Source organism: Kitasatospora sp. NPDC052896, assembly GCF_044547075.1.
GTDB lineage: Bacteria > Actinomycetota > Actinomycetes > Streptomycetales > Streptomycetaceae > Kitasatospora.
In genome coordinates this window covers 216,142-327,287 of the sequence record NZ_JBITZU010000008.1, presented here as the reverse complement: position 1 = coordinate 327,287, position 111,146 = coordinate 216,142, and the positions used below count along the sequence as shown (strand labels likewise).

Below are 111,146 nucleotides of genomic sequence, written 5' to 3'. Positions count from 1 at the left end.
TGGAGAGCATGCCGGCCGAGCCGCCCCGCCCCGCGAAGGACGTCACCCAGCACGTGGGATACCTGCTCAAACGCGCCCAGGCGGCCCTGCGCGGCGCCATGGACAAGGTCCTGCGCGAGCACGGGCTGACCGTGCCGCAGTACGCCACTCTCGAACTCCTGGCCCTGTATCCGGGCATGTCCAACGCCGACCTCGCCCGTGCGACCTTCGTCACCCGGCAGTCCGGAAACGTCGTCCTGCGGGGCCTGCAGGAAGCGGGACTGATCAGCCGTCCCGCCACCGCCGACCACGGCCGCGCCCGGCCCGCCCGCCTCACCGAGGAGGGTCGGGCACGCCTCGCCACGGTCCAGGCCGCCGTCTATGCCATCGAACAGCGCATGGTCGAGGCGATCCCGCCGCAACGCATGGCGGTGCTCCTCGCCGACCTCGACCGCATCGCGGCGGCCCTGGAGGAATGACCCGCCAACCTCCCGCGGGGGCGCCCCTCGTGAGGTCCTCGGAGAAGGCTGGTGGCCACGCCGAATCTCGCTCAAGGTGTCCGACCTCGTGGCGAGTTGAAAGGGTCGGCCCGGTGGCTGGGCCGTGGGTGGTGCCGGGCCGGGAGGCGGCGGAGCCGCGGTGAGCCCGTGGGAAGGCCGATCAGGATCTCGTCCCTGCCCGTGACCGGACCGACGGGCGGGCCGAGCAGGTCACGTCACGCGTGGTTGCAGGACCGGAAGGCGTGTGCGGAACCGTTGGGGTGAATCGACGGTGTGTCAGTTCGACTATCGGCCGTGTGTCTGACCACCTGACCCAGAGTGGCGGAAGGCAGTCCCCTGCCGAGCTACCTCTCTGCCACCTTCCGGGAGTGGATCATGACCTTCTCGCTGCCGGTCGCTGCCGGCCGGCCGGGCTCGGGTCTGAGCGGATACCCTGCCGGTTCGGCGGGCCGTCGACGTGCGCTGACCGTCGCGGCCGCCATGCTCTGTGCCGCCGCCGTCACCCCGGTGGCGCTGTCCGGGCCCGCCCACGCGCAGGGCACCTGCACGACCTCCGGCTCCACCGTCACCTGTACCTTCGCCTCCACCGGCGCCGAGCAGACGTTCACCGTTCCTGACGCCGTCACGCAGGTCCTCGTCACGGCGATCGGCGCCGCCGGCGGCACGGAGTCCTCCGGTGCCAGCGGCGGCCGTGGCGCCCAGGTGTCGGGCACGCTCACCGGACTGTCCGCCGGACAGACCCTCTACGTCGAGGTCGGCGGCACCGCCACCACCACCGGTTCGTGTAGCGGGGGCGCGCAGTGCACGGGCGGCTTCAACGGCGGCGGCACCAGCCGCTTCGGCGGAGGAGGTGGCGGTGCCTCCGACGTCCGCACCCTGCCCGGCACCACCCCCCTCACCACCACCGACTCCCGCCTCATCGTTGCCGCGGGCGGCGGTGGAGCCGGATTCGCCGGTAACCCTTGTGTGGGAAGCCCGGGTGGGGATGCCGGCCAGCCGGGCACCGACGGGGCTTGCGACGGGGGAACCGGCGGCGGGGCGGGCGCGGCCACCCATGGCGGGGCCGGAGGCAGCGGCACCGTGGCCGGTTCCCCCGGCACACTCGGCTCCGGCGGCAACGGCGGCGGTCCAGCCCTTTCCGTCACGGGTGGCGGGGGTGGGGGCGGCTACTACGGCGGGGGCGGTGGCGGCAACATCAACGTCCTGGTCGATCCCGTAGGGAGCGCGGGTGGCGGAGGCGGTGGCTCCTCCCTCGTCCCCACCGGCGGTACCGGCCCCACGCTGACCAGTGCTGTTTCGAGTATCACCATCACCTACACCTCACTCATCGGCCCCACGGGCCCAACAGGCCCCACCGGGCCCACGGGTCCGACTGGCCCGACCGGTCCCACCGGCCCCACCGGCGCTGAGGGTGTGCAGGGCCCGACCGGTCCGACCGGGGCAACCGGTCCCACCGGCGCTGAGGGTGTGCAGGGCCCGACCGGTCCGACCGGGGCAACCGGCCCGCAGGGTGCGACCGGCCCGACAGGTGCGACCGGTCCGACAGGTCCGACCGGCGCAACCGGCCCCGTCGGGCCGGTGCTCAGCCTCGATTCGGTGCGTGTCGACTCCACCGCGGTCGTGGTGGAGACGGACTCCCAAGGCCTCGCCTGGATCCAGGAGCGGCGGCTCCCGCGCACGGGCGGTGTCGACGGCCGGTGGGTCGCGCTGTCGAACATCGCCGGCTACCCGTCGGCCCGGATCGCGAACGTCTCCCTGCTCGTCTCCGACCGACGGCTGTTCATCACCCTGCTGGCGGTCGACAGCAAGAACTACGTGGCGAGCTGCCCACTCGGCCGCGGCTCGGTCACCGAACACGTCCTGCACCACGAGTGCAAGCCGTTCGTGCCCCTGGTCGGCCCCCCGTCCTAGCCACATCAGGCAACGTTCGTCCTGTTGACCACCGCAGGTAGCCGTTCGTCGCCGATCGGCACCGAGCACCCGCCGTGCAGCGCGGCGAGCATCGCCCGCTCGGCCCGCACCTCCGTGGCCACCGTCGGGTCCCCCGGCGGTGGCCAGGATCTCGCGGGCCAGGGCCGACACGGCCGACAAGGCCGCCTTCCGGTCCCGGTCACCGCCTTCGGGGACCACCTGGTGGCGGAACCCGATGTCGGGGAAGCGCGACCGCAGCGGCGCCAGCAGCCCCCTGACCTGCGCTCGCGCCAGGTGACCGGCCCGCGATCCGACAGTCAGCGTCCGCATTCCCCAACTACCGGCCGGCTCGTGCTCAGCCAGTCGATCCCGGGGCGCGGGACTAGCCTGAAAGTGTGCGCGACGGCCCGGGAGGCGCCGCGATTCGCCGCCCACGCCCGACCCGTCACTGGCACCACACCACCTGCCGAGAACGCTGTACCGGACCCGATCACCGCCCGGTCCCCGACAGCACGGACGCCATCGTGAGGAGCGAAGACATGAGTACCACGCACGCGGTCAGGACACCGGCGACGCCCGGCGTGCTGGAAGATCCGATGAGTAATCACGGAGTCGCGTTCAGCGCCTCCGAGCGCGACAGTTACGGACTGACCGGCCGGCTGCCCGCGGCCGTTCTGACACTGGACCAGCAGGTGCAGCGCGCGTACGGCCAGTTGCAGCGCCAGCCCGACGACCTGGCCAAGTACGTGTACCTGGAGCAGCTGCACGACCGCAACGAGACCCTCTACTACCGGGTGCTCGCCGACCACCTCGCCGAACTGCTCCCGGTGGTGTACGACCCGACCGTGGGCGACGCCATCGAGAGGTACTCCGAGGAGTACCGACGGCCGCGCGGGATCTTCCTGTCGATCGACGCGCCCGACGACATCGAGACCGCCTTCGGCACCCTCGGGCTCGGCGCCGACGACGTTGACCTGCTGGTGTGTACCGACGCCGAGGAGATCCTCGGCATCGGTGACTGGGGCGTGGGCGGCATCGAGATCGCGATCGGCAAGCTCGCCATCTACACCGCCGCCGCCGGCATCGACCCACGCCGGGTGATCCCGGTGTCGCTGGATGTGGGCACCGACAACGAGGCCCTGCTCAACGACCCGCTGTACCTGGGCAACCGGCACGCCCGGGTCCGCGGCGCCGCCTACGACGCCTTCGTCAAGAAGTACCTGCACACCGCGTCGAAGATGTTCCCGAACGCGCTGCTGCACTTCGAGGACTTCGGCCCGGACAACGCCCGCCGGATCGTGGAGACCTACGGCCACCAGTACCGCATCTTCAACGACGACCTGCAGGGAACCGGGGCGATCACCCTCGCCGCCGTGCTGTCCGCGGTCAAGGTCACCGGCGTGCCGATGCGCGAGCAGAGACTCGTGGTGTTCGGTGCGGGGACCGCCGGTGTGGGCATCGCCGACCAGATCCACAGCGCGATGATGCGCGACGGCGCCACGGCCGAGCAGGCCACCTCCCGGATCTGGCTGGTGGACAAGCAGGGACTGCTGACCAGTGACATGGCGGACCTTCGCGACTTCCAGAAGCCGTACGCCCGCAAGCCCGAGGAGGTCGCCGACTGGGCCGGCGGCGGGACGGTCCCACTGCTGGAGACGGTGGGCAGAGCGGCCCCGACGATCCTGCTGGGCACCTCGACCGCGCACGGCGCGTTCACCGAGGACGTCGTCAAGGCCATGGCACGGGGGGTCGAGCGCCCGATCATCCTGCCGATCTCCAACCCCACCTCGAAGATCGAGGCCGAGCCGCAGGACCTGATCGCATGGACCGACGGCAAGGCGCTGGTCGCGACCGGGTTGCCGTTCGGACCGATGCAGTACCACGGCGTGAGCTACCGCTTCGGCCAGGCCAACAACGCGCTGGTCTACCCCGGCCTGGGGCTCGGCACGATCGTCTCCGGCGCTGACAGGGTGACCCCTGCCATGCTCATCGCGGCTGCCGAGGCGGTGGCCGGCCAGGTCGACGTCGCCACTCCGGGCGCTTCGCTGCTGCCGGCGGTCGAGAACCTGCGGGCCTCCACCGCCACGACCGCGGTCGCCGTCGTGCGAGCCGCCCAGGCGGACGGCGTCGCCACCGCGAAGATCGACAATGTGGTGCAGGCGGTGCAGGAGGCCATGTGGCAGCCCTCCTACTCCGAGGGCGGCGCATCATGACCGGCGCCACCGGGCAGCCCGGTGGCGCTCGGGACCGGGGACCGAAGATCCTCGACCTGCCGATCGGCCTGTCGGCGACCGGAACCCGGCGCGAGAGCGACTCGATGGGCAGCATCGACGTGCCCGCCGACCGGTACTGGGGTGCCCAGACCCAGCGCTCACTGATCCACTTCTCGATCGGCGACGACCGCATGCCCAAAGCGGTCTACCACGCCTACGGCCACGTCAAGAAGGCCGCCGCGATCGTCAACGGCCGCGCCGGGAGGCTGCCGGGCTGGATGGCGGACCTGATCGAGCAGGTCAGCGACGAGGTGATCGCGGGGAAGCTCGACGAGCACTTCCCGCTGTACGTCTGGCAGACCGGATCGGGCACCCAGTCCAACATGAACACCAACGAGGTGATCAGCAACCGTGCCAACCAGCTGGCCGGCGGCCAGCTCGGCAGCAAGACACCGGTGCACCCCAACGACCACGTCAACATGGGGCAGTCCTCCAACGACACGTTCCCCACCGCGATGCACATCGCCGCCGTCAAGGAGATCCACGAGCACCTGCTGCCGGACGTGCAGGCGCTGCGACGGTCCATCGAGGCCAAGGCCGAGCAGTGGCGCGACGTGGTCAAGATCGGCCGTACCCACCTCGAGGACGCGGTCCCGCTCACTGTCGGACAGGAGTGGTCCGGCTACGCCCACCAGCTGCAGCAGGCCATGTCCCTGGTCACGGCGTCCACCCAGGGCCTGTTCGAACTCGCCGCGGGCGGCACCGCGGTGGGCACCGGACTGAACGCGCCCGAGGGTTTCGCCGACCAGATCGCCCGGGAGATCGCCGTCGCGACCGGATACCCGTTCGTCACCGCCGCGAACAAGTTCGCCGCGCAGGGCGGGCTGGACGCCATGGTCGCCGCCTCGGCCGGCCTGCGAGGCCTGGCCGTGGTGCTGATGAAGATCGCCAACGACATCCGGTGGCTGGCCTCCGGGCCGCGCTGCGGGCTGGGCGAGCTGATCCTGCCGGCCAACGAGCCGGGCAGCTCGATCATGCCCGGCAAGGTCAACCCGACCCAGTGCGAGGCCATGGTGATGGTCTGCATCCAGGTCCTGTCCGAGGACTCCGCGATCGCCTTCGCCGGCTCCCAGGGCAACTTCGAACTCAACGCGATGCGCCCGGTGATCATCAACAACTTCCTGCACTCGGCCACCATCCTGGCCGATGCCTGCCGGAAGCTGCGCGAGTACTGCGTCGACGGCGCCGAGCTGCACCGCGAGCAGGTCGACAGCTACGTCGACCGTTCCCTGATGCTGGTCACCGCGCTGTCGCCGGAGATCGGCTACGACAAGGCCTCGGCGATCGCCCACAAGGCCAACGACGAGGGCACCACCTTGCGCGAGGCCGCCCTGGCCAGCGGATACGTCGATGCTGCAGAGTTCGACCGGATCGTGAACCCGGCTGCCATGGTCGGATCGACCGGGAGGCCCTGACAGCGCCCGTCGGACGCCGGCAGGCACCGCGTGGTGCGCGGTGCCTTTCGGTGGATCCGGTCGGATCCGGTCCGATCAGGAGCGGGTCAGGAACCAGGCGTACCCCTGAGGGGCTGGGCGCCGTTGCGATCGGCTCCGCAGGCGGGTGTTACTACGCCCCCTCCTGTTCGGCCGGCTGGACCTTCACCGTGTGCGGGACTCCCGCCAGCGTGAACACCAGCTCCATGTGCTGCCCCTGCCGCAACGTCTCCTGGGCGCAGTGTTGGGCGCCCGGCCCGGTCAGCATTTCCCTGAGCCAGTTCCGTTCCAGGCTGCCCAGCGGCAGGGCCTGAACCGACTGCCAGGATGCCGCGAGGGCATCCGCGAGGCGCGCGAACGTCGCGGGCGCCGTGATTCCGGTCAACTCCACCATCACGGGGCCGACCCCCGGCGCGTCCTGCTCCCCGGTCATCGCGCACCACCCGGCTCTCCCTGGTGCGGCACCGATCCGCCGTCGGACGAAGTGACCACGGCCCACGTGATCTTGCCGATTCCCTGGTCGCCGCGCGGGCGCCAACCCCATTGGGCGGAGAGCGCGTTGACCAGGATGAGCCCACGCCCGGCCTCGTCGTCCGGGCCCGGCTCGCGCGGTTCGGGAGGGGCGCTACTGGCGTCGTGCACCTCGATCAGCAGCCGGTCGGCGTCGGCGTCCAGGTAGACCCAGATCAGGCATCCCCCAGGACTGCCGTGCCGCACGGCGTTCAGCGTCAGCTCGGTGAGCACGGTGAGCCCATCGGACGCGAACCGCTCGCCGTCGATCACGCGCGCTAACAGGTTCGTGAGCAACTGACGCGCGCGGCCCGGGGATCGGGCGCTGCGCGGCAGCCAGCACTCCGCCTTGCCGGTCAACTCCATTGGCTGATTGATGATTTCAGGCATGGCGAAGCTCCCTTGCAGTGCGGCTGTGATGCCAGGCGGGCGACCTGTGCGCCCTGGGTGAGGGCATGGGAATGCCCGGCGACTCATCGTGTTGATCACGATCTGTCGATTGATGTCCTACTCTCCGTAGTCTGCTCTTGATGGGCTGCAATCTGCAAGACTTCATTGCGAAGTCTCAGATCGAGTAATTCGAACAGTTGATGCTCATTGCGGAGCGAGCACGGCAGTGCTTTCATTTCGGATGCTGAGAGTGCTTCATACTGAGGTGGGGAAGGGATGACCCATGGCGGAAGGGCCGACGGGATCGACCGTGCCGCGGAGGCAACTCGGGCGGTACCTGCGCGATCTGCGGAACAAGGCGCGACTCACGGTGCGTGCGGCAGCGCGTCAACTGGAGTGGTCCGAAGCGAAGATGTGGCGTATCGAGACGGGGCAGACCTCACTGCGCAGCCTTGACGTGGAGGCCATGTGCAAGGTCTACGGCGCGCCGGCGGATCTCACCGAGGCGCTGATGGGCCTTGCGAAGGAGACGAAGGCGCGTGGCTGGTGGCACTCCTACGGCGACGTGATTCCCGAGGGCTTCGACCTCTACATCGGCCTCGAAGAGGCGGCAGCACAGATCGACTGGTACGAGAGCGAGTTGATCCCCGGACTGCTCCAGACCGAGGACTACGCCCGCACGATCATCCGAGCGGACAACCCTCATGAGGAAGAGGGTGAGATCGAGCGCCGAGCACGCCTGCGAACCACTCGCCAAGTCATTCTGAGCCGCGCCGCCGGTGCGCCGACGCTTCGCGTGGTCCTGAACGAGTCCGTGCTCAGGCGGCCGGTCGGCTCGAACGACGTGATGGCAACGCAACTCAACCAGTTGGTCGAGGTTTCGGAGTTGATCCGGATAAGGGTGGTTCCGTTCGCGGCTGGATTGCACCTCGGTGTCATGTCGGGCCCGTTCACGATCCTGCGTTTTCCATGCAACCCGGACGGTAGCGAGAGCGAGCCGCCGACTGTCTACGCGGAGGGCTATACGGGCGTTCTCTACCTGGACAAGCCCAACGAGGTCGAACGCTACGACAGGGCGTTCGAGAGTATCTGGGATACAGCGCTCGACGAACAGGCGTCGAAGCACCTGATGTCTGAAATGGCAGGGAGTTATGGAAAAGCTTGATCTGACGGATGCGGCCTGGTTCAAGTCCAGCTACAGCAATGGCCAGGCGAACTGCGTGGAGGTCGCGTTCACGGCCGGCGGGGGTGTCCCAGTGCGGGACAGCAAGGATCCGCAGGGACCCGCGCTGATCTTCGCCGCCGACGCCTGGCGGGCGTTCGTCGGCGGCCTGCGGGCAGGGAGCTTTTCCTCGGGCTACTGACCCGTCCGTGACGCTCCGACAGTCCCCAGCTGCCCTTTCCCGTGGCCCGGGGGCGGTGTGCCGCAGATCCGGCTACGGCGGGGCGGAGCAACCAGGTACCGTCCGCCGGGCTCCCGCTACCCCGCGCGGCGCTCGGCCGGGGCGGTGCGTCCGGCGACTGGCCAGCGTGGGCCGGTGGTGGGGTTGTTGAGCCATGCCCACTGTGCGGACGGGGTGACGGTGATCCCGTAGTCGTAGGGCACCGGACGGCCCAGCGCCTCCCACCGGTCCCACGCGGTGAGCAGCCTGTCGCCGAGGCGCTGGGGGCCGCCCTGGTGGACGGTGACACCGCCGTCCCCGCCGGCCGACAGCGCCGCCCAGGAGCGGTCGCCGTCGTGGACCCAGGCGGAGACACCGTCCTGGTCGGTGCCGGTGGTGATGACCGCCTCCGGGACGGCGACGCGCAGTGCGAACTTCAGGTTCCAGTCGTCGGCGAGTGGTGCCAGGTCACGCTTCACGGTGTGCACGACTTCGGCGGCTTCGGCACCGCGCACCGCCCGGTATCCGGCATGGCCACCGGCCGCCGGCCCGGGAGCGCCTCGGTCGGCCATGAACTGCCCCAGGCCCTGCACCCAGCCGGAGGCGCCGCCACCGTCCGGGTCGACCGTGAGGGCCACGTGCCCCAGCCGTCCCCACGGGTAGACGATCCGGCCGCCCGGCCGCGTGTGTTCCACCCAGCCCCAAGGAACCGTCTCCACCGCGTAGGTGGCGTGGATCCGGTCGACCGGGCTGCCTGCGGGCGGCGGGGTGCGGGTGCCGTCGCCGACCACCACCTCCGCGTCGACACCGGCGACCGCCAGCCGGGCCGCCGCGAAGGCCGCCAGCCCCGTGTCGACCTCGGTGGACACCACGTTGCCGGGACCTGCCTGCCAGGCGGCCAGCGCGCACGTCCAGCCCTGGCCGGTGCCGACGTCCCAGACCCGGTGCCCGGGTTCGACGCGCAGACTGTCCAGCATGTCGGCCACCACGGCGGGGGCGGAGAGGCTGGACGACGGCAGCCCGCCGGTGACCTGGGTGACCGCCGCCGCGTCCGGGCTGCCGTACAACTCGGCCGTCCACCCGGCCGGGTCGCACGTCCGGTCGACGGCGACGTACGCCTTCCCGTTCCAGCGCCACAACCGCTCAGGCGCGAACAGGTCGCGCGGCCGCGCGACCATCGCCTCGCGCAGCCACGGCGAGTTCGCCGGCCACGCTCCGCGCTCGGCCATCGCCAGATCGAGGTGCGCCCGGCGGGCCACCAGGTCCTCGTGGGTCACTTCTTGTGCTTCCCGTCCGACGGTGGCGGGGGCGGGACCTGCCCGTCCGCGTTTCCCGGCGGCGGATTTCCCTGGCTGGGCCCAGGGGGTGGCTTCTCGTGTGTGCCCCGGGATGGCAGCGGCGCCATGGTTGCTCTCCTTCGCGGTGGGACAGGCCACGGTTATCGTGGCCCGGCTTCCGGAGCGTGCGGAAGACAGTGTTGGCGTGTGCCCGGGGCGCGCGTCCGGACGCCGTGCGCCGGATCGCTACGGGACCGGGGAGGCCAGGACGGCTTCGAGGGGCGGGAGTTGTGCGGCCGGCTACGGGCAGGCCTTCCGACAGGTCGTGCCTGGTGCGTCCTTCTGCCACTGGGCGGCGTCGATGGACGGTCTGTGCGCGGCATACCCGCGCCCGGCAGCTACATTCAGTGAACTGTCGATCATGCAATGGGAGTACGGTTGGGCGCCGGGAGTCTTGTTCAAAGCGTTCAAAATCAAACCTGGGGACACACCTTGACGGAAAGTCGGACACCGGATGACCAGAGCCTCGCGCTGGGCGTCGTGGTGTTGACGATGGGAGACCGCCCCGGGGAGTTGCATGCTCTTCTGGAGTCGGTGGCGGCACAGGAGGGCGATCCTGCGAAGGTCGTGGTGCTGGGCCAGGGTGTGCGGCTTCCCGGACTACCCTCGGGCGTCCACGCGGTGGAACTGCCGGAGAACCTCGGCATCCCGGGCGGCCGGAACAGGGGCGTGGAGTGGCTTCGCGCCGAGGGCGGTGTCGATGTGGTCGTGATTCTGGACGACGACGGCCTGCTGCCCCGAAGCGACACGTTCCACCTCGTCCGGGAGGCCTTTTCGGCCAACTCCCGCTTGGGCGTGGTGAGTTTTCGGATCGTGGACGAGGAGGGCCTGACCGCGCGCAGGCACGTACCCCGTCTGGGTGCTTCTGATCCGCTGCGTTCGTCCGAGGTCACCACCTTCCTGGGAGGCGCGCACGCCATCCGCATGAGCGTGATCGACCAAGTGGGCGACTTCCCAGCGCCCTTCTTCTACGCACATGAGGAGACGGATTTCGCGTGGCGCGCGCTGGATGTCGGCTGGGAGATCCACTACCGGGCGGACCTGGTGCTCCGGCATCCCCGCACGAACCCGGCCCGTCATGCCACGTACTACCGACTGACGGCACGCAACCGGGTGTGGCTGGCCAAGCGGCACCTGCCCGTCGTCCTGGTGCCGGTGTACCTCGCGTCGTGGACCGCCTACGCCGTGGCCCGTAGGCCGCCGCTGGCCGGCCTGCGGGCATGGGTGGCAGGGTTCTTCGAGGGGGTCCGGACTTCGTGTCCTCCGCGTCGGCCGATGCGGTGGCGCACGGTGTGGCGGATGACACGTCTTGGGCGGCCTCCGGTGATCTGATGGCCGGCTACCGGAAGCGCGGAATCCGTACCGGTAGTCGCAGCCATGACTTCTCGGCATTCGCCGACGCCGCGGGAGAGGGCACGAGTGACTACGGGCAGGCCTTCCGGTAGGTCGTGCCCGGGGCGTCCTTCTGCCACTGGGCGGCGGTGATGGAGTTGCCGGTGTACGAGCAGAGCAGGTCGGCGAGTCCGCCGGGGTCGGTGTCGGTGAGGAAGGCCGAGCGGCCGTCCAGGATCGCGAACGTCGGGGCCGAGGAGAGGAACGTGACCGGGCCGAGCATGTTGTCGGCGGTGAACGTGATGGTCGCTTCGAGCACCGGAACCGACGGGTTGCGGATGTCCCACAGCTGGGCCTCGCCGCTCATGCCGTTCCAGACGGCCATGAGGTGGCCGGTGGGATCGAGGCTCACACCGTGGAGGTCGTGCAGCGTGCTGACGGCGGCCCCGGTGCGCGGGTGCGACGGATCACTGATGTCCCACACGGTCACCGTGCTGTTGCCCGGACCGGTGGCGGCCAGCCGCCGACCGTCGGGGCTCATGTTCAGCGTTGAGCCGACGGACCCCGGCAGGACGGTCGCCGAGCGCACTCTGCCGGCGGTGACGTGGAACAGGTGGACGGTGCCGCTGCCGTTGTCGTCGGACGGTGACGACGTCACCACAGCCAGCACGGCGCCTGCGGAGACGGCGGCAGGGCTGGCGCTGGTGAGCTGTGTGGTGTCGCCGTGCACCGGGTGTCGTGGGTTGCTGGTGTCCCACCAGTCGATTCCGGTCGGCGTGATGACGATCGCGGTGCGGCCGTCGGCCAGGACGCCCGTCTCGTCGGTGTCGGGATCGGGAACGGGGACGGACCCGACCTCGGCCGCGTGGTGCGAGTCGGTGATCTGCCACAGGTGCAGCAGCTTGTCGCTGCCCTGGACCGCGACCAGATCGCCGGCGGTGTCCGCGTCAACGCCCGTGCCCGTGATCGCTCCGCCGTTGATGGTGGGGAAGTCGGCTCTGCCCAGCGACCCGGCCTGCACCGGATGGTGCGGATCGCGCAGGTCCCACAGCTGGACGGACTCGTCGTGCGCGACGGTCAGCAGTGCGGTCGGGCTGAGGAACCGGACTTGCTGCACCGTGGCGGGGAGCGTGATGGTGGCGATGCGTGCGGGTGCGCGGGGTGCGGAGATGTCCCAGAGGGCGAGGTGCGAGGGAGAGAGCGCGTCATCGCCCGACTCGGAGGCGAGGGCCGCGACCATCAGACGGCCGTCGGGACTGAAGTCCCAGTTGGAGGAGGCGTCCGAGGCGGTCACGTCATCCGCGGGGCGCAGCGGTGAGCGCCACGCCCGCAGGACGCCGTCGGGGCCGCCGCTCAGCAGGACGCCGTCGGGCGTGTAGGCCTGCGAGATGATGCCGAATCCGGTGGTGGCGCACGTCGGTTGCACCGAGGCCGGGGTCGCGGGGGAGAGGTCCAGCAGGCACAGCTGGCCGTTGCTGTCGGTCTCGTCGAGGCCGCTGAAGGCCAGTTCGCTGCCGTCCGGGCTGAAGGCCACCGCCATCATGACCGGGCTCGGCTCGTAGCCGGTCGGGATGGGCGCGGGCGTGGACGGGTTGCCGATGTTCCAGAGCCCCACGTTGAAGTCGCCGACGGCGGCCAGCCTGCTCCCGTCGGGGCTGAACGCCACCGCGGTGTACCCGGTGGACATCGTGGCCACCTTGGCCGGGGTGGCCGGATCGGCGAGGTTCCACAGCTGGGTCGTGCCGCCGAGGATGGTGGTGGCGAGCAGGTCGCCCTTCGGGGCGAACGCGACGCCGGCGAGCACACCGTCCGTCCGCTGGGTGGGGGTCGGCAGCTCCGCGACCAGACGCGGGTGCCCGGCCTGCGCCACCGACCACACCAGCGAGACGCCCTGCTCCAACGCCGCGGCCAGCAGTGTGCCGTCCGGGCTGAAGGCCATCGACGTGACCCGCAGTGATCCGCTGCCTCTCGGGAGGTCGGTGGCTCCGGGCAGCTCTCCCGCGACGGTGGGGTGCCGGGGATCGGCCAGGCTCCAGAGGCAGAGACTCGGGGCGGTGGGGCAGGCTCCGGCGAGCACCCCGCCGCGCGGCGCGAGGGCGATCCCTGACGCGGCCGTGTGCAGCGTGGCGTCCAGGACGGGTGCGAGCGGCTTGGTGAGGTTCCAGATCCGCAGTGATCCGTCCTTGTCGACGGCCGCCGCGAGGGGCCCGTCCGGCTGGGCCGCGATGCGCAGCACCTCGTGGCCGGTGTCGCCGACGACGCTGTCCAGCGGGGTCATGAGCGTGGCGTACAGCTGGTTGGCGGCGTCCTGGGTGGGAGCGGACCGGTACGCGGCGATCGCGAGCTGAGCGGCGACGCCCGGGTCGGTGGCGCTGAGCGCGTTCGCGTCGGCGGCCAGGGTGGTCGAGCGGGAGACCGCGTCCTTGCGCGCGGTCTCCCGGCTCAGCTGCAGGGAGACCGCACTGACGCTGGCAGCCACCAGCGCCAGGACGCCGACCAGGGCGACCGCGGCGCGTCGGCGCCGGGTCAGCCTGCGGCGGCGGACGTGTCCTCGGCGCAGGTAGTCGCGTTCGGGCTCGGTCAGGTGGCTGCCGTACTCGCCGAGCCACCGCTGGGCGCCCGCCAGTGTGACGGCGGTCGGAAGCAGGTCGGCGGTGCGCCCGGCGGCTTCCCAGCGGTCCCGGTCGTGTCGCAGGGATTCGCGCCAGCCCAGGAAGGAGCGGTCCTTCACGGCCCAATCCGCCAGTCTGGGCCAGCTGTTGATCAGCGCCTCGTGCGCCAGCTCGACGGTCTCGACGGTCTCGGCGGCGGCCTCGGCGGTTGCGGTGGAGTCAGCGGTGTCGGTGGAACCGGCGGCCGGGGCGTGTTCCTCGATGCGTCCGGTGACGAGCAGCCGCGTGGTCGCGAGTTGCCGGGCGATCCGCCACTCGTCGTCGCTCAACTCCGTACGCCGCACCGTCCGGCGGGTCGCACCCGTCGATCCCATGGGCACCCTGATGAGCTGTGTGAAGAGCTGTCGGGCCGCCGCCTCGTCCCCCGGCAGGACGGACTCGTCCCAGACGCGGTCGGCGTAGGCGCTCAGGGCACCGGCGACACCGCCGAGTTCCTCGTACGCCTGGTGCGTGAGTTGGCCGCCGGTCTGTCGGCGCCACAGCAGTTCGAGGGTGAAGCCCAGCAACGGCAGGGCACCGGGCTCGGTACGGGTGTCGTCCAGGATCCGTTCGACCAGGCCGGGCGCGTAGGAGACACCGGGGACGGCGTCGACCGGTGCCGTGACGATCTCGCGAAACCGCTCGGCGCGCATCGGCGCGAGAGCGTGGTTCTGACCGGCGAAGAACGGCCCGAGCCGGGGGTGTTCCAGCACCGTCTCCAGGAAGTCGGCCCGGAGTGTGGTGAGCACCCGGACCGTGCTCGGCAGGTTCTCGTCGAACAGGACGCCGGCCAGCGCGTCGACGGCTTCCGGGGTGCGCGAGAGCAGTTCCTCGAACTGGTCCACCACGATGAGCAGTTTCCCGCTCCCGTGGCGGCTCAGGATCCGCGCCACGACATCGGCCAGTCCCCCTTGGCCGTTGGCCAGCGCGCCGGTCAACTCCGGTATCCGGGCCAGCCGTTCGACCTCGGACAACCGGGGTTCCAGCAGGGGTAACAGCGCTGCGGCGAGCGCGGACAGCGGGCTGCCGCCGGTGGACGGCCGGAAGACCACGGCGGAGTTTCCGGCCTCGCGGAAACGGGGGATGACCCCGGCCATGGCCAGGGAGGACTTTCCGGAGCCGGAGGCGCCGACGACGGCGACCCAGCGCTTCTGGAGCAACCGGTGGCTGAGCTCGTCGGCTTCCGTCCGCCGCCCGTAGAAGATCGACGCGTCGGACTCCCCGAACGCCGTCAGGCTGCGGAAGGGCGACGGCGGCAGGGCGAAACCGCGCAGCTCGGGCCAGGCTTCCAGCAGGCGCTGGGTGGGGATCAGGTAGCTCACCGGGGGGTCGCCGGTCTCGGCCAACGCCATCATGCCGATCACGCCGACCAGTACGTCGTCCCACACCGGGCCACCGCTGAAGCCCCCGGAGACCCGGTAGCCGTCCGTGCCGGCCTGGTCGAGCTGCAGCAGGCCGTCGGCCTGACGCTCCCGCAGCACACCGGCGTGCCACACGCCTCCCGAGCGGCCGATCGGGAAGCCGAAGGCCCGCGCGGCGTGGCCCCACACCTCCCGCGTCTCGAGGAGCCGGACGGGCCGCGCACCCGGCAGCCGGTCGCTCAGCCGCAGGACGGCCACGTCCTCGGCCGGCGCCCAGTGTTCGATCCGCACGGTGACGGCCGCGGTGCTCGGCGTGGGGAAGGGCAGGAGGGGTGGGTCGACCGTGAGCCCGGCGGCGTCGGAGGGCACGGCCTCCGGCGGTGTGCCGAGCGCGGCCGAGACCACGTGCGCGCAGGTGAGGGCGAGCTCGTCGGTGACCAGGAAGCCCAGGCCGACGGGGACGCCCGCGGCATTGCGGATCCGCAGGACGGCCGCGTCCAGGGCCTTCGGTCCGGTGCCCCCGGCGACCGCGGGCGCCGTCGTCATGCCGTGGGCTCCGACTCGGGGTCGGACTCCTCGGCGGGCCGGTGCCAGGTGAGCGAGACCTTGAAGTTGGCCTGCGCCGCGGTGCTGGAGATCACCACGTCGGCCTCGGCGGACAGCGACAGCCCGAACTCGACGGAGATCTCGTCGGGCGCGTGGACCATGCCGCGGAATCCCTCGACGAAGTCCTGTGCGACCGGGCGGATCCCGGCGAGCATGTCGCCCATGGAGCGAGTGGCCCGCGCGACCACCTGGCTGGGGCGGGCGACCTGCACGAGTCCGTCTGCGGCCCGCTCGATCTCGACCTTCACCACATCGGACGGACCGTCCGTCCCGCTGACCGGTACTTCCACCAAGTACGCCATGCTTCCCCCCGTCCGGGGCCTTCCCCCAGCCCCTTGGTACGCATCCGCGAGCCAACTGGCCCATGAATGTACAACATCAAGCCCGGAGTCGAGCGCGGGAGCCGGGCGCGGCCCCGGGCGCGCGGGTGGACCCGCAGGTCCACACCTTGATCATGTCGCGACACGTACGTGATCTGAAGGCGCAAGGATGTTCGACGGACCTTCGCGTCCGACATCCCAGCTCTCTCGAATGGTTCACGGTGCCCAAGCAGTTCCAGTACAGACGGCGTACGGCGGGCCTCGCGCTCGCCACCACCCTCGCCGCGGCCCTCTCCGTCACGACGCTCAGCGCCTGCCAGGGCCTGCCCTGGCAGCAGAAGACGCTGCCCGAAGCCCAGTTGAAGAGCGAGCTGCTGACGGCGCCGACGGGGTCGAAGCCGTTCGACCGCGGCACCCTGGCGCCCGGCGGCGTCCTCACGCTCGACCAGTTCGTGGACGGCATGTTCGTCGCCCAGCAGCAGTCCTCGGAGAAGGGCGACGCCACCAGGGACGGCTTCAAGTACGCCGTCGAGACGAACTGGCAGGCGCCGGACGGCACGCAGGCCGATCTCTTCCTGATCCAGTTCAGCGGCTCCGGCGGAGCGCAGGACTACGTCAGCAGCGTCTCGGAGGGCACGTCGCGGGGCCAGACGCCCGCCGAACCGCTGTCCTCGCTCCAGGGCGTTCCGGGAGGTGAGGCGTTGAGCGCCGGTGCCGTGGACAAGGCCGGGAACATCCAGCAGAGCGCCTGGTTCGCCGTCGGCGACATCGCCGCCGATCTGCACTACTACACCCCCGGCGCGGCCAACCCCACGGGGTTGGACCAGCTCGCCAAGGCTCAGCACGCACGGCTGACCGGGAACGTCACCACACCGTCACCGTTCCCCACGTCCTCGGCAACCGCACCCGCGCCGGCCAGTGCCGCGCCGGCTCCCGCCACGCCGGCCGACCAGAGCCGCCTGGTGAACGACCTGGTGCCGCTGCCGAGCGGTGCCCAGCCGTGGCGTGCCGACAGCCAGGACGGTCCGACCGGTGTCCTGACGCCGCAGCAGCTGATCGCCCGGATCGCCGAGCCGAGCGACCAGCAGCGGGTCACCGCTGAGGAGACCGATCGCGGGTTCCAGTACGCGGTACGGGAGAACTGGAACGCCTCCGACGGCACCCAGGTGGACATCGACCTGCTCCAGTTCGCCTCCGCGACGGGAGCGCAGAGCTTCGTCCTCGCCTACCAGGGCGGGGCGGGGGACGCCGTCGGTACCAGCGGTACCTACGCGATTCCCGGCAGTGGGGACGCCATGGCCTTCGAGCATGCCGGGCTGGACAGCGACGGCGACATCCGGACCGAGGGCTATGCCGTGGTCGGCAACATCGCCCTCGACATCAACGTCTGGACGCCCGCGAAGGCCGACCGGGCGGCCGCGACGGCGCTGATCCAGCAGCAGTACGCCAGGGTGCTGGCCGACCCGACCGTGGCGGCCGTGGCGAAGGCGGCGCCCGCGCTGCCCACCCCCACCTCCTGAGCCGGCTTGGGAGCGGACCGGGCCGGACGTTAGGATCTGCCCGGTCGCTCCCGGTGACCGGTGACCGGTCGCAGGACCGGTCGCAAGCTCCTGATCGAAAGGCCGCGCAGTCGATGGCCCCTCGTCTCTCCGTCGTCGTCCCGATCTACAACGTCGAGCGCTACCTGGAGGAGTGCCTCGACTCGATCGCCGCGCAGACCTTCGACGACTTCGAGTGCGTCATGGTCGACGACGGCTCGACCGACGGCAGCGCGGCCATCGCCGAGCGTTACGCGGCCGAGGACGCGCGCTTCCGGCTGGTCCGGCAGGAGAACAAGGGCCTCGGCGCGGCCCGCAACACCGGCTGGCGGCACCTCGGCGAGGGCACCGAGTACCTGGCCTTCGTGGACAGCGACGACAGCCTGCCGCCCGGTGCGTACCAGTTGATGATCGACACCCTGGACCGGACCGGGTCGGACTTCGCCGCCGGCAACGTGCTGCGGTTCCGTTCGACCGGTTACTACCAGTCCGGCGCCCATGTGAAGCCGTTCCGCGAGACCCGGCTGAAGACCCACGTGACCGAGCTCCCGGCGCTGGTCACCGACCGCACCGCGTGGAACAAGGTCTACCGCCGCAGCTTCTTCGACGGCGCCGGCATCCGGTACCCGGAGGGCATCCTCTACGAGGACGCCCCGGTCAGCGTCCCGCACCACTACCTCGCGGGCAGCGTGGACGTGCTCTCCGAGCACATCTACCACTGGCGGGAGCGCGAGCTCGGGGACCCCTCGATCACCCAGGGACGTACCAACCCGCGCGGTCTGATCGACCGGGTCCGCTCGATGGAGCTGGTCCGCGAGTGGCTGCTGGCCCGCCCCGAGCCGAAGTTCCACGAGAACCTGCGCTCCTACGACCACAACTGCCTGGTCGAGGAGATCCCGATGTTCTTCTGGTGGGTACCGGACGGCGACCAGGCGTACCGCGAGGTCTACCAGGAGCACGTCAGCCGGCTGGTGCGGGCGATCGGGGTCGAGCGGATCGACGCGCTGCGCGCCCCGCTGCGTCTCAAGTACCGCCTGACGCTGGCGAACCGGATGGACGAGTTCGTCGCGCTGCAGCGCCTGCACCGCTTCTACCGGCACCGCCGCCGGCAGCTCGCCCGCCTCTCCCACCGCGCGGCCGCGTAGCGCCCGCGACCGTCCCGGATCAGCTCCTGGCATCGGCCGCGGAGGTGGTCCGGGCGGCGGGAGGGAGTGACGCCTGAGGGGCGGCGCGCCGGGTTGGCGATCGCCGTGAACCCCTCAGCCCGCGTCGTCGGGCAGAGCGCCGCCGCGCTGCCCGCCACCGGCGTTGATGCCGGCGAAGAGCCAGGTCAGCGCCTGGCCGAAGAGCTCCTCGGACACGCTCGCGGGGTCGATCCGCCGTTGCCGCACCAGGCCCGTGAACAGCGCGGTCACCACCGTGGCGACGGCCTCGGCACTGACCCCGGCGGGTGCCCCGCGCCGGACCAGGGCGCCGGCGATCAACTGCTCCAACGACTCGCGCGGTCCGCGTAGTTGGGCCGCCATGGTGTCCAGCACCTCGGGGTTGCGTACCGCGTACAGCCAGAACTCCGCCTGCAGCGGCGCGAAGTCGATGTCCTTGTCGGCGACGTCGATCAGCAGCCGGCTCAGCCCGGCGACGGCCTCGCCGGTGCCCGCGGTGTGGGTGGCCAGCGTCTGCGCGGCCTCCGAGACGCGGTCGCTGGCGCGGGCCGAGAGCAGCTCCAGGAAGAGCGCCTCCTTGCTGCTGAAGTTCGAGTACAGCGCGCCGGTGGAGAAGCCGGCCGACTCGGCGATCTCCTCGACCGAGGCACCGGTGAAGCCCTTCCGGGCGAAGACCCGGGCCGCCGCGTCCAGCAGCAGTGTCCGGGTGCGGGCCTTGGTCTCGGCGCGGGTCAACCGCCGCTGGCCCGTCCCGCCGCGCCCGTCCTGCTGCCCGTCCTGCCCCATGCCCATGTCACCGAGCCTATTGGGATAGCGATCGCTATGTCAAAGCTCGGATCGCGTGTACTTTGGGGATAGTGGTCACTATCTGAGTAGTGGCCGGGATGGAGAGGGGAGAGACATGTCCATGCAGTCCCCGCCGGAGTCCCTGCGGCTCGTGGTGGACCTGAACCGTTGCCAGAGCTACGGGCAGTGCGTCTACGCCGCGCCGACGGTCTTCCGGTTCCACGGCGAGGAGTCGCTGGAGTACGACTACGCGCCGGACGGCGGTGTGCGGCGCGAGGTGGAACGGGCCGCCGCGGCGTGTCCGGTACAGGCGATCACGCTGGGTGCGGCCGGCGAGGTCCTCACACCGGGCGGGACCCGGTGACCGGGCCCGGCCGGATCGTCGTGGTCGGTGCCTCGCTGGCCGGCCTGCGCGCGGCCGAGGCGCTGCGCGACGAGGGGTTCACCGGCGAACTCACCCTGATCGGCGACGAGCCCCACGAGCCCTACGACCGGCCGCCGCTGTCGAAGGCGGTGCTGGCCGGTCGGCTGACCACGGACCACACGGTGCTGCCCCGGGTGCGTGACATCGACGCGCGCTGGCTGTTGGGCGTCGCGGCGACGGGCCTGGACGTGCCCGGCCGCCGGGTGACGCTGGCCGACGGGCGGCAGGTGGGCTTCGAGCGGCTGCTGATCGCCACCGGTACCCGCGCCCGGCCGTGGCCCGAGGCGGCCGGCGGCGGCCTGGCCGGCGTGCACCTGCTGCGCGGACGTGACGACGCCGACCGGCTGCGCGCGGCACTGGCCGCCGGCCCGCGCCGGGTGCTGGTGATCGGCGCGGGCTTCACCGGCGGCGAGGTCGCCTCGTCCTGCCGGGAGCTGGGACTCGCGGTGACCGTGACGCAGCGCGGCCCGGCCCCGCTGGCGAGCGCGCTGGGCGGAGTGGTCGGCCGGTTCGCCGCCGGTCTGTACCGCGACGCCGGGGTGGACCTGAGGCCGGACACCACGGTCGACGCCCTGGAGGGCGACGAGCGCGGGCGACTGTGCCGGGCCCGGCTGTCGGACGGCAGCGTGCTGGACGTCGAGGTCGCCGTGGTCGCGGCCGGCGCCGTCGCGAACACCGAGTGGCTGGCGGCGTCCGGGCTGGCCGTCGACGAGAGCGGGGTGACCTGCGACGCCGCCTGCCGGGCGCTGCTCGCCGACGGGACGGCGGTCCCCGGCGTCTTCGTCGCCGGTGACGTCGCCCGCTGGCCGCACCCGCGCTACCCCGGGCGGCTGCTGCGCCTGGACCACTGGGACAACGCCGTCGCCCAGGCACGCACCGCCGCGCACAACCTGATGCACGACCCGCGCGACCACCGCAGCCACCAACCCCTGCCGGCCTTCTGGTCCAACCAGTTCGGGATCAACCTCAAGTGCGTGGGCCTCCCCGCCATCGCCGACCAGCTCGTGGTCACCCAAGGATCCCTGGAGCAACGGAAGTTCGTGGCCGCGTACGGCTGTCGCGGGCGGCTGGTCGCGGCCGTCGCGGTGGACTCCCCGCGGGTGCTGGACGGGTACGCCGCGCTGATCGAGGCCGGCGCGCCGTTCCCGCCGGTCCTCAACGCCCCCGACGGTCCGGCCCAACTCAGAACGCTGGACGCCGAGTTCGCCAACGCCATAGCCGCCGGACAGAAGTAAGGGAGAACGTCCCATGACCACCAGCACATCGATCCCGGCCACCGACCTGTTCGCGCAGGCCGTCCGGCTGGACCACCGGGCCGACCCGTACCCCTACTACGCGCGGATGCGACAGCGACCGGTCGCGCGGATGGCCGACGGGACCTGGCTGGTCAGCGGCTACCACGAGATCCGACAGCTGCTGCACGACCCGCGGATCAGCGCCGACCGGCTCAATCCGCAGACCGCGAACCAGCCGGTGAAGACCCTGCTGGTGCAGGACCCGCCCAACCACGACCGGCTCCGCCACCTGGTCACCCAGGAGTTCGTCCCGCGGGTCATCGGCATGCGCGACCACATCGAGGAGCTGGTCGACCAGCTGCTCGACGCGCACGCCACCGACCGGCCCGGACAGCTCGACGTGGTCGCCGACCTCGCCTACCCGCTGCCGGTCACGGTGATCTGCGAACTGCTCGGCGTGCCCCGCCAGGACGAGGCCGTCTTCGGCAGCCTGGCCCGCAGGTTGACCCGCGGCCTGGATCCGATCGACACCCAGACCGAGCAGGAGCTGCTCGAACTCCAGCAGGCCCGGGTCGAGTTGGTCCAGTACCTGGAGGGTCTGATCCAGCAGCGCCGCACCGAGCCCGGCGCCGACCTGCTCTCCGGCCTGATGACCGGTGACGACGCGATGGGACCGCTGGACCTGCGCGCGACCCTCGGCCTGTTGCTGATCGCCGGCCACGAGACCACCGTCAACCTGATCGCCAACGGCACCCTCGCGCTGCTGCGCGACCCCGACGTCCTCGCCCGGCTGCGCGCCGACCCCGACCTGGCCACCCAACTGGTCGAGGAGGTGCTGCGGCACGACCCGCCGGTGCAGATGTCCGGGCGCAGCACGCTGGCCGACATCGACCTCGCGGGCACCACCATCCCCAAGGGCTCCCGGGTCCGGCTGATGCTCGCCGCCGGCAATCGCGACGCGGCCCGCTTCGCCGACCCCGACCGGTTCGTCCCCGACCGTGCCGACAACGCCCACCTCGGCTTCGGTGGCGGCCTGCACTACTGCGTCGGTGCCACCCTGGCCCGCGCCGAGGCGCAGATCGCCCTGACCGCGCTGGCCCGTCGCCTGCACGCGCCCCGCCTGCTCGCCGACCCGCCGCCGTACCGCGCCAACGCCATCCTGCGCGGCCCGGAAGCCCTGCCGGTCGCCTTCGACCGACTCGACCGAGCGGCCGTCATGTCCTGAGCGGGGAGCGGACGGCGGCCGGGACCCGGCCGCGGAGCCAGCACCACGACGGGGGCCGGGGCGGTTGCTGTCGCAGCCGCCCCGGCCCCCGGCCCCCGGTGCTCGTCGCTCGTCGCCGGACGTCAGGCGAAGAGCTGCTCGCCGATCCAGTGGCCCGGCCCGGAGGCCGCCGGCGGGATCGCGACCAGGATGCTGCCGGTGTGGGTGGTGAACTGGTTGAGCGCGTCCGAGAGGGCCAGCTGGTTGAAGATCCTGACGAAGCCGCTGCGCGGGTCGTTCTGGTAGGCGCAGAACAGCAGGCCCGCGTCGTACTCCAGGGCCTGCTTCCACGGGGGCCAGCGCTCGACGAACGGGCTCACGCCGTTGTTGTAGCTGTACGAGCGGCGCAGGATCTGTGAGCCGCCGTTCAGCGCGGCCGCGGAGAGCCGGATGTGCGAGTCGAGCGGGATGGTGGGCGTCCCGTCGCCGTTCCTGGCGGTGAAGTCCATCGGGTCGTTCTCGCGGGTGCCGCCCAGCGGCGCGCCGGACGCCTTGTGCCGGCCGATCACCGCCTCCTGGGTCTGCAGGGGCATGGTGTCCCAGTGCTCCAGGCTGATCCGGATCAACCGGGCGACCAGGTAGCTGCCGCCGACCATCCAGGACGGGCCCTCGCTGCCCGCCCAGACGTACTGGTTCATCTGGCTGGCCGAGTTGGTGGGCGGGTTGGCCGTGCCGTCCTTGAAGCCCATCAGGTTGCGCACCGTGCCCTTGGTCCTGGCGGCCTGGTTGAAGCCGGCCTGGACCCACCGTATCTGTGCCACTCCCGTTGCCGCGCGGGCGAGTTGGCGCACCGCGTGGAAGGCGACCTGCGGGTCCGAGGCGCACGCCTGGACGGTGAGGTCGCCGCCGGTGGTGTCGGGATTCAGCTGGTCGCCGTGGAACACCGGCAGGTCCACCAGGGCGGCCGGGCGGTGGGCGGCGAGACCGTAGCGGTCGGCGCCGTCCTTGCTGAACAGGGTGGCGCCGAACCCGAAGGTGAGGGTGAGCCGGGACGGGCCGAGGTCCACCGCCTCGCCGGTGTCCACCGGCGGCGCGGTGGGGCTCTGCGCGGTGCCGACCGCGGGATCGCCGGCGGTGAGGGCGGCGGCCTGCTCCGTCCAGGTGCGCAGCAGGTCGGCGACGTCGGAGCGCTTCGTCGTGGTGAGGTCGAAGACGGCGAAGTAGGTCTGCTCCTGCGGGGCGTTGGTCACGCCCTGCTGGTGGGTGCCCCAGAACGGCAGGGTGCCGCCCTCGTCCTGGGTGCCGGGGGACGAGCCGCCGTCCACTGCCGCCGCGACGCCCGCGCCCAGCGCGACGCCGGCGCCCGCGCCGACGCCGAGGGCGGTCAGGAAGCCGCGCCGGCCGAGCCCGCCGGCCGACCCGGCCGCCTGATCCTCCGTCACTTGATGACTCCCAGCGCGTTGTTGTCGTCCATCGCGAAGTACACGCCGCTGTGGTCGGCGGTGACTGCGATGCCGAACAGGTCGCCGCTGCCGGCCGGGGTCTGCGCGGGGTCCTGGTCGAGCCAGGTGTTGGCGACCTGCTTGCCCGTCGTGGTGACCTCGACCAGCTGGCCGTTGAGTCCGTTGGCGACCAGCAGGTCGCCGTTGGGCGCGAGGGCCATCGACAGCGGGCCGTCGAGCCGGCCGCCGGAGGTCAGCGTGGTGCCGGTGCCCGCGCTGTCGCTGCGGGTGGCGGCCTGCGGGATGGCCGCGATCCGGTTGCCCAGGCGGTCGGCGACGTAGAGGGTGCCGTCGGTGCCGAGCGCCAGCCCGGTCGGGCCGTCCACGAAGGTGTTGGCGTCGGCCTGCTCGGGGAAGCCGCTGCCGATGACGGTCTCGGAGGTGACGGTGGGTGCCGCGTCGGCGGGCTCGTTCAGCTGGACGCGCACCACGGTGCCGGCCTGCTGGACGGGCTGGCCGACCGCCTGGATGCCGTGCAGGGTGTTGGTGACGTAGAGGGTCGCGGTGCTGCCCTGGTCGGTGGCGGTCAGGTCCCAGGGGCCGTCGAGGTCCCCGCCCTGGATGGTGGAGGCCACCTGGCCCTGCGGGTTGAGCACCAGCAGGCAGCCGGCGCCCTGGGTCGCGGTGGTCCCGTCGGTGCTCGGGGCACTGCCCACGATCACGTAACCGGAGGCGAGTTCGGTCATCGCGGTGGTCAGCCCGATGCCGCCGGGGCAGCCCGGCTGGTTCGCCGGGATCTGGGCGAAGGTGGTCAACTGCCCCTGCGGGTCGATCTGGACGATGGTGGTGCCGGTGCCCTGGAAGTTGGCCTTGCTGTTGAAGTTGTCCACCAGCACGTCGCCCTTGGTGATCTTCCCGGCGGTGGTCGTCGCCACGGTCACCGCGTACGGGTTGACGTCGAGGTTCTCCGGGATGGTCGAGGCGACCGTGCTGGTGGTGTGCAGGCCCGCGAGGAAGCCCGACTGCGGCTGGTCGGTGGAGGACTGCGCGCTGTCCGAGGGCGCGGGGGCGGGGGCCGAGGCAGCCGACGAGGCGGAGCTGGTGGTGGACCCCGAGGAGGAGCACCCGGCGAGCGCGACGGCAAGCAGCCCGATGCCCAGAGCCTGCAAGGCCCTGCCGGGTCCGGACGAGTCGGTGGGTCTGGTACGCCGCATCTGGTGATCCTTTCCAGCCGCCGGTGCGGGGGGACACGGGCGGAGAGTGCACAAAAGTAGGCAGGGTCCGCCTGGGCGAAACCGTGCTTAGGCAAGGTATACCTAACTTCTGGGAGCGGAAGCACCACCCCTGGCCCCCTTGGTGCGCAATTCACAGCGCTTGTCCAGGGGACGCTCAGGCTTCCTCGGGGTTGGCACGGCGGCGGGTCCGGGCGGCGGAGGATCGCCGTGGGCCCGGGGCCAGTGCGGCGGCGGTCGCCGTGGCCAGGGCGGCGATCGAAGTGCCCGTGATGACGGCGGGGTTGACCCACGCCGGGACGAGTTCGCCCGCGCCGCCGTCGCCGACGCAGCGGGCGCTGACCGGGAAGGTGCGGTGCACGACGCGGTCGGCCGGGGTGGAGCCCGAGAACGCGCAGTGCTGCTCCGTTCCCGTCAGCGAGTCGCCGCACCAGGTGCCGATGGCGAACGCGCCGAGGGCGACCGAGGCCCCGGCGAGGGCGAGCAGGAGCAGGGAGCCGGGGTTGAGCAGGGCGCCGGCCCGGGCACGGCGGAACAGGAGTGCCAGGCAGACCGCGAGCACCGGCGGGGTGATGATCGGGAGGACGAACAGGACGGCGGTGCCGGCGATCTCGGTCATGGTGGGAAGATCGCCGGGCGCCGCCGTCCGGTTCCGGTCCGCCGTCGCGTCAGTTCCCGGTCACCCGCAGCACCAGCTTGCCCGTGGTCGTCCGGCTCTCGATCCGCCGGTGCGCCTCGGCGGCCTCGGCGAGCGGGTACTCGGCGCTGATCGGGAGGCGCACCGAACCGTCGGCGACCAGCGCGAAGGCCTTGGTGGCCAGGGGGCGCAGCAGCTCCGGGGCGGTGCGGGCGAGGGTGAGGACCGAGAAGCCGGTGACCGAACGGCCGGGCCACAGGTCGGTCAGGCCGACCTGCCAGGCCGGTGCGCCGCTGGCGTTGCCGAACGCGACCAGCCGGCCGAACGGCGCGAGGGCCGCCAGGCTCCGCCGGAAGGCGTCGTCGCCCACCGGGTCGAGGGCCAGGTCGACGCCGCGCCCGCCGGTGGCCCGCCGGACGCCGTCCGCGAAGTCGTCGCCGACGAACACCTCGTCGTAGCCGGACGCCCGGGCGTGCTCGACCTTGTCCGGACGCGACACCACGCCGTACACCGCCCCCGCGCCGGCCAGTCGGGCGAGCTGGCCGACCACCGTGCCGACGCCACCCGCCGCGGCCTGGACCAGCACGCTCTCGCCCGCGCGCAGCCGTCCGGTCTCGTGCAGCAGGGCGTGCGCGGTGGGCAGCACGGTGGGCAGGGTGGCGGCGGTGCGCAGCGAGAGGCCGGCCGGGACGGCGAAGACGGTGGCCGCGTCGGCGATCGCGACCTCCGCGTACCCGCCGGACCCGGTCAGTGCGGCGACCTCCTGGCCGGGGGCGAGTCCGGTGACCCCGGCGCCGACGGCCCGGACCCACCCGGACACCTCGAGCCCCGGCTGGAACGGCAGCGACTTCAGCAGGTAGCCGGTGGAACGCTGCTTCACCTCCGCGAAGTTGACGCCGGCGTACGCGACATCGATGCTCACCTGGCCCGGGCCCGGTGCGGGGACGACGAGGTCGCCCACGGTCAGGACCTCGGGACCGCCGAGCCGTTCCACCACGATTGCGCGCATGACTGCCACCCTGCCCATCTGTCGGTAAGATGTTCAATGGAAAGCGAACACTTTGAGTGTATGGATTTGATCGAACACTTGGCAAGGGGGGCGGCCAGGGGTGAGAGACGGAGAGGAGAGCCGGGCTGATGAGCCATCGTGTGGAGCCGGAGCACACCCACCCCGACGAGGTCCCGGTCCAGGCGGCGCTGGCGGCGCTGGCCGACCCGGTGCGGCTGCGGATCGTCCGTGAGCTGGACGGCTCGCCGGACTGGGACCGGGCCTGCGGGACCTTCGACGTCCCGGTCGGCAAGGCGGCGCTGAGTCACCACTTCGCGGTGCTGCGGGCGGCCGGCCTGATCGAGCAACGGGATCGCGGTGCGAAGCGGGTCAACCGGCTGCGTCGCGCCGAGTTCGACGCCCGGTTCCCGGGGCTGCTGGACCTCGCGCTGCGCGGCTAGCGAGAATCACGGGACGGCGGCGAGTGGCGAGGGGGAGCGGATGACGGGCGGTCCCAGGGTTCGGTGGCGGGGCTCCGAGGACCTGCCCGGCTGTGTGGCGGCGCTCGAAGAGGTGCACCGGGCCGACGCCTACCCCATGCTCTGGCCCGCCGACCCGGCCCGCTGGTTGTGTGACTCCGACCTGCTCGCCGCCTGGGTGGCCGAGGTGCCGGGCGGTCCGGGCGGCGCCGCCGGCCCGACCCGGATCGTCGGCCACGTCACGCTGGTCCGCGCCGCCGGCTCCCGGGCTGCCGGCCTCTGGGCCGGCCGCACCGGCCGCGAGGAGCACCGGGCGGGCGCGGTCGGCCGGCTCTTCGTGGCGCCGGCCGCCCGCGGCCACGGGCTGGGCGCCCGGCTGCTGGGCACCGCTGTCGCGCAGGCCCGTCGCTGGGGGCTGCACCCGGTGCTGGACGTGGCCGCCGGCAGCACCGCGGCGGTCGCCCTCTACGAACGCCTCGGGTGGCGGCGACTGGAGACGGTCCAGGAGAGCTGGGTGCCGGGGGAGACCGTCGACGTGCACTGCTACACGGGTCCCGGGGCGCACCCGGTCGCGGCCGCCGGCGGTCGACCCGCCGCCACGGTCCGGACCAGCGACGATCACGATTCCTGATCGTCGCAGGTGTGGACCGCGTCTTGGTCCGGCCCCGGCCTCCGGCTTGACTCGGTCCCGGGCGCGGGGAGCGCCCGGAACCGACGAGGGAAGGACGGACCACCCCATGACCGCCACCGAGCCGAACGCCGCCAGGACCGCCGTCGCCGAGGCCACCGCCACCGCGCGGCCCGACACCGCCGCCGTCACCGAGCCGCGTGACGTGGTGCGGCGCTACTTCGCGGCGCTGGCGGCCGGTGACCAGCAGGTCGTCTGGGACTCCTGGGCCGAGGACGGCAGCTGCTGGTACGGCGGCGACCTGCCGATCTCGGGTACCTGGCAGGGCCGGGACCAGGTGGTCAACGGCTTCCTGGCGACCGCCTTCGCCCACCTCGACCCCGAGCGGGAGATCGGGATCCGGGTGACCAACGTCTTCGGCGAGGGCGAGCAGGTGCTGGTGGAGTGGGACTCCTGGGCCACCGGCCGGACCGGCCGGGCGTACCGCGAGAACAACATCGGCGTCTTCACCGTCCGCGCCGGGAGGATCGTCAGCATGCGCGAGTACGCCGACACCCAGCACTGGGAGCGCGCGCTGGTCGCCTAGCCCGTCGGGGCTGTCGGCCGAAGCCGGCGCGGGGGAGGGCTGGACAGATAGCTCTTAAAGAGAGCTAAAATTACCGTATGACTGGAACGGAGTTCACCGACGAGCTCGCCGACCTGCTGGTCGGGATACCGCGGCTGGCGCGGCGGCGGCTGCGGCAGGGGTTGACCATGCCGCGGTTGCGAGGGGCGCAGGTCGAGTTGTTGCGGTTGGTGTCGGCGACTCCGGGGATCCGGGTGTCGGTCGCGGCCAAGGAGCTGTGCCTGGCGGGCAATTCGGTGTCCACCCTGGTCAACCAGCTGGTCCGGATCGGTCTGTTGCGCCGTGAGGTGGACCCGGCGGACCGGCGGGCCGCGCGGCTGCTGCCGACGCCGGAGGCGGCCGCCCGGTTGGCCGCCTGGCAGGCCAGTCGCGAGGCGTTGTTCAGCGAGCAGGTGGCCCAACTCCCGGCCGCGGAACAGGCGGCGCTGGCCGCCGCGCTGCCGGCGCTGCGCCTGCTCGCGGACGGGCTGCGTGAACCGGAGCCCGGCGCCGGGCCGGTGGCGCTGCGCAGTGTCCCGCCGCAACTCGCCAGGGACCAGGGCGAGTTCGAGGCCGGATTCGGGAGTGAGTGCGAAGCCGAGTACGAGGAGGGCGAGGGCTGATGGCGGACGACGACCACACGCAGGCGCCGGGCGAGGCCGTGAGCTGTCGGGGGCTGGAGTACAGCTTCGGGCAGACCAGGGCCGTTGCCGGGATCGACCTGGATGTCCACACCGGTGAGGTGTTCGGGCTGCTCGGCCCGAACGGCGCCGGCAAGACCACCACCATCCGTGCGATCACCACCCTGCTGCCGGTACCGGCCGGCATGGTGCAGGTCTTCGGCAACGACACCGCCCGGCGCCGGATGGAGGTCCGCCGGCTGCTCGGCTACGTTCCCCAGCAGCTCTCCGCCGACGGCGGGCTGACCGGCCGGGAGAACGTCTCGCTGTTCGCCCGGGTCTTCGACGTCTCGCACCGGGAGCGGGCCGAGCGGGTCGCCCAGGCGCTCGCCGCGGTCGACCTGGCCGATGTCGCGGACCGCCTGGTCAGCACCTACTCGGGCGGCATGGTCCGCCGGCTGGAGCTGGCCCAGGCGCTGGTCAGCGCCCCCCGGCTGCTGGTGCTGGACGAGCCGACCATCGGCCTCGACCCGATCGCCCGGACCAGCGTCTGGGAGTGCATCGACGAGGTGCGCGCCGCCACCGGGATGACCGTCCTGGTCACCACCCACTACATGGACGAGGCGGACCAGTACTGCGACCGCCTGGCGCTGATGCACCGCGGCACCATCCGCGCGCTCGGCACCCCGGAGCAGCTCAAGCAGCAGGTCCGCGAAGAGGACCCGCACCAGGAGCAGCCGACGCTGGACGACGTGTTCCGACACTTCGCCGGCAGCGGCCTCGACCACTCCAACGGACAGGAAGGAGGGTTCGGCGATGTCCGCCGTACCCGTCGAACCGCTTCCCGCGTCGGCTGACCGCGGCGCCGGCGAGTCCGGCCCGCGTTACCCGATGCTGCTGACCCCGCCCAGCGCCCGTACCGGCTGGCAGTTGGTCCCCGCCCGGGTGTTCGCGATGTGCGCGGTGGAGCTGCAGAAGCTCCGCCACGACCGGACCGAGCTGTACACCCGTGCCGTCCAGCCGGCCCTCTGGCTGCTGATCTTCGGTGAGACCTTCACCCGGCTGCACGCCATCCCGACCGGCAACGTCCCGTACCTCGACTTCCTGGCGCCGGGGATCATCGCCCAGTCCGCGATGTTCATCGCGATCTTCTACGGCATCATGATCATCTGGGAGCGGGACTCCGGGGTGCTGACCAAGCTGCTGGTCACCCCGACCCCGCGGGCCGCGCTGGTGACCGGCAAGGCCTTCGCGGCCGGTGTCAAGGCGGTGATCCAGGCCGTCGTGGTGGTGCTGATCGCCGCCCTGCTGGGTGTCGCGCTGACCTGGAACCCGTTGCGGCTGCTGGGCGTGGCGGTGGTCGTGGTGCTCGGTTCGGCGTTCTTCTCCTGCCTGTCGATGACGATCGCCGGGATCGTGCTCACCCGCGACCGGCTGATGGGCATCGGCCAGGCCATCACCATGCCGCTCTTCTTCGGCTCCAACGCGCTCTACCCGGTCGCGCTGATGCCGGGCTGGCTGCAGGCGATCAGCAAGATCAACCCGCTCAGCTACCAGGTGGACGCGTTGCGCGGGCTGCTCATCGGCACCCACGCCCACCTGCCGATGGACTTCGCGGTGCTGACCCTCGCCGCCGCGCTGGGCATCACCTCGGCCTCCGCGCTGCTCGGGCGGCTGGCCCGCTGAGGGCGGCCGGAAGCCCGCCGGTCCCTCCCGATCAGGAGGGACCGGCGGGCTTCCGGCGTTCCCGCGGTGCTTCCGGCCGTCGGGTCCACAGCGTGATCCCCACTCCGAGGGCGGCCACCGCCACGCCGAGCGCGGCCCCCGGCCGGGCCCAGGAGGACGCCCCGGTGGGCGCGAGCGCGGCGAGCAGGACCAGGGCGGCGGCGCCGCAGGCCGCCAGCGCGGGCAGCGGCCCGGCCGGCCGGTGCCCGACCCCTCGGGCGTCGACCAGCAGCAGGTAGCCGAGCAGCAGGGCGGTGATCCCGGCCGCGAGCCAGGCCGGCGGGTGGTTCACCGCGGCCAGCAGCACGGCGGCGGTGGCCACTACCGTGTTGCGGTGCCGGGCCAGCCGGTCGCCCAGCCCGGCGAGGCCGTTCGTCCGGCGGCCGACCGCCGGTCGCGCGGTGGTCGGCGGCGCGGCCCACCAGGCGAAGCCGGCCGCGGCCAGCGGGACCAGCAGCTCGCCGCCGGTGTGCCCGGCCGGGTCGCAGGCGGCGACCAGCAGCGCGATGCCCAGGAAGCGAGCCACCGCACGGTCCAGTCGCTCCCGGGAACGCGCCTGGGAGGTGGGGGAGTTGGTCATCGGCTCCGTCCGTGGATCCGGCCGCGCGTCAGCGGGGCGAGGGTCAGGTCCAGCGCCTCGCCGGGGGTGTGGGTGACCACCGGGATGCCGCGGTTCCGCAGTGCGAAGCGCATCGCCCGCCGGTCCGCGCGCCACAGCCGCAGCGCCACCTGCCCGGTGGCGTCGTCGGGTTCGACGTACGGGTCGCCGGTCGGCAGCTCCACCACGACCAAGGGGTTGCCGCGGTCGGCGAGCTGGGCGAGCAGGTCGAGGATCCGCTGGTCGGCCAGCGGTGTGAAGGCGTACACCAGCGCGTGCCCGGGCAGCGCCGGCGGCGGCAGCCGGCGCAGGTCCGCGGTGCGCTGGCCGAGGTCCTTGCGCACCTCCAGCACGCTCCCGACGATCCGGTAGAACTGCCGGTCGCCGGAGTCGGCCCGCAGCCAGCGCAGCGTGCCGCCCACCGAGACCAGCCCGACCCGGTCGTGCCGCTTCAGGTAGGCGCGGGTCAGGCCGCTCGCCGCGCGCAGCGACTCGTCCAGCGTCGAACTGCCGGTCACCGGGTCGCGGAAGTCGCCCAGCGCGTCCAGTAGCACGACCGCGTCGGCGGTCCGCTCGGCGGCGAACTGGTTGATCTGGATCGAGCCGCGCCGGGTGGTGGACGGCCAGTGGATGCGCCGCTGCCGCTCGCCCCAGACGTACGGGCGCACCCCGACCACCTCCACCCCCTCGCCGCTCTGCCGGGTGGTGTGCTCGCCCAGCCGCTCGGGCAGCCGGACCGGGATCGGGGTCAGCCCGGCCCGGGTCGGCACCGGGAAGACCTCCACCTCGCCCAGTTCGGCCCGGACCGTGCGGCGGGCCAGCCCGCCGCTGTCGTAGAGGTCCAGGTCGACCGTGCCGAGCGTCCAGCGCCCCCAGCGGGTGGCCCGCAACTCCAGGACGGCGGTGTCGCCGGCCACCGTCACCGACTCCAGCAGCACGCCGGGGCCCGGCGAGAACACCGGGTCGAGCAGGCCGACCACGCCGTCGTGCCGCACCGTGATCCGGGCCGTCACCGTTTCGTCCTCGAAGCAGCGGCGCGGTCCGGCGGTCGCCTCGACGGAGAGCCGGTGCGGCCGGCCGTGCCCGGGGGCGGCCAGCGCCAGCAGCACGGCCGGGCCGGCGGCCAGGGCCAGTAGCCAGGCGTGACCGGTGACCAGCGCCGCCGCCGCGGCCGCGGCCGCCACGGTGAGCAGCCGCAGCGCCCGGTCGCTGACCCGCCAGTCCGGTGGCGGGGGGCTCGGCGGGCCGTCGTGCGTCGCGTCCACCGCGCCGCCGCGCCGACCGTACGTGCGCCGTACGTGCGCCGGCCGGGCGGCGGGTGCCTGCACGGTGCTGTGTCCGGTGGTCAGGCCCGCGTCCAGGGACCGCAGCGGGTCCGACTCGGGGGTCACGGCTGCGCGGCCGGCCGCGGCAGGGTCCCCGGCGTCGGCACCGACTCCACCAGTCGAGCCAGCACGTGATCGGCGGAGACCTGGCGGACCCACAACTCCGGCTTCAGGGTGACCCGGTGGGCCAGCGCGGGGACCGCGACGGACTTCACGTCCTCCGGGGTGAGGTAGTCGCGACCGTCCAACACCGCCCGGGCGCGGGCGAGTTGGACCAGGGCCAGGCCGCCGCGCGGCGAGGCGCCGACCTCGATCTGCGGGTCGCGCCGGGTCGCGTCGACCAGTGCGACGATGTAGTCGACCAGGTCGTCCTCGACCTCGACCTGCTCCAACGCGGCCCGCATGGCCAGCAGTTCGGCCGGGCTGCTGAGCGCCTCCAACACCGCCTCGGGGGCCGCCCGGTCGATCCGGGCGCGCAGCATCGAGGCCTCCAGCTCGGTGGCGAGGTAGCCCATCCGGACCCGCAGCAGGAAGCGGTCCAGCTGCGCCTCGGGGAGCGAGTAAGTGCCCTCGTACTCAATGGGGTTGGCGGTGGCGATCACCACGAACGGCTGCGGCAGCCGGTGCGTGGTGCCGTCCACCGAGACCTGTGACTCGGCCATCGCCTCCAGCAGCGCGGCCTGGGTCTTCGGCGGGGTGCGGTTGATCTCGTCGGCCAGCAGCAGCTGGGTGAAGAGCGGGCCGGGGCGGAACACCATCTCGCCGCTGCGCTGGTCGTAGAAGGGCGCGCCGGAGACGTCCGAGGGGAGCAGGTCGGGGGTGAACTGGATCCGCCGGAAGTCCAGGCCGAGCGTGGTGGCGAAGGAGCGGGCCAGCAGGGTCTTGCCGAGCCCGGGCAGGTCCTCGATCAGCACGTGACCGCCGGCCAGCACGCCGAGCATCACCAGCTCCAGCGCCCCGGGCTTGCCGACCACGGCGCGGCCGATCTCGTCGAGCACCTCGCGGGCGCGCTTTCCGGCCTGCTGCGGGGTCAGGACGGCCGCGGTCTCGGCGGCCTGCGGGACGGTCATGGTTCTCCGTACGTTCGGGGCGTTCGATGGATACGTGCGAGCGCGGGCCGGGCGGCTACAGCTCGTCCAGGCGGTCGGTCAGGGCGGCGAGCACCTCCGGCGGGACGGTGTTCCGCGGCGCGGGTCGTCCGGGGTCGAGCCAGGGCCAGAGCTCCGGGCCGACCAGGGCCGCGGCCCGGGCCGGCTCGGTGAAGAGCGAGACGCCGTGCGTCTCGGAGAGCCGGGCGGCGTAGAGCCGTTGCAGCTGGGGGCGGAGCGGGTGGAGGTAGCCGTCCTCCTCCAGTCCGTTGCGGATGGTCCAGTACCAGTCGCCGAGGCCCGGCTCCCGACCGGCCAGCAGCCGGGTCCGGCGGCGCAGGGTGCTGTCCTCGGAGCCGCCTCCGCCCACGTAGCGGGCGGTGACCAGGCCGGCGACGGTGAACAGCACGGCACCGGTGCCGGCCGCGGGCAGGCCGCCGACCAGCCCGAGCAGCAGCTCGCCCACCGCGGCACTGCCGAGCAGTTCGATCAGGGTGTGCCGGACCGAGCCGGGTTCGATCGGCGGGCGCTCGGCGGCCCGTGCCCGGTCGGGGAGGGGCAGTGCGCGGCGGCTCATCGGGCCACCGCCGTGGCCGGCCCACTGGTCTGCTCCGCGACCCGCTCGGCCAGGGTGGCCGCGATCGCGTCCAGCGCCACCCGGGCGGCGGCGACGTGGCCCTCGTCCATCGGGTGGCTGGAGTAGCGGGCCTCCCGGAACAGCCCGGTCAGGGTGCGGGTCTCGGCCGCCCCGACCGCGCCGCCGGTCACCGCGCGCTCCAGCAGGTCGGTGGGGCTGTCGGCGATCCGCCGGGCGATCCCGGACCGGCCGAGTGACTCCTCCATCGCCGCGTAGCAGGCGATCACCGCGGCCCGGGCGTCGCTGCCGCGCAGCGCCCGCCGTCCGGACTCGACGGCCTCGGCCAGCGCCTCGTCGGGGTCGGTCCGGACGATGACCGGACCGCCCGGCGCCGGCCGGTCCAGCGAACGCAGGTAGCGCACCGCGAGGACCGCGCCGACCACCACCCCGACCAGCAGCGCGAACTCGACCAGGTAGACGAGCAGCTCGGCCAGGACCGCGAGCCAGTGGGTCGACGTACGGTGCGGGGGGCCGTCCGGACCGGGGCCCGGCTGCGAGTCCCCGCCCATGGGCAGCTCCGGTATGGGGACGTTGGTCACCGGCTTGTCGGTGCCGGACTGGTGGTTGGAGACCGCCATCAGCAGCGGCACCAGCACCGCGCCGGCCGGCAGCAGCAGCCGCGCCGCCGCGCGCAGCCGCTCGGCCCGCGGAGTGGGGCCGTCCAGGTGACGGACCTCGTCGCGGTAGCGGGCGGCGAACCGGCCGGCCAGCACCAGCCAGCCGACGCCGAGCAGCAGGTCCAGGCCGAACGAGCCGATCGGCGGATGGGCGCTGCTGGTCAGCAGCCTGCCGGTGGGCCGCAGCACCAGGGCGGCGAGCAGCAGGCCGAGCAGCGTGACCAGGGCCGGCAGCCACCGTCGGTCCGGAAGCCGCTCGGCGGGTACCGGGTCGGCGGGTATCGGGCCGGCGGCCGGCCGGCCCGCGGGTTGCTGTGACTGCGTCATGCGACAGGTCCCCCCAGGTGCGGGTGCGCGGCGAGCCGCACAAGTGTGCAGCTTTGCACAGTGCCCCGGACGCTGTCAGCCCAGGGCCGGGTTTGCCCGAGCGGGTCGCCGTCCAGGTCGTCCGGGTCGTCCGGGCCGGACCGAGCGGTGATCCGGTGGGGTCGTTCGATCCCGGAACGCCGTGTGGCCCGCCCCGAATCCGGGGCGAGCCACACGGTACTGATCATCCGTCAGCCGGTCCTGATGCTGTCCAGGATGTCCAGCCGGGCCGCTCGGCGGGCCGGCCAGACCGCGGCCAGCAGCCCGACCAGCACGGCGGCCAGCAGGAAGCCGGCGATCGGCAGCGGCGGGACCACCATGCTGAGCCCCTTCATGTCGAGGGTGCCGGTGCCGGCCCAGGCGATCAGGACGCCCAGCAGCACCCCGAGCACCCCGCCGAGCAGCGCGATCAGCAGTGACTCCAGCCGGACCATCCGCTTGACCCCGCGACGGTCCAGGCCGACCGCGCGCAGCATGCCGATCTCCCGGCGCCGCTCGAAGACCGACATCGCCATGGTGTTGACGACGCCGAGCACCGCGATCACCACGGACATCCCGAGCAGCCCGTACATGATGTTGAGCGCCGCGGTGACCATCTCGCGGGACTCGTCGCGGATGTCCTGCTGGTCCTTGACCGAGATCAGCGGGTTGCCGCCGGTGGCGTCCTTGAGCGCCTGCCGCAGCGCGCCGGTCGGTCCGTCGACGCCCTTGACCAGTACCTGGTCCGGGCCGTGCCCGTTGTCGTGCGGGGCGATCACGGCGTCCGGCGCGAGGATGTCGGAGAACAGGGTGCTGTCGGCGAGCACGCCACCGACCACCAGCTTGCCGGGCGTGCCGTCCGGGTAGCCGAAGGAGACCGTGCTGCCCACCCCGAGGCCGGACTGCTTGGCGTAGCTCTGGTCCAGCAGCACCTGGCCCTGCTGGAGGGCGTCCAGCGAGCCGGCCCGGACGGTCAGCGTGGCGAGCTGGCCGATGGTGGCCGGGTCCACGCCGTTGGCCAGGCGGAACTGCGGGCCGTCGGCGGTGCCGCTGTCCGTGGAGCCGCTGGTCCCGGAGCCGCTGGTCCCGGAGCCGCTCTTCGCGGAGTCGCCGACCTGCAGGGGCATGGTGCGCAGCACGCTGCTGGCGGCCACCCCGGGCGCCTTGGCGATCTCGTCGCCGACCTCGGGGGCGAGCATCGAGAAGTTCGCCATCGAGACCGTGTAGTCGGCCTTCCGGTCGGTCGGACTCGACGTGTCCACGGCGTGGTTGACCGAGGCGCCGACCACGGTCAGCGCGGTGATCAGGGTGACGCCGATGGTCAGCGCGGAGGCGGTGGCGGCGGTGCGGCGCGGGTTGCGCAGCGCGTTCTCCCGGGCCAGCTTGCCCGGCGTGCCGAAGAGCCGGGAGAGCGCCGGACCGGCGAGCGCGATCAGCGGGCGGGCCAGCAGCGGGGTGAGCACGAAGACGCCGAGCAGGGTGGCGGCGGCGCCGAAGCCGACCGTCATGGTGGCCTTGCCGGCCGTCCCCGCGGCCATCACGGCCGCCCCGAACAGCGTGAGCAGGATGCCGACGGTGTTGCGCAGCCGCAGGCTCTTCTGGGTGGCGGGCTGGTCGCCGCTGCTCATCGCGGCCACCGGGGGGATCCGGGAGGCCCGGACCGCGGGCAGCCAGGCGGCCAGCACGGTCACCAGCACGCCGACCGCGACCGAGGTCAGCACGGTGGTCGGGGAGATCACCAGCGGGCCGTCCGGCAGGCCGGCGTCCATCGGCCCGTTCAGCAGCGCGCGGAAGCCGGCCGCGATCCCGGTCCCGGCAGCCAGACCGGCCACCGAGGCGAACGCGCCGACCAGCAGCGCCTCGGCCAGCACCGAGAGGGTGACCTGCCGGCGGGCGGCGCCGACCGCGCGCAGCAGCGCCAGCTCCTTGGTGCGCTGGGCGACCAGCATGGTGAAGGTGTTGGCGATGATGAAGACGCCGACGAAGAGCGCGATCCCGGCGAAGACCAGCAGCGCCTGGCTCAGGCGCTTGGTGGCCTGGGTGATCTGCTGCTGCTGGTCGGCCTCCAGCTGCTTGCCGGTCTGCGCGCTGAAGTCACCGCCGCTCGGCAGCGTGCTGTTGAGCCGCGCCAGCAGCGCGTCGGCGTCCGTGCCCGGCGCGCCCTGGACGTCGATCTCGTCGTACTGGCCCGGGGCGAGGTAGAGCTTCTGCGCGGTGGCGGTGTCGAACGCGGCGAGCGAGCCGCCGGCCGAGATCCGCGGGTCGTTGGTGCGCAGGATGCCGGTGAGCCTCAGCTGCATCACCGGGCCGTTGACGGCCACCCGCACGGTGTCGCCGACCTTGAAGCCACCCTTCTGGGCGGTGTGGGCGTCCAGCGCGACCTCACCCGGACCGGTCGGGCCGCGGCCCTCGACCAGCGGGTAGCGCGGGTCCTGGCCGTCCGGGCCCGGCACGAAGTTGGTGCCGGTGGTGGAGAAGCCGTCGCCGATCAGCGAGCCCTTGCGGTCGGCGATGCCGGCGAAGCCGCTCACCACACCGCGGGCCTGGGCGGCCCCGGGCAGCGTGGCGATCTTCTGCCGCAGCGCCTCGGTGAGGTGCACGTTGCTCTGGGCGCTGCCGGCGCGGTCGTAGCCGGTGGTCACCGCGGAGTTGTCGGCGACCGTGACGGCGATGTCGGTGTAGCTCTTGGCGTTCTGCGACTTCAGGGCGCTGCCGAGGGTGTCGGTGAAGACCAGCGTGCCGGCCACGAAGGCGGTGCCGAGCAGCACGGCGAGGGTGGTCATCAGCAGCCGGGCCTTGTGGGCCAGCACATTGCGCAGGGCGGTGCGATACATGGCTCTCAGTTCTGCGAGATCGTCGGGTTCGGTACCGGGCGGACGTGGCTGACGGCCAGTCAGCTGGTGCGGCCCTTGGCGTCGAACCGGCGCATCCGGTCCAGCACGCTGTCGGCGGTGGGCAGCGCGAGTTCGTCGACGATCCGGCCGTCGGCGAGGAAGACCACCCGGTCGGCGAACGAGGCGGCCACCGGGTCGTGGGTCACCATCACCACGGTCTGACCCAGTTCACGCACCGAGTTGCGCAGGAAGGAGAGGATCTCCGCGCCCGAGCGGGAGTCCAGGTTGCCGGTCGGCTCGTCGGCGAAGACGATCTCCGGGCGGCCGGCCAGCGCGCGGGCACAGGCCACCCGCTGCTGCTGGCCGCCGGAGAGCTGGCTCGGCCGGTGCGACAGCCGGCCGGACAGGCCGACCGTCTCCACCACCCGGTCCAGCCAGGCCCGGTCCGCCTTGCGGCCGGCGATGTCCAGCGGCAGGGTGATGTTCTCCAGCGCGGTGAGCGTCGGCAGCAGGTTGAAGGCCTGGAAGACGAAGCCGATCTGGTCCCGGCGCAGCCGGGTGAGCTCCTTGTCGGAGAGGCCCACCAGCTCGGTCTCACCGATCCTGGTCGAGCCCGCGCTCGCGGTGTCCAGGCCCGCCATGCAGTGCATCAGGGTGGACTTGCCGGAGCCGGACGGGCCCATGATCGCGGTGAACTCGCCGCGGCGGAAGGCCACGTCCACGGCGTCCAGCGCGACCACCCGGGTCTCGCCGGCGCCGTAGACCTTGCTCAGTCCGGTGGCGGTGGCGGCGGCTCCGACGGCAGTCATGGTGGTGCTCATGGGGGCTCCTGGGATCGCGGGAATGTGCTCCCGTCCATCCTGTTGCCCGGATCGGCCCGTTCAGTCGCCCCGCCGAACGGTTGCCCGAACCCCAGCCGACGGGACGGCGCGGGCGGGCCTCCTCCTCAGGTATGACGAGAACCCTGAGGCCTACCGTCCGCCGCGGAGGAACTCGCGGTTGAGCGTCGCGATGCCGCTCAGCGGGATGCCCTTCGGGCAGGCCGTCGCGCACTCCCCGGTGTTGGTGCAGCCGCCGAACCCCTCCGCGTCCATCGCCGCCACCATCGAGCGCACCCGCCGCCCGCGCTCCGGCGCGCCCTGCGGCAGCACGTTCAGGTGCACCACTTTGGCCGCGGTGAAGAGCATCGCCGAGCCGTTCGGGCAGGCCGCCACGCAGGCACCGCAGCCGATGCACTCGGCGTGCTCGAAGGCCAGCTCGGCCGCCTCCCGGGGGACGGGTGTGGCGTGCGCGTCGGGCGCGCTGCCGGTCGGCGCGGTGATGTAGCCGCCCGAGCCGATGATCCGGTCGAACGCCGAGCGGTCCACCACCAGGTCCTTCACGACCGGGAACGCGGCCGCCCGCCACGGCTCGACGTCGATGGTGTCGCCGTCCCGGAAGTGCCGCAGGTGCAACTGGCAGGTGGTGGTCCGCTCGGGGCCGTGCGCCTGCCCGTTGATCACCATCCCGCAGGCGCCGCAGATCCCCTCCCGGCAGTCGTGGTCGAAGGCGACCGGCGGTTCGCCGCGCAGGATCAGCTGCTCGTTGAGCGTGTCCAGCAGCTCCAGGAACGACATGTCGGGGCTGACGTCGGTGACCTGGTAGCTCGTCAGCGCGCCGGGTGCGTCCGGCCCGGCCTGCCGCCAGATCCGCAGGGTGAGGTTCATGTGTAGCTCCGCTGGGTGGGGTGGACGTACTCGAAGGCCAACTGCTCTCGGTGCAGCGTGGGTGCCCTGCCCGGGCCGGTGAACTCCCAGGCCGCGGCATAGCCGAACTCCTCGTCGCGGCGGGCCGCCTCACCGTCCGCGGTCTGGCTCTCCTCGCGGAAGTGCCCGCCGCAGGACTCGGTGCGGTGCAGCGCGTCCAGGCACATGAGTTCGGCCAGTTCCAGGTAGTCGACCAGCCGATTCGCGTGCTCCAGTGCCTGGTTGAGCTCCTGGCCGGTGCCCGGCACCTTGATCCGGCGCCAGAACTCCGCACGCAGCTCCGGGACCCGGGCCAGTGCCTTGCGCAGCCCGGTTTCGGTCCGGGCCATCCCGCAGTACTCCCACAGGAGTTCACCCAGCTCGCGGTGGAAGGAGTCCGGGGTGCGGTCGCCGTCCACGGCGAGCAGCCGGGCCAGCCGGTCGGCCGTCTCGGCGGTCACGGCGGCGACTTCGGGGTGGTCGGAGGGGACCGGCTCGGCCCGCAGGCCGGCCAGGTAGTCGTTGAGCACCGGCGGCAACACGAAGTAGCCGTCCGCGAGGCCCTGCATCAGCGCGCTCGCACCGAGCCGATTGGCGCCGTGGTCCGAGAAGTTGGCCTCGCCGATCGCGAAGAGGCCGGGCACGGTGGTCTGCAGGTCGTAGTCGACCCAGAGCCCGCCCATCGTGTAGTGGATGGCCGGATAGATCCGCATCGGCACCCGGTACGGGTCCTCGGCGGTGATCCGCTGGTACATCTCGAAGAGGTTGCCGTACTTCGCCTCCACCGCCGCCCGCCCCGACCGGGCGATGGCGTCGGCGAAGTCGAGGTAGACCCCCTGGCCGCCCGGGCCGACCCCGCGCCCCTCGTCGCAGACCTTCTTGGCGGCCCGGGAGGCGATGTCGCGCGGCACCAGGTTGCCGAACGAGGGGTAGGCCCGCTCGAGGTAGTAGTCCCGCTCGGCCTCCGGGATCTCGGCCGGCGGCCGGCTGTCGCCCGGGGTGCGCGGCACCCAGATCCGCCCGTCGTTGCGCAGCGACTCGCTCATCAGGGTCAGCTTCGACTGGTGCTCGCCCGAGCGCGGGATGCAGGTCGGGTGGATCTGGGTGAAGCACGGGTTGGCGAAGTACGCGCCGCGCCGGTGCGCCCGCCAGATCGCCGTCGCGTTGGAGTTCTTGGCGTTGGTGGAGAGGTGGAAGACGTTGCCGTAGCCGCCGGTGGCCAGCACCACGGCGTCCGCCAGGTGGGTGGTGAGCGCACCGGTCACCAGGTCGCGGGCGATGATCCCGCGGGCCCGCCCGTCCACCACCAGCAGGTCCAGCATCTCGGTGCGCGGGTGCATCTCCACCGCGCCGGCCGCGATCTGGCGCGACAGCGCCTGGTAGGCGCCGAGCAGCAGCTGCTGGCCGGTCTGGCCGCGGGCGTAGAAGGTGCGGGAGACCTGGACCCCGCCGAACGAGCGGGTGTCCAACAGACCGCCGTACTCGCGGGCGAACGGCACGCCCTGTGCCACGCACTGGTCGATGATCTCCACCGAGACCTGCGCCAGCCGGTGCACGTTGGACTCCCGGGCGCGGAAGTCCCCGCCCTTGACCGTGTCGTAGAAGAGCCGGCGGATCGAGTCGCCGTCGTTGCGGTAGTTCTTGGCGGCGTTGACGCCGCCCTGCGCGGCGATCGAGTGGGCCCGGCGCGGTGAGTCCTGGAAGCAGAACTGCACCACGCGGTAGCCCTGTTCGGCGAGTGTCGCGCCGGCCGCGGCACCCGCCAGGCCGGTGCCGACCACGATCACCGTCCGGCCGCGCCGGTTCGCCGGGTTGACCAGCTTCGCCTCGAACCTCCTTTGGTCCCAACGGAGTTCGATCGGCCCGGTGGGCGCCTTGGAGTCGGCGATCGGCGCGCCCTCGGTGTAGCCCGGGTAGTTCCCCGGCTCGGGGTTCGGCGGCTCGTGGTTCTCTGGCTCGCGGGTCATCGCACAACTCCGGTCATCACGCCGATCGGGACGGACAGGAACCCGGCCGTCAGCACGCCGGCCAGGACGTTCGCGGTGAGCTTCAACACCCGGTCACGGCGCGGGTTGTTGAGGCCCAGGGTCTGCGCGGCGCTCCAGAAGCCGTGCCGGACGTGCAGCCCGAGCGCGAGCATCGCGACACAGTAGACGCCGCCGTCGTACCAGGTGGAGAAGGCGGCCACCACGTTCTGGTACGGGTGGCCGGGCTCGCCGTGCGGGTTCACGGTCAGGGTGGTCAGGTCGAGGATGTGCCAGACCACGAACAGCGCCAGGATCACGCCGCCCCAGCGCATCGTCCGGGTCGCGTAGCTCGCCCGCGGCCGGGGGTGCGCGTACTTCCGCGGGCGGGCCGCCAGGTCGCGCCGGCTCAGCTGGTAGGCGGCCACCCCGTGCACCACCACCGCCGCCACCAGGCCGACCCGCACGATCCAGAGGAACCAGCCGTGGTGCAGGGCCGGCTCGCCGATGGTGCGCAGCCAGCCCGCGTAGCCGTTCAGGTCGTCCGGCCCGAAGAAGACCTTCAGATTGCCGAGCATGTGCAGCACCAGGTACAGCAGCAGCACCGCGCCGCTGATGGCCATCGCCGCCTTCTTGCCGACGGTCGACCGCCAGAGGGTCGCCACAGTGGAGGGACGTCGGCTCGTCCCGGTCGCCAGTGCCATGTCCACCACGCTAGGGAGCGGGGTGGGCACGCGTCCAAGACATGGTGGAGCTCACCGCGATAGGGGATGCCTATGATGGCTGGTGTGCAGTTCCAGCAGCTCCGCTACTTCGTGGCCGTCGCCGAGACCCGGCACTTCACTCGGGCGGCCGAGCTGGTGCGGGTCGCCCAGCCCTCGCTCTCCCAGCAGATTCGCTCCCTGGAACGGGAGTTGGGTGCCGAGCTGTTCCATCGCACGCGCGGCAACGTGGCGCTGACGGACGCCGGCGAGGCGCTGCTCCCACTGGCCCGGCGGATCCTGACGGATTCCGAGACCGCCCGCCGGGCGGTGCAGGAGACGGTGCAGTTGCGGCGAGGCCGGGTCCGGTTGGGCGCGCCGCCGAGCCTCTGCGTCAGCCTGGTGCCCGACCTGCTGCACGCCTACCGGGCCGCGCACCCGGGCGTGGAGCTGCAGATCCGTGAGGACGGCTCGCGCGACCTGGTGCGCACGCTGGCGGCGGGCGAGCTGGACCTCGCGCTGATCATCACGCCGGAGGCCGGGGCCCCGCTCGGGGGGTTGGTGGTCACCGAACTGCTGCACGAGGACCTGGTACTGGTGTCGACGGCCGCTCCGCGCGGTGGGCGGCGTCGGCGGGCCCGGATCGAGGATCTGCGGGACCAGCCGCTGGTGATGTTCCGCGAGGGCTACGACCTTCGGGAGGCCACCCTGGCCGCCTGTCGGGCGGCCGGCTTCGAGCCGCGGTTCGCGGTGGAGGGCGGTGAGATGGACGCGGTGCTCGGCTTCGTCCGGGCCGGGCTGGGGCCGGCGGTGCTGCCGGGGATGGTGGCGGCCCGCTCCGGGCTGACGGTCACCCCGTTCGCCGCCCCCGGCCTGGGCCGCACCATCGCCGTGGCGCACGGCCGCGACCTGCCGCTGACCCGCGCCGCCGCCGCCCTGCGCGCGGCCCTCCCGGCGCAGCTCGCGGCGGCACAGCGGGCGGGCGCCCTTCCGCCGGGCACCCGCCTGCTGGTGTCGTCCTAGGGTCCTCCGGCGTCGCGGGGCCGGAAGGATCCGCCGGACCGCCGGCCCCTAAGCGGGCAGCAGACCCTCGATCGAGGCGAGCAGCGCCGGGTCCTCGGGCTCGGTGCGCGGGCGGATCCGGGCTGCCACCGTGCCGTCGGGGGCGACCAGGAACTTCTCGAAGTTCCAGGCCACGTCGCCGGCCTGGCCCTCGGCGTCGGCGGTGCGGGTGAGCTCGGCGTAGAGCGGGTGCCGGTCGGCGCCGTTCACGTCGAGCTTCTCGAACAGCGGGAAGCTCACGCCGTAGGTGGTCGAGCAGAAGGTCTGGATCTCCTCGGCACTGCCCGGCTCCTGGCCCGCGAACTGGTTGCACGGGAAGCCCAGCACGCTGAACCCGCGCTCGGCGTACCGCTCCTGCAGCCGCTCCAGCCCCGCGTACTGCGGCGTCAGCCCGCACTTGGACGCGACGTTCACCAGCAGCAGCGCCTTGCCGCGGTAGTCCGCCAGCGAGGCGTCCGCCCCGGCCAGGGTGCGCAGCGGGATGTCGTACAGGCTCACAGTCGTTCCCCTTCGGCTCTCCACGAACACTTTCGCCCAGCCTATCCGTGCGGGCCCCGGCGCCCGCCGCCGGTGGGGACGCCGATGGGGCACGGGGTGGTGGCGGCTGCCCGTGGGACGGGACCCGGGGAGCGTTGTCGTTGCCGTGAACGTCGGCCGGGCCGACGTTTGGGGTGGCGGACCGGGCGGAGCTGTCGCACCCGGTGGCGGGGAGGTAACTGTGTGATGGTCAGAAATACGCTTCCGCGATGCGGCGTTCGGTGGGGGCTCGCGCGTGTCAGCGCCGGTGAGGGTGGTTCGGGCGCGGCACAGTGGCAGCTGGGTGGTCGGTACGTGCATGGCTCGAACGCTCACCCGTATTCTGACCTACCGAAACCGGTGGGTCGGCCTCGTTGCAGCCGTCCTGACCCTCCGCCCCTCGCCACGAACCGGACTTCCCATGACAGTACTTCCTGTGCAGAACGCTGATGTACCGCCTCAGGACCGGTCGGCCGGTCCTGCCGGACACCCCGGGCCGGACCTCCGCGAGGAGTTGCTCCGCTACGTCGAGCTGGGCGGCACCACCCTCGTCGCCGAGACCCACGCCTGGTACGCCGCGGCCGGTTCGGTGACCGGCCCCGAGGAGGCGCGGGCCGCGTCGACCGCCCTCGCCGAGATCCGCGGTGGCGACCTCGCCGGCGCCCGGGAGGCGGCCACCCGGCTCGCCACCGTCGCCGCGCTGCGCGAGCCCGGCACCGCGACCGAGGTCAACGCCCTGGTCGCGCTGGTGCGCAGGGTCCAGGACACCGCCGCGACGCTGCGCGTGGACGCCTACCAGGCCGACCTCGACGCGCTGGCGGCGGCGACCGCCACCAGCAACTGGCGCCGGGAACGCGGGATCAAGCTCTCCTGGGGCCGGCGCCGCCGACTGCGGGCCGAGGCGCGTCGGCTGGCCGCCGCCGACCGGCCGCGCCGCGAGGTCCTGCACGAGGCGCTGGTCGCCGCGCTGGCCGAGCGGTCGGAGTGGGCGCTGTGGGCGACCGGCGCGGCCGGCACGGCCCCCGGCGTGCGGGCGCTCGACGGTGAGCTGGTGGACGCCGCGGCGCAGGCGGCCGAGGCGCTGGCCGCCGGGCTGCGCAAGCTGGACCGGCTGCTGCCGGAGGGGGACCTGACCATGCTCCCGTTCGACGACCTGGCGGACCTGGTGGACCGGCTGGCCGCGGACGAGGGCACCCTCTACCGCCTGCCCGAACTCCGCACCCTGCGGGAGGGGCTGGAGGCCGGTGGTCTGGGCGAGCTGCTCGCCGGGCTGACGGCGGGCCGCGCCGACCGTTCGGCGGCGGAGGCCGCGTACCGGCGCCACACGGGTGAGGCGGAGGCCGCGGCGCGCAGTGCCCTGGCGGCCGGCCCCCGGGAGTCCCGTGAGGACGTGGTGGCGGAGCCGGAGGCCGAGGGGGCGGCCGCGGTCGAGGTTGCTCCGGTGGAGGCTGCGCCGGTGGAGGTGGAGCCGGCTGCGGTCGAGGTTGCTCCGGTGGAGCCGGTGGAGGAGGAGGTGGAGCCGGCCGCGGTGGAGCCGGCTGCCGCGGAGGTGGAGCCGGCCGCGGTGGAGCCGGTGGAGGAGGAGGCTGAGGCGGTTGAGACCGCCGAGCCGGTGGTCGTGGAGGCGGTCGAGCCCGCGGAACCGGCTGCCGTTGCGGAGCTCGAGGACGGGGAGGACGCCGCTGCCGACGCGGTGGTGGCTGAGCCTGCGGAGTCCGTGATCGCTGAGGCTGTCGTGGTCGCCGAGCCGGTGGTCGCCGAGGAGCCCGAGCCCGAGCCCGAGTCCGTGGAGCCGGTGGTCGTCGAGGTCGCGGTGTCCGTGACGGCCGAGGCCGAGGCCGTGGCGGTCGAGGTGGAGCCGGCGCCGGTCGCCGAGGTGGAGCCCGCGCCGGTCAAGCGGGTGCGGCGGCCACGGAAGCCCGAGGTGGTGGCCGGGCGGCCGGTGACCGCGTACACGCCGGAGCAGCTGGTGGCGCTGGTGCGGTGGATCGACGGCGACACCGTCGAGCGCACCGACGACGAGCTGCTGCGTGCGGCGATGAAGGAGCTGGGCTTCGCCCGGCTCGGTCCGCGGATCAAGGAGGCGCTGGGCGCGGCCGTCGCGGCGGTCCGTCCGGGGGCCGGCGACCTGGAGGGCTGAGGCCCGGGCAGCGGTGGTGGCAGTGGCCCGGTGCGAGGAGGGGAGTCTCCTCGCACCGGGCCACCGTCATTTCCCCGTCAGCAACTGCGCAGTTCGGGCGTCTGGTTGAGGAGCTGCGACCGGATGGACGTGAACTTCCGGTAGGCGTCGCCCTGTTCGGCGCCGAGCGGGAAGACCGCGACCCGGTGGCAGTTCATGAAGGCCAGCCGGACCCCGAAGTGCCGCTCCAGGCTGCCCCGGATCGCGTCGCTCGCCAACGCCCGCAGCAGCTGGCCGCGTTCGGCGTCGGACGGCGGCTCGACGGTGTTGTCGGCGAACGGGCCGCCGGACGTGCCGAGTTCGCCGGTCAACTGCTCGATCAGCTGGTAGGCGTAGGGGAGTGAGGTGCGGATGGTGTCGACGAAGTCGGCTTCGTCCACCTCGCCCTGTTCGGCCTGGGCGAGGAGGTCGGGGGAGACGGTGAGGGACATGGAGAGCTCCGGGGGCAGAAGGTAGGAGGCAGAAGGTACGGACGGCAGGAAGAGCCATCATGGAAATGAAAGCCATTTCCATGATGCTTTGTCAATGGTCCGCCGGGGCAGCAAAAAGGCGCTGCCCTGCCCCCCGAGGGGAGCAGGGCAGCGCAGCGCTGTCGGCCGACCGCTACGGCAGCGGCACCGACGCCAGCGGGGTGGGCGGTACGCCCTTCAGCGCGCCGCTGATCGCGTCCCGCCAGATCGGGCCGGCCAGCGTGCCACCGAAGGCCTGGCCGACCACCTGGCCGCCGATGCTCTGCCCGTTCAGCGGGGCGATCTTGTCGGTGTCGCTGACCACGGTGGCGCCCGCCATCTGCGGCGTGTAGCCGACGAACCAGACCTGCTTGCTCTGGTCGGTGGTCCCGGTCTTGCCCGCGCTGTCGCGGTCGGTGAGGCCGGCCGTGGTGCCGGTGCCGTCCTGGACCACGCCCTTGAGCATGGTGGTGATCGAGTCCGCGGTGTTCTGCGACATCACCTGGGTGCAGTTGGCCTGCGGCACCGCGATCGACTTGCCGTCCGCGGTGGTCACCGAGGCGATCGCGGTCGGCGTGCAGTAGGAGCCGTGCGCGGCGAAGGCCGCGTAGACGCTCGCCATGTCCAGCGGGGTGAGGCTGTTGCTGCCCAGTGCCATCGAGGGGACCGCGCTGAGCTTCTGGCCGCCGGCCTGCTGGGTGATGCCGAGCTTGTTGGTCATCTGCACGACGTTGCAGAGCCCGGTGTCGCCCTCCAGCGAGGCGTAGTAGGTGTTGACGGAGAGCGCGGTGGCCTGGCTCATGTCGAACGGGCCGACCAGCGAGGTGGAGTCGTTGTGCACCTGGCCGCTCGCCGGGTACTTGTTGCCGTCGCAGTCCGTCATCGCCGGCCAGGTCTCGCTGTACGGCGAGGGGTAGCTCTGGGACGGGTCGATGCCGTTCTCCAGTGCCGCCGCCGCCACGATCGGCTTGAAGGTCGAGCCGGGCTGGAAGCCCTGGCCGCCGCCCATCGACTTGCCGACGTTGAGGTTGATCGTGGTCTGGTTGGCGTTGAAGCCGTACGGACGGCTCTGGCCCATCGCGAGGATCTGGCCGGTGCCCGGCTGGACGATGGTCATCGCGGTGGCCGCCTTGTCCGAGGCGTACACGTGGCTGGTGACCGAAGCCTGCAGCGCGGCCTGCGCCTTCGGATCCAGGGTGGTGTGGATCTGCAGCCCGCCGCGCGACCAGAGCGACGACCGGTCGGCCGCGGTGGCTCCGAAGGCCGGGTCGTTCAGCACGGTCTGCTTCACGTAGTCGCAGAAGAAGCCCTCGCCCTGCTGGGCGGTGATGCAGCCCTGCTGGGGCGTGGTGGGGTTGAGCTGGATCGGGGTGGCGATCGCCTGGTTGGCCTGGTCCTGGGTGATCGTGCCGTACTGGGCCATCTTCTGCAGGACGGTGTCCCGCCGCTCCTTGGCCGCCTTGGGGTTGGCGATCGGGTCGTACCCGCTGGGCGACTGCACCAGGCCGGCCAGCAGGGCGGCCTGCGGCAGCGTGAGCTGGTTCGCGTGGACGCTGAAGTAGCGCTCGGAGGCCGCCTCGACGCCGTACGCCTGCTCACCGAAGAAGGTGATGTTCAGGTAGTTGGTCAGGATCTGGTCCTTGGAGAGGGTCTCCTCGACCTGGATCGCGTACTTCATCTCCTTGATCTTGCGGCCCATGGTCTGCGCCTGGGCCGCCAGGACCGCCTGCTGGTTGTTGCCGGCCTCCTCGACGAAGACGTTCTTCACGTACTGCTGGGTGATCGTCGAGGCGCCCTGGACACCGCCGCCGTTGGCGTTGTTGCTGATCGCCCGCAGCACGCCCTTGAGGTCGATCGCGCCGTGCTGGTAGAAGCGGTTGTCCTCGATGTCGACCAGGGCGGACTTCATCAGCGGGGATATCTGGTCGCTGGGGACGACCGTGCGGTCCCGGTCGAAGACCGTGGCGATCACGCCGCCGTTGGCGTCGTAGATCGTCGAGGCCTGGGTGAGCGGTGGCGCGATGAAGTCGTCCGGAAGGCTGTTGAAGTCCTCGATGGCGCCCTTGGCGCCCAGCCCGAGACCGCCGACCGCGGGCATCGCGATCCCCGCGGTGAGCACGCCGGCCACCGCGCTGACGCTCAGCAGCTTGGCGGCGAGCCGGGCCTTGTGTACGAACGAGCCTTGGTGCGACGCAGACATGCCTCAGAGCCTAAGCATCGATTATGAGTAAATCGGACCAATCGGCGCGCGAAGAACGTCACAAGCCTGCGACAATGTGCGTCCACGGAGCATCGGGAGGCCTCCATGTCCAGCAGCCCGGAGCTGCCCGGCCCGCTGGCGGCGCTGGCGCCGCTGCTGGAGCACTACGGCTACGCGGCCGTCGGGCTGCTGGTCTTCCTCGACAACGCGGCGATCCCGGTGCCGGGCCAGACCGTGCTGATCCTGGCCGCGGTCTACGCGGGCGCCGGGAAGCTGAACCTGGCGGGGGTGATCGCGGTCGCCGTCGCCGCCGCGTTCGCCGGGGACTGCGCCGGCTACCTGATCGGCCGCTCCGGCGGCCGGGCGCTGGTGCACCGGTTCGGCAGGTACGTGCTGCTGACCCCCGAGCGGCTGCACCGCGGTGAGGAGTTCTTCGCCCGCAACGGCGGCAAGGTGGTCACCATGGCCCGCTTCATCGACGGCCTGCGGCAGACCAACGGCATCATCGCGGGCATCACCGAGATGCCCTGGCGCGGGTTCCTGGCCTTCAACGCGCTCGGTGCCGCGATCTGGACCGGGGTCTGGGCCGGTGCCGGGTACGCGGCCGGCGACCACATCGACCAGGTCTACCGGGAGTCGTTGCGCTACCAGCTCTACCTGCTGATCGCGGTCGGGGCACTGGTGGTGGCGCTGCTCGTCAGGCACCTGGTGCTGCCGCGGCTGCGGCGCTGAGCCGCCGCCGCGGCCGGTTACGGGCTCGGCCCCGCCCGGGGGCCGAGCCCGCGGGATCAGGGCAGCAGGCGTTCGACGGCTCGGGCGCCGTCCCGCTCCAGGGCCTGCCGGGCCTTCTCGATCCGCTCCGGCGTGGGGTCCTGCCCGCGCGCCATGACGAGGTCGATCGGGTCAACCGGGTGCTCGCCCCCGGAGTGCAACAGGTGGTCGGGCGTGGGTGCCTCGCTGATGGGCTCGGACATGGCTTGCCTCCGTTGGTCGGAGCGGTCGGCCGAATGGCCCTGCCTAACGAGTGTGGAGCCGAAACGGTCCTTCGCGCACCCGGGAGAGCCGGCGGATCGGTGTCCACCGTTCGCCGGATTGGCCGTCCGGGGGCGCCCCGGTTCCCACGGCGTGCTTAACCTGCCCTCATGACCAGCCACGATGTGACGTCCCGGGTCGGGGCGCGTTCCCGGGAGCAGGTTGAGGACGCGCTCGCGCGTCTCGAGTACATCGGAGATCCCCCGTTCGAGGCCTCTCGGTTCCACCGCGGGGCGCTGGACGGCTACCGCTGGGCGCTCAGCCGAAGTCCGCTGGCGCCGATAACCGAGAGCGTGGCCAGTGGACCGGACGGCCCGTGCCCGGCACAGCTCGGCGCCGAGCAGCAGGCCGCCCAGGTCCGCGAGCAGGACGAGCGGCTCGGCGCCGAGGAACGGGACCACGCCCGCGGAGTGCGGGCCGCGCTGGCCTGGGTGTCCGGCCGCAGCGACGTCCAACCCTGACTCTCCCGAAAGCCCTGACACTCCCGGAAGCCCCGACTCTTCCGAGTGTTCTGATCCTCCCGAGTGTTTACCGGCGGCCGATCGTGCCGCCCAGGTGCCGGCGCAGGAACTCCAGCTGGTGCCCGAGCAGGTTGCCGAACCCCGGGCCCCCGGCCAGGTGGGTCACCCCGCTCAGCGGCAGCACCTCGTGCGGTCGGCCGGCCGCCAGCAGCGCGCCGGAGAGCCGCAGCGTGTTGGCCGCGACCACGTTGTCGTCCGCCAGACCGTGGATCAGCAGCAGGGGCCGGCTCAGCCGCTCCGCGTCGAGCAGCAGCGACTCCGCGTCGTAGCGCTCCGGCTGCTCGTCCGGGTGGCCGACGAAGCGCTCACGCCAGTGCGTGTCGTAGAGCCGCTGGTCGGTCACCGGTGCGCCGGAGACGGCCGCGTGGAAGACGTCGGGCCGCCGCATCACCGCCGCCGCGGCGAGCGTCCCGCTGAACGACCAGCCGCGGATGCCGACCCGGGACAGGTCCAGCTCCGGGCGTTGCCGGGCGGTCTCGTGCAGGGCGGTCACCTGGTCCGCCAGCACCGGGCCCAGGATGTTCCGGTGGATCTCGCGCTCCCAGCGCGGCCCGCGCCCGGGCGTGCCGGCGCCGTCCGTGACCAGTACCGCGAAGCCCTGCTCGGCGAACCACTGCGAGACGAACGCGTGTCCGTTCTGGTCGTGGACGACCTTCTGCGCGGCGGGCCCGCCGTACGGGTCGAGCAGCACGGGCAGCGGCGCGTCGCCGGCGCGGTGCCAGGACGGCAGGAAGAGCAGGGTCCGCAGCTCGCGCGGGCCGACCGCGGCGAGCTCGACCCGCAGCGGCAGCACCGGGTGCTCGGCGTGCGAGGTCACGGACAGCGCGGGTCGGTCCGCGCGGAGCACCTCGGTCCGACTGCCCGGCCGGTCCAGCGAGCGGGTGGTCAACACCAGCGTGCCGGCCCGCCGCACACCGGTGTGGACGCCCGGCCCCTCGCCGATCCGCCGCGCGCCGGTCTCCGGGTGGTGGCTCCAGAGCTGGGTCTCGGTGGGTTCGGCGGAGGCGCTGAAGAGCACGGTGTCGCCGTCCACCCCGAGCACGGCGCGCACCTGCAGCCCGGCCGGGGTGACCGGGCTGCCGTCCACGGTCAGGTGCCGGGTGTCGCCGAGGTCGGCGGTGCCGAGCAGGGCCCCGGCGGCGGTGCGCGCGGGCAGGCCGGGGACCAGCTGCACCCACGCCTCGTCGCGCTGCTCGGTCAGCGTCCGGGTGCTGCCGTCGGCCGGGTCGATCGCCAGCAGCCGCACGGTGCGCTGGTCGCGGGTCTGCACGGCGGCGAACGGGCCGTGCGCGTCCCAGCCGGCCGCGGTCAGGTACTCGAAGGCGGCGTGGTCCCACCCGACCTCGGTCCGGCTGCCGTCCAGGTCGGTGAGCCAGAGCGTGACCTCGGCGTTGGCGGTGCCGGCCGCCGGGTAGCGGACGGCCCGCGGCGGGGTGGCGGGGTTGGCCGGGTCGGCCAGGTACCAGACCGTGACCGGGGCCTCGTCGACCCGGGCGATCAGCAGCCGGGACCCGTCCGGGGCCCACCAGTAGCCGCGGTGCCGGCCCATCGACTCGGCCGCCACGTGCTCGGGCAGGCCGAAGCCGACGGCCGGCCCGTCCGGCTCGGCGACCGCGCGGTCGCCGGTGCCGTCCGCGCCGATGACCCGGACCGCGCCCTCGCTGACGTAGGCGATCAGGCGGCCGGCCGGGTCGGGCCGCGGGTCGACCACCGGCGCCCGGGCGGGCAGCCGGCGGGCGGCGCCGGTGGCGGTGTCCACCGCCCAGAGGTCGCCGGAGAGCGCGAAGACGGCCAGCCCGGCCGCCGCGTCGGTGGCGTACTCCACGACGCCGCCGCCGGCCTGCCGGGTGCGCTCGCGGCGGGTCCGCTCCGCCTGCGAGAGCTGCTCGACGGCGCCGGAGAGCAGGTCGGCGGGGTCGACCAGCAGCCGCTCGGTACCGCTGTCCAGGTCGAGGGCCCAGAGACAGCTCGACGGGTCGTCGCCGGCCCGGCTGCGCAGGAAGAGCAGGCCCGCGCCGTCCGCGGTGACGGTGAAGGTGGTGGGGGCACCCAGGGTGAAGCGACGGGTGCGGGCGAGCTGGCGGGGCAGCTCGTTCGGCTGGGGCACTTGGTTCGTCGGCATGCTGACACACTCTCACCTGGCCGGTCGCCGGCGGCAGGGGGTCGACCGGGGCGGCCGGCGGCGGCCGGGGGCGGGCGGGCCGGGGGCGGGGTTGGGAAAAGGGCCGCCCAATCTCGTCGTCCAGGGTGCGATCGGCGCCCGACAGGGCCAGGCTGGGTCCGTGGACGGAGTCGAGCGGGCACACAGGGTGACCGGATCCGAGTCCGCCCCGCCCCTGGAGACCTCACCCTGGAGCTGACCCGATGACCTCCGATCTGACGTCCCACCAGCTCACCGCCGCCCGCCCGCCGATCGCGATCGACTACCACCCGATCGACGGTCCCGCCCAGCAGCTGCTGGTGAGCGGCGAGCAGCTGCACGCCAACGCCTGCCTGTACTGCGGCAGCGAGCAGCAACTGCACACCGCCGGACACGCGTACACCCACAGCGGCGGCCTCGGGTGGGTGGTGGTGGCCTGCGCCGCCCACCTCACGCTGGCCCGCGAGCAGGGCCTGCCCGGCGGGCCGGGCGACGCCCGGGCGGCGGTGCCGGAGCAGGAGGGCGGCGGTGGGACGGGCGAGGAACCCGGGGCCGTCGCCCTGGACGGATCGGGCGCGGTGCCGTCGGCCGGGTGAGCGCGGGTCGGTCGGCCCCGCCTCCCGGGTGGGGGCGGGGCCGACCGCCGTCCCCGACGGCCCGGTCAGGCCGGGGCGCCGAAGTCCTGGGTCCACCACGGGCCGCCCGGGCCCAGCTGGACTCCTATCCCGATCTGCTTGAAGCCGCAGTTGAGGATGTTGGCGCGGTGGCCCGGGCTGTTCATCCAGCTGCCCATCACCGCGGCCGGGTCGGTCTGGCCCTGGGCGATGTTCTCGCCCCACAGGCTCCAGTGGTAGCCGGTCGCGTCGATCCGCTGCTGCGGGCCGGCGCCGTCGGGGTTGGTGTGGTCGAAGAAGTGCCGGACCGCCATGTCCACGGACTGGCCCTGGGCGGCCTGCTGCAGCTGCGGATCGATGGACAGCGGGCCGCAGCCGTTCTGCGCCCGCTGGGTGTTCACCAGGTCGAGCACCTGCTGGGCGAAGGTGGCGATGGTGTTGGCGTTGGCCGCGTTGGCCGGGTTCTGGGCGGCGCGCGGGGCGGGGGTGGCGCTGGTGGCGGCCGTGGCGGACGGGACGGCGGGCGCGGTGGTGCTCGGTGCGGCGGAGGGCGGGGCCGCCGTGGTGGTGGCGGGGGAGGCGGACGGCGAGGCGGTGGCACTGGGCGTGCCGACGGCGGTGCCGGCGGGGTCGGGGGACGCCGGGCCGGAACGGACGGGGTTCGACGGGACGGTGACGGCGACCGGGGGCAGGCCGCTCCCCAGGGTGTCCAGCGCGGCCGGCCGGCCGAGCACCGGTCCGGTGGCGGCGGTCTGGCCGGGGTCGTGGGTGACCGGGGTCAGGCCGTCCCAGACCAGGCCGGCGGCGGTCGCCGTGGCGAGCGCGCCGAGGGCCAGCGCGGCCAGCCGGCGGCGGCTGGTGGTGGTCCGGCGGCGGCGCCCGGCACCGGCGGACCGGCGGTGGCCGGTGGTGGTGCGGTGGCCGGTGGTGGCGGTGCGGCGGCGCGAGCGACGCGGTCCGGCGCCGGCCCGACCCGGGTGTGTGGCGTCGGACGTCGGGGAGGCCGACGTTCCGGTCCTGGCCGGTGCCGGGACCGAGCCGGACGTCGACACCGTGTGCGGGTGGCGCGGCAGCGGGAGCAGCGCCAGCCCGGCCAGCAGCCCCTCGGCCGGCACCAGGTCGTGGGCCTGGCCCCGGCAGCTCGGGCAGGCCCGGACGTGCCGGGCGATCCGCTTGCGCCAGAGCGCCGCCGGCACCCGGTCCCACGGCCTGGTCAACGCCGCCAGCTCCGCACAGCCGGGGGCGGCGGCCAGCGCCCGGACCACCAGCCGCGCGGTGTCCAACCGCTCCCGCATCCGCTGCACCCGGACCGCCGCGTGCTGCGGGGTCAGCTCCAGCGCCCCGGCCAGCTCGGTCCGGCCCAGCTCGCCGGCGGCCTCCTGCCACCACAGCGCCAACAGCTCACCGTCCTCCGGATCCAGCCAGCGGGTCGCCTCGGCCACCTCACGCCGCTGCCCGGCCAGGCCGAGCCGGACGATGGTCGCCCCGACGAAGTCCGCCCCCGGATCGGCGAGGTCCCGGGCGTCGTCCAGCGCGCCGCGGGCCGGCGCGGCCTGCTGGGCCCGGTGCCGCCGGCGCACCTGGTTCATCGCTATCGCCACCAGCCAGGACCGGAACGCGGCCGGCTCGCGCAGCCCGGCCAGCCCGTCCACCGCGTGCAGCATGGTCTCCTGCACCACGTCGTCGGTGTCGGGGTGGCCGTTCAGCGCCCGGCCCACGATGTTGTAGACCAACGGCAGGTGACCGGCGATCAGCTCCTGCCCGGCCTGCCGGTCGCCGGCCTGTGCCGCGGCCACCGCCGCGCCGTACCGTTCGGTATCCACCCGTGCCCACCTTCTGCGTCAACTGCCCCGTCCACTGTGGGAGAGCCGCCAGGACGGGACGGATAACGGAAATTCGTACGACGGATCGACCGGATCGGCCCGGGGGACGATCCGCCTGCGGGGACCCTAACCGGCCGACCGGCGTCAGGTGGCCGTCGGCCGTGGGGCGTCCGGGGGACGTCGGGGTTCAGGCGACCGGAAGGCGGGCCACGAAGCGGGCGCCGCGCGGGGAGTCCTCGGCGGTGAGCGTGCCGCCGTGGTGCGCGGCCAGGTCGCGGGCGATGGCCAGGCCCAGGCCGGCGCCACCGTGGTCGCGGCTGCGGGCGTCGTCGAGCCGGGTGAACCGCTCGAAGACCCGCTCGCGGTCGGCCGCCGGGATGCCCGGGCCGTCGTCGACGACCTCCAGCACGGCGGTTCGCCGGTCCGGCCCGTCGACGGTCAGCGAGACCTGGATCCGCTCGTGGGCGAACCGCTGCGCGTTGTCCAGCAGGTTGGTGACCAGCCGGGTGAGCCAGAGCCCGCTGCCGGCCACCTCGATCCCCGACGCCAGCTCGGCCCGCACCGGCACCCGGTCGCCGCGCCGGGAGGCCACCGCCTTGCGGACCAGCGCGGTCAGGTCCAGCCGGCCGTCCGGCACCGGCTCGGAGGCGTCGATCCGGGCCAGCAGCAGCAGGTCGGCGGCCAGCTGCTGGAGCCGGGCGGTGTCCTCCAGCGCCCCGCTGATCAGCTCCGGCCACAGCTCGCGATCGCGGACCGCCAGCGCCACCTCCAGCTGGGTGCGCAGCACGGTGATCGGGCTGCGCAGTTCGTGCGAGGCGTCCGCGATGAACTGGCGCTGGCGGATCCCGGAGGACTCCAGCCGGTCCAGGGTGGCGTTCATGGTGGCGGCCAGCCGGGCGATCTCGTCGTGGGTCTGCGGCACCGGCACCCGGCGGTGCAGGTCGCGGTCGCTGATCTCGGCCACCTCGGCCCGGATCGCCTCCACCGGGCGCAGCGCCCGCCCGGTCACCCACCAGGTGACCAGGCCGACCGTGAGCAGCAGCAGCGGGACGCCGACCGCGAGCGCGGCGGCGGTGGTGTCGTCGGCGGCGTCGGCGTCCCGCAGCGAGGTGCCGGCGTAGACGGTGACCAGGCCCTGCGGGGTGGCGCTGGTGACCTGGACCACCCGCTGGCGGTGGTCCGAGCCGAGCGGGCTGATGTTCCAGGTGCTGAACACGGTGCCCGGGCTGGTCGGCCGGTGGTTCGAGATCGCCGGGCGGCCGGCCAGGTTCTGGCTGGCGGTGAGCACCTGCCCGTGCTCGTCCACCACCTGGAGGAAGTCGGCACCGTGGGTGGGCGGCAGCAGCCGGTCCAGGTGGCCCTGCTCGGCCAGCTGGGCGACCGCGTCGGCCTGGGCCTGGGCGTCGCTCTCGGCGTTGTGCAGCAGGTTGGCGTCGAGCAGGCCGAGCAGCGCCAGCGAGGCCAGCGCCAGGGCCAGCGCGACGACGGCGCTGGCGCCGAGGGTGGCCCGGGAGCGCACGGTCATCGGCCGCAGCCGGCGCAGCCCCTGCCGCCAGCCGCGCGCCGGCGCGGTGCCGGTGGACGCCTCAGCCACCGTCGGTCGCCAACCGGTAGCCGGCGCCGCGCACGGTCTCCAGCGCGGACCGCCCGAACGGTGCGTCGATCTTCCGCCGCACCGCGCTGACGTGCACCTCGACCAGGTTGGGCGCGCCGTCGAAGGCGGAGTCCCAGACCTGTTCCAGGATCTCCCGCTTGGGCACCACCTCGCCGGCCCGCCGGGCCAGGTACTCCAGCACCGAGAACTCCCGCGCGGTGAGCCGGATCTCCGTGCCACCGCGGGTGCAGCTGTGCCGGGCCGGGTCGATCACCAGGTCGCCGAACTCCAGGGTCTGTGGCCGGCGGCGCCCGGTGCGCCGGGCCAGCGCTCGCAGCCGGGCCAGCAGCACCACGTACGAGAAGGGCTTGGAGAGGAAGTCGTCGGCGCCGGTGTCCAACGCCTCGGCCTCGTCGTACTCGCCGTCCTTGGCGGTGAGCATCAGGATCCCGGCGTCGTTGCCGGCCGCGCGCAGCCGGGCGCAGACCCGGTAGCCGTTGAGGCCGGGCAGCATGATGTCGAGCACGATCACGTCGTAGTCGTTCTCGCCGGCCAGCCACAGGCCCTGGGTGCCGTCATGGGCAACGTCGACCGACAGGCCCTCGGCCTGAAGGCCCCGCTGCAGAGCCGCGGCGAGCCGCCGTTCGTCCTCCACCACCAGTACGCGCATGCCGGCCAGCATCGCAGCCGAGCGTGACGGTTTCCTGAAGATGGCTTCAGCTGACTTCAGCCTGCCTTCAGCTCCGGAGTTCCATGCTGGGCCGAGCCGGGCACGAGTTCCGGACGTCCTGGACGGCGGTCGACGGGAACGGCGACGGTCGACAGGGTGCCCAGCGGCGGGTGAGGACCACCGAGCCGTCGTGGAGCGGCCACCCGTCGTTCGTGGCGGGTCCATGTCCGCTCCCGCTGAGCGGCCTACGGTCACGTGCCTGGCCGGCCCGAGGGACTCGGGCCGGCCCCGGAAGGGATCCCGGGGCCGGCCCGTCGGCCGTGGTGAGGCTCTCCGAGCCCGCGCTGTCGCAACCCTCCCGATGCAAGGAAGTCGACGGGAGCAGCGGGCCCGCTGGGGGCCGCCGCGCCCGTCCTGGAAGGAGCCTGATGCGGTCGACAAAGCCGCGCCGGATCACCGTGGTGTCCGCGAGCGTGGGGGCGGGGCACGACGGAGCCGCCCGCGAACTGGTCCGCCGCCTGCGGGCAGCCGGCTTCGAAGCCGAGTGCCACGACTTCCTCGACCTGCTGCCGCGCGGCTGGGGGCGCCTGCTGCGCGGCAGCTACGCGCTGGAGCTGCGGGTCGCGCCGTGGGCCTGGGGTTGGCTGCTGCGCGGGCTGGAGCGGAACCGCTCCTCGTCCGGGCTGGTCGGCGCGCTGTTCGCGGTCGCCGGCGGTCGCCGGACCCGGGCCGTGATCGGCCCGGACACCGCCGCGGTCGTCTCCACCTACCCGCTGGCCAGCCAGGCGCTCGGCCGGCTGCGCCGGCGCGGGCGGGTGACCGTGCCGGTCGCCACCTTCCTGACCGACATGTCGGTGCACCCGCTCTGGGTCGCCGACGGCGTCGATCTGCACCTGGCCCTGCATCCGGTGGCCGCCGCACAGGCCGACCGGCACGGCGCCGCCGCGGTGGAGCTGGTCGGCCCGCTGGTCGGCCCGGCCTGTCGGCCGGCCCGCTCGGAGGCCGAGCGGCTGCGCGAGCGGACCCGCTTCGGGCTGCCCGCGGACGGGCCGATCGCCCTGGTCACCGCCGGCTCCTGGGGCGTCGGCGAGGTGGAGCGGACGGCCCGCGAGATAGCCGCCACCGGCCTGGCCGTCCCGGTCACCGTCTGCGGCCACAACGAGGCGCTGCGCGAGCGGTTGGCCGGCAGCGGGGCGGGCGTCGCGCTCGGCTGGGTGGACGACATGCCCGCCCTGCTGCGCGCCTCCGACGTGGTGGTGCAGAACGCCGGTGGGCTCACCTCGCTGGAGGCGATGGCCAGCGGCGTCCCGGTGGTCAGCTACCGTTGCCTGCCGGGCCACGGAGTGACCAACGCGGCCGCGCTGGACGAGGCCGGCCTCGCGGTGTGGATCCGCGACGAACGCCGACTGGCCGGCGCGCTGCGTGCGGCGCTGGCCGGTCCGACCGTCCCGGCGGCGCGCCCGGTGCCGGGACCCGACCACGTCGTCGCCGAGCTGGCCGGCGGCGCTCCCGTCCCACTCCTGGAGGTGGCCTCGTGAGGACCACGCGCATGCTGGCGGCCGCGGCGGGCGGCCTGGCGGTGGCGCACAGCCTGCCCGCCCTGACCTCGCTCGGCGCGCTGCGCCCGCTGCTCGCCCCCGGGCTGAGCGGCCCGGGCGACCGCGGGCACGTCGCACTGACCTTCGACGACGGGCCCGACCCGGCCTCCACCCCGCTCTTCCTGGCGGAGCTGGAGAAGGCGGGGGTCAAGGCGACCTTCTTCCTGCTCGGCCGGATGCTGGTACAGGCCCCGGAACTGGGCCGCGAGCTGGTCGCCGCCGGTCACGAGGTCGCGGTGCACGGCTGGCGGCACCGGCCGCTGCTGGTCCGTGGCCCCCGGGCCACCCGCGACGACATCGCCCGGGCGCGCGACCTGGTGGCCGACGTCACCGGCCAGCAGCCGCGCTGGTACCGCCCGCCGTACGGGGTGCTGACCGCCTCCGCCCTCCACGCGGCCCGGCAGGAGGGGCTGACCCCGGTGCTCTGGACCCACTGGGGTCAGGACTGGACGGCCAAGGCGACCCCGGACTCGGTGCTGCGCACCCTCACCCGCACCCCGCTGGCCGGCGGCACCGTGCTGCTGCACGACTCGGACGTCACCTCGGCCCCCGGCGCCTGGCGCTCGGCACTGGGCGCGCTGCCCCGGCTGTTGCAGCTCTGCGCGGACCAGGGCCTGCGGGTCGGTCCGCTGCGCGACCACGGCCTGCCGGCCCGCCGCCCGGCGCCGGTGGCCAACCGGCGCCTGGAACTCGTGCGCTGAATCCCGCGGAACCGGCTCCCGGGCGGCCACGTCCAACCGGCGTGGCCGGGCGTCGCGGCGACGCCCGCGGAGCCGGTGGAGCGGGGTGGGCGGAATGAGGGTCGGACGGACGGTGGCGGCGCTGCTGGTGGCCGCGGCGGTGGCCGGGTGCGCGAGCGGCCCGACCGCGCGGCCCGCCGCGCAGGTGCTGCGGGTGACGGCCACGGCCGCGCCGCCCGCGCCGGCGGCCGGCGAGCTGGCCGCGACCGCGGCCGGGACCGACGCCTTCGGGGTGGCCCTCTACCGGCAGCTCACCGCGCAGGGCGGGCAGCAGGACCTGGTGCTGTCGCCGTCCGGCCTGGCCACCGCGCTGGCGATGCTGCTCCCCGGCGCCCGTGGCACCACCGCGCAGGAGCTGGCGACCGTGCTGCACACCTCGCTCCCGCCCGAGCGGTACGCGGTGGCGATGGGCGCGCTCGACCGGGCCGCCCAGCCGGCCGGCGCCGGCCGGACCCCGACGCTGGTCCTGCGGGAGGCCGACAGCGTCTGGACCCAGCAGGGCTACCCCGTCCAGCCGGGCTACCTCCAGACGTTGGCCCAGGCCTTCGACACCGGGCTGCGCACCGCGGACTTCGCCAAGGACCCGGACGGCGCCCGCAAGGCCGTGAACGCGCTGGTCGAGCAGCAGACGGACGGTCAGATCAAGGACCTCTTCGGTCCGGGCGCGGTGGACGCCTCGACGCTGCTGGCGCTCACCGACGCGCTCTACCTGAAGGCCCAGTGGCAGCACCCGTTCGAGCAGGCCGCCACCACCGACCGCCCGTTCCACCTGCTGGACGGCAGCACGCCGCAGGTCGCCACGATGGCCCAGACCGCGACCTTCCGGTATGCCGAGGGCAGCGCCGGAGCGCCCTGGCAGGCGGTGGAACTCCCTTACGCTGGTGGTGACTTGGCGATGGACCTGATCGTCCCGGCACAGGGCGGCCTGGACGCGTTCCGCAGCGGCCTGGACGCCGCCGAGCTGGACCGGATCCTCGGCGGCCTGAGCGACGCCTCGGTGGACCTGACGCTGCCCCGGTTCGGCTTCGAGACCGGCGACAGCCTGGTCCCGGCACTGACCGCGCTGGGCCTGCGCTCGGCCTTCGGCCCCGGCGCCGACCTCTCCGGCATCCCGACGCCCGGGACCACGCCGCAGCCGCGGGTGGGGGCGGTGGTGCAGAAGGCCAGGATCTCGGTGGACGAGGCCGGCACCACGGCGGCGGCCGGCAGCGGGGTCGCGGTGGGCACGACGGCCGTGCGGCCGCCCGCCCGCTCGGCTCAGCTGCACATCGACCGGCCGTTCCTCTTCCTGATCCGCGACACCGCGACCGGCCAGCCGCTCTTCCTCGGCCAGGTGACCGACCCGCGGCAGTGACCGAGCCGCGGCAGTGACCGACCGCCACGACGGGATCGACGGCTACGACGGCTGCGTGTTGGTCAGCGCGGCGGCGGCCAGCACCGAGCCGTCCGCGGTGACCAGGCGGATCCCGGTGACCGGTGCGGAGGTGGGGGGGTACGGGCCGGCCCAGTGGCCGTAGCCGTCGCTGAGCGGGAAAGAGCCGACGGTGACGGTCGAGCCGTCGCCGCGCTGGATCTCGCAGCGGATGGTGCCGGTGGCCATGATGCCGTCGGTGTCCACCGACAGGTAGACCCACGGCGAGCCGCCGGTGAAGACGAAGGCCTGGCCGATCTCGTGCCCACCGGCGTCGAGGTGGGCGGTGAGCATCACGCTGGCCAGGGCGGAGGCGCTGGTGGCCGGGTTGGCGGGGGGATGCTGCTCGGTGGCGTTGCCGATCGCCCAGCCGCCCGCGCCGGCCAGCGAGAGGGCGGCGAGCGCGAGCGAGGCCCGCCGCAGACGGCGGCGGCGCGAGCGCTGGGGCGGTACGCCGATGCCGATCCGCTGGAGGGTCCGGGCCTCGAACCCGACCGGCGGTTCCTCGCCGGGTATCAGGTCGAGCAGCGCGTCGGCGACGAACGCCAGCTCGCGGATGTGCTCGCGGCAGCCGGGGCAGTGCTGGAGGTGCTCGACCGCCGCCGCCCGCTCGCGGGCCGGCAGCACCCCGAGCGCCAGCTCGGCTCCGATCTCGTGGAGCTGCTCGCAGCTGAGCCGGAAGGTGTCAATCATGGTCGACCCGCTCCGTGGGGGGTCCCGGCGTGGAGTCGGAGGAGGCGCCCCGGAGGGGCTCCGGGCAGGGACTGGTGAGCGCGGTCCGGATCTTGCCCATCGCCGCCCGGATCCGGGTCTTGGCGGTGCCCAGCGGCACGTGCTCGATCTCGGCTATCTGCTGGGCGGTCATCCCGTAGATCCCGGCCATCACGATCGCCCGGGCCTGGGAGATCGGTAGCTCGGCGACGGCGTTGCGCAGCTCCGCCGAGGACTCCTCGGCCAGTGCCTGGCGTTCCGGGGTGTGGGTGAAGGCTTCGAGCAGCGGATCCAGGTCGGTCGGATCCAGCGGGGCGGTCCGGCGGGCCCGGACGGCGTCGATCGCGAGGTTGTGCGCTATCGCGGTCAGCCAGGTGCGGACCGAGCCGCGCCGCGAGTCGTACACCTGCGCGTAGCGGCAGGCCCGTTCGAACGTCTGCTGGGCGATGTCCTCGGCCAGGTGGATGTCGCCGGTCACGGTGACGGCCACGCCGAAGATCTTGTGCTGGAAGCGTCGCACGAAGGCCACCGCGATCTCGGGATCACCGGTCATCAGGCCCGCCAGCAGCGCCTCGTCGGGCATACGTTCCAGGGGAACGCCGATTCGGTGCATGAGTCCAATACGTAGCACCGGGTACGAAGGATTGCCCGGCGAGGACCGCCGTGATCAGTGACCGTCCGAGGGCGTGACGTCCCGCCCGCTGGGCGGCGCCGGCCCGTCCAGGAGCGGGGTCGGCACGGGAACGGTGGGCGCCCGGCGGGGTCGGGCCCGGGCGGCGGTCGACCGCCGTGCCGAGGCCGCGGGGCAGCCGCCGGCGGGTGGAGATCAGCGGGGCCCGTTGCTCCAACCGGGGCGGCCGGCCGGGATCGTCGTCCGGGATCGTCGTCCGGTTCCGCCCGGGCGCCGGAGGGGTCGGCGACCCTCGCCCAGCAGCCGCTCGGCCGCCTACCGCGCCGGGCCGACCCGGGACGGCAGGGAGGTGCGGCGGACCCGGCGCGGGGCGCGCCCGTCCGGCCCGTGCAGCCGGTGCAGCCGTGCGTAGCCGGCGCCGCGCGCCAGCAGCTCCAGGTGGGTGCCGCGTTCGGTGATCCGGCCGTGGTCGAAGAGCAGGATCTGGTCGGCGTCACGGACGGTGCGCAGGTTGTGCGAGATGATGATCGTGGTCCGCCCGTTCATCAGCCGGCGCAGCGGCTCCAGCACCCGCTCGCCCGACTCGGCGTCCAGCCCGGTGGTCGGCTCGTCGAGCAGCAGTACCGGGGCGTCCCGGACCATCGCCCGGGCGATCGCCAGGCGCTGTCGCTGCCCGCCGGAGAGGGTCTGGCCGCGCTGGCCCACCACGGTGTCGTAGCCCTCCGGCAGCCGGCGGATGAACTCGTCCGCGTCGGCGGCCCGGGCGGCGGCGGTGATCTCGGCGTCGGTGGCGTCCGGCCGGCCGTAGCGGATGTTGTCGCGAATCGTGCCGTGGAAGACCAGGGTCTCCTGGAGCACCACCGCGATGTCCTCGCGCAGCTCGGCCAGGCCCCGCTCACGCAGGTCGACGCCGTCCAGCCGGACGGATCCGCACAGTGGGTCGGCGAAGCGCAGCAGCAGCTTGGCCGCGGTCGACTTGCCGGCGCCGCTCGCGCCGACGATGGCGAGTGTCGAGCCGGGCGCCACCCGGAACGAGACGCAGGAGAGCGCCAGTTCGGACGTGCCGGGGTAGTGGAACGACACCCCGTCGAACTCCACCTCGCCACGGACCGGTTCGGGAGTGCGGGGGCGGACCGGCTCGGTGACCTGGGGGCGCTGGTCGAGCAGGTCGATGATCCGCTCCGCGGAGGCGGCGGCCGCGTAGGCGGTGTTGCTCAGCTGCGACAGCTGGTGGACCGGCTCGTAGAGCTTGGCGAGCAGCGCGAGGAAGACCAGCAGTCCGCCCAGGGACAGCGTGCCGTTGGTGATCTGCCAGGTGCCGAGCCCCAGGACCAGGAGCGCGCCGGCGAGTTCGAAGAAGTCGACGACCGGACCGAACAGCGCGCTGATCCGGGTCGCGGTCATCGCCGCGTCGAACCGGCCGACGTTCTCCCGCTCGAACCGCTGCTGTTCCCAGTCCTGGCGGTTGTAGGCCTGCACCAGGGAGATGTTGCCGAGCACCTCCTCGGCGACCGAGCTGATCGAACCCGTGCGCCGGCGTCGCTCCCGGGAGGCGGCCTTGATCGGCAGTGAGAAGCGCCGCGCGGCCAGCCAGAACAGCGGCGTGATGAGCAGCGCGAGCAGCGTCAGGCTCCAGCTGAGGTAGCTCAACACGCCGATGAAGACGCCGAGTTGTAGGACGTAGAAGGCCGCGTCGGCGGTGCCGGAGAGCAGGAAGGTCTCCACCGTGTCGACGTCACCGGTCACCCGGGAGAGCAGGTCGCCCAGCCGCCGTCGTTCGAAGAAGCCCGGTGAGAGGCGCTGCACATGTCGGAAGACGTCCGCCCGCAGGTGCAGCAGGAAGCGTTCACTGACCCAGGTCGACAGCATGGTGTCAGCGAACCCCAGCAGACCGCCCGCCAGTGTGAGCGCCAGGTAGGCGAGCGCGATCGGCACGAAGAGCCGCAGGTCCCGGGGGATCACGACATCGTCGATGACCACCTTGAAGAGCCACAACTCCGCCGCCTCCAGGGCGGGGGTGAGGAGGCCGAAGAACAGGACCAGCCAGAACCAGCGGCGACCGCCGCGGGTGTACGGCCAGAAGCGCCGGAACACCTCGCGCAGTGGCAACGACGGCGCGGCGTCCGCGGTGTCCCCGCCCGGTTCGGTCCCCACGGAGGGTGGTGGGCCCGGCTCGGAACACGACTGGAGTGTCATCTCACCCGTCCTCGGCGCTCGGCATGACAGTGCTAGGCAAAGCCCAGGCCGGGCGGAGGCCCGGCCTGGGCGAAGCTACTGACGGGATCACCGGCGCCCGTGGCGGTGGTGCCGGCGGTGGCGACGGTGCCGCCGGTGTCCACGACCGCCTTCGTCGTGGTCGTGGTGACGACGCCGGCGTTCCGGGGCGAGGGTGTTCAGGAACTGCATGATCTTCTCCTTTGACGACCCCTGTCGGGGTGACTGAAGAAGATACGTTGGTGGGCCGTCGAGGGATTGCTGTCGCCGAGTACCTTTTTGAGTCTCCTTTCGAACCGGCTCCTGACCACCGGTCGGTCTGATCAGTGGTCGGCCGGCTCCAGCACCGCCGGGAGGGCCAGGTGCCCGTTGGAGATGAAGGACTCCATCGGGGTCAGCTGCTCCCCGGTCAGCCGCAGCTCGGGGAAGCGTTCGAAGAGCGCGGGCAGCGCGATCGCCGCCTCCAACCGGGCCAGCGGCGCGCCCAGGCAGTGGTGCGCGCCGTGACCGAAGGAGACGTGGTCCTTGACCGGGCGCAGCAGGTCGAACTCGGTCGGCCGCTCGGGGTGCACCAGCGGGTCGCGGCCGGCGGCCGCGTAGCCGATCAGGATCGCCTCGCCCTTGCGGATCAGCACGTCGCCGGCCTGGATGTCCTCCACCGCGTAGCGCAGCGGCAGGTTGGCGACCGGGGCCTGCACCCGCAGCGTCTCCTCGACGACGTCCTGCCAGGCCGCCTTGCCCGCCCGCACCAGGGCCAGTTGCTCGGGGTGGGTGAGCAGCAGGTGGATGGCGTTGTCGAGGAGGTTGACGGTGGTCTCGTGGCCCGCGCCGATCAGCAGCAGCAGGGTGTCCACCAGCTCCTTCTCGGTGAGCGCCGCGCCCTCGCCGGACTCCTCGTCGTCCCGGGCGCTGATCAGCACGCTGGTGAGGTCGTCGGCCGGCTCCCGGCGCTTGATCTCGGCCAGCTCGTGCAGGATGCGGTACGTCTCCGCCGTGTTGGCCTCGGCGTCCTCGGGGGTGATCGCGGTGTTGAAGAAGCCGTCCACGCAGGTGCGCAGGCCCGGGCGGAGCGAGTCGGGCACGCCCAGCAGCTCGCAGATCACCTGGATCGGGAGCGCGTAGGCGAACCGCTCGCGCAGGTCCGCGGCGCTGCCGGCCGGGGTGGCCGCCAGCTCGTCCAGCAGGGTCTGGGTGATCTCCTCGATCCGCGGCCGCAGCGCCTCGCTGCGGCGGGAGGTGAAGGCGCTGGAGACCAGCTTGCGCAGCCGCCGGTGCTCCTTGCCGTAGGCGGTGAACATGTTCTCCACCGCGACCCAGATGGTCAGCGGCCAGTCGGCCGGTATCTCACCGTCGACGAACGCGGTCCAGTGCCGGCGGGCGTCCTTGGAGACCCGGGGGTCGGCCAGCAGCTGCTTGACCAACCGCTGGCTGATCACCGACCACGCAACCACCCCGCCAGGGAGTTCCACCTTCGCCACCGGGCCGTCCTGGTGGATCCGCCGGGATTCGCCGTGGATGTCGGTGCCGAGGGTGTCGAGGCGGTAGGGGCAGGTGCCGGGCTGTTCCATGCGGGACCTCCGGGGACGGGGCCGGGCACCGCGGTGGCGGGCGCGGCCGGTGAGGGGGCGGCCGGGGACGGTACGGCCGTGGCCGGGTGGGTGATCGGGCCGGTGCCGGTCGCCGGGGGGAAGGTCACCGGCAGCTCGGTCAGCGCGCGGTGGAACGGGCCCGGGCGCCAGCGCAGTTCGTGCGCCTTCACCGCCGGTTCCAGGTCCGGCAACCGGTCGAGCAGCCGTTCGACGGCGGCCGAGGCGATCAGCCGGGCCGGGCCCTGGGCCGGGCAGGCGTGCGGTCCGGCACTCCACGCCAGGTGCGCCCGGTTGCCGGTCCGGGCGCGGCCGGCCAGCGACGGGTCGGTGTTCGCGGCGGCGAAGCTGATCACCACCGGCTCGCCCTCGGCCAGCCACACCCCGGCCAGCTCCAGGTCCCGCACCGGGAAGTGCACGGCGTAGTTGGCCATCGGCGGGTCGGTCCAGAGCACCTCGTCCAGCGCGTCCTCGACCGGCAGGCTGCCACCGGCAAGGTCGCCGGCGAACCGGTCGTCGGAGAGCAGCAGTCGCAGGGTGTTGCTGATCAGGTTGAGTTGGGGCTCAGTGCCGGCGCCCATCAGCAGCACCAGGTGGTGCAGCATCTCCTCGTCGTCCAGCCCGGCCGGGTGGGCCATCAGCCAGGAGGTGACGTCCGGGCCGGGCCGACCACGCTTGAGTGCCACCAACTCCAGCATGACGGCGGTCAGTTCGGCGTTGGCCCGCTCGGCGTCCACGCCGTCGAAGATGCCGGCCATCCCGGCCACCATCCGGTCGCCCAACTCGGGCGGCGTACCGAAGAGTTCGTTGAGCACCAGGAGCGGCAGCGGCTTGGCGTAGTCGGTCACCAGGTCGGCCCAGCCGCGCCAGGCGAAGGCGTCGATCAGTCGGTCGGCGCTGCGCTCGACGTAGCCGCGCAGCGCGTTGGGGTCGATCCGCTCCAGCGTGTCGTTCACCGCGCCGCGCAGTCGGGCGTGCGTGTCGCCGTCCGCGAAGAGGCAGTTGGGGCGGAAGGCCATCATCGGCACGGCCGGGCTGTCCGGCGTCACCCGGCCGTCGGCCAGACCGCGCCAGCGCCGGGCGTCCTTGGAGAAGCTCTCCGGGCTGCGCAGTACGTCCAACGCGGTCTGGTACGAGGTGACCAGGGTCGCGTTGACGCCCGGGTACAACTCGACCGGGGCGAGCGGGCCGTGCTGTCGGAGCCGGGTGTAGACGGCCGCCGGGTTGCTGGTGAACTCCTCACCGTGCAGCGGGAATCCGCCGCCCGGCGAGTGGTGCGCGGGGCAACCGGGCGGCGGCTGGCGGTCGTTCACACGGGCTCCAGATCGGTACGGGGGAGGTCGCTGCGGCTGAGCAGGTACTGGACGAGGGCGATCAGTGCCTCGGTGGCCGAGCGCGGGTCGCGGGCGTCGCAGCTCACCAACGGGGTCTCCGGCAGCAGGTCGAGCGCCTCGCGCAGCTCCGCCTCGGCGAACTCCGGTGCCCCGTCGAAACGGTTGACCGCGACCGCGTAGGGCAGGCCGTGCTCCTCCAGCAGGTCCATCACCGGGAACGAGTGGTCCAGCCGCCGGGTGTCGGTCAGCACCAGGGCGCCCAGCGCGCCGAGCGTCATGTCCCGCCAGAGCGGGGTGAAGCGCTGCTGGCCGGGGGCGCCGAACAGGTAGAGCACCAGGCTGCGGTTGAGCGTGAGGCGGCCGAAGTCCATCGCCACCGTGGTGGTCTCCTTGCCGGGCACCCCGGTCAGGTCGTCCACCAGCTCGCCGGCCCGCGTCATCGGCTCCTCGGTGCGCAGCGGCGGGATCTCCGAGAGGGTGCCGACGAAGGTGGTCTTGCCGACCGCGAAGTGACCGGTGATCAGCAGCTTGGCCGCGGTGGTGACGCCCGCGCCGAGGTACTCGACCCCCGTCAGCGGGGTGGCCGTCGGTTCAGAGCCGGGCCCGTAGGCCATCGAGCACCTCCTGCAGCAGTCGGGATTCGGGGAGTTGGGCGCGCGGCACGGCGGCGCGGGTGAGCAGGTGGCCGCTGTCCACCAGGTCGCCGAGCAGCACCTTGGTCACGCTGACCGGTAGCCGCAGGTGCGCGGCGACCTCGGCCAGCGAGAGCGCGCCGCGGACGCACAGCTCGACCATCCGCCCCTTCTCCGGGCTGAGCCCGCCGGTCGGCCGGCCCGGCACCGCGCTGACCAGGGTGACCAGGTCGAAGGTGTTCCGGGTGGGCTGCGAGCGCCCGTCGGTGACCACGTACGGCCGCACCAGCCCCTGCTCGCGCCGGGGGCGGGTCACCGGGTGCTCCCGGCGTCCTGCCGCGGCGGTGTGCTCAGCTCCCGGCCGAGCCGGTCCACCAGCTTCTGCATCCGGTAGCTGACCGCCTCCATGTCCACCGACTCGCCGGCGGAGACCGCGAGATAGGCCCCGGGGCCGGCGGCGACCAGGAAGACGTAGCCGCCGGCGAACTCGATCAGGGTCTGCCGCCAGGCGGTCGGCTCGGGCTCGCAGAAGCCGGCCGTGCTGCGGCTGATCGACTGCAGGCCGGAGAGCGCGGCGGCCTGGCGCTCCGCCTCGTCCCGGCCGATGCCCGCGGAGTGGGCCCGCAGCAGCCCGTCGGCGGAGAGCAGGATCGCGTGCCGCGCCTCGGGGACCAGCAGCAGGTCGTCGAGCATCCAGCCCAGGTCGTTGGTCGCGTGGCTCTGCAGCCGGATGTTCATCGGAACTCCTTGCGGGGATCGTCGGGGGCGGCTGCCGGGGGATCAGCCGGGGAACGGGCCGGTCGACTCGTCGGGGGCGCGGCCGGCCCTGGTGCCGCGGGCGAAGGCGCCCAGGCGGCGGGCGGTGGTCTCGGCGTCGGCGGTCCAGTCGGGGACCGGCTCGTGGGCGGGTGCGTCGGGTGCGCGGCGGCCGGGTGCGTCGGGGGCGTACTCGGCCGCGGCGGCCTCGGGCAGCGGCTCGCGGCGCCGGCGGCGGGGCAGCCCGCCGGTGGTCCGGGCGGCCTCGGCGGACGGTACGGGGGTCGGGCCGGCGGGCGCCGCGTGCCGTCCGGGCGACGGGACGGACGGCACGCCGGCGGCCTCCGGTTGGGTCAGCAGCGCGCTGGGCAGGAAGAGCACGGCGCGCACCCCGCCGTACGGGGAGCGGGTGTCGACCGAGACGCTGAAGCCGTAGCGGGCGGCCAGCACGCCGATCACCGCGAAGCCGAACTGCGGCGGGTCGCCGAGCCGGGTGACGTCCACCAGCCGCTGCCCGCTGAGCAGTTCGCCGGCCTGCCGGGCCTCCCGCGGGTCCATCCCGACACCCGCGTCGTCGATCACGATGCAGGCGCCGTTGTGCGCGGGCTGCAGGTTGACCTCGACCGTGGTGTTGGGCTGCGAGTGCCGGGCCGCGTTGTCCAGCAGCTCGGCGACCGAGAGCACCACCGGCTCGACCGCGCGGCTGACCACCGCCAGCTCGATCTGGGTGCGCACCTCGACCCGCCGGTAGTCGCGGATCCGGGACTTCGCACCGCGCACCACGTCGCTCAGCGCGGAGGCGGCGCGCTGGCGGCCCGGCCAGGAGCCGCAGAGCACCGCGATGGCCTGGGCGCGGCGCCCGAACTGGGAGTTGGCGTGGTCGACCTGGAGCAGGTCGTGCAGCACCTCGGGCCGGTCGTGTCGCTCCTGCATCTCGGAGATGGCCACCTGTTGCTCGTTGGCCAGCCCCTGGAGCGCCCGCATGGCGCCCTTGAGAGCCGCCTTGGCGGACTGGTCGGCGCGCTGCTGGGCCCGGTCCACGGCGCTGTCGAACTGCTCGACCACCGCCCGCAGGTCCCGCGCGAACGGGGTGCCGTGCAGCCGGGGGTGGACCGGTTCGGAGGCGGGGAGCGGTGCGGGGCGTCCACCCGCGGCCAGTGCCGGCAGCCGGACGGTCGCCAGCCGGTGGGCCTCCTCGTCACGGACCCGGACCGCCTCCTCCAGCGCCCGCACCGACCTGGCCAGCGCCCGCCCGGCCGCCCGCTGGCGCAGCAGCAGCACCACGGTCACCAGCAGCCCGGCGCCAAGACCCCAGGTCACCGCCTCAGGCATGTGTTGCATCATCAAGTTCCTTGAGCAGGAGGACGATTGGCCGCCACGGGGCGTACTCCTGAGCGGCAGGCGCGGATCATCTAACCAGAATTGACCACTCATTGTCAGAAAAGCGTCTCGGAAAGTGATCTGACCAACACTTTCCTTCCAGTGGGTGGCGGAGAGCCGCCGACCGCTGCTCGCCGGGCGGCCCGGCTACCATTCCGGGCTATGAATCAGGCAGCACGGGGGGAGCCTGGCGGTACTCCGGCCCTCCCATCCCCACCGGTCCAGCTCACCGACCACTACATCGTCTGCGGCGGCAACGCCCTCGCCCACCGGCTGATCCTGGAACTCGTCGAGCACTACGACGTCCCGGTGGTGGCCGTGATACCCGGGCGGAACCGGGGTCACGGCCCGCGGATCGAGCAACTGGCCGGGGTGGCCGCGGTGTTGGAGTACGCCTCGGTCTCCGACGAGGCACTGCGCGCGGCCGGCGTGGGCAGCGCCCGCGGGATCGCCCTGGTCGACGGTGACGACCAGGGCAACATCCACTCCGCACTGAGCGCCCAGGGTCACAATCCGGACATCCGGATCGCGCTGCGGATGCACAACCAGCGGCTCGGCGAGCAGGTGCAGAGCCTGCTGCGGAACTGCGCGGCGCTGTCCGGCTCGGCCACCGCCGCGCCCGCCTTCGCCAACGGCGCGCTGGCCCGTCCCAACTCGGTGCGGGTCGGCGACCGTTACCTCTACGTCGCGTACGACCGGGACATCCGCGCCGGCCACCTCTGCGTGGCCGCCGACCGGATCGACCGGCAGGACCTCGGCCGGCTGCGGCTGCTGCCGGACGGCGACTCCAGCGCGGCCGAGTTCGTCCGGCTGGCGACCGCGACGGGCGACGGCGGCCCGGCGGCGCCCGAACCGCGCGAGGACGGCGAGGGGGTGGCCGTGCTGCAGACGCTGCCCACCGAGCCGCGGGTGCGGGTGTCCTGGTGGACCCGGCTGCGCTACCGGCTGGTCGACCTGCTGCGCTTCTTCACCGGCGCCCGGATCAGGCTGGTGCTGGCCACCGCGTTCGCCGCCATCGTGCTGTCGTTCCTGCTGATCCTGCACTTCAGTCGGAGCTTCGGCTGGACCGTCTACCTCACCCTGCTCGACATGGCCGGCGCTGCCCAGCCCGACTCTCCCACCGACCCGGCCGGCGGCACCGGCGGCAGCTGGCAGCGGGTGGCCCAGGTGGTGATCACCTTCTGCGGCATCGCCATCGTGCCGATGGTCACCGCGATCATGGTCGACATCCTGGCCACCGGGCGGCGCGGGCTGGCCAAGCCGCCGGGCGCGGGGCTGCGCGACCACGTGGTGGTGGTCGGGCTGGGCAACGTCGGGACCAGGGTGGCCGGCCTGCTGCACGAGCTGGGCGTCCCGGTGGCCTGTCTGGAACGGGACCCGCGGGCCCGGGGGATAGCCGCCGTGCAGGCCCTGGGCATCCCGGTGGTGGTCGGCGAGGCGCCACTGGCCGACCAGCTCCGGCGGGCCCGGGCCGGGTACAGCCGGGCGGTGGTCGCGGTGACCGACGACGACGCGGTCAACCTGGAGGCGGCACTGGAGGCCCGGGCGCTGCGCGAGAGCGTGCGGATAGTCGTTCGACTGTTCGACGACGACTTCGCCCGGCACGTGTACGCCACGCTGGGCAACGTCGCCTCGCGCTCGGTCTCCTACCTGGCCGCACCCGCCTTCGCGGCGGCCCTGATGGGCCGCGAGGTGCTCGGCACGCTCTCGGTCTTCCGGCACGTGCTGCTGATCGCCGAACTGACGGCCGAGCCGGGCGGGGCGCTGGTCGGGCGGGGCCGCAAGGAGCTGGAGGCGCTGGGCGGCGTGCGGGTGCTCGCGGTGCGGCCGGCCGGACGGGTGGACGGCTACCTGTGGAACTACGCGGACCGCGGCCGCGGGCTGGGGCCGGGCGATCGGGTCGTGGTGGCCGCGACCCGGGGCGGGCTGGGCCGGCTGAGCACCGAGGTGCCGGTGGAGGGCGGCCGGCTGGTCTGACCGCCCCGGCTCTCCTTGACCCACCCTTTGCCCTTCCTTTACTCTGGACTGTCTTCGTCGGCGAGCCGCCCCGTGCCGGGACGGCCCGCCATGGCGAAGGCAACCCCGCTCCTGTGGGGGAGCGGGTGCCCGGTACCGGGGAAGGGCTGGCAGTGGCGTGGCGGGTGAGAGTGGCTCGACCGGCGACGCCGTGGGTGCTGCTCGGCCTTCCCCGCGGCCGCCTGGCCGGGCTCCGCTGTCCGTCGCGGAGCCCGGCGGGGCGGACTTCCTGCGGTTGGTCACCGCCTCCGAGTGGCGCGCCCCCGCCCGTGAGCCGCGTGCCCACGCCCGGGCGGCGACCCCGCTCGGCATGGTGGTGCTGGTCCGTGGGCCGGCGCTGCGGGGCGGGGTCGAAGCGCTGACCGAGGGCTGGGAGGAGTGGCGGCTCAGCCTGGACGGCCGGGACCTGATGACCGTCCATGATCTCGGCGCCCCCGGACCGCCGGCCCGGCGGCGGGCCCGTCGTACGGTGCACGGGCTGCTGCTGCCGGCCGTCCCGGGCAGCGGGGCGGCCGGGGAGCTGACGCTGACCGCCCGACGCTCGCTGCGCGCCGCGCGGCGGGCCGTCGCCCTGAGCGGGCCGTTCGGTGTGCTGACCTTCCGCCGCCAGCGGCTCGAGGTGGTGCTGCTGGATTCGCGCGGGCAGCCGCTGGCGCGGCTCGGCGCCGAGGGCTGGCGGGGGACGGCGCTCGCCGACCCGGTGGTGCTCGGCGCGGTCTGCCCCTTCCACTGGGCCGAGTTGGCGGATCTGCTGCCGCCGCCGGGGTCAGTGCGGCAGGAGTGACGCCCGGCGCCAGAGTGCCTGCGAGTGGCGGTCGATGATCCCGAGCTCGGTGAAGAAGGAGACCGCCTTGCGGGCCCAGTCCGCCTTGGTGGCCTGCCAGTTGGGGTTCTGCGCGGCGATCGTGCGGGCCTGCCGCGGGTCCAGGCCGGCCAGCGCGTAGACCCTCGGGTTGATCACCTCGTTGACCGCCTCGTACGCCAGCACCGCGATCACCTGCCGGAACACCGCCCGCCGCGCCGGGCTCATCCGGGCCCAGCGTCGCGCCAACTCCGGTTTGGCGTACCCGATGTGGCGGGCCTCCTCGATCACGTGGATCCGCGCGATCGAGCGGGCCAGTGGCTGCAGGCTCTCGTCGCGGATCATCTCGCGCTGCATCGCGTCGGTGAACTCCTCGACGAAGATGGCGCCCGCGAAGGTCAAGGTGGTGTCGTTGAGCAGCAGATGGAGCTTGCCGCGACGGTGGGCCCGGCGGCTCGGGCGGGCGGAGGGGTAGCCGGTCCGGGTGATGTACCTGGCGAACATGGTCGAGTGGCGGCACTCGTCGGCCACCTCGGTCAGCGCGTACTGGGCGTGCCGGGTGGTCAGGTCGCCGTCGTAGACGTGCCGGACCAGGCCGTCCATCAGGATCAGCTCGAACCAGATGCCCGCCGCCGTGACGCTGGCCAGCTCGTGCACGCTGAGCTGGGCCCGCTGGCGCGGTGTCAGGCCGTGCCAGAGCTGGGTGCCGTAGAGCGAGACCCGGTGCGGGGGTATCGCGAACTGCTCGGGGTCGATCGGGGCGTCCCAGTCGACCTCGGTCAGCGGGTCGTGGGAGTGCCTGGCGGAGACGGTCAGCAACCGCTGGGCGTTCTGCTCGCGGGCTGCCAGAGCGGTGGGGGAGAGGTCGCGCACGGGGCTGCTCCTGCTGGTGCGTCGGGTGGATCGGAGGCTAGTCGGGGGAGTTGGGGCCGCCGAGGGCGCGCAGCGAGAAGGCGATCAGGGCGGGGACCAGGTCGTCGGGGGCCCGTCCGCCGTCGGCGAGCGGGCCGACCAGTGCCTCGCTGACCCCGCCGACCAGCAGGGCGGCGGTCAACTGCGGGTCCTGCTGGGGGAGTCGGCCGGCCAGCACACCCTCGGCGATCCGTGCGGCGATCACGTCCCGGAAGGCCCGGCGGAAGACCAGTCGCTCGGCCTCCACCTCCGGGTCCACCGGCTCGGCGAGCAGTGCGTAGGCCAGCCGGGGGGCGCCGAGCGCGCGACCGGCGAAGGTGCCGATCACCGAGGCGACCTGGGTGTGCAGGTCGCCCTCGAAGGCGGCGGCGGTGCGGACCGCGGCCACCTCCCGGCCGACCACCGTGCGGAACAACTCGGCGACCAGCTCGGCCTTGCTCGGGAACGAGCGGTACACGCTGCCGGTGGCGATCCTGGCCCGGTCCGCCACCGCCGCCACCGAGCAGGCGGCGTAACCGCGTTCGGCGAGCAGTTCGGTCGCGGCGGCGAGCACCGCGGCGCGCTGGGCGTTCAGCCGGGCTTGCACCGCCGGCGTCTTCCGGTAGGCCACGGCAAGAAGTGAAGCAGCGGTTCAGAGCTTCAGCAAGACCCCGCGCGGCAGGTTCTCCGACAGGTCCCGGTCACCGAGCGGGCTCAGCGCGGAGGAACGGGCCGAGGGTGGGCCGAGGGCGAGGCGAGGGTGCGGAACGACCTCCTCCGGATCACCTCCGCGCCCGCGCCCGCTGCCCCCGGCCCGCGGCCCTAGACCACCGGCGCGGCCAGCGAGAGCCCGAACCGGCCCGCCGGGTCGGTCCACCACTCGGTCAGCGCGAAGCCGGCCGCGGCCAGCTCCCGGGCCACCCCCTCGCGACGGAACTTGGCCGAGATCTCGGTGCGCAGCTCCTCACCCGCGGCGAAGTGCACCGCCAGGTCCAGCGCCGGGAGCTTGACGGTCTGCGCCGAGCGGGAGCGCAGCCGCATCTCGATCCACTCCCGCTCGGCGTCCCAGAGCGCGACGTGCTCGAAGGCCGTCGGCTCGAAGTCGGCGCCCAGCTCACGGTTGAGCACGTTGAGCACGTTCCGGTTGAACTCCGCGGTCACCCCGGCCGCGTCGTCGTACGCGGCGACCAGCACGGCCGGGTCCTTGACCAGGTCGGTGCCGAGCAACAGATGGTCACCCGGGGCGAGTTCGGCGCGCAGCGCGGCCAGGAAGAGCGCCCGCTCGTCGGGCAGCAGGTTGCCCAGCGTGCCGCCGAGGAAGACCACCAGCCGCGGCGCCGGCACCTCGTGCGGCAGGGCCAGGCTGGCGGTGAAGTCGGAGACCACCCCCTGCACGTCCAGGCCCGGGTACTCGGCGACGAGTTGGTGCCCGGCCTGCTCCAGCGCGCTGGCGCTGACGTCCACCGGCACGTAGCACTCCAGGGTGCCCGCGGCCCGCAGCCCGTCCAGCAGCAGCCTGGTCTTCTCCGAGGAGCCGGAGCCCAGCTCGACCACGGTCCGGGCCCCGGTGGCCGCGGCGATGTCGCCGGCCCGGGCGGCCAGGATGGACCGCTCGGCCCGGGTCGGGTAGTACTCGGGCAGTCGGGTGATCTCCTCGAACAGCTCGCTGCCCCGACTGTCGTAGAACCACTTCGGCGGCAGCCACTTGGGGTCCGCGGTCAGCCCGTGCCGGACGTCCTCGCGCAGCGCGCGGTCGAAGTGGCCGGTCGGCAGCAGCTGGGTGAGTTCGAAGACGGTCATGGCTGGTGGTCCCTTCGGATCGGGGTGGGGGCACGGTCGGCGAACGGCGAGGGGAGCGGGCAGACGGTCACCGCGTCCGGGGTGGCCAGCAGCAGCGAGCGGTCGGGCACCGGGACCCAACCCGGGCCGTCGTCGCCGGGCTCGGAGGCGACCAGTACCGAGTGGCCCAGCTCCAGCCGGTGGAACAGGGTGTCCCCCCAGGTGGTGGCGGCGATCAGGCGGCCGTCGGTGATCAGCAGGTTGAGCCGGGCGTCGGCGTGCCGGACGATGTCCCGGACGGTGCCGGCGAGTGCCTCGCCCGGGTCCTTGCCGGCCCGTAGCCGGCGCGCCAGCAGCGCCCAGACCAGCGCCGAGTCGCAACCCGCGGCGAGCCCGAGCAGGTCGGCCGGCGGCAGCAGCGCGGCCAGCTCGCCGCTCGCCGCCGGCCAGCCGGGCAGCACGCCGTTGTGGCTGAAGAGCCAGTCGCCGTCGGCGTACGGCGCGGCGGCGGCCGCCCCGGGCGCGGTGCCGGCGGTGGCGGAGCGGACGGCGGCCAGCACGGCCCGGCTGCGCACCACCCGGGCCAGGTCGGGGAGGTTCTCGTCGGCCCAGATCGGGCCGGCCTGCCGGTAGCGGGCGGGCAGCGGGTCGCCGTCCGCGTACCAGCCCAGGCCGAAGCCGTCCGCGTTGACCGTGCCGTAGCGCTGCAGGCGCGGCGCCCAGGACTGCCGGTACAGCCCGTACGGCGGGTCCAGGACCAGCTCGGCCAGCGGCACGGCCGGTCCCAGGTAGGCGAGGTGACGGCACATCAGCTTCCGTCCCGAACGTCCCTGGCGGTGCGGAAGCCGGCGAAGATCTGCCGCCGGATCGGGTAGTCCCAGTTGCGGAAGGTGCCGCGGCAGACGACCGGTGCCACGGCGAAGCTGCCGCCGCGCAGCACCTTGTACTCGGCGGCCCGGCCCGGCTCGGCGAAGAAGACCTCCGAGTACTCCCGGTAGGGCCAGGCCCGGAATCCGGGGTAGGGCGCGAAGTCGGAGGCCGTCCACTCCCAGACATCACCGATCAACTGCCTTGCACCGTAGGGTGATTCACCCTCCGGGTAGCTGCCGACCGGGGCCGGCTGGAGGTGTCGCTGGCCGAGGTTGGCGTGTTCCGGGGCGGGCGCCGCGTCGCCCCAGGGGAAGCGCCGGGAGCGGCCGGTGGCCGGGTCGTGCCGGGCGGCCTTCTCCCACTCGGCCTCGGTGGGCAGTCGGCGCCCGGCCCAGCGCGCGTAGGCGTCCGCCTCGTACCAGCTGACGTGCAGCACCGGCTCGGCGGGCGGCACCGGTTCGGTGCGGCCGAACCGGCGGCGCAGCCACTGACCGCCGTCCCGGCGCCAGTAGAGCGGCGCGGTGAGGTCGGCGGCCTGTCGGTGCTGCCATCCCTCGACGGTCCACCAGCGCGGGTCGTGGTAGCCGCCGTCCTCGACGAAGAGCTGGTAGGCGGCGTTGCTCACCGGTGTGGTGTCCAGTGCGAAGGCGGGCAACTCCACCTCGTGGGCCGGCCGTTCGTTGTCCAGTGCCCACGGCTCGGTGTCCGTCCCCATGGTGAACGGCCCGGCGGGGACCAGGACTTCGGACGGCCAGTCGGCGTGCCCGGCCTCCGGTGGGGCCGGCGCGGTGAGCACCGGCGCCCCCTGCCTGAGCTGATGGGTGATCAGCATCGTTTCGTCGTGCTGCTGTTCGTGCTGGGCGATCAGGCCGAACGCGAACCCGGCCCGCAGCAACGGCGGTCCGGCCAGCTCGACGCCCTCCAGCAGGTCCAGTACCCGGCCGCGCACCTCGTGCGCGTAGGCCCGGGCCTCGGCCGGCGGGAGCAGCGGCAGGCTGGGGCGCTCGGCGCGGGGATGCTCGAACGCGTCGTAGAGCGGGTCGATCTCGGGGCGCATCGGCTCCCGGCCGCCGACGTTGCGCAGCAGCCACAACTCCTCCTGGTTGCCGATGTGCGCCAGGTCCCAGACCAGTGGCGACATCAGCGGGGAGTGCTGGGCGGTCAGGTCGTGGTCCTCGACGCAGTCGGTCAGGCCGGCGGTGCGGGACCGGGCGGCCAGCAGCTCGCCGGCGATCGCCTCGCGCAGCTGCTCGTCGGTACGGTCCGCCGGGTTCGTGGTGGCGGGGTCGGGGTTCAACACGGTGCGGCCTCCTCGGACGCGGGGCGCGGGCCGGGCCCGTCCAGCTGGTCGTCCGCCGGGCAGCGGCCCCGGGCGGTGTAGCGCTCGGCGAACTCGGCCACCGCGACGCGCAGCCGCTCGTCCGCGCCGAGCCCGGGCAGCGCGGCGTCGGCCGCCGCGAAGCAGCCCAGCGCGGCCCGGCGCAGCACCGGGTCGTCCACCGCCCGGGTGGCCGCCCGGGCCCAGGCGGCGCCGCGCGGACCGGGCTCGGCAGCGGCGGCGGTGAGTGGTTCGAGCGCCTCCAGGGCCGCGTCGGCGGCCTTCGGGTCGGCGAAGAGCGCCGCGGTCAGCGCGGCCGGCACCTGCCAGCCGTCCCCGGGCTGGGCGTCGATCATGCGCAGCTCCAGGTAGCCGCGCGGCCGCACCGGCGGGAAGAGCGTGGTGATGTGGTAGTCCAGGTCGGCCAGGGTGGGCCGCCGCCCGTCCGGCCGGTCCAGCCAGTCACGGAAGGTCAGCCCGGTCGGGGCGTCCCAGGGCTCGCCGGCCGGGCAGCGCACGCAGAGCACGGCCGCGTCCAGCACGTACCGGGCCCAGACGGCCCGCGGATCGCCGTCCAGGGCGGCCGGGGCCTGGGTGCGGCTCGGGTCCATCCGGGACCAGACGATCTGCCGGGTGGACCGGTAGCCGGTCGGGCGGCCGTCCAGCAGGGGTGAGTTGGCGAAGGCGGCGACCAGCACCGGACCCAGCCGGTGGGCCAGTAGCCAGCGCTCCCGGAAGCCCAGCGGGCCGTCCCGGTCGGTGCCGGCGTCCAGGCAGACCTGCATCGAGGCGGTCTGGCACATCATGATCCGGCCCCACGGCCCGGCCCGGTCGAAGTACCGCTCCATCGCGACGTAGCGGGGGCGGCGCAGCAGCACCCGGCGCTCGTGTCGGTGCGGTTCGGTACCGTAGCCCGTCAGGGTGAGGCCCTGGGCGGCGAAGGCGGTCCGCAGCGTGGCGAGGTCGCGCCGGGTGGCGTCGAGGCAGCTGATGAGGTCGTCGGCGGCCTGGGAGCTGAGCTCGACCTGGCCGCCGGGCTCCCGGGTGACCAGGGAGCCGTGCGCGAGGAGCGGTTGTTCGGGGTCCAGGCCCAGTGCGTCGAGCGCGGCCAGGGCCCGGCCGGGGTCGGGGGCGTCCTGCGGTCGTTCGGCGTCGTGGACCAGCCATTCCAGCTCGACCCCGACCCGTCCGGGCGGGCCGATCTTGAAGCACGTGCTGGCCACGTAGGCCTCGGCTGATGACTGGGTCAGCGGGGTCACGGTGGGGGGTGCCTGCGGAGCGGCGCCGAGAGGGAGGTCAGACGGCTGTGCGATGTTCAAGGTTCACCGTCCTGGTCGGGTTGCTGAGCCAACCGCTCTATCTGCCCAGTCTGCGACGACCCACACGGGCGCGCCGGGTCGAGGCCGGCCGTGGGGGGATCGTCGCTGGTCGGAGCGGGCAACCGGGTGAGTGAGGTGAGTCACACCTGACGAAACCGGCGGCCGGGCGGAAATATCCGGGGACGGATTCCCCGTTTGCCGTACAGTCGATGGAAGTGGGGAACTTCTCCCCGGAAAGGAGCGCCGAGATGGGCACCGTGCAGACCGCGCCGGACGTGCCGGCCGAGTCGACCGTCGCCAAGCCGGCGCACCGACTCCGGGCGGACGCCACCCGCAACCGGGAGCGGATCATCACCGCCGCCCGGGAGGTTTTCGCCGAGGCCGGTTCCGACGCGCCGCTGGACGACATCGCCAAGCGTGCCGGGGTGGGCAACGCGACCCTCTACCGCAACTTCCCGGACCGGGTCTCGCTGATCCGGCAGGTCGCGGTGTCGGTGATGGAACGGATCCTGGCCCAGGCCGAGCGGTCGGCGGTCGACGGCACCGAGCCCTTCGAGGCGCTCTCGCGTTTCGTCCACGTCGCCGCCGAGGAGCGGATCGGCGCGCTCTGCTCGCTGCTCTCGGAGCGGTTCGACCCGCTCGACGAGCAGCTGATGGCGCCCCGGATCCGGTTGGAGGCGGCCCTGGAGGAGCTGATGGGGCGGGCCCGCCGGGCCGGCCGGCTGCGCGCCGACGTCGGTCCCGGTGACCTGATGGTGGCGCTCTCCCAGCTCACCCGGCCGGTCCCGGGCAGCTTCTGCCTGGACGTCGCGCCCTTCATCCACCGCCACCTGCACCTGTTCCTGGACGGCCTGCGGACCCCCACCCCGTCGGCCCTGCCGGGGCGCCCCGCCACGCTGGAGGACCTGCGGCGCAGCTGACCGCCCGACCCGGCTCCCGGTCCTGACTTCTGAATTCCCGTTGAACTTCTGACTTTCCCGCTTCCGCACTCGAACGTCGGCAGGTCCTACGCTGCCCTCCGCACGTCCGTACGTCTGCATCAGCCAGTTCTCTGACCTCGTTAGGTGAGTACCTCCATGTCTGAAACGGTCCACCAGGCCGATCCCCGGCGCTGGAAGGCGCTGGCCTTCATCGGCCTCGCCCAGCTGATGGTGGTCCTGGACGCCACCATCGTGAACATCGCCCTGCCCTCCGCGCAGCGCAGCCTCGGCTTCTCCGACACCAACCGCCAGTGGGTGATCACCGCCTACGCGCTGGCCTTCGGTGGCCTGCTGCTCTTCGGCGGCCGGATCGCGGACCTCTGGGGCCGCCGCCGGACCTTCATCACCGGCCTGATCGGCTTCGCGCTGTCCTCCGCGATCGGTGGCGCCGCGGTCAGCACCGGGATGCTGATCGGTGCCCGCGCGATGCAGGGCATCTTCGGCGCGCTGCTGGCGCCGGCCGCGCTCTCGCTGCTCTCGGTGATGTTCTCCGACGCGCACGAGCGGGCCAAGGCCTTCGGCATCTACGGCGCCATCGCCGGTGGTGGCGGCGCGGTCGGCCTGATCCTGGGCGGCGTGCTCACCGAGTACCTGAACTGGCGCTGGACCTTCTACATCAACGTCCCGTTCGCGGTGATAGCCGTGACCGGCGCGATCCTGGTGATCCGCGAGCCGGGCGGCGCCCGTAACCGCAACAAGCTCGACATCCCCGGTGTGCTGCTGGTCTCCACCGGCCTGGTCTCGCTGGTCTACGGCTTCACCAAGGCCTCCGAGGACGGCTGGACCTCCGGCGTGACGCTCGGCCTGTTCGCCGCCGCCGTCGTGCTGCTGGCCGCGTTCACGCTGGTGGAGAGCCGGACCAAGGCCCCGCTGCTGCCGCTGCGGGTGGTGCTCGACCGCAACCGTGGTGGCGCCTACCTCTCGCTCGGCCTGGCCGTGATCGGGATGTTCGGGCTCTTCCTCTTCCTGACCTACTACCTGCAGAACGTCCTCGGCTACTCGCCGGTCATGACCGGCGTCGCCTTCCTGCCGATGGTCGCGGGCATGATCACCGGTTCGACCCAGATCGGTGCCCGGCTGATGAACCGGCTGCCGGCCCGGGCGCTGATGGGCCCCGGCTTCCTGGTCGCCTCCGTCGGCATGCTGATCCTCACCCAGATCAAGATCGACTCCTCCTACTGGCTGATCCTGCCGGGTCTGATCCTGATGGGTCTCGGCATGGGCACCGCGTTCATGCCGGCGATGAGCCTGGCGACCTTCCGGGTCCGCCCGCAGGACGCGGGTGTGGCCTCGGCCATGGTCAACACCTCGCAGCAGGTCGGCGGCGCCATCGGCACCGCGCTGCTGAGCACCATCGCCACCAGCGCCGGCACCTCGTTCGTCAAGTCGCACGTCGGCAAGCTGCCCCCGCGGCTGCTCGGCGCCGAGGCCCAGGTGCACGGCTTCGCCACCGCGATCACCTGGTCGTTCGCCATCCTGCTGGTGGCCGCGGCGATCGCCGTGACGCTGCTGAACGGTGGCGGCAAGAGCAACCTGGCCGCCGCCTCGGGCGAGCACGAGGACGCGCCGATCCCGGTCATGGCGCACTGACCGGCTGAGCGCAGGCGTACGACGGCACCGTCCCTCCCCCCGCGGAGGGGCGGTGCCGTCGGTTCACGGGGCCCGGTGGGGAGGGCGTCTCAGTGGCCGGCCAGGTCGAAGGCGGCCGCGACGATCCCGTACTGGGCGGCGAACGAGGCGCCGTCGCGGTTGGTCGGGGTGAGCGAGTAGACCACGTCCCGGCCGCCGTCCCGGGTGGCGAAGACACCGCTGCTGTAGCCGGGACGGCTGCCGGTCTTGCCCCAGAGCACGGTGCCATCGGGCGCGGTGAACCGCATCAGCCCGGTGCTGAAGCAGGCCCGACCCTCGGCCGGGCCGATGGCGCAGTTCGGGTTCTGGAAGTTCGGCACGTCCGGCACCGCGAACAGCTCGGCCTGCTGTGCGGGTGGCAGCAGCCGGCCGCCCAGCAGCGCGGTCAGGAAGTGGTCCAGATCGGGTGCGCTGGAGAGCAGGCCGCCCTCGGCCCACGGCCAGGGGCTCTGTTCGGTGACGTCGGCCTGCTCGGTGGAGCCGTCCGGGACGTCGAGGGTCAGGTAGGCGTGCGCGGTCGGGTGCGGTAGCCGGGTGTCGTCGGCGGCCGGGACGGAGGTGCGGCTCAGCCCGAGCGGACGCAGGATCCGCTGGTTCACCTCCTGCGCGTAGGACCGGCCGGTGACCCGCTCGATCAGCAGCCCGGCCAGGAAGTAGTTGACGCCGTTGTACTGCTGCGCGGTGCCCGGTGCGAACTGCATCGGGTGGCTGACGGCGTCGGCCACCACCTGCTGCGGAGTCCAGCTCTCGGTCCGGTGGTCGACGAACCACTGGGCGCTGCCGTCGTCGCCGAAGTCACCGCCGGTGGGCAGACCACTGGTGTGGTTGAGCAACTGCCGCACGGTGATCGGGGGGTAGGAGGCCGGCAGGGTGCCGGGCAGGTACCGCTGGACGGTGCCGTCCAGGTCGAGTCGGTGCTCGGCGGCCAGTTGCAGCACCACGGTGGCGGTGAAGACCTTGGAGATGCTGCCGATCCGGAACCGGCCGTCGGCCGCCACCGGACGGCCGGTGGCCAGGTCACCGCTGCCCGAGGTGCCCGACCAGCGGCCGTCCGCGCCGTCCACCAGGACCACCGCGCTGGTCAGTTGGGCGTTCGGCAGTCCGGCGATCGAGGCCCGTAGTGCCTGGGCGTTCGGCGGCGGCAGCGGGCCGGCGGCCCGGGCGCCGGTCGCCGCCCCGGCGGTGAGCGCGACCACCAGCGCGCCGATCACTCCGGCGCCGGACCAACGACGCACCCTGGAAGGGGGGTTGACGGCACTTCTGGTCATCTCGGGACTCCTCGGCGGTGGTTCACGGCTCGTTCGGTGACATCGGATGAGTCTGCTCCGCCGCCCGCGCCCGGCCATCCGGGATCCACCCTGAGCGGTCCCTGACCCGGCCCTGGGGCGGGCCCGGGGGTGACCCCGAAACCCGCTGGTCGGTCGGACCAGCCGGTCCGTAGGATTCCGCCATGACAGCACCTGTGTACCCGCCCAAGCCCAGGCCCGGCGACCGGGTCGCGATCGTCTCCCCGTCCGGCGGGGCGGCCGAACGCTTCCCGCGGCCCTACGAGTTGGGCCTGCGCCGGCTGCGCGAGGAGTTCGGGTTGATACCGGTGGAGTACCCGGGCACCCGCCGGCTCGCCACCACCCCGCGGGAGCGGGCCGCCGACCTGCACGCGGCCTTCGCCGACCCGGACATCAAGGCGGTCATCGCCAGCCTCGGCGGTGAGGACCAGATCACCGTGCTGCCGTATCTGGACCGCGAGTTGATCCGCGCCAACCCGAAGCCGTTCTTCGGGTACAGCGACAACACCAACCTGCTGCTCGTGCTGCGCAACCTCGGTGTGGTGAGCTACCACGGCGGCTCGGTGATGGTCCAGCTCGGCCGCCCCGGCGCGCTGCACCCGCTGACCGTCGACTCGCTGCGCGCCGCGCTCTTCGAGCCGGGCCGGTACGAGCTGCGCGAGTCGCCACTGGTGGGTGACGAGGAGGCCCACTGGGCGGAACCGGGAAGCTTCGCGGCCGAGCCGGTGATGGAGCCCGGTCAGGGCTGGCACTGGCACCAGGGCGACCGGGTGGTCGAGGGGCTGGGCTGGGGCGGCAACCTGGAGATCCTCTCCTGGCTGCTGATGGCCGACCGGGAGATCCGGCCGGTCGAGGAGTACGCCGGGCAGGTGCTCTACCTGGAGACCTCCGAGGAACTGCCGAGCGCCGCCGAGGTGTACCGGATCCTGCGGAGCATGGGTGAGCGCGGGCTGCTGCGGCAGTTCCCGGCGGTGCTGCTGGCGCGGGCCAAGGCCTGGAACTTCCAGCGGCCGCTGGCGGCCGAGGCCAAGGCGGCCTACCGGGCCGACCAACGCGCGGCGGTCCTGCGGGCGTTGGCCGAGTACGCGCCGCGGGCGATGGCCGTCTTCGACGTCGACTTCGGGCACACCGACCCGCAGCTGGTGCTGCCCTGCGGGGGCCGGATCCGGGTGGACGGGCCGGCCAGGCGGATCAGCGTCGAGTACTGAGGGCGTTCACGGCCGCAGCGTGCCGACCACCGAGCAGAGGTCGGGGGCGAGGACGAGCTCGGTGGCGCGCAGGTCGGGGTGGTCCAGCCAGTGCAGCCGCGCGGTGTCGGGGCGGCCCCGGAACAGCGGGGGACGGCCGGGGGAGGGGGTGAAGTCGTCCACCACCAGGGTGCCGCCGGGGCCGAGGAGGCGGCGTGGGTCGGCCGCCGGCCCGGCATCCTTGCCCTGGCCGCCGCCGTCCAGCACCAGCAGGTCGAACGGGCCGCGCCGGTAGAGCTCGGTCCAGTCGGCGCGGACGACCTCGACCTGCGGCAGTCCGGCGAACACCTCGGCCGCCACGGCCGCCCGGGCCGGGTCGCGCTCCACGCTGACCAGCCGCGTCCCGGGCGCGGCCCCGCTGGCGAGCCAGGCCAGGCCCACCCCGCAGCCCGTACCCGTCTCGCCGATGCGACCGGCTGCCCCGGCCGCCAACGCGCTGATCAGCCGGCCCTGCTCGGGTCGGCAGGAATGCCCGAAGCCGTGCGCCCGCGCGGCGTCCAGCGCGCGGCGCACCAGCGGCGGCAGGTCGGGCAGGTCCTGGTGGGCGTCGGTACCACGCTCGGACATCGGGGGCGGCTCCACTTCGTGGCAGTACGGGACGGTACGGGCGGATCCTTACCCGTCGGTGAGCAGTCAAACGGCCCTGTGGGCGTGGCAGAGCCAACAACTTGTCCGGCCAACTCAAATGGCCGTCCCCAGGCCTTCCGCCGTTCATCCGGCACTGCCATCATCCCTACCCGCAGGTAACTGACCCTCCGTCACCCCATCCTGGAGGCCTCGTGTCCCCGCTCTCCCGTCGCGCCCTGCTCGGCTCGGCCGTCGCCTCCGGCGCCGCGCTGGGCCTCGGCGCGCTGCCCGGCGCCGTCCAGCAGGCGCTGGCCGCACCCTTCGCGCCCGGCACGTTGGACGACGTCGAACACGTCGTGGTGTTCATGCAGGAGAACCGCTCGTTCGACCACTACTTCGGCACGCTGAACGGCGTGCGCGGGTACGGCGACACCTCGCGGGTGCGGTTCCCCGGCGGCTCGGACGTGTTGCGGCAGCGGATGCTCGGCACGGTGGGTGGCACCGAGCTGCTGCCCTGGCACCTGGACACCTCCACCAGCGACGCCCAGCGGATCTTCGACCTGGACCACTCCTGGAGCGGTACCCACAGCGCCTGGGCCAACGGCCAGTACGACAACTGGATCCCGGCCAAGTCCTGGTACACCATGGGCTACTACACCCGCCAGGACATCCCCTACCAGTACGCCCTCGCGGACGCCTTCACCCTCTGCGACCAGTACTTCTGCTCGACCATGGCCTCCACCGACCCCAACCGGCTCTACCTCTGGTCGGGCACCATCGACCCGAACGGCACCGCCGGCGGCCCGGTCACCGACAACAGCAGGACCGGCTTCACCTGGACCACCTACCCCGAGCGACTGCAGGCCGCCGGCATCTCCTGGAAGGTCTACCAGCAGCAGGACAACTTCGACGACAACGCCCTGGCCTGGTTCAAGACCTTCCAGAACGCCCCGCAGGACTCGCCGCTCTACGTCAACGGCATGGCCCGCCGCGGTGCCGACGACTTCGCCAACGACGTCGCAAACGGCACGCTCCCGTCGGTCAGTTGGGTGGTCGCCCCGACCGCCCAGTCGGAGCACCCGAACTACCCGCCGGCCCAGGGGGCCGACTTCACCTCCTCGTACGTGCTGCAGGCGCTGGCCGCGCACCCCGAGGTCTGGGCGAAGACCGTGGTGCTGCTCAACTACGACGAGAACGACGGCTTCTTCGACCACGTGGTGCCGCCGGTGGCGCCGGACGGCACGCCGGACGAGTTCGTCAACGGCGCGCCGATCGGCCTCGGCCCCCGGGTGCCGATGATCGTCATCTCGCCGTGGAGTCGTGGCGGTCGGGTCAACTCCGAGGTCTTCGACCACACTTCGGTGCTGCGCTTCCTGGAGAACTGGACCGGGGTGCGCGAACCCAACATCTCCGCCTGGCGCCGCACGGTCTGCGGCGACCTGATGTCGGCCTTCGACTTCACCACCAGCAACCGGACCTTCCCGACCCTGCCGGACACCAAGCAGCTGCTGGCCGACCTGGCCGAGCAGGACAAGAAGCTGCTGCCGCCGCTCTTCCCGCCGATCATCCAGCAGCAGCCGCAGGTCGAGCCGGGCGACCGCCCGTCGCTGCCGACCGGTTACCGCTTCGGCTCCTCCTCACGGACCGACACCGGCACCGGACAGCTCTGGATCACCCTGGACAACCACGGCGGCCTGGGCGCCGGGATCTCGATGTACACGGTGAACTTCCGCCAGTTCGGGGCCTGGCGCTACACCCTGCCGGCCGGTGGCAGCGTGAGCGACTTCTTCAGCGCGCTCGGGGTCAGCGGCGGCCCGTACGACATCGACGCGCACGGGCCGGACGGGTTCCTGCGCGGCTACCAGGGCGACGTGCGGACCTGGTCGGACGCCACCAAGGGCCACCCGGAGGTCTCCTCGGTGGAGTCCCCGGACGGGGTGCGGATCACCCTGAGCAACCAGGGCGGCCGTCCGGTGGTCTTCACCATCGGTGCCAACTCGGCTTTCGGGGCGACCGGTTCGACGCCCCGCACGGTCACCGTCCAGCCGGGCGACAGCGCGGAGGACGTGCTGGCGCCGACCGCGGCCGGGCGCTACGACTACGCGGTGACCGCCGACACCGGCGACGGGTTCCAGCGCCGGTTCGCCGGGCGGCTCCAGCCGTAGCACCGTCGCCGAGCGGCCCGGCGCGTGGGACGTCGGGCCGCTCACACCTCCCACGGGGCCGGTCAGTTGCGGGTGAAGGTGCGGGAGGCGGCGGCCGCTATCGCCAGGCCCAGGGTCCAGCCCAGCACGGTCAGCACCACGGTGACCACCTCGGGCAGGCCGTGGTACTGCCAGACGTCCGCCTCGCCGAAGTGGATGATCGGGATCAGGTGGTCGGCGGCGTAGAGCACCGGGTTGAACACCGACTGGTCCTCGGCGCTCACCCGTTGCGGCTTCACCGTGCTGAAGTAGGCGCTGCTGGCGACCAGCAGGCCGATCGCCCAGGCGATCGCGCGCAGCGGCCGGTAGCCGTAGCCGACCAGCAGGTCGAGCAGGTGGCCCGGAATCCGTTGCCGCCAGGGCAGTTTGCCGCGCAACACGCGCTGCTTGGCCAGCAGTACCGTCCTGGCCTCGCCGTCGTTGCCCAGGGAGCGGTAGTAGGCGGCGAGTTGCTCGTACGGCTGGGCGCGGAACCCGCCGGTCCCGACGTTCCTCCCGCGGTGGACCTGGCGGGCGAGCAGCGGCAGCCGCTTCCGGGCGTCCAGGTAGGTGCTGAAGGGCCCGTACGTGAAGCCGTCCAGGTTGAGCCGCTCGGGCCAGTCGGCGAGGTCGTCGCGGACGCCGCCCTCGGCAGAGGTCGCGTAGAGGGCCAGCAGCGCGTGCGGGGAGGCCAGCCCGCCCAGGTCGAGGTGGCCGGTGATCCGGGTGCCGGTGAGCCGGATCTCGCCACCGGTGCGGAAGCCGTAGGTCAGGTGCAGACTGCCGGTCACCAGCATCCGGCTCCCGTTGAACAGCAGCTCGTCGTTGGCCGGCGGCGCGGTCTGCGGCGTCTCCTCCGGTTCCCCCGCGAGCGCCGCCGCGGCGGCCCGCTTCGCCTGCTCGGCCGTCGGGGTGGGGTGCAGCACCGCCCCGTTGAGGTTGAGGCCGCCGTCGAGGCGCGCGCCGAGCAGTTTGACCGTGCCGTACGCGGTGAACGGCCGGCTGTCCGGCTGCTTGTACCTGTTGATCCGGAACGACGCCTCGCTCGCCACGCTGAGCGAGGTGCCGTCGAACGCGCGGCCGCCCGGGCCGATCAGCGTCGCGCCGTCGAACAGCAGGCCACTGCCGATCTGCGCACCGGGCAGCCGCAGTTCGCCGACCGACACCAGCCGGCTGGCCAGCAGGCTGCGGCCGACCCGCATCCCACCGGCGTTCAGCGACTTCCCGTCGGGGGAGCTGTTCGCCAGGTGCGCCCCGTCGAGTGCCAGCTGGCCGGCGATCACCGCGTTGATCAGGCCGAACGTTCCGCTGACGGCGATCCCTCTGGCGAGCAGGCTGCCCTCGACGCGGATCCCGTCGGCGTGCACGGCGGTTCCGTCGCCGCCCTCGACCACCGCGTCCCGCAGATCGAGCGTGCCGTGCACCTGGGCGCCGTACGCGGAGAGCGTGGTCAGCCGGGAGCCGGACAGGTCGATGGCCCCGGTGGTCGCCTCGTCCAGGGTGATCGGGCCGTCGAACCGGCAGCCCCGCAGCAGCAGTTGGGAGTCGGTCCGGCCGTGGCCGACGGAGAGTTCGCCGGTGATCCGGGCGCCGGCGATCCGCACCGCCGCGACCGCGCCGGCCGCTGCCACCCGGGCGCCCAGCAGCAGCGCCGCGATCACCTCGCCGCGGACCGCGCGCTCGGTGCCCCACCGGTCGGCGGCGGCCGGCCGGTCCAGCTCGGCATCGCCGACCCGGAGGTCGACCAACTCCCCGTGCGGAAAGGCCTGCCAGACCCGGCGTTCGGTCGGAGTGAGCCGGCCGAGCCGGCTCGGTACATCGGTGCTCCCAACAAGGGACTGACGACTCATGACGACCATGCTGCCGTAGGGCGGCCGCCGGGTGTGACGGGACCTCGCCATCCCGCCTCGTCAGCCGGCCCCGTCACTCCTCCCGATCCCGGCGGTCCGGGGGCGCGGTGGGCGAGCGGGCCCGCGAGTACGCCGAGGGCGAGCGGCCACTGACCGACCAGTCGACCTTCCTCGCCGACCTGACCGGAATGTCCGCCGCCGCGCTCCGGGCGACCCCGCCCGCGCCCGGCCGCGCGGACTGACCCCGGTCCTCCCGGACCGGACGGCTCCCTCCCTCCTACGTCACCGGCGCCGAACTCGCCGTGGACGGCGGCTGGACCACCGGCCCGACCATCCGCTACGTGACGGGCCAGTAGTCACCGGCCCCGCTCACTCGTAGCGGAGCCGGAGCGACTCCTCCTCCGCCTGCTCGATCATCTCCACCGTCAGGCCGTCCAGCGAGGCGGACAGGTGGGAGAGCGTCACCTCCGCCGAGCTCGGGGCGGCGTCCCTGGCCGGCCACTGCTCGGGCTTCCAGACCGCACCGCGCAGCAGGGACTTCGGGCAGTGCCCGTAGACCTCCTCGACCTCCACCACGATGGCGGTGCGCGGCGGCCTGCCCACCGCGGTGAGCTGCGCCAGCAGCCCCGGGTCGGCGCAGACGACGGCCCGGCCGTTCACCCGCAGGGTGTCGTTGCGGCCGGGGACCAGGAAGAGCAGGCCGGCCCGGCCGGTGGCCACGATGTTGCGCAGGCTGTCGATCCGCCGGTTGCCGGTCGCGTCGGGGATCGCCAGGGTGCGCTCGTCCAGCACCGCGACGAAGCCGGGAGGCCCGCCGCGCGGGGAGACGTCGCAGCTGCCGTCGGCGTCCGCGGTGCCGATCAGCACGAACGAGGAGCAGCCGATCAGCCGCCGGGACACCTCGTGGATCCGGTCGACCTGCTTGTGCTGGACCGCGTGGCTGGACGGCCCGTAGATCTCGCGCAGCGTGGCGACGTCGCGGACGGCCGTGGCCGCGAGGGCGGCGAAGGCCGTGCGCGGCTGGGAGCGGGTGGGTGAGGACTCGTCGATCACGTGCTCGACCTTAGCGAGGCGGCGGCGGACGCGGCAGCGGATAATGCCCGGGTGGACCAGACCGGATCGCCGCTCGCCGCCGCCCTCGACGCCCTGCGCGCCACCCTCGGATCGGGCGGGGTGCTCGCCCCGGGCGATCCGGCGGCCGGCTTCGTCCGCGACGAGCGCGGCCTGCTGCCCGCGCGTCCGGCGGCGGTGCTGCGCCCGCGGAGCACCGCCGAGGTGGCCGCCGCGGTCGGGATCTGCGCCCGGTACGGGGTGCCGGTGGTGCCGTTCGCCGGGGGCACCGGACTGGTCGGCGGCGCGCTGCCGCTCGGCACCGGCGAGCAGGTGGTGCTCAGCGTCCGTGCCCTGGACCGGATCCGCGGCGTCGATGCGGCCGACTTCGCACTCACCGCGGAGGCCGGCTGCGTGGTCGCCGACGTGCAGCGGGCGGCCGCCGCGGCCGGGCTGCTCTTCCCCCTGCGACTGGCCTCGGAGGGGAGTTGCCGGATCGGCGGGGTGGTCGCCACCAACGCGGGCGGCAGCAACGTGCTGCGCTACGGCATGATGCGCGAGCTGGTGCTCGGGCTGGAGGCGGTGCTGCCGGACGGCCGGGTCTGGCACGGGCTGCGGGCGCTGCGCAAGGACAACAGTGGCTACGACCTCAAGCAGCTGCTGATCGGTTCGGAGGGCACCCTCGGCGTCGTCACCGCGGCCACCCTGCGGCTCTTCCCGACCCCGCGACACCGCGCGGTGGCGCTGCTCGGGCTGCCGGCGACGGACGCGCTCGGACCGCTGTTGGCCCTCGCCCGGGAGTCGCTGGACGAGCACCTCAGCGCGCTGGAGTTCTTCACCGGGACCGGGCTCGGCCTGGTGCTGGAGCACACCTCGGGCCACCGCGATCCGTTCGACCGCCGCTACCCCGGCTACCTGCTGGTCGAGGCCGCCAGCACGGACCCCGACGGCGCGCACCTCGGCGCGCGGCTGGAGCGGTTCCTCGCGGACGCGACCGGGCGGGGATGGGCCGCGGACGCCGTGCCCGCGCTCGACCGCCCGCAGGCGGCGGCGCTCTGGGCCCTGCGGGAGGCGCTGCCCGAGGCGGAACGGCGGGCGGGCGGTGCGGTCAAGCACGACGTCAGCGTGCCGCTGGGGGAGGTGGCGTCGTTCTACCGCTCCGCCGAGCGGGAGTTGACGTCGCGTCATCCGGACTGCACGCTCAACGCCTTCGGCCACCTCGGCGACGGCAACGTGCACCTCAACGTGTTGGCGCCGCCGGAGGCCGACCGGGCGGCGATCTCCGCGCTGGTGTTCCGGCTGGTCGCCGGGTTCGGCGGCAGCATCAGCGCCGAACACGGGATCGGGGTGCTCAAGCGGGAGGCGCTGGCGGCGATCCGCGAGCCGGTCGAACTGGCCCTGCTGCGCGCGGTGAAGAGCGCCCTCGACCCCCGGGGCATCATGAACCCCGGTAAACTGCTGGCCCCTTGAGACAAGGGGCCAGCAGGTGGTCAGGAGATCGCGAAGTCGTCCCCGTACACGTTCCCCTGCGCGTACCACCCGTGCAGGTACACCGTGACCGTGCCGGACGAGCCGGTGGTGAACGGCACCGACAGCTGCGTCCACCCGCTGCCGGAGGCCCAGGAGGAGGCGGTGGCGCCGCCGCTCACCCCCAGGTACGCGTAGTTGCCCTGGACCCAACCGGTCAGCGTGTAGCTGTGGTTGGGGCTCAGCGTCACGGTCTGGTCGCACTCACCGGTCTGCCCGCTGGTCGGTGTGACCTGCAGCGCGTAACTCCCGCTGTGCACCGGCGTGGTGACCACCGTGCCGCCGGGCTGGCAGGTCCACGGGCTCAGACTCCCGGTCTCGAAGCCGCCGTTGGCCAGCCCACCGCCGCCGCCCGAGCCGCTCACGGTGAGCGTGTAGGTCGCCTGGTGGCTCCCGGACGCGGCGCTGCCCGTGACGGTCAGCGGGTAACTGCCCGGCGCGACCGCGCTCGTGGTGCTGATGTCCAGCGTCGCGCTGCCCCCAGCGGTGACATCGGACGGGCTGATGTCGGCCGTCACCCCCGCCGGCGCGCCCGACACCGACAGGGCGACGCTCTGCGCGCTCCCCGAGGTCACGCCGGTGGCGATGCTCGCGCTGGTGCTCGCCCCGGGCACGACCGTGCCCGCGGCCGGCGAGGTGCTCAGCGAGAAGTCGTTGCTGGTCGTCCCGCCGCCGCTGGTGAACGGCTCCATGGCGTGGCTGAAGTCCCAGGTGTTCTGGGCGATCCCGGAGCAGGTGTCGGAGCCGGCGGTCCCGACACAGCCGCCGTTGTCCCGTTCCAGCGCCCAGAACGACAGGGTGCTGATCCCCTTGCCGGTGGCCCAGTCGGCGACGTTGGTGGCATCCGCGACGGTCGTGGTCTCGGCCGCGCCGTAGTCGTCGATGCCGGGCATCAGGGTGATCCCGATCGAGGCCCAGAGCTGGGCGGGCGTCTTCGACGGGTAGAGCTGCGCTAGCTGGTCGTAGGTCCCGGTGGCGGCGTTCTCGGCATCGGTGCCCATCTCGTGGGTGGCACCGTCGTAGTAGTCGAAGGTCATCAGGTTGACGACGTCGACCCGGGTGTTGTTGCTCACCGCGTTCTGCAGCACGGCGAGACCGGAGTCGGCCAGGCCGCTGGTGGTGGTCGGCAGCGTGTAGGAGAACTGCACGGTCCGCCCGTTGGCCGCGGCCCAGTCCTCGACCTGCTTGACCGCCTTGTTGCGCCGGTCGATGCCGGCCGTGTCGGTGAGCGAGTTGTCCTCGGTGTCGAGGTCGATCCGGCTGACGTTGTAGGTGGTGATGACGCTCTCGTACGCCGCCGCGATCTGGTTCACGTCCGTGCAGCTGTCGGCGATCTCGGTACCGGTGTGGTCGGCCGTGTAGCCGCCGAAGGACGGGACCACGTCACCGCCCGCCGCCTGGATCGCGCTGATCTGGCTGCCGAACGTCGAGGCCGAGATCGGGCTGCCGGTGTCGCCGTTCCAGTACGGGGTGCAGGAGCCCGCACTCGCGGTCTGGATGAACGCCATCGACAGGTACTTGTTGCCCGACTGGCTCGCCAGCGTGGCCGGGTTGTCGCTGCTGTACGCCTCGAAGTAGGGGGCGAAGACGTGCGCGGGCAGCGGCGTGGCGGCGTGGGCCGCGGTGCTAGCGCCGGCCACCAGGCCGGCCGAGGCGACCAGGGTGGCGCCGGCGGCCACGACGGCCCGGATGGATCTGTGAAGTCGCATCAGTGCTCCAGCAGACGTGGGGGAGGGGTCCGCGCGCACGGCGGCGACCGGCCTCGGACCGGGAGCCGACGTGCCACGCGGTGGGGGCGGGGCTGGCTGGGGAGCTGATCGGGCGGAGGCAGGGCACTGCCCCGCCGGCCGGTGGTCACATCCCCCCGTGCGTCCCGGTCCGGACACTTATGGTTGGACTAGACCACTGTTCTGTCAAGGCTGTTGACAGTCGGTCAGTCCGGTTGCGGCCGGGGTCGATCGGCCGCCCGGCCCGTCCGGTGGTGCGCGCCGGCTCACCCGATCACCCTCCGCGCCGGTCCTTCCACCGCGGGTGACGGCGTCGGTGACAACCGCCACAGCCCGTGAACGACCACGATCGCCGATCGTGGCCCGCCCGCCCCTGCGGGCCGGGGGCCGATGGCCACTCCCGCACCCCGTCCTGCTACCGGGCGTCGTAGTGGCGAGGTTTGCCGCCCGGCCGCGCGCCACGTTAAACCTGGACGAGTCGCCCAGCGCACCGCCCTGCTGTCACGCCGGTGGTGCGCCTCCGTACGGCACCGACCGAGACCGGCGTGCCCACGGCACCGACGCGCCACCGCGGCGCGCGGCCGATCGGCCGCGCCGTACCGCCGCACGCCCGCGTCCGGGGCCGGAAACCACCGAACGAGGTAGAAGCAGCATGCGCAGCGCCCTGATGACCACCGTGCGCCGACGATCCACCGTGATCGCCGGGTCCGCGGGGCTGGCCACCGTCTGTGCCGCCGCCGCGCTGGCCCTCGTGCTCCCGTCCTCGTCCGCCGTCGCCGAGGCGCCGGCCGCCGTCGTGGCGGACGGCCACCGGGACGACTTCAAGCTCTCCGTCGACGCCGTGCCGGCCTCGGCCGCGCCCGTCGCCGCCGACTTCAACGGCAAGCTGGACAGCGCGCCGTACCTGCAGCCCGTGCGGCAGGAGGCGGGTCACACCCTGACCGTCGCGCCGTACCAGGCCGCCCAGGAGCAGTCCGCGCCGGCGACCCAGGCCGCGGCCCCCGCCGAACAGCCGGCCGCCGAGCAGCCGGCCGCCGAGCAGCCCGCCCCCCAGTCGGCCGCCCCCAGCACCCCGCCGGCCGTCACCGACACCAGCCCGAGCGGCGTCCGGGCGCTGGCACGGAGCATGGTGCCGGCCGACCAGTGGGCCTCGTTCGCCAACATCGTGAGCCACGAGAGCAGCTGGAACATCAACGCCACCAACGCCGGCTCCGGCGCCTACGGCCTGGGCCAGGCGCTGCCGGCCGGCAAGATGGCCTCGGCCGGCTCCGACTGGCGCGGCAACCCGGTGACCCAGATCAAGTGGGCGCTCAACTACATGAACGAGCGCTACGGCAGCCCGAACCAGGCCTGGGTGTTCTGGCAGAACCACCACTGGTACTGAGCCGGCCCACCGCACCGCATGCCGGCGCCCCGCCCGACCGAGGTCGGGCGGGGCGCCGGCATGCTGACCAACTGCTTGATCAGCCCAGGCCGTTGGCCTTCACCCAGTCCTTGGCGACCTGCTCCGGGTCGTCCTTGTCGACCGAGACCTTCTTCATCAGCGCCAGCAGCCCGGCGGTGTCCAGCTTCGCCGAGACGGCGTTCAGGGCGTCGGTCGCGGTGGCGCTCAGGCCCGCCTTGTTGACCAGCGGGGTCACGTTCTCCACCCCGAACACGTCCTTCGGGTCGGCCAGCGCGACCAGGTTGAACTGGCTGATCCGCGGGTCGGTGGTGAAGACGTCGCCGACCTGGAGCGAGCCGTCCGCCAGCGCGTTGGCGGTGGTGTCCGCGGTCGGCTTCCACTCCTTGAAGGTCAGCCCGTAGGCGTCCTTGAACTGCTGCTCGCGCCGCGACTGGAACTCCGGCTGCCCGCCGATGACGAAGTCCTGGGACTTGCCGGCCAGATCGGCGATGCTCTTCAAGCCGTACTTGCTGGCGGTCGCCTGGGTAACCGTCAGCGAGTCCTTGTCCTCGGCGGCGGAGGAGTCGAGGATGCCGAGGTTGGCCGGCAGGTCCTTGCCGAGCGCGGCGTTGACGTCCGCGGTGGTACTCGCGGTCGACTTGGGATCGAGGTACTGCAGCAGCGCGCCGTTGTACTCGGGCAGCACGGTCAGACTGCCGCTCTTCAGCTGGCCGTAGAGCACCTCGCGGCTGCCGATGTTGAACTTCTCGTCCACCTTGACGCCCTTGGCCTGCAGCGCCTGCGAGTAGATGGCGGCGAGCAGCACGTTCTCCGGGTAGTTCGCCGAGCCGACCACCACCTTCGAACCGCTGCCGGCGGAGCCCGAGCCGCCGCCGAGCGGGTTGCTGCTGGTGGAGCCGCAGGCAGCCGCCGTCAGTGCGACGGCCGAGGCCAGCACCAGGGTCGAGGCCGAGCGGGCGGGCCGCAGCCGCGGAGAGCGCAGGGACATGAGTGTTTCCTCCCAGTGGTTCGGACGAAGAAGTGAGTGGGCCGCGGGCTCAGCCACGCCGGCGGCGCAGCCCGGCGGGCAGGGCGAAACGATTCAGCAGTGCGAAGAGCAGCTGGGCCGCCACCGCCAGCAGCACCACCAGCAGCGCGCCGCCCACGGTCAGCGCGAAGTTGTTGGTCGCCAGCCCGTCGACCACGTACCGGCCGAGCCCGCCCAGGCCCACGTAGGCCGCCACGGTCGCGGTGGCGATCACCTGCACGGTGGCGGTGCGCAGCCCGGCCAGCAGCGCGGGCAGCGCGGACGGCACGCAGACCTGCCAGAGCACCTGCGGGTGGGTCAGCCCGATCCCGCGCGCCGCGTCCCGGAGCTCCGGGTCGGTGCCGCGGACGCCCTCGCAGGCCGCCACCAGCAGCACCGGTGCGGCCAGCACCACCAGCGGCACCAGCACCGCCGTGCTGCCGACCCCGGCGAGCAGCACGGTCAGCGTGACCAGCCCGAGCGTGGGCAGCGCCCGGGCGGCCCCGCTCAGCGCGGTGACCAGAGCGGCGCCGCGGCCGGTGTAGCCGATCAGCAGCCCGAGCGGGATGGCCAGCACCGCCGCGCAGAGCAGCGCCTCGCCGGAGAGCGTCAGGTGCTCGGTGATCCGGTGCACGATCGAGTCCGGCCCGTGCCGCCGGTCGGGTGAGTCGAAGAACGCGGAGAGCCAGGAGCCCCAGTAGCCGAAGTTCACCGGGCCACCGCCGTCTCCCGGACCGCCCACGGCGCGAGCAGCCGGCGGGCCAGCAGCAGGACCCCGTCGGTGACCAGCGCGAGCAGGGCCACCAGCACGATCCCGGCCACGATCGGGGTCGGGAAGGTCCGCTGGAACCCGTCGATGAAGAGGTAGCCGAGCCCACCGCGCCCGACCAGGGCGCCGACGCTCGCCAGCGAGATGCTGGAGACCGCGGCCACCCGCAGCCCGGCCAGCAGGTACGGCAGGGAGGCCGGCAGCTCCACCGCCGCCAGTCGCCGCCACGGCCCGTAGCCCATCGCGGTGGCCGCCTGCCGGACCGGCTCGGGGACCGCCCGCAGGCCGTCCACCGTGGTCGGCAGCAGGATGGCCAGCGCGTAGCAGGTCAACGGGACCATCACGGTCGCCTGGGTGGCCAGCCCGGTGTACGGGATGAGCACCACGAAGACCGCCAGCGAGGGCAGCGCGTAGATCACGTTGAAGACCGCGGCCAGCGGCTGGTAGCAGCGCGGGAAGCGGGTGCAGAGCAGGCCGAGCGGCACCGCGAGCAGCAGCCCGAGCAGCACCGGGACCAGCGAGATCACCGCGTGGTCGCCGAGCAGGCCGCCGAGGTAGCCGAGGTGGTCGCCGATCCAGTACCAGCGGACCAGGGGTTCACCGTCCATGGCCGGCCTCCTCCGCTTCCCCCGCGCCCTCGGCCCGGGCCGCGCCGTCCGGCGTGCCCGCCCGGTCCACCGCGTCCAGCACGGCCGCCCGCGGCGCCAGACCCAGCGCGCGCCCCTCGGCGTCCACCGCCACGGCCGCCCCGACCGGGGAGAGCAGCACGGCGTCCAGCGCGGTGCGCAGGGTGTCCACGGCCGGCCGGAAGACCGCGACCGGCAGCGGCCCGTCCGGGGTCTGCCAGCCGGTCGGCCGTCCGGTCGCGTCGAGTATCAGCCGCCGCTCGCCGACCGGCTGGCCGACCGGGACCAGCGAGATGGTGGTGGCCGGGCGCAGGCCGAGCCCGCGCAGCCCGCGGTCCCGGCCGAGGAAGGCCGCCACCTGCTCGTCGGCCGGCGCGGCCAGCAGGGTGGTCGGATCGGCGACCTGGCCGATCCGACCGTGCTCGCGCAGCACCACGATCTGGTCGCCCAGCCGGACCGCCTCCTCGATGTCGTGCGTCACGAAGAGCACCGTCTTGTTCAGCTCGGACTGCAGCCGCAGCAGCTCCTCCTGGAGCCCGGCCCGGACCACCGGGTCGACCGCGCTGAACGGCTCGTCCATCAGCAGCAGCGGTGGGTCGGCGGCCAGCGCCCGGGCCACCCCGACCCGCTGCTGCTGGCCGCCGGAGAGCTGGAACGGGTAGCGCTTGGCCGTCTCCGGCGCCAGCCCGACCAGCTCCAGCAGCTCCATCGCCCGGGCCCGGGCCCGCTTGCGGTCCCAGCCGAGCAGGTACGGCACGGTGGCGACGTTGTCCAGCACCCGGCGGTGCGGGAAGAGCCCGGCCTGCTGGATCACGTAACCGATGCCGCGGCGCAGCTGGGCCGGCTCCAGCCCGGCGACGTCGGTACCGTCCAGCAGGACCCGCCCCGAGGTCGGCTCGACCATCCGGTTGACCATCCGCAGGATGGTCGTCTTGCCGCAGCCGGACGGGCCGACCAGCACGGTGGTCCGGCCGTCGGGCACGTCGAGGTCCAGACCCTCGACGGCGATCGTGCCGTCGGGGTGGCGCTTGCCGGCGCCGTCGAATCTGATCACGGGGAGTTCCTAGTTGTGGTGCGGTCAGCACCGATCGGGTGAAGCGCTGTCAGGAGGGACATTCGCCCCTGCCCTGCTCGGGGCGGTCGGAAACCCTGACCGGGGATCAGTGACACATCAGACACCTCGGGGGCGACCGGGGGCGCCGCCGGACCGTCCGGCGCCGCCGAGCCGGCCGGCTTGGTCCGCTCCAGTCTGGCGGCCGGGTCTGACAACGGGCTCGGCGGACTCCTCCGGACCGCCTAGCGGGCGGGCCGGTCGCCGGTCGTGCCGCCCGGGACCGTGGGCAGGCCGGCGGCGGCCCAGGCGACGAAACCGCCGGCCAGGTCGGTCGCCCGGACCAGGCCCAGCTCGCGCAGCGAGGCGGCGGCCAGGCTGGAGGCGTAGCCCTCGGAGCAGACCACGACCACCGGCACCGCGTACCCGGTCGCCTCGGGGATCCGGTGGCCGCCCGTCGGGTCGAGCCGCCACTCCAGCACGTTGCGCTCGATCACCAGCGCCCCCGGGATCTGCCCCTCGGCGGCCCGCTGGGCGGCCGGGCGGATGTCCACCAGCAGCGCCCCGCCCTCCTGCTGCGCCCGGTACGCCTCCGCCGGCCCCGGTCGGTGCACGCCCGCCCGGGCCCGGGCCACCAGCTCGTCGACGGTCACCACTGCTCCGGCCCCTCGATCGCGGTGCGCCGCAGCCCGTCCGCCCGCAGCTCGTAGCGGGCCATCTCGTTCAGCGGCGGTGAGTACGCGTGGATGGTCACCGCCGGGCCCGCCGAGGTGTTGCGGACGTCGTGCAGGAACTCCGGACCGAACGCGCGCACCGCGCCCGCGCCCAGCCGCCGGGTGCGCAGCTCCCCCTCCGGTCCGCCCAGCGACAGCTCCTCCAGCTCGCCCAGCGCCACGGTGAACGCGCCGCGCGATCCGCCGTGGTCGTGGAACCCGGTGGACTGGCCGGGCAGCCAGCTGATCAGCCAGACCTCGTGGTCCGGGGTCAGGTCCAGCTGGACGTACCAGCGTTCGCCGACCGAGAGGCGGACCAGGTGGATCCACTCCGCCGGGCGCTCGGCCAGCTCGGTGACCAGGGTCCGCAGCTCGGCGGGGGTGCGGGGGTCGGTGCGGGGGGCGGCCGGCGCCGGAGCGGGGTCCGGCGCGAGATCGGTGCTCATGGAGGTCCTCACAGAGGTCGGGGCGCGCGTTGGGGGCGCGTGGCAGCGGCGGCACGGCGGCGCCCGCCGGCCGTCGCGCGGCGACGTGTGACGGCCGGCGGCGAGGGGACGGCGGGGCTACCGGTGGCAGCCCGGGGAGAAGCGGGAACGGCCGCGCCGCCCGGCAGAGGTCACGGGCAACGGGCGGGAGAGGGGATCAGCGGTCAGCGCGCACACATGTCGCTCGCCTGGCGTCGCAGATCGACGTGCAGGCGGCAGACGAGCGTGGTGCCGAGATCCATACCGCGATACTGGGTGACCGGCCGCCGGGACGTCAAGCCGGGTCCACGGAGCGGCGGGGCGTCCGTCCACCTCTCGGGATCCCGGAGACCGCCGGAGCGCCGGTGCCCGACGGCTGCCGTCCGAGTGCTCCGCGAGCGCGACAGCGCGCCTCGGGGGAGCCTCATGGACATCGAGGCGGCTCGCACCGACCGGCTCCGCGACCACGCCGGGTCCCCGCCCCTGGAACGAGCACCGTCCGCGACACCGTCTCCGGCGACGCCGAGGTGCGGACCCCGATCCAGCGTCGCGACCTCCACTGAACCAATCAACACCGGCTGGCGGATGGGGACTTGCTGGCCAGTACGTGGTCCGGTACGGCCAAGCGGTGCGGTGTCCGGGGCAAGTCCCCAGCCGGGTAGGGTCGTTGACGGGCGGCGCCGGGCCCGCGTCGACAACGGCCAGCGGGCCCTGCCGACATGGGCGGTCGGCGGGGCCCGCTGGAGCTCGGCGCAGCGCGGGGGGACGGGCTGCCGAGCGGCTTCCGGGGTGGGTCAGTTGTTCTGGGCGGCGTCCGAGTCGGCCGCCGCGGCGGCGCTCTCCGCAGCGTCCACCTTCTGTTCCATCGCGTTCAGTTGGCTGCTGTCGGTGGCCCCGGCGGCCGGGGCGGTCGCCGGGGGGGTGGCCGGAGCGGCCGGGGTGCCGGCCGCCTGTCCGGAGCCGCCCCCGCAGCCGGTCAGGGCGGCCGTGGCGACCAGCGCCGCCGCGGCGATGCCGAGCGCGCGCCTCACTGGGCGGCCGGGGACGCGGCGTCCGTCGGGCCCAGGCCCTGGCTGGAGCACCAGGTGGCGACCGCGTTCAGGTCGCTCTGCCGGGTGGTGAGGGTCGGCAGCAGGCTCTTGCGGTAGGTCAGCCGGTCGTTGAGGTAGTTGTAGATCGCGGTCTGTCCGGCGTTCTGGGCGTCGTTCACCCGGACCTGCAGGCGGGCGATCGAACCCGCCACGGTGTCCGGCCCGTTGAGGCGGGTGATGGCGTTCTCGATGCGCAGCTGGAGCTTCGGCACGCGCTTGCAGATGCCCTTGGCACCGTCGCTCTTCGGTGCGCCGACGGTCTTGATGGACGGCGGCTGGGCCGACGGCGTGGCCGCCTGGGCGGGGGCGGCGGCAGCGAGCAGGGCGCCGCCGAGGGCGAGAGCGCCGAGGGTGGCGGCGGCCTTGCGAGGGGCGTTCATGACGGGTGTCCTCCAGTGCTGACGACGTGAACCGTGCGCCCGGCCCGCCGTCGTTCGTTCCCGGCGGCCCGGACACCGGGAACGGTAGGACGGCACTTTGTGGATTCCTTGTGAGCCGAGGACGCGCCCGCGCGTGGGAGAACCTCAGGCCCGCTCCGCCGCCAGCGCGCCGATCCAGTCCGGCCGGGCCGGCAGCGGCAGCGTCGGCGCGTCCGTCGCGACCAGCGGCAGCCGCACCTCGATCCGGCACCCGTACCCGTCGGGCGGCGCGGAGACCGTCACCGTGCCGCGGTGCAGTGCCACCTGCTGGGCCACCAGGGTCAGTCCGAGCCCCGAGCCGGGGCTGTCCCGGCGGCGGTGGAACCGGTCGAACACCGCGGCCCGCTCGGCCGGCGGGATGCCCGGGCCGCTGTCGTCCACGGTGAGCACGGCCCGGTCGGCCTCCCGGCCCAGTCGGACGGTGATCCGCGCCGGCTGCCCGGGGGAGTGCCCGTGGACCGCGGCGTTCAGCAGCAGGTTGTCGCAGACGATCCGCAACCCGGCCTCCCAGCCGAACACCCGCAGGCCCGCCGCCGCCTCCGGTGCGGTGACCAGCTGGACGGCGACGTCCGGCCGGCGCCGGCGCAGCTCGGCCGTCGCGGCCTCGGCCGGCTCGGCGAGGTCCAGCGGTCCGAAGGCCTCCTCCTCGACCAGGTCACCGCGGGCCAACGTCCTCAGCGCGGTGAGCAGTTCGAGCAGCCGACGATGGTCGTCGCGCAGGTCGGCGAGGATCTCGGCGCGGTCCCGGTCGGGGAGCTGGGGGTGGGCGCTGAGCACGTCCAGGTTGGTCTGCAGGCTCATCAGCGGGGTCCGCAGCTCGTGCGAGGCGGCCGCGGAGAACGAGCGGGCGGTCTCCAGCGCCTGGGCGGTCCGGGCGGCCTGCTCGTCGTACCGGGCCAGCACGGTCTCCAGCGCGGTGGCCAGTTCGTCCACCTCGCCCACCCCGCTGCGCTCGTGTCCGAAGCCGGCCGCGCCGGCCCGTGGGTCCAGCGCGGCGGCCCGCCGGCCGAGCCGACGCAGCGGCGCGGTGGCGTGCCGGGCCACGCCGAGGGCGAGCAGGCCGGAGACCGGCGCGGCGAGCAGCGCGACCAGCAGCACCCGCCGCTGCACCGCCCGGACCTGCGGGTCGGCGGCGGAGAGCGGGGAGAAGACGGTCAGCGTGCCCGGGTTGGCGCCGGTGACCGGGACGGAGAACACCCGCCAGCCGCGTCCGCCGGCGCCCACGCCGTGCACGGTGCGGGGGGCGGCGCCGGGCGGCGGCAGCGCCACCTCCGGGCCGGGCTGCGGGCCGCCCTCGGTGACCAGGGCGCCGGTCGCGTCCGTCACCCGGACGCCGACGTCCAGGGCCGCGTCCAGCACCTTGCGGTGCTGGTTCTGTTCGACCTTGGTGCGGCCCGTGAGGTCGGCGCTGAGCAGCGTGCGGACGTCCGGCAGGACCGCCGCCGCGCGGTCGCGGAGCTTGCCGTCCTGCTCGTTGCGCAGGTCGTTGGTGACCAGGCCCAGCAACAGGGCGCCCGCGCCGAGCACCAGCAGCGGCAGCAGCAGGGCGCAGGAGAGCGCGATCCGGGTGGAGAGCTTCATCGCGATGTCCCGGAGTCGTTGTCGGGGGCCGGCACCCGCAGCACGAAGCCGACGCCGCGCACGGTGTGGATCAGCCGGGACCTGCCGCCCTCCTCCAGCTTGCGGCGCAGGTAGCTGACGAAGGTGTCGACCGCGTCGGTCCGGACGTCGAAGTCGTAGCCCCAGACCCGGTCCAGCAGCTGGTCGCGGGTGAGCACCAGGCCGGTGTTGCGGGCCAGGTGCTCGAGCAGCTCGAACTCGCGCCGGGTCAGCCGCACCGGCACCCCGTCCCGCCACACCTCGCGGGTGGCCGGGTCGATCTCCAGCGGGCCGGCGCGCAGCACGCCGGTCGCGGCCGGTGGGCGGCGGCGCAGCAGGGCCCGCAGCCGCAGCACCAGTTCCTCCAGGGCGAACGGCTTGACCAGGTAGTCGTCCGCCCCCGCCTGCAGGCCGGCCACCCGGTCGGTCAGCTCGTCCAGCGCGGAGAGCATCAGCACCGGGAGGTCGGCGCCCTGCTCGCGGAGCCGGCGGCAGACCTCGGTGCCGCTGAGGTCGGGCATCGAGACGTCGAGCACCAGGACGTCCGGCGGGTCGGCCGCGACCTGGGCGAGCGCCGCCCGCCCGCCGTCGGCGGAGCGCACGGCGAAGCCGCTGAGCCGCAGGCCGCGCTCCAGCGAACGGCGGATCGTGTCGTCGTCGTCCACCACCAGCACGCGTCCGACGCTGTCTCCGCCGGCCATCGGTACTCCTTCCGCACGGGCCCGGCCCGGTGGCCGGGGCGCCCCACGGTGACACGGCAGCATGAGAGTTTTCTCATGAAAGCTTCAGCGCGTTCCGGGTGACAGCCGGGCGACCGCGGTCGGCGCGCCCGTCCGCGCAACCGTGCGCTGGCGCGGCTGCGTCCACCAGGAAGGACGGCCGCAGTACCGTGGCCGGCCGGAGGAACCACCAGCAGGTGTGCGCCGGGCGGCGGTCACCGGACGTGGCGAGGGGGCGCGGTCCGGCGAACGTGTGCGCGGCGTGCGGAAGGGCAGGAGAGCACCATGGGCATTGTCAGTTGGATCATCCTCGGTCTGGTCACCGGTGCCATCGCCAAGCTGCTGCTGCCCGGGCGGGACCCGGGCGGCATCATCGTCACCACCCTGATCGGAATCGCCGGCTCCTTCGTCGGTGGTTGGCTCTCCGTCCACTTCCTGCACCGCGCGGTGCCGAAGCACTTCTTCGACCCCGCCACCTGGGTGGCGGCGATCGCCGGCTCCCTGGTGCTGCTCGTCGTCTACCGGATCGTCTTCGGCAACTCCCGTAACTGACCGGCCGGTTACCGGTGAGCCCGCAGGGCCGTGGCGATCGCCACGGCCCTGCGGTGATGACGAGTGCCTACGAGGTGGTCAGCGAGGTGTCGTCGATCACGAAGCTGGTCTGCAGCGAGGAGTTCTCGGTGCCGGTGAAGGTGAGCGTCACGGTCTGCCCGGCCAGTGCGGACAGGTCGTAAGTGTGCTGGGTGTAGCCGGAGTTGGCGTCGGTGTTGCTGAAGGTGGCCACCGTGGTGGAGCCGGCCGTCACCTTCAGGGTGTCGTTCGCGGCGGTGCCGGTCTCGTCGGTGTCGATGTGCAGCCAGAAGCCGAGCGTCGCCTTGCAGCCGGTCGGGATGGTGACGGTCTGGCTCAGTGTGTCGGTGTGGGTGGTGCCGTAACCGTCCAGCCAGGCGTCCCAGTTGCCGGAGTGGGCGGGCTCGTCGATGGTGTCGTTGTTGATGACGCCGGCGCTGGCGGTCCAGGGCGCGGCGCTGGTGCCGTTCTCGAAGCCGGGGTTGCCGAGCAGCTGGCCGGGGTTCGGGCAGCCGCCGGTGCCGCCGCCGACGGTCCAGGTGAAGCCGGTGGAGCCGGTCGCGCCGGTGGAGTCCTTGGCGGTGACCGTGACGGGGTAGCTGCCGGCGGTGCTCGCGGTGCCGCTGATCAGGCCACCGGTGCTGATCGACAGACCGGTGGGCAGGCCGGTGGCGGAGTAGCTCAGGGTCTGGCCGGCGGCCGAGTCGTTGCCGGCGATCTGCAGGTTCACCGAACTTCCGGTGCTGGTGGTCTGGTTGCCCGGGTTGGTGACCGTCACGGTGTTGCCGGTGCCGCCGCCCGAGGTGAAGGCCGCGGTGCCGTTCGGGGTGCCGAGGCCGGTCGGGCCGTCGTAGCCGGGGCCCGCGGTGCACAGGTAGGACGGCGAGCAGGTGCCGTTGCTACCGGTCGTCACGTCGTTCAGGCTCGACGGGTGGGCGTACGGGTACGAGGACGGGTAGCTGCCCGCGGCCGGGGTGCCGGCCAGCGCGTACACCGAGGCCATGATCGGCGAGGAGGCGCTGGTGCCGCCGTAGACGTTCCAGCCGGTGCCGCCGTAGGTCTGGTAGACCGCGACGCCGGTGGCCGGGTCGGCGACCGCGGAGACGTCCGCGATGGTCCGGTTCGAGCAGCCGGTGTCCTTCTGCCAGCTCGGCTTCGGGTCGTATGCCGAGCAACCGGAGCTGCCGCCCTCGGTGCTGCTGGTGGACCAGACCGACTCGCTCCAACCGCGGCTGTTGGAAGCCCTGGAGAGCGAGGTGCCGCCGACCGCGGTCACGTACTGGGAGGCGGCCGGGTACTCCGCGCCGTACCCCGAGTCGCCGGAGGAGACGGTGATCGCGACGCCCGGGTGGTCGAAGTACTGGCTGTCCGACGAGGTGTCGGTGGAGTCCTCGCTGCCGCCGTAGCTGTTGGAGACGTACTTCGCGCCCAGTGAGACCGCGGTGTTGACCGCGGTGCCCAGGTCGCTCATGTTCGCCGAGGTGGCCTCGACCAGCAGGATGTGGCAGTTGGGGCAGACCGCGCTGACCATGTCGACGTCGAGCGAGATCTCACCGGCCCAACCCGTGTCTCCGGTCGGGTAGTTGGTGCCGCCGTTCTCGTCGACCTTGCGGAAGCAGCCGTTCGCCGTGGTGCAGGCGGGCAGCCCGTAGGTCGAGCGGTAGGTGGCCAGGTCCGACTCGGCGTTGGGGTCGTCCTGGGCGTCGACGATGGCGACGGTCTGGCCGGAGCCGGCCGAGGTCGGCAGGTCGTACGCCGAGGCGAGATCGGTCGGACCGTAGCCGGACGGGGTGGCGTGCGGCGCCAGCACGCGCGGTTCCCTGAGGTCGGTCCGCTCCAGGGCCAGGCAGGCCATCTGGTCCGGGCGGGTCGGCGCGGCGCAGGCGCGCTTCACCGCGACGTGGTCGGAACCGCTCGGGGTGGCGGGTGTGGCGTTCGCGGCCGGTGCGGTGAAGGCCAGCAGGCCCATGGCGGTCATCGCCAGGGACGGCAGGACGGCGGTCAGCGCGCGCGCCCGGCGGCGGCGTGGACCGGCTGGGGTGTGGATGCGCAAGGGAGAACCCTCCGTGGGGGTCGCGGGCGCGTCCGTCCGGCTCGGGGTGCGGCCGGGGTGTGGGGTACGCCCGGTGCTGGTGGATCTCGGCACGTGCGGAGGGCCGGCGGCCGGTGGCCGCGGGCCGGTGCCCGGCCGCGCCGGGTGCATGCCGGCGAGGACGCGGTCGACGTGGTGCGAAGGCGCTGTGCAGCGGGCGCGGCCCACCGTCGGAGCGGCGGCGCGCGGGTGGGGGAGCGAGCGCCGTGCGGGTGTACTGTGGCCGCCGCGTATGTCATGGGCATGACATGAACGGCCCCGCACCGTCCGGCGATCCGGTTTCGGTGTGGGGCCGACCCTAGTGTGCGTTCACCGTGGGCGGCAAGGAGCGGGCGGCATCCGTTGCCGAGACGAGACCATCAACTCTGCTGAGCCGCAGTGGACTTGCCCGTACTGTTGGCCGAACTTCCTTTGCTGCCATCGCTGTTGTGGCCGTCACGGTTGCCCCGGCGGCCGGTCAGCCCGGCCAGCAGCAGGGCCCAGAGCCCCTCGAAGTCGGTGTCGGCCTGCGGGTCGGACCACTCGCCCGCGTAGGCCGGGTCGTGGAAGTGGGCGGCGGCCTGGAACACCGCGCGGGCCGCGGTGCGCACCTGCACGGGAGTGAACTCGCCCTGCCGGACGCCGTCCTGGATGATGTGCGCGATCTGGTCGGTGAGCGTCTCCAGGTGGGCCCGAACGGTGTCGCTGTGCTCGTCGACCAGGGACAGGTAGGTGGCGAACAGCTCCGGATCGTCCAGCGCCTTCTTGCGCTTGGCCGCGAACAGGGTGGCCAGCCAGCGGTGCAGCCGTTCGCCGGCCGGACCGCTCTCGGCAGTGATCGCCTGCAGGCTGTCGTGTGCCTGGTCCAGCCAGCGCTGGGTGACGGCCTCGCGCAGGGCGGCCTTGCTGGGGAAGTGGCGGTAGACGCTGCCGTGACTGACGCCGAGGGCCCGGGCGATGTCCACCACGGTGGCCTTGGCCGGGCCGAACCGCCGCAGGACGTCCTCGGCCGCACCCAGGATCTGCTCGGGGGTGAGTGTGCTGTCGGTGGTCACGGGGTGGTACGTCCTCACTGGTCCGGCGGGTGGGCGGGCGGCACGGCTGCGCTCCGGGACGCCGCCGACTCCGGCCCGTCCGGCCCACGATCGGGTTCCGGTGTCCGGACACCGACGGTCCCCGCTGGGAACCCTATCGCCCGGGGCCCCCGCACCCGGAAGGCGGTGCGGGAGTGCGGCGGTCCCGGGTGCGGCGGTCGTGCCGCCGCACCCGGGCGCCCGACCCTCAGAGCTCGCTGTCGAGGCGCGCCATCTGCGCCTCGGCGTACCGCTCGCCGGCCGCGGCGCCGGCCGGGACGGCCTCCTCGATCGCCGCCAGGTCCGCCGCGTCGAACCGGACGTCCAGCGAGCCCAGCGCCTCGGCCAGCCGATCGCGGCGACGGGCGCCGACCAGCGGCACGATGTCCTCGCCGCGCGAGGCGACCCAGGCGACCGCCACCTGGGCGACGCTGGCGCCCTTCGCCTCGGCGACCTTCCGCAGGGCCTCGACCAGCGCGAGGTTGCGGGTCAGGTTGTCGCCCTGGAAGCGGGGGCTGGCGCCGCGGAAGTCGGTGCCGGCGATCGCCCGGTCCTGGCTCCAGTGGCCGCTGAGCAGGCCGCGGGAGAGCACGCCGTACGCGGTCACGCCGATCCCGAGCTCGCGGGCGGCGGGCAGGACCTGGGCCTCCAGGCCGCGGGAGAGCAGCGAGTACTCGATCTGCAGGTCGCTGATCGGGTGGACGACGGAGGCCCGGCGCAGGGTGTCCGCGCCGACCTCGGAGAGGCCGATGTGCCGGACGTAGCCGGCCTGGACCAGCTCGGCGACGGCACCGACGGTCTCCTCGACCGGGACGCTCGGGTCCAGCCGGGCCGGACGGTAGATGTCCACGTAGTCGGTGCCCAGCCGGCGCAGGGTGTAGGCGAGGGCGGTCTTGGTGGCGGCGGGGCTGGCGTCGTAGCCGACCCAGTTGCCGGCGGGGTCGCGCTGGGCGCCGAACTTGACGCTGATCTGGACGGACTCCCGGTCCCGGCCGCGCAGTGCGTCGCGGATCAGCAGCTCGTTGTGGCCCATCCCGTAGAAGTCGCCGGTGTCGATCAGCGTGATCCCGGCGTCGAGGGCGGCGTGGATGGTGGCGATGCTCTCGGCCTCGTCAGCGGGGCCGTAGAGGTCTGACATGCCCATGGTGCCGAGGCCGACGGCCGAGACGGTCGGGCCGTTGCCGCCGAGGGTGCGCTTGCTCATCGAGGTCATCGAGGGCTCCTGGGGTGGTGCGGGGAGGGGAGGGGTGGTGCATGCGCTGACAACTATGGCATGACGACTGACAGATTTCAATATCTGTCAGTCCATACTCGTTCGGAAGTAGGCGGGGCGACGAGGGCGGTGCGCGGAGGGGCGTGCAGCACGCCGCTCGGCATCGCGCCGGTGGTAGCTCAACTCCCGTGCATGGCGGGTCTCTTGACGGCCCGTCGCGCCATCCCTAGCGTTTGCTTTTGATGGCTTGAGTTGGATTCGGAGTACCCATCACGCACAATCCACCATTCGTGACCGCTCAGGCGGGCGACCCGCCGGAGCGGCGACGCCACCGGAGGCATGCCCCCCGATGCCAGCCCTTCCGCCCCTCCCAGCTGCCCCGCGACCCGCCCGCACCCGCGTCCCGCACCCCCGCCGGACAGCCGCGCTCGCCGTCCTCGTCCTCTGCCTGGCGCTGCTGACCGCCCGCGCCCCCGCCCCCGCCGCCGCGAGTACCCCCGCCGTTCCCCGCACCGCGCCCACCACCGCGATCACCGTGGACGGCAGCTCGCCCGGCCGCACCTTCGACGGCGTCGGCGCGATCAGCGGCGGCGGCGGCAACTCCCGGCTGCTCCTCGACTACCCCGAGCCGCAGCGCAGCCAGATCCTCGACTACCTCTTCAGGCCCGGCTACGGCGCCGCCCTGCAGATCCTCAAGGTCGAGGTCGGCGGCGACACCAACTCCACCGACGGCTCCGAGTCCTCCATCGAGCACACCCGCGGCACCATCGACTGCGACAACGGCTACGAGTGGTGGCTGATGGAGCAGGCCAAGGCCCGCAACCCCGGCATCAAGCTCTACGCCCTCGCCTGGGGCGCCCCCGGCTGGATCGGCAACGGGAACTTCTGGTCCCAGGACATGGTCGACTACCTGATCTCCTGGCTCGGCTGCGCCCACCAGCACGGCCTGGCCATCGACTACCTCGGCGGCTGGAACGAGCGCGGCTACAACGCCGCCTGGTACGAGAGCCTGCACGCCGCGCTGGCCGCCAACGGCTACTCGGGCACCCAGGTGGTCGGCGCCGACGACAACTGGTCGATCGCCACCGCCATGCGCGGCGACCCGGCGCTGAACTCGGCGGTGGACATCATCGGCACCCACTACCCCTGCGGCTACATGTCCGCGATGACCAGCTGTTCCACCACCGCCGACGCCCTCGCCAGCGGCAAACAGCTCTGGGCCAGCGAGAACGGCTCCGAGGACGCCGACACCGGGGCCGCCCCGATCGCCCGCGCGATCAACCGCGGCTACCTCGACGCCAAGCTCACCGCCTTCATCAACTGGCCGGTGGTCGCCTCCGTCTACCAGAACCTGAGCTTCAACACGATGGGCCTGGTCACCGCCGACCAGCCCTGGTCCGGCGCCTACCAGGTCGGCCGCAGCGCCTGGGCGATCGCCCAGACCACCCAGTTCACCGCCCCCGGCTGGCAGTACCTGGACTCCTCCTCCGGCTACCTCGGCGGCGACCGCGGCAACGGCAGCTACGTCAGCTACACCGCGCCCGACCGCTCGGCCTGGAGCACGGTCTTCGAGACCATGGACGCGACGGCCGCACAGAACGTCACGCTCAAGGTCGCCGGAGGCCTGCCCGGTGGCGCGCTGCACGTCTGGTCCACCGACTTCTCCAGCAACAGCGCCACCGCGCACCTGGTCCCCGGCCCCGACCTGACGGCCACCGGCGGGACGTACCAGCTGACCCTCCAGCCCGGCCACCTCTACACCGTCACCACCACCACCGGCCAGGGGGCCGGCGACACCGTCCCGCCGGAGCGCGCCCGGCTGGCGCTGCCGTACGCCGACTCGCTCGCCGGCACCGCGACCGGCCAGGAGGCCCGCTACTTCACCTCGATGAACGGCGCCTTCGAGACCGAGCCCTGCGCCGGCGGCCGTCCGGGCCGCTGTCTGCGCCAGCAGGCGCAGACCACCCCGATCCGCTGGACCGACGAGACCGCCGACCAGCCCTACACCCTGATGGGCGACCTGGGCTGGAGCGACTACACGGTCAGCGCCGACGCCCTGCTGGAGCACGCCGGCACCGCCGAGCTGCTGGGCCGGGTCGGCACCCAGGGGCGCAACAACAACGGTCTGGACGCCTACAATCTGCGGCTCAGCGACACCGGTGTCTGGACCCTGCTCAAGAGCGACACCAGCTGGGTCTTCACCACGCTGGCCAGCGGCACGGTGCCGGCACCCGGCACCGGCAGCTGGCACAACCTGGCGCTCACCTTCCAGGGCAGCACCATCGTGGCCCGGATCGACGGCGCGGTGGTCGGCACGGTCACCGACGGCAGCTACGGCGCCGGCCAGATCGGCCTCGGCACCGGCCGCTACTACAGCGCGCAGTTCAGCAACCTGACCATCACCCCCGGCAGCACCACCCCGCTCGACGGCACCTACCGGCTGGTCAACGCCAACAGCAGCCAGCTGATGGACGCCGCCGACCAGGGCACCACCGCCGGCACCCCGATCATCCAGTGGCCCGGCAACGGCGGCGGCAACCAGCAGTGGCGGCTCAGCTCGACCGGCGACGGCTACTACACGATCACCGGCGTGGCCAGTGGCGAGCGGCTCGGCCTGCCCGGCGCCGGTCCGGTGGTGCCGGACACCCAGCTGGCCCTCGCCGACCCGTCCGGCAGCCCGGCCGAGCAGTGGCTGGTGGCCCCGGCACCCGGCGGCGGCTACACCCTGGAGAACCGCGCGGACGGCCAGCTCGCGGACGTCCGCTCGGCGTCCCTGCTGATGGGCGCCGGCGTGATCCAGTGGCCGGCCGACGGCGGCGCCAACCAGCGCTGGAACCTGGTCCCCACCGGCTGAACCCACTGCCGCACGTGCCGGGGCCGGGGGGGGGGGGGCCCCCCCCCCGCCCCCGCCGGCGCGCGGGGGGGCCCCCCCCCCCCCCGGGGGGCCCGCCCCCCGCCGGCGGGGGTGCGGCCCGCCGCGGGCGGTGGCCCCGCCCCCGG

At 73.4% G+C, this 111,146-nt stretch carries 99 protein-coding genes and 2 pseudogenes (1 of these 101 running past the window's edge); 39 read left to right on the top strand and 62 right to left on the bottom strand.

Annotated elements, in window-relative coordinates; genetic code table 11:
* Nucleotides 1-458: the 3' portion of a MarR family winged helix-turn-helix transcriptional regulator gene (locus ACIGXM_RS19690; protein WP_396562506.1), read on the top strand. Its footprint begins 4 nt before the window's first position; the window shows 458 of its 462 coding nt (coding positions 5-462); its start codon lies beyond the left edge, outside the window; it ends in the stop codon at nt 456-458.
* Nucleotides 459-854: 396 nt separating this feature from the next.
* Nucleotides 855-2,390, top strand: coding sequence for a glycine-rich protein (locus ACIGXM_RS19685; protein ID WP_396562504.1), 1,536 nt, complete (start codon nt 855-857; stop codon nt 2,388-2,390).
* 5 nt (nt 2,391-2,395) lie between these two features.
* Here ACIGXM_RS19685 and ACIGXM_RS19680 read toward each other — a convergent pair whose 3' ends face one another.
* On the bottom strand, nt 2,396-2,512 hold the full coding sequence (locus ACIGXM_RS19680; protein WP_396562502.1) for a hypothetical protein: 117 nt from the start codon (nt 2,510-2,512) through the stop codon (nt 2,396-2,398).
* A gap of 417 nt (nt 2,513-2,929) precedes the next feature.
* Here ACIGXM_RS19680 and ACIGXM_RS19675 point away from each other — a divergent pair, with 417 nt between their 5' ends.
* Together ACIGXM_RS19675 and fumC are read left to right on the top strand one after the other, a co-directional pair.
* The gene (locus ACIGXM_RS19675; RefSeq protein WP_396562500.1) at nt 2,930-4,603 is read left to right on the top strand and encodes an NAD-dependent malic enzyme; all 1,674 of its coding nucleotides are present in this window, start codon (nt 2,930-2,932) and stop codon (nt 4,601-4,603) included.
* The gene (gene fumC, locus ACIGXM_RS19670) at nt 4,600-6,078 is read left to right on the top strand and encodes a class II fumarate hydratase (RefSeq protein WP_396562498.1); all 1,479 of its coding nucleotides are present in this window, start codon (nt 4,600-4,602) and stop codon (nt 6,076-6,078) included. The genes ACIGXM_RS19675 and fumC overlap by 4 nt, the downstream gene beginning before the upstream one ends.
* A 151-nt stretch (nt 6,079-6,229) precedes the next feature.
* On the opposite strand, the gene ACIGXM_RS19665 is transcribed toward fumC, so the two are convergent.
* Nucleotides 6,230-6,529 (bottom strand): hypothetical protein, encoded by a 300-nt coding sequence (locus tag ACIGXM_RS19665; protein WP_396562496.1) that lies wholly within the window; start codon nt 6,527-6,529, stop codon nt 6,230-6,232.
* Nucleotides 6,526-6,996, bottom strand: a complete 471-nt coding sequence (locus ACIGXM_RS19660) for an ATP-binding protein (protein WP_396562495.1) — start codon at nt 6,994-6,996, stop codon at nt 6,526-6,528. The genes ACIGXM_RS19665 and ACIGXM_RS19660 overlap by 4 nt, the downstream gene beginning before the upstream one ends.
* Nucleotides 6,997-7,279: 283 nt before the next feature.
* Between ACIGXM_RS19660 and ACIGXM_RS19655 the strand changes: the two genes are divergently transcribed.
* A complete protein-coding gene (locus tag ACIGXM_RS19655) occupies nt 7,280-8,161 on the top strand; it encodes a helix-turn-helix domain-containing protein (RefSeq protein WP_396562493.1) in 882 nt (293 codons plus the stop codon).
* Entirely contained in the window at nt 8,148-8,360 is a 213-nt protein-coding gene (locus ACIGXM_RS19650; protein ID WP_396562491.1) for a DUF397 domain-containing protein, read from the top strand. The genes ACIGXM_RS19655 and ACIGXM_RS19650 overlap by 14 nt, the downstream gene beginning before the upstream one ends.
* Before the next feature lie 116 nt (nt 8,361-8,476).
* Here the strand turns inward: ACIGXM_RS19650 and ACIGXM_RS19645 are convergent, their stop codons facing one another.
* Nucleotides 8,477-9,655: a protein-L-isoaspartate O-methyltransferase gene (locus ACIGXM_RS19645; RefSeq protein ID WP_396562489.1), complete on the bottom strand. Its 1,179-nt coding sequence runs from the start codon at nt 9,653-9,655 to the stop codon at nt 8,477-8,479.
* Nucleotides 9,656-10,207: 552 nt separating this feature from the next.
* On the opposite strand from ACIGXM_RS19645, the gene ACIGXM_RS19640 reads away from it, so the two are divergent.
* Entirely contained in the window at nt 10,208-11,047 is an 840-nt protein-coding gene (locus tag ACIGXM_RS19640; protein ID WP_396562568.1) for a glycosyltransferase family 2 protein, read from the top strand.
* 91 nt (nt 11,048-11,138) lie between these two features.
* Here ACIGXM_RS19640 and ACIGXM_RS19635 read toward each other — a convergent pair whose 3' ends face one another.
* Nucleotides 11,139-15,605 (bottom strand): trypsin-like peptidase domain-containing protein, encoded by a 4,467-nt coding sequence (locus tag ACIGXM_RS19635; RefSeq protein ID WP_396562487.1) that lies wholly within the window; start codon nt 15,603-15,605, stop codon nt 11,139-11,141.
* Nucleotides 15,602-15,967, bottom strand: a complete 366-nt coding sequence (locus ACIGXM_RS19630) for a CU044_2847 family protein (RefSeq protein WP_396562485.1) — start codon at nt 15,965-15,967, stop codon at nt 15,602-15,604. The genes ACIGXM_RS19635 and ACIGXM_RS19630 overlap by 4 nt, the downstream gene beginning before the upstream one ends.
* 239 nt (nt 15,968-16,206) lie before the next feature.
* Between ACIGXM_RS19630 and ACIGXM_RS19625 the strand changes: the two genes are divergently transcribed.
* Both ACIGXM_RS19625 and ACIGXM_RS19620 read left to right on the top strand, forming a co-directional pair.
* Entirely contained in the window at nt 16,207-17,505 is a 1,299-nt protein-coding gene (locus ACIGXM_RS19625) for a hypothetical protein (protein WP_396562484.1), read from the top strand.
* A gap of 113 nt (nt 17,506-17,618) precedes the next feature.
* On the top strand, nt 17,619-18,668 hold the full coding sequence (locus ACIGXM_RS19620) for a glycosyltransferase family 2 protein (RefSeq protein ID WP_396562482.1): 1,050 nt from the start codon (nt 17,619-17,621) through the stop codon (nt 18,666-18,668).
* Between the two features lie 114 nt (nt 18,669-18,782).
* Here ACIGXM_RS19620 and ACIGXM_RS19615 read toward each other — a convergent pair whose 3' ends face one another.
* Nucleotides 18,783-19,478, bottom strand: a complete 696-nt coding sequence (locus ACIGXM_RS19615; protein WP_396562480.1) for a TetR/AcrR family transcriptional regulator — start codon at nt 19,476-19,478, stop codon at nt 18,783-18,785.
* 136 nt (nt 19,479-19,614) lie between these two features.
* On the opposite strand from ACIGXM_RS19615, the gene ACIGXM_RS19610 reads away from it, so the two are divergent.
* The 3 genes from ACIGXM_RS19610 to ACIGXM_RS19600 are packed head-to-tail and all read left to right on the top strand — an operon-like array spanning nt 19,615 to nt 22,356.
* Nucleotides 19,615-19,836: a ferredoxin gene (locus ACIGXM_RS19610; RefSeq protein ID WP_396562566.1), complete on the top strand. Its 222-nt coding sequence runs from the start codon at nt 19,615-19,617 to the stop codon at nt 19,834-19,836.
* The gene (locus ACIGXM_RS19605; protein WP_396562478.1) at nt 19,833-21,131 is read left to right on the top strand and encodes an NAD(P)/FAD-dependent oxidoreductase; all 1,299 of its coding nucleotides are present in this window, start codon (nt 19,833-19,835) and stop codon (nt 21,129-21,131) included. Before ACIGXM_RS19610 ends, ACIGXM_RS19605 begins: the two co-directional genes overlap by 4 nt.
* Nucleotides 21,132-21,144: 13 nt before the next feature.
* Nucleotides 21,145-22,356, top strand: a complete 1,212-nt coding sequence (locus ACIGXM_RS19600) for a cytochrome P450 (RefSeq protein ID WP_396562476.1) — start codon at nt 21,145-21,147, stop codon at nt 22,354-22,356.
* A gap of 122 nt (nt 22,357-22,478) precedes the next feature.
* On the opposite strand, the gene ACIGXM_RS19595 is transcribed toward ACIGXM_RS19600, so the two are convergent.
* From ACIGXM_RS19595 to ACIGXM_RS19580, 4 genes are all read right to left on the bottom strand, one after another.
* Nucleotides 22,479-23,777, bottom strand: a complete 1,299-nt coding sequence (locus ACIGXM_RS19595) for a Dyp-type peroxidase (protein ID WP_396562473.1) — start codon at nt 23,775-23,777, stop codon at nt 22,479-22,481.
* The gene (locus ACIGXM_RS19590) at nt 23,774-24,991 is read right to left on the bottom strand and encodes a hypothetical protein (RefSeq protein ID WP_396562472.1); all 1,218 of its coding nucleotides are present in this window, start codon (nt 24,989-24,991) and stop codon (nt 23,774-23,776) included. The genes ACIGXM_RS19595 and ACIGXM_RS19590 overlap by 4 nt, the downstream gene beginning before the upstream one ends.
* A 175-nt stretch (nt 24,992-25,166) precedes the next feature.
* Nucleotides 25,167-25,628 (bottom strand): hypothetical protein, encoded by a 462-nt coding sequence (locus tag ACIGXM_RS19585; protein ID WP_396562470.1) that lies wholly within the window; start codon nt 25,626-25,628, stop codon nt 25,167-25,169.
* A 49-nt stretch (nt 25,629-25,677) separates the two neighbouring features.
* Nucleotides 25,678-26,655, bottom strand: coding sequence for a zinc-binding alcohol dehydrogenase family protein (locus ACIGXM_RS19580; RefSeq protein ID WP_396562468.1), 978 nt, complete (start codon nt 26,653-26,655; stop codon nt 25,678-25,680).
* Nucleotides 26,656-26,783: 128 nt separating this feature from the next.
* Here ACIGXM_RS19580 and ACIGXM_RS19575 point away from each other — a divergent pair, with 128 nt between their 5' ends.
* From ACIGXM_RS19575 to ACIGXM_RS19550, 6 genes and pseudogenes are all read left to right on the top strand, one after another.
* On the top strand, nt 26,784-27,095 hold the full coding sequence (locus tag ACIGXM_RS19575; RefSeq protein WP_396562466.1) for an ArsR/SmtB family transcription factor: 312 nt from the start codon (nt 26,784-26,786) through the stop codon (nt 27,093-27,095).
* Nucleotides 27,096-27,189: 94 nt separating this feature from the next.
* Nucleotides 27,190-27,744, top strand: coding sequence for a GNAT family N-acetyltransferase (locus ACIGXM_RS19570; protein ID WP_396562464.1), 555 nt, complete (start codon nt 27,190-27,192; stop codon nt 27,742-27,744).
* A 106-nt stretch (nt 27,745-27,850) separates the two neighbouring features.
* Nucleotides 27,851-28,327 (top strand): nuclear transport factor 2 family protein, encoded by a 477-nt coding sequence (locus ACIGXM_RS19565; RefSeq protein ID WP_396562462.1) that lies wholly within the window; start codon nt 27,851-27,853, stop codon nt 28,325-28,327.
* Nucleotides 28,328-28,404: 77 nt separating this feature from the next.
* Nucleotides 28,405-28,851 (top strand): annotated as a pseudogene (locus ACIGXM_RS19560) (MarR family winged helix-turn-helix transcriptional regulator); the annotation flags it as partial.
* Nucleotides 28,852-28,967: 116 nt separating this feature from the next.
* Nucleotides 28,968-29,822: an ABC transporter ATP-binding protein gene (locus ACIGXM_RS19555; protein WP_396562461.1), complete on the top strand. Its 855-nt coding sequence runs from the start codon at nt 28,968-28,970 to the stop codon at nt 29,820-29,822.
* Entirely contained in the window at nt 29,782-30,651 is an 870-nt protein-coding gene (locus ACIGXM_RS19550; protein ID WP_396562459.1) for an ABC transporter permease, read from the top strand. The genes ACIGXM_RS19555 and ACIGXM_RS19550 overlap by 41 nt, the downstream gene beginning before the upstream one ends.
* A 31-nt stretch (nt 30,652-30,682) precedes the next feature.
* Here ACIGXM_RS19550 and ACIGXM_RS19545 read toward each other — a convergent pair whose 3' ends face one another.
* The 10 genes from ACIGXM_RS19545 to ACIGXM_RS19500 all read right to left on the bottom strand — a co-directional run bounded on the left by ACIGXM_RS19545 (nt 30,683) and on the right by ACIGXM_RS19500 (nt 42,526).
* On the bottom strand, nt 30,683-31,270 hold the full coding sequence (locus tag ACIGXM_RS19545) for a hypothetical protein (protein WP_396562457.1): 588 nt from the start codon (nt 31,268-31,270) through the stop codon (nt 30,683-30,685).
* Nucleotides 31,267-32,679, bottom strand: a complete 1,413-nt coding sequence (locus ACIGXM_RS19540) for a DUF58 domain-containing protein (protein WP_396562455.1) — start codon at nt 32,677-32,679, stop codon at nt 31,267-31,269. The genes ACIGXM_RS19545 and ACIGXM_RS19540 overlap by 4 nt, the downstream gene beginning before the upstream one ends.
* On the bottom strand, nt 32,676-33,683 hold the full coding sequence (locus ACIGXM_RS19535) for an AAA family ATPase (protein ID WP_396562453.1): 1,008 nt from the start codon (nt 33,681-33,683) through the stop codon (nt 32,676-32,678). The genes ACIGXM_RS19540 and ACIGXM_RS19535 overlap by 4 nt, the downstream gene beginning before the upstream one ends.
* 55 nt (nt 33,684-33,738) lie before the next feature.
* A complete protein-coding gene (locus tag ACIGXM_RS19530) occupies nt 33,739-34,278 on the bottom strand; it encodes a hypothetical protein (RefSeq protein WP_396562451.1) in 540 nt (179 codons plus the stop codon).
* Nucleotides 34,275-35,282, bottom strand: coding sequence for a DUF4129 domain-containing protein (locus ACIGXM_RS19525; protein WP_396562449.1), 1,008 nt, complete (start codon nt 35,280-35,282; stop codon nt 34,275-34,277). Before ACIGXM_RS19525 ends, ACIGXM_RS19530 begins: the two co-directional genes overlap by 4 nt.
* A 230-nt stretch (nt 35,283-35,512) precedes the next feature.
* Nucleotides 35,513-38,134 (bottom strand): ABC transporter permease, encoded by a 2,622-nt coding sequence (locus ACIGXM_RS19520; protein ID WP_396562447.1) that lies wholly within the window; start codon nt 38,132-38,134, stop codon nt 35,513-35,515.
* Between the two features lie 59 nt (nt 38,135-38,193).
* Nucleotides 38,194-38,955: an ABC transporter ATP-binding protein gene (locus tag ACIGXM_RS19515; protein WP_396562445.1), complete on the bottom strand. Its 762-nt coding sequence runs from the start codon at nt 38,953-38,955 to the stop codon at nt 38,194-38,196.
* A gap of 150 nt (nt 38,956-39,105) precedes the next feature.
* On the bottom strand, nt 39,106-39,840 hold the full coding sequence (locus tag ACIGXM_RS19510; RefSeq protein ID WP_396562443.1) for a succinate dehydrogenase/fumarate reductase iron-sulfur subunit: 735 nt from the start codon (nt 39,838-39,840) through the stop codon (nt 39,106-39,108).
* Nucleotides 39,837-41,825, bottom strand: a complete 1,989-nt coding sequence (locus ACIGXM_RS19505) for a fumarate reductase/succinate dehydrogenase flavoprotein subunit (RefSeq protein ID WP_396562442.1) — start codon at nt 41,823-41,825, stop codon at nt 39,837-39,839. Before ACIGXM_RS19505 ends, ACIGXM_RS19510 begins: the two co-directional genes overlap by 4 nt.
* Complete coding sequence (locus ACIGXM_RS19500; protein WP_396562440.1) at nt 41,822-42,526, bottom strand: succinate dehydrogenase cytochrome b subunit; 705 nt, start codon at nt 42,524-42,526, stop codon at nt 41,822-41,824. Before ACIGXM_RS19500 ends, ACIGXM_RS19505 begins: the two co-directional genes overlap by 4 nt.
* An 84-nt stretch (nt 42,527-42,610) precedes the next feature.
* On the opposite strand from ACIGXM_RS19500, the gene ACIGXM_RS19495 reads away from it, so the two are divergent.
* Nucleotides 42,611-43,546, top strand: a complete 936-nt coding sequence (locus ACIGXM_RS19495; RefSeq protein WP_396562438.1) for a LysR family transcriptional regulator — start codon at nt 42,611-42,613, stop codon at nt 43,544-43,546.
* Nucleotides 43,547-43,594: 48 nt separating this feature from the next.
* On the opposite strand, the gene ACIGXM_RS19490 is transcribed toward ACIGXM_RS19495, so the two are convergent.
* The gene (locus ACIGXM_RS19490; protein WP_396562436.1) at nt 43,595-44,083 is read right to left on the bottom strand and encodes a glutathione peroxidase; all 489 of its coding nucleotides are present in this window, start codon (nt 44,081-44,083) and stop codon (nt 43,595-43,597) included.
* Between the two features lie 454 nt (nt 44,084-44,537).
* Between ACIGXM_RS19490 and ACIGXM_RS19485 the strand changes: the two genes are divergently transcribed.
* Nucleotides 44,538-46,241 (top strand): hypothetical protein, encoded by a 1,704-nt coding sequence (locus ACIGXM_RS19485; protein WP_396562434.1) that lies wholly within the window; start codon nt 44,538-44,540, stop codon nt 46,239-46,241.
* A 77-nt stretch (nt 46,242-46,318) separates the two neighbouring features.
* Here ACIGXM_RS19485 and ACIGXM_RS19480 read toward each other — a convergent pair whose 3' ends face one another.
* Nucleotides 46,319-46,711 carry an SCO5389 family protein gene (locus ACIGXM_RS19480; RefSeq protein WP_396562432.1) on the bottom strand — a complete coding sequence of 131 codons (393 nt, stop codon included), beginning with the start codon at nt 46,709-46,711 and terminating at the stop codon, nt 46,319-46,321.
* A 172-nt stretch (nt 46,712-46,883) separates the two neighbouring features.
* Entirely contained in the window at nt 46,884-48,929 is a 2,046-nt protein-coding gene (locus ACIGXM_RS19475) for a transglycosylase domain-containing protein (protein ID WP_396562430.1), read from the bottom strand.
* 105 nt (nt 48,930-49,034) lie between these two features.
* Between ACIGXM_RS19475 and ACIGXM_RS19470 the strand changes: the two genes are divergently transcribed.
* The gene (locus ACIGXM_RS19470) at nt 49,035-49,661 is read left to right on the top strand and encodes a DedA family protein (RefSeq protein WP_396562429.1); all 627 of its coding nucleotides are present in this window, start codon (nt 49,035-49,037) and stop codon (nt 49,659-49,661) included.
* 56 nt (nt 49,662-49,717) lie between these two features.
* Here the strand turns inward: ACIGXM_RS19470 and ACIGXM_RS19465 are convergent, their stop codons facing one another.
* A complete protein-coding gene (locus ACIGXM_RS19465) occupies nt 49,718-49,903 on the bottom strand; it encodes a hypothetical protein (protein ID WP_396562427.1) in 186 nt (61 codons plus the stop codon).
* Nucleotides 49,904-50,071: 168 nt separating this feature from the next.
* On the opposite strand from ACIGXM_RS19465, the gene ACIGXM_RS19460 reads away from it, so the two are divergent.
* The gene (locus ACIGXM_RS19460; RefSeq protein WP_396562425.1) at nt 50,072-50,422 is read left to right on the top strand and encodes a hypothetical protein; all 351 of its coding nucleotides are present in this window, start codon (nt 50,072-50,074) and stop codon (nt 50,420-50,422) included.
* Nucleotides 50,423-50,489: 67 nt separating this feature from the next.
* Here ACIGXM_RS19460 and ACIGXM_RS19455 read toward each other — a convergent pair whose 3' ends face one another.
* Nucleotides 50,490-52,604, bottom strand: a complete 2,115-nt coding sequence (locus tag ACIGXM_RS19455; protein WP_396562423.1) for a prolyl oligopeptidase family serine peptidase — start codon at nt 52,602-52,604, stop codon at nt 50,490-50,492.
* A gap of 242 nt (nt 52,605-52,846) precedes the next feature.
* Between ACIGXM_RS19455 and ACIGXM_RS19450 the strand changes: the two genes are divergently transcribed.
* Nucleotides 52,847-53,218 carry a hypothetical protein gene (locus tag ACIGXM_RS19450; RefSeq protein WP_396562421.1) on the top strand — a complete coding sequence of 124 codons (372 nt, stop codon included), beginning with the start codon at nt 52,847-52,849 and terminating at the stop codon, nt 53,216-53,218.
* Between the two features lie 65 nt (nt 53,219-53,283).
* Here ACIGXM_RS19450 and ACIGXM_RS19445 read toward each other — a convergent pair whose 3' ends face one another.
* From ACIGXM_RS19445 to ACIGXM_RS19435, 3 genes are all read right to left on the bottom strand, one after another.
* Nucleotides 53,284-55,059, bottom strand: coding sequence for a sigma-70 family RNA polymerase sigma factor (locus tag ACIGXM_RS19445; RefSeq protein WP_396562419.1), 1,776 nt, complete (start codon nt 55,057-55,059; stop codon nt 53,284-53,286).
* Between the two features lie 187 nt (nt 55,060-55,246).
* Complete coding sequence (locus ACIGXM_RS19440; RefSeq protein WP_396562564.1) at nt 55,247-56,584, bottom strand: sensor histidine kinase; 1,338 nt, start codon at nt 56,582-56,584, stop codon at nt 55,247-55,249.
* Between the two features lie 61 nt (nt 56,585-56,645).
* A complete protein-coding gene (locus tag ACIGXM_RS19435; RefSeq protein WP_396562417.1) occupies nt 56,646-57,323 on the bottom strand; it encodes a response regulator transcription factor in 678 nt (225 codons plus the stop codon).
* 428 nt (nt 57,324-57,751) lie between these two features.
* Here ACIGXM_RS19435 and ACIGXM_RS19430 point away from each other — a divergent pair, with 428 nt between their 5' ends.
* The 3 genes from ACIGXM_RS19430 to ACIGXM_RS19420 all read left to right on the top strand — a co-directional run bounded on the left by ACIGXM_RS19430 (nt 57,752) and on the right by ACIGXM_RS19420 (nt 61,015).
* On the top strand, nt 57,752-58,861 hold the full coding sequence (locus ACIGXM_RS19430) for a glycosyltransferase (protein ID WP_396562415.1): 1,110 nt from the start codon (nt 57,752-57,754) through the stop codon (nt 58,859-58,861).
* Nucleotides 58,858-59,622, top strand: coding sequence for a polysaccharide deacetylase family protein (locus tag ACIGXM_RS19425; RefSeq protein ID WP_396562413.1), 765 nt, complete (start codon nt 58,858-58,860; stop codon nt 59,620-59,622). Before ACIGXM_RS19430 ends, ACIGXM_RS19425 begins: the two co-directional genes overlap by 4 nt.
* Nucleotides 59,623-59,716: 94 nt before the next feature.
* On the top strand, nt 59,717-61,015 hold the full coding sequence (locus tag ACIGXM_RS19420; protein WP_396562411.1) for a serpin family protein: 1,299 nt from the start codon (nt 59,717-59,719) through the stop codon (nt 61,013-61,015).
* A 42-nt stretch (nt 61,016-61,057) separates the two neighbouring features.
* On the opposite strand, the gene ACIGXM_RS19415 is transcribed toward ACIGXM_RS19420, so the two are convergent.
* From ACIGXM_RS19415 to ACIGXM_RS19405, 3 genes are all read right to left on the bottom strand, one after another.
* A complete protein-coding gene (locus ACIGXM_RS19415) occupies nt 61,058-61,765 on the bottom strand; it encodes a hypothetical protein (RefSeq protein WP_396562409.1) in 708 nt (235 codons plus the stop codon).
* The gene (locus ACIGXM_RS19410) at nt 61,758-62,366 is read right to left on the bottom strand and encodes an RNA polymerase sigma factor (protein ID WP_396562407.1); all 609 of its coding nucleotides are present in this window, start codon (nt 62,364-62,366) and stop codon (nt 61,758-61,760) included. The genes ACIGXM_RS19415 and ACIGXM_RS19410 overlap by 8 nt, the downstream gene beginning before the upstream one ends.
* 363 nt (nt 62,367-62,729) lie before the next feature.
* Entirely contained in the window at nt 62,730-64,568 is a 1,839-nt protein-coding gene (locus tag ACIGXM_RS19405) for an ABC transporter ATP-binding protein (RefSeq protein WP_396562406.1), read from the bottom strand.
* A gap of 141 nt (nt 64,569-64,709) precedes the next feature.
* Between ACIGXM_RS19405 and ACIGXM_RS19400 the strand changes: the two genes are divergently transcribed.
* Nucleotides 64,710-64,835 carry a hypothetical protein gene (locus tag ACIGXM_RS19400; protein ID WP_396562404.1) on the top strand — a complete coding sequence of 42 codons (126 nt, stop codon included), beginning with the start codon at nt 64,710-64,712 and terminating at the stop codon, nt 64,833-64,835.
* A gap of 116 nt (nt 64,836-64,951) precedes the next feature.
* Here ACIGXM_RS19400 and ACIGXM_RS19395 read toward each other — a convergent pair whose 3' ends face one another.
* The 6 genes from ACIGXM_RS19395 to ACIGXM_RS19370 are packed head-to-tail and all read right to left on the bottom strand — an operon-like array spanning nt 64,952 to nt 70,280.
* Nucleotides 64,952-66,079: a cytochrome P450 gene (locus ACIGXM_RS19395; protein WP_396562562.1), complete on the bottom strand. Its 1,128-nt coding sequence runs from the start codon at nt 66,077-66,079 to the stop codon at nt 64,952-64,954.
* Entirely contained in the window at nt 66,061-67,527 is a 1,467-nt protein-coding gene (locus ACIGXM_RS19390; protein ID WP_396562402.1) for a cytochrome P450, read from the bottom strand. The genes ACIGXM_RS19395 and ACIGXM_RS19390 overlap by 19 nt, the downstream gene beginning before the upstream one ends.
* Nucleotides 67,524-68,162, bottom strand: coding sequence for a GTP-binding protein (locus ACIGXM_RS19385; RefSeq protein ID WP_396562400.1), 639 nt, complete (start codon nt 68,160-68,162; stop codon nt 67,524-67,526). The genes ACIGXM_RS19390 and ACIGXM_RS19385 overlap by 4 nt, the downstream gene beginning before the upstream one ends.
* A complete protein-coding gene (locus tag ACIGXM_RS19380; RefSeq protein ID WP_396562399.1) occupies nt 68,140-68,496 on the bottom strand; it encodes a DUF742 domain-containing protein in 357 nt (118 codons plus the stop codon). The genes ACIGXM_RS19385 and ACIGXM_RS19380 overlap by 23 nt, the downstream gene beginning before the upstream one ends.
* The gene (locus ACIGXM_RS19375) at nt 68,493-68,918 is read right to left on the bottom strand and encodes a roadblock/LC7 domain-containing protein (protein ID WP_396562397.1); all 426 of its coding nucleotides are present in this window, start codon (nt 68,916-68,918) and stop codon (nt 68,493-68,495) included. Before ACIGXM_RS19375 ends, ACIGXM_RS19380 begins: the two co-directional genes overlap by 4 nt.
* Before the next feature lie 42 nt (nt 68,919-68,960).
* Nucleotides 68,961-70,280 carry an ATP-binding protein gene (locus ACIGXM_RS19370; protein ID WP_396562395.1) on the bottom strand — a complete coding sequence of 440 codons (1,320 nt, stop codon included), beginning with the start codon at nt 70,278-70,280 and terminating at the stop codon, nt 68,961-68,963.
* A gap of 198 nt (nt 70,281-70,478) precedes the next feature.
* On the opposite strand from ACIGXM_RS19370, the gene ACIGXM_RS19365 reads away from it, so the two are divergent.
* Nucleotides 70,479-72,293 (top strand): NAD-binding protein, encoded by a 1,815-nt coding sequence (locus ACIGXM_RS19365; protein ID WP_396562393.1) that lies wholly within the window; start codon nt 70,479-70,481, stop codon nt 72,291-72,293.
* A 274-nt stretch (nt 72,294-72,567) separates the two neighbouring features.
* Nucleotides 72,568-73,116, top strand: a complete 549-nt coding sequence (locus ACIGXM_RS19360; RefSeq protein ID WP_396562391.1) for a hypothetical protein — start codon at nt 72,568-72,570, stop codon at nt 73,114-73,116.
* Here ACIGXM_RS19360 and ACIGXM_RS19355 read toward each other — a convergent pair.
* From ACIGXM_RS19355 to egtA, 6 genes are all read right to left on the bottom strand, one after another.
* A complete protein-coding gene (locus tag ACIGXM_RS19355) occupies nt 73,099-74,007 on the bottom strand; it encodes a diiron oxygenase (protein ID WP_396562389.1) in 909 nt (302 codons plus the stop codon). The genes ACIGXM_RS19360 and ACIGXM_RS19355 overlap by 18 nt on opposite strands.
* Before the next feature lie 37 nt (nt 74,008-74,044).
* On the bottom strand, nt 74,045-74,656 hold the full coding sequence (locus tag ACIGXM_RS19350) for a TetR/AcrR family transcriptional regulator (protein ID WP_396562387.1): 612 nt from the start codon (nt 74,654-74,656) through the stop codon (nt 74,045-74,047).
* 191 nt (nt 74,657-74,847) lie between these two features.
* Entirely contained in the window at nt 74,848-75,825 is a 978-nt protein-coding gene (gene egtD / locus ACIGXM_RS19345; protein WP_396562385.1) for an L-histidine N(alpha)-methyltransferase, read from the bottom strand.
* On the bottom strand, nt 75,822-76,613 hold the full coding sequence (gene egtC, locus ACIGXM_RS19340) for an ergothioneine biosynthesis protein EgtC (protein ID WP_396562383.1): 792 nt from the start codon (nt 76,611-76,613) through the stop codon (nt 75,822-75,824). Before egtC ends, egtD begins: the two co-directional genes overlap by 4 nt.
* On the bottom strand, nt 76,613-77,974 hold the full coding sequence (egtB, locus tag ACIGXM_RS19335) for an ergothioneine biosynthesis protein EgtB (protein WP_396562381.1): 1,362 nt from the start codon (nt 77,972-77,974) through the stop codon (nt 76,613-76,615). The genes egtC and egtB overlap by 1 nt, the downstream gene beginning before the upstream one ends.
* The gene (gene egtA / locus ACIGXM_RS19330; RefSeq protein ID WP_396562379.1) at nt 77,968-79,311 is read right to left on the bottom strand and encodes an ergothioneine biosynthesis glutamate--cysteine ligase EgtA; all 1,344 of its coding nucleotides are present in this window, start codon (nt 79,309-79,311) and stop codon (nt 77,968-77,970) included. Before egtA ends, egtB begins: the two co-directional genes overlap by 7 nt.
* A 248-nt stretch (nt 79,312-79,559) precedes the next feature.
* Here egtA and ACIGXM_RS19325 point away from each other — a divergent pair, with 248 nt between their 5' ends.
* A complete protein-coding gene (locus ACIGXM_RS19325) occupies nt 79,560-80,231 on the top strand; it encodes a TetR/AcrR family transcriptional regulator (protein WP_396562377.1) in 672 nt (223 codons plus the stop codon).
* 156 nt (nt 80,232-80,387) lie between these two features.
* Entirely contained in the window at nt 80,388-81,881 is a 1,494-nt protein-coding gene (locus ACIGXM_RS19320; RefSeq protein ID WP_396562375.1) for an MFS transporter, read from the top strand.
* An 89-nt stretch (nt 81,882-81,970) separates the two neighbouring features.
* Here ACIGXM_RS19320 and ACIGXM_RS19315 read toward each other — a convergent pair whose 3' ends face one another.
* The gene (locus tag ACIGXM_RS19315) at nt 81,971-83,188 is read right to left on the bottom strand and encodes a serine hydrolase domain-containing protein (protein WP_396562373.1); all 1,218 of its coding nucleotides are present in this window, start codon (nt 83,186-83,188) and stop codon (nt 81,971-81,973) included.
* Between the two features lie 182 nt (nt 83,189-83,370).
* On the opposite strand from ACIGXM_RS19315, the gene ACIGXM_RS19310 reads away from it, so the two are divergent.
* Nucleotides 83,371-84,414 carry a S66 peptidase family protein gene (locus tag ACIGXM_RS19310; RefSeq protein ID WP_396562371.1) on the top strand — a complete coding sequence of 348 codons (1,044 nt, stop codon included), beginning with the start codon at nt 83,371-83,373 and terminating at the stop codon, nt 84,412-84,414.
* Nucleotides 84,415-84,420: 6 nt separating this feature from the next.
* Here the strand turns inward: ACIGXM_RS19310 and ACIGXM_RS19305 are convergent, their stop codons facing one another.
* Nucleotides 84,421-85,020 carry an O-methyltransferase gene (locus ACIGXM_RS19305; RefSeq protein WP_396562369.1) on the bottom strand — a complete coding sequence of 200 codons (600 nt, stop codon included), beginning with the start codon at nt 85,018-85,020 and terminating at the stop codon, nt 84,421-84,423.
* Nucleotides 85,021-85,232: 212 nt separating this feature from the next.
* Here ACIGXM_RS19305 and ACIGXM_RS19300 point away from each other — a divergent pair, with 212 nt between their 5' ends.
* Nucleotides 85,233-87,185: a phosphocholine-specific phospholipase C gene (locus tag ACIGXM_RS19300; RefSeq protein ID WP_396562367.1), complete on the top strand. Its 1,953-nt coding sequence runs from the start codon at nt 85,233-85,235 to the stop codon at nt 87,183-87,185.
* A gap of 62 nt (nt 87,186-87,247) precedes the next feature.
* On the opposite strand, the gene ACIGXM_RS19295 is transcribed toward ACIGXM_RS19300, so the two are convergent.
* Nucleotides 87,248-89,053 carry a pentapeptide repeat-containing protein gene (locus ACIGXM_RS19295; RefSeq protein WP_396562365.1) on the bottom strand — a complete coding sequence of 602 codons (1,806 nt, stop codon included), beginning with the start codon at nt 89,051-89,053 and terminating at the stop codon, nt 87,248-87,250.
* Between the two features lie 107 nt (nt 89,054-89,160).
* Between ACIGXM_RS19295 and ACIGXM_RS19290 the strand changes: the two genes are divergently transcribed.
* Both ACIGXM_RS19290 and ACIGXM_RS19285 read left to right on the top strand, forming a co-directional pair.
* Nucleotides 89,161-89,295: a hypothetical protein gene (locus tag ACIGXM_RS19290; protein ID WP_396562363.1), complete on the top strand. Its 135-nt coding sequence runs from the start codon at nt 89,161-89,163 to the stop codon at nt 89,293-89,295.
* 33 nt (nt 89,296-89,328) lie between these two features.
* Nucleotides 89,329-89,409 (top strand): annotated as a pseudogene (locus tag ACIGXM_RS19285) (3-alpha-hydroxysteroid dehydrogenase); the annotation flags it as partial.
* A 13-nt stretch (nt 89,410-89,422) separates the two neighbouring features.
* On the opposite strand, the gene ACIGXM_RS19280 reads toward ACIGXM_RS19285, so the two are convergent.
* Nucleotides 89,423-90,106 (bottom strand): MSMEG_1061 family FMN-dependent PPOX-type flavoprotein, encoded by a 684-nt coding sequence (locus ACIGXM_RS19280; RefSeq protein ID WP_396562361.1) that lies wholly within the window; start codon nt 90,104-90,106, stop codon nt 89,423-89,425.
* Here ACIGXM_RS19280 and ACIGXM_RS19275 point away from each other — a divergent pair, their 5' ends adjacent.
* The gene (locus ACIGXM_RS19275; protein ID WP_396562359.1) at nt 90,107-91,573 is read left to right on the top strand and encodes an FAD-binding oxidoreductase; all 1,467 of its coding nucleotides are present in this window, start codon (nt 90,107-90,109) and stop codon (nt 91,571-91,573) included.
* 20 nt (nt 91,574-91,593) lie between these two features.
* On the opposite strand, the gene ACIGXM_RS19270 is transcribed toward ACIGXM_RS19275, so the two are convergent.
* Nucleotides 91,594-93,339 (bottom strand): carbohydrate binding domain-containing protein, encoded by a 1,746-nt coding sequence (locus ACIGXM_RS19270; protein ID WP_396562357.1) that lies wholly within the window; start codon nt 93,337-93,339, stop codon nt 91,594-91,596.
* Nucleotides 93,340-94,009: 670 nt separating this feature from the next.
* Between ACIGXM_RS19270 and ACIGXM_RS19265 the strand changes: the two genes are divergently transcribed.
* Entirely contained in the window at nt 94,010-94,741 is a 732-nt protein-coding gene (locus ACIGXM_RS19265) for a transglycosylase SLT domain-containing protein (RefSeq protein WP_396562355.1), read from the top strand.
* Nucleotides 94,742-94,820: 79 nt separating this feature from the next.
* Here ACIGXM_RS19265 and ACIGXM_RS19260 read toward each other — a convergent pair whose 3' ends face one another.
* The 10 genes from ACIGXM_RS19260 to ACIGXM_RS19215 all read right to left on the bottom strand — a co-directional run bounded on the left by ACIGXM_RS19260 (nt 94,821) and on the right by ACIGXM_RS19215 (nt 103,201).
* Complete coding sequence (locus ACIGXM_RS19260) at nt 94,821-95,750, bottom strand: ABC transporter substrate-binding protein (protein ID WP_396562353.1); 930 nt, start codon at nt 95,748-95,750, stop codon at nt 94,821-94,823.
* Nucleotides 95,751-95,799: 49 nt separating this feature from the next.
* Nucleotides 95,800-96,480 carry an ABC transporter permease gene (locus ACIGXM_RS19255; protein ID WP_396562351.1) on the bottom strand — a complete coding sequence of 227 codons (681 nt, stop codon included), beginning with the start codon at nt 96,478-96,480 and terminating at the stop codon, nt 95,800-95,802.
* Nucleotides 96,477-97,145 carry an ABC transporter permease gene (locus ACIGXM_RS19250; RefSeq protein WP_396562349.1) on the bottom strand — a complete coding sequence of 223 codons (669 nt, stop codon included), beginning with the start codon at nt 97,143-97,145 and terminating at the stop codon, nt 96,477-96,479. Before ACIGXM_RS19250 ends, ACIGXM_RS19255 begins: the two co-directional genes overlap by 4 nt.
* Entirely contained in the window at nt 97,135-98,217 is a 1,083-nt protein-coding gene (locus ACIGXM_RS19245) for an ABC transporter ATP-binding protein (protein ID WP_396562347.1), read from the bottom strand. Before ACIGXM_RS19245 ends, ACIGXM_RS19250 begins: the two co-directional genes overlap by 11 nt.
* Before the next feature lie 242 nt (nt 98,218-98,459).
* A complete protein-coding gene (locus tag ACIGXM_RS19240) occupies nt 98,460-98,870 on the bottom strand; it encodes a rhodanese-like domain-containing protein (protein WP_396562345.1) in 411 nt (136 codons plus the stop codon).
* Nucleotides 98,864-99,373: a cysteine dioxygenase gene (locus ACIGXM_RS19235; RefSeq protein WP_396562343.1), complete on the bottom strand. Its 510-nt coding sequence runs from the start codon at nt 99,371-99,373 to the stop codon at nt 98,864-98,866. Before ACIGXM_RS19235 ends, ACIGXM_RS19240 begins: the two co-directional genes overlap by 7 nt.
* Nucleotides 99,374-100,185: 812 nt before the next feature.
* Nucleotides 100,186-100,422, bottom strand: coding sequence for a hypothetical protein (locus ACIGXM_RS19230; RefSeq protein ID WP_396562341.1), 237 nt, complete (start codon nt 100,420-100,422; stop codon nt 100,186-100,188).
* On the bottom strand, nt 100,419-100,862 hold the full coding sequence (locus tag ACIGXM_RS19225) for a hypothetical protein (RefSeq protein WP_396562339.1): 444 nt from the start codon (nt 100,860-100,862) through the stop codon (nt 100,419-100,421). Before ACIGXM_RS19225 ends, ACIGXM_RS19230 begins: the two co-directional genes overlap by 4 nt.
* Nucleotides 100,863-101,006: 144 nt before the next feature.
* Nucleotides 101,007-102,482: a sensor histidine kinase gene (locus ACIGXM_RS19220; protein ID WP_396562337.1), complete on the bottom strand. Its 1,476-nt coding sequence runs from the start codon at nt 102,480-102,482 to the stop codon at nt 101,007-101,009.
* Nucleotides 102,479-103,201, bottom strand: a complete 723-nt coding sequence (locus ACIGXM_RS19215; RefSeq protein ID WP_396562335.1) for a response regulator transcription factor — start codon at nt 103,199-103,201, stop codon at nt 102,479-102,481. The genes ACIGXM_RS19220 and ACIGXM_RS19215 overlap by 4 nt, the downstream gene beginning before the upstream one ends.
* 303 nt (nt 103,202-103,504) lie before the next feature.
* On the opposite strand from ACIGXM_RS19215, the gene ACIGXM_RS19210 reads away from it, so the two are divergent.
* The gene (locus tag ACIGXM_RS19210; protein WP_396562333.1) at nt 103,505-103,771 is read left to right on the top strand and encodes a GlsB/YeaQ/YmgE family stress response membrane protein; all 267 of its coding nucleotides are present in this window, start codon (nt 103,505-103,507) and stop codon (nt 103,769-103,771) included.
* Between the two features lie 67 nt (nt 103,772-103,838).
* On the opposite strand, the gene ACIGXM_RS19205 is transcribed toward ACIGXM_RS19210, so the two are convergent.
* From ACIGXM_RS19205 to ACIGXM_RS19195, 3 genes are all read right to left on the bottom strand, one after another.
* Nucleotides 103,839-105,767 carry a putative Ig domain-containing protein gene (locus ACIGXM_RS19205; protein WP_396562560.1) on the bottom strand — a complete coding sequence of 643 codons (1,929 nt, stop codon included), beginning with the start codon at nt 105,765-105,767 and terminating at the stop codon, nt 103,839-103,841.
* A gap of 473 nt (nt 105,768-106,240) precedes the next feature.
* Nucleotides 106,241-106,915: a TetR/AcrR family transcriptional regulator gene (locus ACIGXM_RS19200; protein ID WP_396562331.1), complete on the bottom strand. Its 675-nt coding sequence runs from the start codon at nt 106,913-106,915 to the stop codon at nt 106,241-106,243.
* A 226-nt stretch (nt 106,916-107,141) separates the two neighbouring features.
* On the bottom strand, nt 107,142-108,137 hold the full coding sequence (locus ACIGXM_RS19195; RefSeq protein ID WP_396562558.1) for an aldo/keto reductase: 996 nt from the start codon (nt 108,135-108,137) through the stop codon (nt 107,142-107,144).
* A gap of 358 nt (nt 108,138-108,495) precedes the next feature.
* On the opposite strand from ACIGXM_RS19195, the gene ACIGXM_RS19190 reads away from it, so the two are divergent.
* Complete coding sequence (locus ACIGXM_RS19190; protein WP_396562329.1) at nt 108,496-111,000, top strand: RICIN domain-containing protein; 2,505 nt, start codon at nt 108,496-108,498, stop codon at nt 110,998-111,000.
* Nucleotides 111,001-111,146: the final 146 nt, after the last annotated feature.

What these genes read in the sequence shown, in the direction of transcription:
- ACIGXM_RS19580 (WP_396562468.1), bottom strand. Translation starts at nt 26,655, where the DNA reads ATGCGCGCAATCGTGGTGGAACGGCTCGGCGGTCCCGAGGTCCTGACC.
- ACIGXM_RS19600 (WP_396562476.1), top strand. Translation starts at nt 21,145, where the DNA reads ATGACCACCAGCACATCGATCCCGGCCACCGACCTGTTCGCGCAGGCC.
- ACIGXM_RS19620 (WP_396562482.1), top strand. Translation starts at nt 17,619, where the DNA reads ATGGCCCCTCGTCTCTCCGTCGTCGTCCCGATCTACAACGTCGAGCGC.
- ACIGXM_RS19225 (WP_396562339.1), bottom strand. Translation starts at nt 100,862, where the DNA reads ATGAACGCCCCTCGCAAGGCCGCCGCCACCCTCGGCGCTCTCGCCCTC.
- ACIGXM_RS19550 (WP_396562459.1), top strand. Translation starts at nt 29,782, where the DNA reads ATGTCCGCCGTACCCGTCGAACCGCTTCCCGCGTCGGCTGACCGCGGC.
- ACIGXM_RS19675 (WP_396562500.1), top strand. Translation starts at nt 2,930, where the DNA reads ATGAGTACCACGCACGCGGTCAGGACACCGGCGACGCCCGGCGTGCTG.
- ACIGXM_RS19320 (WP_396562375.1), top strand. Translation starts at nt 80,388, where the DNA reads ATGTCTGAAACGGTCCACCAGGCCGATCCCCGGCGCTGGAAGGCGCTG.
- ACIGXM_RS19475 (WP_396562430.1), bottom strand. Translation starts at nt 48,929, where the DNA reads ATGTCTGCGTCGCACCAAGGCTCGTTCGTACACAAGGCCCGGCTCGCC.
- egtC (WP_396562383.1), bottom strand. Translation starts at nt 76,613, where the DNA reads ATGTGCCGTCACCTCGCCTACCTGGGACCGGCCGTGCCGCTGGCCGAG.
- ACIGXM_RS19465 (WP_396562427.1), bottom strand. Translation starts at nt 49,903, where the DNA reads ATGTCCGAGCCCATCAGCGAGGCACCCACGCCCGACCACCTGTTGCAC.
- ACIGXM_RS19265 (WP_396562355.1), top strand. Translation starts at nt 94,010, where the DNA reads ATGCGCAGCGCCCTGATGACCACCGTGCGCCGACGATCCACCGTGATC.
- ACIGXM_RS19205 (WP_396562560.1), bottom strand. Translation starts at nt 105,767, where the DNA reads ATGACCGCCATGGGCCTGCTGGCCTTCACCGCACCGGCCGCGAACGCC.
- ACIGXM_RS19305 (WP_396562369.1), bottom strand. Translation starts at nt 85,020, where the DNA reads ATGTCCGAGCGTGGTACCGACGCCCACCAGGACCTGCCCGACCTGCCG.
- fumC (WP_396562498.1), top strand. Translation starts at nt 4,600, where the DNA reads ATGACCGGCGCCACCGGGCAGCCCGGTGGCGCTCGGGACCGGGGACCG.
- ACIGXM_RS19510 (WP_396562443.1), bottom strand. Translation starts at nt 39,840, where the DNA reads ATGAACCTCACCCTGCGGATCTGGCGGCAGGCCGGGCCGGACGCACCC.
- ACIGXM_RS19455 (WP_396562423.1), bottom strand. Translation starts at nt 52,604, where the DNA reads ATGCCGACGAACCAAGTGCCCCAGCCGAACGAGCTGCCCCGCCAGCTC.
- ACIGXM_RS19325 (WP_396562377.1), top strand. Translation starts at nt 79,560, where the DNA reads ATGGGCACCGTGCAGACCGCGCCGGACGTGCCGGCCGAGTCGACCGTC.
- ACIGXM_RS19195 (WP_396562558.1), bottom strand. Translation starts at nt 108,137, where the DNA reads ATGAGCAAGCGCACCCTCGGCGGCAACGGCCCGACCGTCTCGGCCGTC.
- ACIGXM_RS19310 (WP_396562371.1), top strand. Translation starts at nt 83,371, where the DNA reads ATGACAGCACCTGTGTACCCGCCCAAGCCCAGGCCCGGCGACCGGGTC.
- ACIGXM_RS19450 (WP_396562421.1), top strand. Translation starts at nt 52,847, where the DNA reads ATGACCTCCGATCTGACGTCCCACCAGCTCACCGCCGCCCGCCCGCCG.
- ACIGXM_RS19630 (WP_396562485.1), bottom strand. Translation starts at nt 15,967, where the DNA reads ATGGCGTACTTGGTGGAAGTACCGGTCAGCGGGACGGACGGTCCGTCC.
- ACIGXM_RS19640 (WP_396562568.1), top strand. Translation starts at nt 10,208, where the DNA reads ATGGGAGACCGCCCCGGGGAGTTGCATGCTCTTCTGGAGTCGGTGGCG.
- ACIGXM_RS19250 (WP_396562349.1), bottom strand. Translation starts at nt 97,145, where the DNA reads ATGGACGGTGAACCCCTGGTCCGCTGGTACTGGATCGGCGACCACCTC.
- ACIGXM_RS19470 (WP_396562429.1), top strand. Translation starts at nt 49,035, where the DNA reads ATGTCCAGCAGCCCGGAGCTGCCCGGCCCGCTGGCGGCGCTGGCGCCG.
- ACIGXM_RS19365 (WP_396562393.1), top strand. Translation starts at nt 70,479, where the DNA reads ATGAATCAGGCAGCACGGGGGGAGCCTGGCGGTACTCCGGCCCTCCCA.
- ACIGXM_RS19220 (WP_396562337.1), bottom strand. Translation starts at nt 102,482, where the DNA reads ATGAAGCTCTCCACCCGGATCGCGCTCTCCTGCGCCCTGCTGCTGCCG.
- ACIGXM_RS19615 (WP_396562480.1), bottom strand. Translation starts at nt 19,478, where the DNA reads ATGGGCATGGGGCAGGACGGGCAGCAGGACGGGCGCGGCGGGACGGGC.
- ACIGXM_RS19375 (WP_396562397.1), bottom strand. Translation starts at nt 68,918, where the DNA reads ATGAACATCCGGCTGCAGAGCCACGCGACCAACGACCTGGGCTGGATG.
- ACIGXM_RS19555 (WP_396562461.1), top strand. Translation starts at nt 28,968, where the DNA reads ATGGCGGACGACGACCACACGCAGGCGCCGGGCGAGGCCGTGAGCTGT.
- ACIGXM_RS19635 (WP_396562487.1), bottom strand. Translation starts at nt 15,605, where the DNA reads ATGACGACGGCGCCCGCGGTCGCCGGGGGCACCGGACCGAAGGCCCTG.
- ACIGXM_RS19520 (WP_396562447.1), bottom strand. Translation starts at nt 38,134, where the DNA reads ATGTATCGCACCGCCCTGCGCAATGTGCTGGCCCACAAGGCCCGGCTG.
- ACIGXM_RS19210 (WP_396562333.1), top strand. Translation starts at nt 103,505, where the DNA reads ATGGGCATTGTCAGTTGGATCATCCTCGGTCTGGTCACCGGTGCCATC.
- ACIGXM_RS19545 (WP_396562457.1), bottom strand. Translation starts at nt 31,270, where the DNA reads ATGACCAACTCCCCCACCTCCCAGGCGCGTTCCCGGGAGCGACTGGAC.
- ACIGXM_RS19315 (WP_396562373.1), bottom strand. Translation starts at nt 83,188, where the DNA reads ATGACCAGAAGTGCCGTCAACCCCCCTTCCAGGGTGCGTCGTTGGTCC.
- ACIGXM_RS19460 (WP_396562425.1), top strand. Translation starts at nt 50,072, where the DNA reads ATGACCAGCCACGATGTGACGTCCCGGGTCGGGGCGCGTTCCCGGGAG.
- ACIGXM_RS19385 (WP_396562400.1), bottom strand. Translation starts at nt 68,162, where the DNA reads ATGGCCTACGGGCCCGGCTCTGAACCGACGGCCACCCCGCTGACGGGG.
- ACIGXM_RS19655 (WP_396562493.1), top strand. Translation starts at nt 7,280, where the DNA reads ATGGCGGAAGGGCCGACGGGATCGACCGTGCCGCGGAGGCAACTCGGG.
- ACIGXM_RS19505 (WP_396562442.1), bottom strand. Translation starts at nt 41,825, where the DNA reads ATGACCCGCGAGCCAGAGAACCACGAGCCGCCGAACCCCGAGCCGGGG.
- ACIGXM_RS19575 (WP_396562466.1), top strand. Translation starts at nt 26,784, where the DNA reads ATGAGCCATCGTGTGGAGCCGGAGCACACCCACCCCGACGAGGTCCCG.
- ACIGXM_RS19260 (WP_396562353.1), bottom strand. Translation starts at nt 95,750, where the DNA reads ATGTCCCTGCGCTCTCCGCGGCTGCGGCCCGCCCGCTCGGCCTCGACC.
- ACIGXM_RS19235 (WP_396562343.1), bottom strand. Translation starts at nt 99,373, where the DNA reads ATGAGCACCGATCTCGCGCCGGACCCCGCTCCGGCGCCGGCCGCCCCC.
- ACIGXM_RS19660 (WP_396562495.1), bottom strand. Translation starts at nt 6,996, where the DNA reads ATGCCTGAAATCATCAATCAGCCAATGGAGTTGACCGGCAAGGCGGAG.
- ACIGXM_RS19295 (WP_396562365.1), bottom strand. Translation starts at nt 89,053, where the DNA reads ATGAGTCGTCAGTCCCTTGTTGGGAGCACCGATGTACCGAGCCGGCTC.
- ACIGXM_RS19435 (WP_396562417.1), bottom strand. Translation starts at nt 57,323, where the DNA reads ATGCGCGTACTGGTGGTGGAGGACGAACGGCGGCTCGCCGCGGCTCTG.
- ACIGXM_RS19420 (WP_396562411.1), top strand. Translation starts at nt 59,717, where the DNA reads ATGAGGGTCGGACGGACGGTGGCGGCGCTGCTGGTGGCCGCGGCGGTG.
- ACIGXM_RS19480 (WP_396562432.1), bottom strand. Translation starts at nt 46,711, where the DNA reads ATGTCCCTCACCGTCTCCCCCGACCTCCTCGCCCAGGCCGAACAGGGC.
- ACIGXM_RS19585 (WP_396562470.1), bottom strand. Translation starts at nt 25,628, where the DNA reads ATGACCGAGATCGCCGGCACCGCCGTCCTGTTCGTCCTCCCGATCATC.
- ACIGXM_RS19270 (WP_396562357.1), bottom strand. Translation starts at nt 93,339, where the DNA reads ATGCGACTTCACAGATCCATCCGGGCCGTCGTGGCCGCCGGCGCCACC.
- ACIGXM_RS19685 (WP_396562504.1), top strand. Translation starts at nt 855, where the DNA reads ATGACCTTCTCGCTGCCGGTCGCTGCCGGCCGGCCGGGCTCGGGTCTG.
- ACIGXM_RS19515 (WP_396562445.1), bottom strand. Translation starts at nt 38,955, where the DNA reads ATGAGCACCACCATGACTGCCGTCGGAGCCGCCGCCACCGCCACCGGA.
- ACIGXM_RS19410 (WP_396562407.1), bottom strand. Translation starts at nt 62,366, where the DNA reads ATGCCCGACGAGGCGCTGCTGGCGGGCCTGATGACCGGTGATCCCGAG.
- ACIGXM_RS19535 (WP_396562453.1), bottom strand. Translation starts at nt 33,683, where the DNA reads ATGACCGTCCCGCAGGCCGCCGAGACCGCGGCCGTCCTGACCCCGCAG.
- ACIGXM_RS19565 (WP_396562462.1), top strand. Translation starts at nt 27,851, where the DNA reads ATGACCGCCACCGAGCCGAACGCCGCCAGGACCGCCGTCGCCGAGGCC.
- ACIGXM_RS19530 (WP_396562451.1), bottom strand. Translation starts at nt 34,278, where the DNA reads ATGAGCCGCCGCGCACTGCCCCTCCCCGACCGGGCACGGGCCGCCGAG.
- ACIGXM_RS19525 (WP_396562449.1), bottom strand. Translation starts at nt 35,282, where the DNA reads ATGACGCAGTCACAGCAACCCGCGGGCCGGCCGGCCGCCGGCCCGATA.
- ACIGXM_RS19650 (WP_396562491.1), top strand. Translation starts at nt 8,148, where the DNA reads ATGGAAAAGCTTGATCTGACGGATGCGGCCTGGTTCAAGTCCAGCTAC.
- ACIGXM_RS19415 (WP_396562409.1), bottom strand. Translation starts at nt 61,765, where the DNA reads ATGATTGACACCTTCCGGCTCAGCTGCGAGCAGCTCCACGAGATCGGA.
- ACIGXM_RS19190 (WP_396562329.1), top strand. Translation starts at nt 108,496, where the DNA reads ATGCCAGCCCTTCCGCCCCTCCCAGCTGCCCCGCGACCCGCCCGCACC.
- ACIGXM_RS19590 (WP_396562472.1), bottom strand. Translation starts at nt 24,991, where the DNA reads ATGCGGCGTACCAGACCCACCGACTCGTCCGGACCCGGCAGGGCCTTG.
- ACIGXM_RS19430 (WP_396562415.1), top strand. Translation starts at nt 57,752, where the DNA reads ATGCGGTCGACAAAGCCGCGCCGGATCACCGTGGTGTCCGCGAGCGTG.
- ACIGXM_RS19500 (WP_396562440.1), bottom strand. Translation starts at nt 42,526, where the DNA reads ATGGCACTGGCGACCGGGACGAGCCGACGTCCCTCCACTGTGGCGACC.
- ACIGXM_RS19440 (WP_396562564.1), bottom strand. Translation starts at nt 56,584, where the DNA reads ATGACCGTGCGCTCCCGGGCCACCCTCGGCGCCAGCGCCGTCGTCGCG.
- ACIGXM_RS19370 (WP_396562395.1), bottom strand. Translation starts at nt 70,280, where the DNA reads ATGATGCAACACATGCCTGAGGCGGTGACCTGGGGTCTTGGCGCCGGG.
- egtD (WP_396562385.1), bottom strand. Translation starts at nt 75,825, where the DNA reads ATGACCGTCTTCGAACTCACCCAGCTGCTGCCGACCGGCCACTTCGAC.
- ACIGXM_RS19215 (WP_396562335.1), bottom strand. Translation starts at nt 103,201, where the DNA reads ATGGCCGGCGGAGACAGCGTCGGACGCGTGCTGGTGGTGGACGACGAC.
- ACIGXM_RS19665 (WP_396562496.1), bottom strand. Translation starts at nt 6,529, where the DNA reads ATGACCGGGGAGCAGGACGCGCCGGGGGTCGGCCCCGTGATGGTGGAG.